This window comes from Streptomyces sp. NPDC040610, from assembly GCF_055594065.1.
Map to the genome: position 1 here is coordinate 1 of NZ_JBVIXA010000021.1, position 100655 is coordinate 100655.

Below are 100655 nucleotides of genomic sequence, written 5' to 3' on the forward strand. Positions count from 1 at the left end.
CCCCCCCCCCCCCCCCCCCCCCCCCCCCCCCCCCCCCCCCCCCCCCCCCCCCCCCCCCCCCCCCCCCCCCCCCCCCCCCCCCCCCCCCCCCCCGCCGCCGCGATCAACACCGGCCCGGTGCCCGGCGGTTGCTCGGCGAGGCAGTCCTGGGCCATCGCCGTGAGCGTCCCGGACGGCCCGACCTCCACGAACGTCCGCGCCCCCGCCGCGACGAGCCGACGCACCCCGTCGTGGAAGCGCACGGTCGCCCGGGCGTGCCGCACCCAGTACTCCGGCGAGCACAGCTCGGCCGCGGGGGCGATGTCCCCGGTGACGTCCGAGACGATCGGGACGCGGGGCGGGTGGAAGGTGAGCTTCCCCGCGACCTGGCCGAACTCGTCGAGCATCGCGTCCGTGTGCGGGGAGTGGAAGGCGTGGCTCACGCGCAGTCGGCGCGTCTTGCGGCCCTTGTCCCGCCAGCGCTCGGCGAGTTCGACGACCGCGCTCTCGGTGCCGGACACGACGACCGAGGCGGGTCCGTTGACGGCGGCGATCGCCATCTCGTCGGCGCGCGCCGTCACGTCCGGCAGGATCTCCGCCTCGGTCGCCCGCACCGCGACCATCGCGCCGCCGCCGGGCAGGTCCTGCATGAGGCGGCCCCGCGCGGCGACGAGCGCGCACGCGTCGGCGAGGGACAGGACGCCCGCGACGTGCGCGGCCGTCAGCTCGCCGACGGAGTGCCCGAGCAGCAGGCCGGGGGTGAGTCCCCAGTGCGTGAGCAGCCGGTACAGCGCCACTTCGTACGCGAAGAGGCCCGGCTGGGTGTACGCGGTCTGCTCAAGGAGCGCCGCCGTCGGCGTCCCCTCGGCGGCGAACAGGACGTCCCGCAGGGGCTGGTCGAGGTGCGGGTCCAGGTGGTCCGCGACGGAATCGAGCGCGTCGGCGAACACCGGGAACACGGCGGCCAGTTCGCGTCCCATGCCCGGGCGCTGGCTGCCCTGCCCGGCGAAGAGGAACGCCTGTCCGCCGTCCGCGGCCGCGCCCCGCACGAGGCCGGGCGCGGAGCGGTCCTCGGCGAGCGCCGTGAGACCGGCCAGCATCGCGTCCCGGTCGGCGGCCCACACCACGGCCCGCCGGTCGAGGGCGGCCCGGGAGGTGGCGAGGGCCCGGCCGACGTCCGCCGGGCGGGCGTCGGGCCGGGAGCGGACGTGGGCGGCGAGGCGCTCGGCCTGCTCGTGCAGGGCCCGCTCTCCGCGCGCCGAGACCACGAGGGGCACGGGGGTCCCCGGGGGGCCGGTCCGGGCCGGGTCGGCGCCGTCCCTCCGGGAGGCCTGTTCCAGGATGTCGGCGCCGTCCCTCCGGGGGGCCTGTTCCAGGATCACGTGGGCGTTGGTGCCGCTGATGCCGAAGGAGGACACGCCCGCGCGGCGCGGGCGCCCTGTCTCCGGCCAGTCCCGGCCCTCGGTGAGCAGCCGCACCGCTCCGGACGACCAGTCGACGTGCGGCGTGGGCTCGTCGACGTGCAGCGTCCTCGGGAGTACGCCGTGCCGCATCGACATGACCATCTTGATCAGCCCGGCGACGCCCGCCGCGCCCTGGGTGTGCCCGATGTTCGACTTGATGGAGCCGAGCCACAACGGCCGGTCGGCGGCGCGCTCCTGACCGTACGTGGCCAGCAACGCCTGTGCCTCGATGGGGTCACCGAGCGAGGTGCCCGTGCCGTGCGCCTCCACCGCGTCGACCAGGTCCGCCGAGAGCCGTGCGGACGCCAACGCCTGCCGGATGACGCGCTGTTGCGACGGTCCGTTGGGTGCTGTCAGACCGTTGGACGCGCCGTCCTGGTTCACTGCGGAACCCCGTACGACGGCGAGCACCGGATGACCGTTGCGCCGCGCGTCCGACAACCGCTCCAACAGGACGAGACCCACGCCCTCGCCCCACCCCGTGCCGTCCGCCGACGCAGCGAACGCCTTGCACCGGCCGTCGGCCGCCAGCCCCCGCTGACGGCTGAACTCCACGAAGATCCCGGGCGTCGACATCACGGCGGCGCCGCCGGCCAGGGCCAGGGTGCACTCGCCCTGCCGCAGCGCCTGCACGGCGAGGTGCACCGCCGCGAGGGACGCCGAGCACGCGGTGTCGACGGTGATCGCCGGGCCCTCCAGGCCGAAGGTGTAGGCGAGACGGCCCGACAGGACACTGGCGGCGCCGCCGGTGAGCTGGTGCCCCTCGGTTCCGTCGCCGGTTCCGGTGCCGCCGCCGCTGGTCATGAGGACCGAGCCGACGAAGGCGCCGACGGGCTCGCCCTTCAGGGCGCCGGGGTCGACTCCGGCGCGTTCGAACGTCTCCCACGCGGTCTCCAGGAGCAGCCGCTGCTGGGGGTCCATCGCGGCCGCCTCGCGCGGGCTGATGCCGAACAGGTCCGCGTCGAACTCCGCCGCGTCGTCGAGGAAGGCCCCTTCGACCGCGTACGTCCGGCCCGGCCGGTCGGGGTCCGGGTCGAAGAGCGCCTCGGTGTCCCAGCCGCGGTCGGCGGGGAAGGCCCCGATCGCGTCGGTGCCGGAGGCCACCAGGTCCCACAGGTCCTCGGCGGAGCGGACGCCTCCGGGGAAGCGGCAGCCCATCGCCACGATCGCCACCGGCTCGTGGGCGGCAGCCGTCAGCTCGCGAGTGCGGGCCCGCAGCGACTCGACCTCCTTCAGGGAGGCCCGCAGCGCCTCGACGAGCCTCTCGTCACCTACCGGCATCGTGGTCCTCCGTCTTGGCGTGCGCGACGTGGTCCCGGCCGGGGCCGTGGCCGTTGCCGCCGTCGCTCTCGTCGTGGCCGTCGTACGCGCTGGTGCTGAGCGCCAGGGCCAGCAGCCCCTCGGCGTCCATCCGGTCGATCGAGCCGGCCACCGGTCCGGCTCCGTCGCCCTCGCCGTCGCCGCCCGGTGGCGGCGTGGCGCCCGTGGGGCGGCCCGCCAGTTCCAGGAGGGTGTCGAGGAGGCCCGCGTCGCGCAGCCGGGGCAGCGGGATGACGGCGAGGGCCTCGCGTACCTGCCGCTCGGTGTCGCGCCGGGTGTCGGACTCCGCGTCCGCGGGGGCGAGTTCCGCGGCGAGGTGCCCGGCGAGGGCCGTGGGCGTGGGGTGGTCGAAGACCAGCGTCGGCGGCAGCCGCAGGCCGGTCGCGGCGGTGAGCCGGTTGCGCAGTTCGACGGCGGTCAGCGAGTCGAAACCGAGGTCCTTGAAGGCCCGGTCCCGCCCCACCGCCGACGCGCTCGGGTAGCCGAGGACGGTGGCGGTCTCGGAGTGGACCACGTCGAGCAGTTGCCGGTTCCGCTCGGCCGGGGGCAGGGCGGCCAGGCGCCGCCGCAGCGCGGCCGCGCCCGTACTCCCCGAGCCGCCGCGCCGCGCCGGGGCGCGCACCAGGCCGCGCAGCATCGGCGGCAGTGCGTCGCCGCGCGCGCGGAGCGCGGCCAGGTCGAGCCGCATGGGCAGCAGCAGGGGTTCGTCCAGGTCACGGGCGGCGTCGAAGAGGGCGAGGCCGTCCGCGGTCGTCAGGCCCTGGACGCCGGAGCGGGCGAGGCGGGCCTCGTCGGCCCGGTCGAGCCCCGCCGTCAGGTCGCTGCTCTCGGCCCACAGCCCCCAGCCGAGCGACAGAGCGGGCAGCCCCGCGCGGCGCCGACGGCGTACCAGCGCGTCCACGCAGGCGTTGGCGGCGGCGTAGTTGCCCTGGCCCGCGCTGCCCAGGGTGGCCGCGGCCGAGGAGAACACCACGAACGCGGCCAGGGGCGCCGTCCGGGTCAGCTCGTCCAGGTGCCACGCTCCGTCCGCCTTGGGCCGGAACACCCGGTCGACCCGTTCCGGGGTCAGCGCCGGGAGCACGCCGTCGTCGAGGGCACCGGCCGCGTGCACGACGGCCGTGAGGGGGTGCGCGGCGGGCACCGACTCCAGGAGCGCGGCCACCGCGTCGCGGTCGCCGACGTCGCAGGCGGCCCAGGTCACCTCCGCGCCGTGCGCGGCCAGTTCGGCGGTCAGCCGCGGGCCCTCGGCGGTGTCGCCGCCGCGTCGGCCCACCAGGAGCAGACGGCGGGCGCCGTGCGTGACGACCAGGTGCCGAGCGAGAGCACGCCCGAGGGTTCCGGCGGCTCCGGTGAGGAGGACGGTGCCGTCGGGGTCCCATGGGGTGGGGGTGTCCGGGGCCGTGCCGTTGGCCGGGGCCGCGGTGGTGCCCTGCGCCGCGGTGGTGCCCTGCGCTGTGGTCGTGTCTCGTGCGGCGGTCGTGTCCTGCCTCGCGGTCGCGCCGTGCGCCGGGGTCATGTCCCTGGCCAGTGGCGCGCGTTCCAGTCGGGGCAGGAGGATCCGGCCCGCGCGGACCGCGAGTTGAGGCTCGTCCAGGGCCGAGGCCGCGGCGAGGGCCGTGCCGAGCGCGGCCGTGGACTCCGGGCGCGGGTCGAGGTCGGCCAGGACGAACCGTCCCGGGTGCTCCGCCTGGGCCGAGCGCACCAGGCCCCACACCGCCGCGGCGGCCGGGTCCCCGTCGGTCACGTCGTCGGGCGTGGCGACGGCGCCGCGCGTGACCAGGACGAGCCGCGCCGCGCTCCCGGCATCCTCGGCGAGCCAGGCCCGCAGCAGGTCGAGGGCGCGGCAGGTCGACTCCCGTGCGCGCACCGGCTCGTACGGGCCGTGGTCCGGCCCGTACGAGGCAGCTCCTGGACCGTGCGAGCCGTGCGCGGTGTCTCCCGGACCGTACGAGCCGTCCTCCACGCCCGTGCCGAGCCGGACGAGTACGACATCGGGCACTGCCGCGCCGGACCCGATCGCCGCGCGGTACGCGGGCAGGTCCACGAAGCGTCCGACGTCCGGGGGCAGCCCCAGGTCGTCGCCCCCGAGCACGGCCCAGGTGCTCGTGCTCGGCGCGGGTGCGGCGGGCGCCGCCGTCCAGGTGAGCCGGAACAGCGAGTCGTGGCGGCCGCCGGAACCGCGCAGTTGCTCGGGCGGGACCGGGCGGGCCGCCAGCGAGCGCACGGTCACCGCGGGCGTGCCGTCGGCGTCCGCCACGACCACCGACACGTCCTGGGCCGCGCCCGGGGACACCCGGACGCGCACTTCCGGGCCGCACGGGGCGTGCAGGGCGACGTCGTTCCAGGCGAACGGCATGGCCGCGCCGCCGGTGCCGTCGGAGCCGTCGTCCCGGGTGCGGAGCAGGCAGGAGTGCAGCGCCGCGTCGAGGAGCGCGGGGTGGGCGTGGTACCGGGCCGCTTCGGCGTGGTGGTCGTCCGGCAGCGCGGCCTCGGCGAGGATCTCGTCGCCGAGGCGCCACGCGGTGTGCAGGCCGTGGAAGGCGGGGCCGTAGGAGAGGCCGATCTCCTCCAGGCGCGCGTAGAAGTCGGACAGGTCGACGGGGACGGCTCCCGGGGGCGGCCAGGCGCCGTCGAGGGCGGCCGGGGCCGCGGTGTCCGCCGCGGTGAGCACGCCGCGGGCGTGGCACGACCAGGGGTCCTGCGGGGCTGCGCCGTCAGGGCCGTCGGGGCGCGCGTACACGCCGAGCGTCCGCGTGCCCTCCTCGTCGGGCGGCCCCACCCGCACCTGGATCCGCGTCGCGCCCCCTTCGGTGAGGACCAGGGGCTGTTCCTGGATCAGCTCGCGGATGTGCGGGCAGCCGGTCTCGGCGCCCGCGAGGGCGGCCAGTTCCAGGAAGGCGGTGCCGGGTACGACGACGGTGTCCCCGACGGCGTGGTCGGCGAGCCATGGGTGGGCGTCCAGGGACCAGCGCGCGGTGAGCACGGCCTCCGTGGAGTCGGCGAGGTCGACGCGGGCGCCGAGGAGCGGGTGGTCGGGGCGGCCGAGGCCCGCGGCGGTCACGTCACCGGCCCCGGCGGGGGCGTCGAGCCAGAACCTGCGCCGCTGGAAGGGGTACGTCGGCAGGTCCACGACGCGGGGCGTGCGGCCCGTCCAGGCCGCGGACCAGTCGACGGCGACCCCGTGGGCGTACGCCTCGGCGACGGAGGTCACGAAGCGCTCCGGGCCGCCCTGGTCGCGCCGCAGCGACGCCACGGCCACGCCGGGGCCGCCGGGTCGCTCCGCCAGGACCTCCCGCAGGCCCATCGTGAGCATCGGGTGGGGGCTGGACTCGACGAAGGCGCCGAAGCCCTGGGCGAGCAGTTCCCGTACGGCGGGCTCGAACCGTACGGACTCGCGCAGATTGCGGTACCAGTAGTCGGCGTCGAGGCCGCCGGTGTCCAGGAAGGCGCCCGTCAGCGTCGACATGAAGGCGACGCGGCCCGTGCGAGGGCGGATGCCCGCGAGGTCCTGGGCGATCCGTTCGCGGACCGCTTCGACGTGCGGCGAGTGGGAGGCGTAGTCCACGGGGATGCGGCGCGCCCAGAGTCCGGTGCGCTCGCAGTGGGCCAGGAGGTCGGCCAGCGCGGCCGAGCCGCCCGACACCACCACCGACGCGGGCCCGTTGACCGCCGCGAGGGAGATCCGCCCGTCCCGGGCGGCCACCAGGTTCTCGGCCTCGGCGGCGCCCAGCGCCAGCGAGACCATGCCGCCGTGTCCCGCGATCGCCGTCAGGGCCCGGCTGCGCAGCGCGACCACGCGCGCGCCGTCGTCGAGGGACAGCGCACCCGCCACGCACGCCGCCGCGATCTCGCCCTGCGAGTGCCCCACCACGGCGGCGGGCTCCACCCCGTACGACCGCCACAGCTCCGCCAGCGACACCATCACCGCCCACAGCGCGGGCTGCACCACGTCCACCCGCTCCGGGTCCACCCCGGCGTCCCGGCCCCGGACGACGTCCACCACGGACCAGTCGGTGTACGCGGCCAGCGCGTCGGCACACTCGGTCAGCCGGGCCCGGAAGACGGGCACGGCGTCCCACAACTCGGCTGCCATGCCCGCCCATTGGGCACCCTGCCCGGGGAACACGAACACCGTCCTGCCGGGCTCCCCGGCCATCGCCTCGACGGCGGCGGGCGTCTCGCGCCCTTCCGCGACGGCGGCGAGAGCGGCCAGCAGCGCGTCCCGGTCACCGCCGAGGACCACGGCCCGGTGCTCCAGCGCGGCGCGGGTCGTCCGCAGCGAGTGCGCCACGTCGACGGGGTCGAGCGCCGCGTCACCGAGGAACCGCTCGCGAAGGGCGGCCGCCTGGGCCCGCAGGGCGGAGTCGCTTCTCGCGGAAAGCGTCAACGGCACGGGAGTGGTGACTGGTTGGGATGGGAGGTCGTCAAGGGCTGCCTGTACGCGTGGTGTTGAGCTGCCGGGCTCGGTCGCAGCGGATGGCTGCGCCGGAGCGGGGGCGGGTTGCTCGGGCACGCGGGGGTGCTCGGGGTCGGACGGCTCGGGCATCCCGGACGGCGTGGCGCCGGAGGGTTCGGGTGCCCTGGAGCGGTCGGCGTCGGACGACTCGGGCACCCCGGAGCACCCGGCGTCGGACGACTCGGGCGCCTCGGAACGCTCGGCGTCGGACGCGGTGGCCGCGTCGGAGCGCACGGCATCCGGCCCTCCGGACACCCCGAACCGCCCGGCACTCGCCACCACAGCGGCCTCCGAGGCATCGGCGTCCGGCGCCGGAGCCGCCGCCGAACCGGCCGCGCCCGGCACCACGTGCGCCTTCGAATCCCTGGCGCCCGACCCCGTGCCCGCCTTCGCGGCATCGGCGCCCAGCACCGGGGCGGTCGCCTCCGTGCCGCCCCCGCTCACCCCCACGGGCGCCTGCTCCAGCACCACATGCGCATTCGTGCCGCTGATGCCGAACGACGAGACCCCTGCCCTTCGGGGCCGCCCCGCGTCGGGCCACGGGCGGGACTCGGTGAGGAGTTCCACGGCGCCGGACGACCAGTCGACGTGGGGGGAGGGCGCGTCCACGTGGAGTGTGCGGGGGAGGACGGCGTGGCGCAGGGCCATGACCATCTTGATGACGCCTGCGACGCCCGCCGCCGCCTGGGTGTGGCCGAGGTTGGACTTGACGGAGCCGAGCCACAACGGCCGGTCCGCCGGGCGCTGTTGTCCGTAGGTGGCGAGGATCGCCTGGGCCTCGATGGGGTCGCCCAGGGTGGTGCCGGTGCCGTGGGCCTCGACGGCGTCCACGTCGGACGGCGTGAGCCCGGCACCGGCGAGGGCCTGGGTGATGACGCGTTCCTGGGCGGGGCCGTTGGGGGCGGTCAGGCCGTTGCTGGCGCCGTCCTGGTTGACGGCCGAGCCGCGGACGACCGCGAGCACGCGGTGGCCCTTGCGACGGGCGTCGGAGAGGCGCTCGACGAGGAGGACTCCGGCGCCCTCGCCCCACACCGTGCCGTCGGCCGCCGCCGCGAACGGCTTGCAGCGGGCGTCGGCGGCGAGCGCGCCCTGCCTGCTGAACTCGGTGAAGGCGTTCGGCGAGCACATCACGGTGACGCCGCCCGCGAGCGCGAGGTCGCAGTCCCCGCCGCGCAGCGCCTGCGCGGCCAGGTGCAGGGCCACGAGCGACGACGAGCAGGCCGTGTCGACGGTGACGGCGGGGCCCTCGAACCCGAAGGTGTAGGCGATGCGGCCGGTGGCGACGCTGCCGGACCCGCCCGTGCCGAGGTACCCGGCGATGTCGTCCGTGATGGTCCCGAGCCGCGTCGTGTAGTCGTGGTACATCAGCCCCGCGAAGACCCCGGCGCGGCTGCCGCGCAGGGCCGTCGGGTCGAGGCCCGCGCGTTCCAGCGCCTCCCAGGAGACTTCGAGGAGGAGCCGCTGCTGCGGGTCCATCGCCACCGCCTCCCGCGGGCTGATGCCGAAGAACTCGGGGTCGAACTGTGCGGCGTCCCGCAGGAATCCGCCTTCGGTCGCGAAGCCGCCGGGGTCGAGGGACCAGCCCCGGTCGGTGGGGAACGCGGAGATGGCGTCGGCGCCCCGGTCCACCAGCCGCCACAGGTCCTCGGGCGAGCCGACACCACCCGGGAACCGGCAGGCCATGCCGACGACGGCGATCGGCTCGTCGGCCCGGGCCGCACCGCGTACCGTCGGCCGCTCGGGCCGGTCCTGGCCGGTGAGCCGCCCGTGGACGTGCGCGGCGAGTTCCTGCGGCGTTGGGTGGTCGAAGACGAGCGTGGCGGGCAGCCTGAGGCCGGTCGCCCGCGAAAGCCGGTTGCGCAGTTCGACGGCGGTGAGCGAGTCGAAGCCCAACTCCTTGAAGGCGCGCCCGGGTTCGACGGCGGCCGGGCCGGTGTGGCCGAGGACGGCCGCGGCCTGGGCGCGCACCACGTCGAGGACCCGCGGGGCGCGGTCCTGCGGGGCGAGGTCGGCGAGTTCACGCGCGAGGGCGGAGTCCCCGTCGGCGCCCGCCGCGGCACGGCGCGCCGGTGGCCGCACCAGGGCGCGCAGCAGTGCGGGTACGCCCGCGGTGGCGGCCCCGGCCCGTACGGCGGCCAGGTCCAGACGGGCCGGGACGACGACGGGCGGTCCGGCGGTGAGGCCCGCGTCGAGCAGGGCGAGGCCCTCCTCGGCGGACAGACCGCTCACCCCGGCGCGGCGCAGCCGGTCGCGGTCGGTGTCCGACATTCCGCCGGTCATCGCGCTGGCCTCGGCCCACAGCCCCCAGGCCAGGGAGAGCGCGGGCAGCCCGTGCGCGCGCCGGGCCCGGGCGAAGGCGTCGAGGAAGGCGTTGGCCGCCGCGTAGCCGCCCTGGCCCGCGGTGGCGAACGTGCCCGCGGCCGAGGAGAACACGACGAACGCGGAGAGGTCCGCCTCGCGGGTCAGCTCGTGCAGGTTGACCACCGCGTCGACCTTCGGCCGGAACACCGTGTCGATCCGCTCCGCCGACAGCGACGGTACGACGCCGTCGTCCAGCACGCCGCCCGCGTGCACCACCCCGCACAGCGCGTGCTCCGCGGGCACCTCCGCGAGGACCTTCGCCAGGGCCGCGCGGTCCCCCACGTCGCAGGCCGCCCAGCACGCCGACGCCCCCAAGTCCGCGAGGTCCCCGGTGAGTTCGGCGGCTCCGGGCGCGTCCGCGCCACGGCGGCTCACCAGCAGCAGCCGGCGTACGCCGTGCGCCTCGACCAGATGGCGGGCGACGAGGCGGCCGAGGACCCCGGACGCGCCGGTCACGAGGACGGTGCCACCGGGACGGAAGGGGGCGGTGCCGCCGGGGGCGCCGCCGTCGCTGGTGCCGCCGTTGGGCCAGGGGCTGTTGGCGCCGTCGCCGCCGGGCCGGGGGCCGCCGTCGCCGTCGCCCCGGGGCCTGTTGTCGCCTCCGCCGCCGGAAGCCCGCACCCGCTGCAGCCTCGGTACGCACACCTCCCCACCCCGCAGCGCCACCTCCGGCTCGTCGCCGCCCACGACGGTGGGCAGCGCCTCGGCCGAACGTTCCTGGCCGTCCCAGTCGACCAGGACGAACCGGTCGGGGTTCTCCGCCCGTGCCGAGCGCAGCAGGCCCCAGACCGCGGCGAGGGCCGGGTCGGCCGTCTCGTCGTCGCGTACCGCCACGGCGCCGCGGGTCAGCACCACGAGGCGGGCGGACGAGGCGCGGTCGTCGGCGAGCCACCGCTGCGTCAGTGTCAGCGCCCCGACGACGGCGTCCCGGGTGGCCCCTGGCAGGTCGCCCATGTCGTCCCGTGCCGGGGCCGGGAGTGCCACGAGCACCGCGTCCGGTACGTCCTGCGCGGCGGTCACCGAGACGAGTTCGGGCTCCCTGCGCACCTCGGCGCCGGTCGCTTCGAGCGCCGGGGCGATCGCCTCGGCGCCGTCGAGGACCGCCCACGTCCGGGGCGGGCCGGACGCGGCCGCACCGGCCGGGGCGGGCACCCAGTGGACGGCGAAGAGGGAGTCCGTCGGGTCCGGGGCGGCGGACCGCAGCCGGTCGGGCGTCACCGGGCGCAGGGACAGGGACTCCACGGACACGACAGGCGCGCCGGTCGCGTCGGCGGCCTCCAGCGCGACGGCGTCGGGGCCCACCGGCGTGATCCGTACGCGCAGCCGGGTCGCGCCGACCGCGTGGATCCGTACACCGGACCAGGAGAACGGCAGTCGAGGCCCGGAGCCCGCGTCCCCCCGGCCCTCTCCGGCACCGTCGCCCGCCGCCCGCGTCACGCCGTCGAAGGCGGCCGCCGCGTGCATCGCGGCGTCCAGGAGCGCGGGGTGAACGGCGAACCCGTCCGCGTCGCCGTCCCCCGGGAGCACGACCTCGGCGTAGATCTCGTCGTCCTGGCGCCAGGCGGCCCGCAGGCCACGGAAGTCGGGGCCGTACCGCAGGGACAGCTCGGCCAGGTCCTCGTACACGCCCGCCACGGGCAGGGGTTCGGCGTCGGGCGGGGGCCAGGTGGTCAGGGGGACGCCGCCGTGGCGGGAGGCGGTCCGGGTGAGCGAGCCACCGGCCTGCCTGGTCCAGGGCGTGTCCGGGGCGTCCTCGGGGCGGGTGTGGACGGTGAGGGGGCGGTCCCCGGCCGCGTCGGCGGGGCCGACCACGGCCCGCAGTTGGACGCCGCCGCGCGCGGGCAGGACCAGGGGCGCTTCCAGGGTCAGCTCGGCCACGCCGTCGCAGCCCACCCGCTCGGCGGCCTGGACTGCCAGTTCCAGGAAGGCCGTCCCGGGCAGCAGGACCACGTCGTCGACCGCGTGGTCGCCGAGCCAGGGGTGGGTGGTGCGGGACAGCCGCCCGGTGAGGAGGACGCCGCCGGAGTCGGGCAGGTCGGTGGCGGCGCCCCACCACGGGTGGTCGAGCGGGCTCAGGCCGACCGAGCCGACGTCGCCGGTGGGCGGTGCGGGGTCGAGCCAGTAGCGCCGGCGGTCGAAGGCGTACGTGGGCAGCGGCACCCGCCGCACGTCCGCCCCGGCGAAGACCTGCTCCCAGTCCGGGGACCGGCCGCCCGCGTACACCTCGCCGAGGGAGCGCAGGAAGCGGTCGAGGCCGCCGTCGTCGCGGTGCAGCGTGCCCGCCACGAGGGCGTCCCGGCCCAGGTCGCCGAGCGTCGACGTCAGGCCGAGGGCGAGCACCGGGTGCGGGCTGCACTCCACGAACGTGCCGTGTCCGGTGGTGGCGAGCCGCTCCACGGCGTCGGAGAGCCGGACGGTGCGGCGCAGATTGCGGTACCAGTACTCGGCGGTCAGCTCGGTGCCCGCCACGACGGCGCCGGTGACCGTCGAGTACAGGGGCAGCGAGCCCGCGCCCGGGCGGATCGGTGCCAGGGCGTCGAGCAGGTCCGTGCGCAGGAGTTCCACCTGCGGGGAGTGGGAGGCGTAGTCGACGGCGACGCGCCGGACGCGGACGCCGTCCCGCTCGCAGGCGCCCATCAGTTCGTCGAGCGCCGCCGGGTCGCCCGAGAGCACGACGGACGACGGGCCGTTCACGGCGGCGAGCGCGAGCCGGTCGCCGAACTCCGCGAGGCGTGCCCGGACGTCGGCCACCGGGGCCGTCACGGACACCATGCCGCCCGCCCCGGCGAGGCGTTCGGCGACCAGCCGGGACCTCAGGGCGACGACCCGGGCACCGTCGTCGAGGGACAGCGCACCCGCCACGCACGCCGCCGCGATCTCGCCCTGCGAGTGCCCCACCACGGCGGCGGGCTCCACCCCGTACGACCGCCACAGCTCCGCCAGCGACACCATCACCGCCCACAGGACCGGCTGGACGACATCGACGCGGTCCTCGGCGCCGTCGTCGCCATGACCGCGCACCAGATCGGGCAGCGACCAGTCGACGTACGGGTCGAGGGCCGCCGCGCACGCCTCCATCCGCTCACGGAACACCTCGGACGTGTCCCAGAGCTCCGCGGCCATCCCGGCCCACTGGGACCCCTGCCCGGGGAACACGAAGACCGTCCGCCCCGGATCACGCGCCACCCCCTCGACCAGTTCCGCACAGGCCTCCCCACCGGCCAGCGCCGCGACGGCACGCAGCAGTTCACCGCGCTCCCTGCCGACGGCGACAGCCCGGTGCGCGAGCGACGCACGCGTGGTCGCCAGCGAATGGGCGACATCGCCCACACGCAGTCCGGGGCGAGCCTCAAGATGCTCCAGAAGCCGGACAGCCTGTGCGCGCAGCGCCTCGGGGGTCCCTGCGGAGAGCACCCAGGGGACGGGGCAGGGGGGCGTGCTTGCCGGGGTCGCCGGGCCCCCCTCCCCCAACAGCCCCCCATCGCCCCCCAAACCCTCTTCCCCCGCCCCGACACCATCCCCGGCCTCCACGATGACGTGCGCATTCGTGCCGCTGATGCCGAATGACGACACGCCCGCCCGTCGGGGGCGGCCGTCGGTGTCCGGCCAGGGGCGGGGCTCGGTCAGGAGGCGTACGGTGGCGGCGGACCAGTCGACGTGTGGGGTCGGGGTGTCGACGTGCAGGGTCGGTGGCAGCAGGCCCGCGCGGAGTGCGAGGACGGTCTTCATGACGCCCGCGATCCCGGCGGCGGCCTGGGTGTGGCCGATGTTGGACTTCAACGACCCGAGCCACAGGGGGCGTTCGGCGTCATGCCCCTGCCCGTACGTCGCGAGGATCGCCTGGGCCTCGATGGGGTCGCCGAGACGGGTGCCCGTGCCGTGGGCCTCGACCGCATCGACGTCGGCCGCGGTGAGTCCGGCGTTCGCGAGGGCGGCGCGGATGACGCGTTGCTGCGCGGGGCCGTTGGGCGCGGTCATCCCGTTCGAGGCGCCGTCCTGGTTGACGGCGCTGCCGCTGACGACGGCGAGGACGGGGTGGCCGAGCCGCCGTGCGTCCGACAGGCGTTCCAGGAGGACCACGCCCACGCCCTCGGCGAGCCCCGTGCCGTCGGCCTGTCCGGCGAAGGCCTTGCACCGGCCGTCGGGCGAGAGCACGCGCTGCCTGCTGAATTCGAGGAGGGTCGCCGGGCTCGACATCAGCGTGACCCCGCCGGCCAGGGCGAGGTCGCACTCCTGGCCGCGCAGCGCCTGGACGGCGAGGTGCAGGGCCACCAGGGACGAGGAGCAGGCCGTGTCGAGGGTGACCGCGGGGCCTTCGAGCCCGAAGGTGTAGGCCACGCGGCCGGAGGCGACGCTCGCCGCGCGGCCGGTCTCCAACTGACCCTCGTACTCCGTGTGCGTGCCGGGAAGCCGCGCCGTGTAGTCCTGCCCCATCATCCCGGTGAAGACGCCGGTGCGGCTGCCGCGCACCGCGGCGGGGGCGAGGCCGGCCCGCTCGAACGCCTCCCAGGAGACTTCGAGGAGCAGCCGCTGCTGAGGGTCCGTCACCAGGCTCTCGCGCGGGCTGATCTCGAACAGGGCCGCGTCGAACGAGGCGATGTCGGCGAGGAACCCGCCTTCGCGCGTGTAGCAGGTGCCCACCCGGTCGGGGTCCGGGTGGTAGAGCCCCTCGACGTCCCAGCCCCGGTCGGCGGGCAGCGCGCCGACCCCGTCCCGGCCCGCGGCGACGAGCCGCCACAGGTCCTCGGGCGACGTGACGCCGCCCGGGAAGCGGCAGGCCATCGACACCAGCGCGACGGGCTCACGGGCCGCCGCCTCGGCGAGCCGCAGCCGCTCGCGGGTCCTGCCCAGTTCGGCGGAGAGACGCTTGAGATAGTCCAGCGTCCGGTCGTCGCCGTGAGCGGTGCCGCGGGCGGTGCCCGTGCCGGGGGCGGTGCCCGTCCCGGTGCCGGGGCCGGTGTCGGTGCCCTGGGTGGTGCCGGTGCCGTGGGTCATGTCGAACGTGCTGCCCTTCCCGCGAAGAGGGGGGACCTGGCGGGCTCGCCGGGGTCGGCCGATGGCGCCGGGCCGGGTGGGGTCATGCGGTGGCCGCGGCGCCGAAGCGCAGCGGCAGGACGTCCGGCCCGGAGACCCCCGTCGAGGGCCGCCAGGTGATCGGTCCGGCGACCTCGGGCGGGCCGAGGCGGGCCGCGAGCACCTCGAAGGCCTCGGCGAGTTCGACGCGGGCCAGGGCCGCCCCCAGGCAGTAGTGCGCGCCGCCGCCGAAGGCCAGCGGGGACGCCTCCCGCTTCACGGTGATGTCGAAGGCGTCGCCGCCCCGGAACACCAGCGGGTCGCGCTGCGCCGAGTGCGCGCACAGCCAGACGGGGGTGCCCGCCTGGATGCGCAGATCGTTGACGGAGAAGTCCTCGGCCGCCGACTTGGTGGCCACGACCGTCGTGGTGGGGCACCAGCGCAGCACTTCCTCGACGGCCTGGGTGACCAGTTCGGGCCGCTGCCGCAGCAGCGGCCACTGCTCGGGGTGCGCGGCGAACGCCACCATGGCGTGGCCCAGTTGGTGGCTCGTGGTCTGGTACCCGGCGACGAGCAGGGTCGCGATGAGGGTGCGCAGCTCGCTGTCGTCGAGGGCGCCGTCCTCCTGCTGGGCGCGCAGGATGTCGGAGAACAGGTCGTCGCCGAGGTCCGCCTTGCGCTTCTGGATCACGGTCTCGAAGTAGTCGTACATCCCCGCGAGGCCCTCCTCGACCTCGCCGACCCTGCTCTGGTCGGGGCCGAGCGCGAGGACCAGGTTGGTGTTCTTGCACCAGCGGCCGACGACCGCGTGGTCCTCGGCCGGGAAGCCGAGGAGTTCGCAGACGACGGCCGCGGGCAGCGGGTCGGCGAACGCGGCCACGAAGTCGCGCTCTCCCCCGGCGGCGAGTTCGTCGGCGAGGCGCTCCGCGGTGGCCCGGATGAAGGGCCGCAGCGCGGTGATGCGGCGGGCCGTGAACGCGTGCGTGACCAGGCCGCGCAGCCTGCGGTGGTCGGGGCCCTCCAGGCTCTGCATGAAGTCGCGCATGAATGCGCGCACGAGGCCGTCGGAGGGTCCGACGAGGTCCACGACGTCACGGAAGCCCGAGACGAGGCGCGGGTCGCGGGAGAGGCTGTGGGCCTCGGCGTACCGCAGGACGAGCAGTCCCAGCGGGGTGCCCGCGACCCAGGACCGCTCCCTGGCCTCGGCCACCTCGGGCGAGTCCCAGGCGAAATCCGGCACGGTGATGTCCAGGAACGGCAGATCCTGCCACGACGTCCCGGACTCTGCGACGGTCGACATACTCGGTCCTTCCCTCGGCGAAAAGGCGGGTGCGCTGCCGCACCGCATTCTGTTCAGTGACTCTTGGTGCCTTCTTGAAGTCGGCTTGGATCTTGGGCTCGGGTCACAGGGGTTCGGCGGGCACGTCGGCGTACAAGGACCGGAGGGTCCGGGCGAGTTCGGGGTCCACGGGAAGGGCCATGTCGTCGACGGCGGCGACCGGCCGCACGCCGAAGGCCGCGTTGGTGGCGAACACGCCGCGCAGGGCGCCGAGTTCGCGCCGGGTGACGGGTGCGTCGACGGCCGGTACGCCCCCGGCGGCGGCCGCCTCGCGCAGGAGGCGCGCGGTGACGCCGGGCAGGCAGCTCGCCCGGGGCCACAGGAGCCGGGTTCCGTCCCAGCAGCACACGTTGAAGGTGGTGCCTTCCTGGACGCGGTCGTCGTGGTCGAGCAGCAGGGCGTCGTCGAAGCCCCGCCGCCGGGCGTCCCGGCGCAGCCGCAGCGTGCCGAACAGACCGGTGTGCTTCACCCCGGGCAGGTCACGGACGTGGGCGGCGGTGGCAAGGCGCAGCGGATGCGGTACGTCAGGGGGCGCGGGACGCGTACTGATCAGTGCGACCGGGGTCAGGGCGTCGGGGCAGTCCAGGCTCATCTCGGGCGCGCACACGGTCACCCGCACCGTCAAGGGCCCCGCACTCCGGTCGGCGACGCGCCGCAGCGACGCCCGCACCGCGCCCGTGTCCAGCTCCGCGGCGAACAGCGTCCGGCAGTCGTCGGCGAGGCGCCGCAGATGGAGGCCGAGCCCGCGGACGCGCCCGTGCTCGACGCGGAGGGTGGTGAAGTGGCCGTAGTTGTAGAGGGCGAGGGCCGACAGGTCGTCGACGGTGGCGGGACTGCCGTCGAGCCGCGCGACCACCGGGCCGACAGGCCCTGCGGCTTTCCCCGCATCACCTGTCAGGGCATCAGGCACCCGCAATCCACTGTCAGTCGCCGATGCCGGTGCACCCGTCGCCTTCGCCACAGCGTCAGTCACCGTCACGCTCGACGCCGACGCCCTCGCCGCCGCACGTTCACCCGTCACGCGGCTCCCCCTCCCCCTCCGCGGTCCCGGTCAGCAGCGCGTGCGCCCGCACCAACGCCCGCCCCTTGAGGAGTACTTCGTCGAACTCGTCGGCCGGGTCGGAGTCGAGGACGATCGCGCCGCCCGCGCCGATCACCGTGCCGGTGCCGGAGGTCACGGCGGTGCGGATGACGATGTTGAGGTCCGCGCCGCCACAGAGCCCGAAGTAGCCGATGGTGCCCGAGTAGATGCCCCGCGCCTCCTGCTCGAGGCGGTCGATGATGGCCATCGTGCGCAGCTTCGGGGCGCCCGTCATGGAGCCGCCGGGAAAGCACGCGCGAACGCAGGCGACCGGGTCCACGTCGCGCCGCAGCCGGCCGCGGACCGTCGTGACGAGCTGGTGCACGGTCGCGTACGACTCGGTCACCATGTACGCGGGTACGTCGACGGAGCCCACCTCGCACACCCGGCCCAGGTCGTTGCGGAGCAGGTCGACGATCATGAGGTTCTCGGCGCGGGTCTTGGCCGAGGCGGCCAGGGACCGGCGCAGCCGCTCGTCGCTGGCCGGGTCCGCCCCGCGGGGCGCCGTGCCCTTGATCGGCTTGCTCTCCACGGTTCCGTCGCGGTCGACGCGCAGGAACCGCTCCGGGGACGAGCAGACGACGCCGACCGCGCCGAGGCGCAGATAGGCGCTGTAGGGCGCGGGGTTGAGGCGCCGCAGCAGCAGGTGGTAGTCGAGCGGGTCGGGCAGGGCGGGGAGCCGCATCCGGTTGGTCAGGCAGATCTCGTAGCTCTCGCCGCCGCGCAGTTGCCTGAGGCAGTCCTCGATGTCGTCGACGTAGTCGGCCCGGGCGCGGGCGAGGACGGCCCCGCCCTCCGGTGCCGCGGACGCCGGGCCGGGGGCGTTGGCGGGAGCGGCGTCCGGCAGGTCGCGGGCGTGCCGGGCCGTACGGTTCACCCAGGAGCGGGCGGGCGCCGCCTCGTCGGCGTGGGGGCCGCTCAGGGCCAGGACGTAGGTGCGGTCCTCCTGGTGGTCCACCGCGATCAGCCGGTCGGCGAACATCCACACGGCGTCCGGTGTCTCGGCGCGGTGGACGTTGGGGCTGCCGCACTCGGCCTTCAGCTCGTACCCGAAGTAGCCGACGTAGCCGCCGTTGAGGTCGAAGGGGAGGTCCGTCGCGCCGACCGGGCGGGCGCGCAGACGGTCCTGGAGCACGTCGAAGATCGTGCCGTCCTCGGTGTGTTCGCCGGTGGCGTCGCGGACCGTGACCGCGTTCTCGCCGGTCCGGTACGTCAGGGTCTCGGCGAGGGGGCCGGAGTCGTCGCCGAGGAAGGAGAAGCGGGCCCCGCCGACGCCGGGGGCGCTGCTGTCGAGCCAGAAGGCGTGCTCGCTCCCGGAGAACAGCGTGGTGAACAGCGCCGCGGTGTCCACGGCCCGGTCGACGACCTCGACGGTCAGGTCGAGGCGCGCCGCCCTGGCGGTCTCGGGCGGGCGGGCCCAGGGCGCGTACTCCGGTGGCGGGGCGGCGTAGTGGCCGCCTATGAGTTCGGCGAAGTTCCGCAGGAGCTGGGCGCCCCACTCGCTCGCCACGGACTCCGGGTGGAACTGCAGGCCCCAGCGCGGCAGGTCGTCGTGGCGCAGGGCCATGACGGTCCCGTCCTCCGCCCAGGCGGTGGCGCGCAGGGCGGGCGGCAGGGGCTCGGTGACGCGCAGCGAGTGGTAGCGCACCGCCGTGAAGTGCTGCGGCAAGCCGTCGAACAGGTCCTCGCCACCGTGCCTGACCCGGGTCAGATGGCCGTGCCGGGGCACTCCGGGGACCACCCGCCCGCCGTAGTGGTGGGCGATGGCCTGGTGGCCCAGGCACACCCCGAGGACCGGCACGTCCCGCCAGCGGTCCAGGAGGCCCTGGCAGAAGCCGAGGTCGGTGGGGCGCTGGGGGCGGCCGGGGCCGGGCGAGATCACCACGCAGTCGAACGCCGCCGGGTCCTGCCGCGACCAGGACGGGTCGTCGTTGACCAGGACGGTCGGCTCCTTGCCGTACACCCGGGCGAGGAGCTGGAACAGGTTGTAGGTGTAGGAGTCGTAGTTGTCGATCAGCAGCGCACGCATCGAGCGGTTCCTTGTCAGGTTCGAGCGGGACCGGATCGTTCCGGTTCGGCGCGCCGGAGACGGCCTACTCGCCGAGCAGGTTGTCGATGTAGTCGAAGACCTCCTCCCGTGAGGCCGAGCGGAGCCGGTCCGGCACTTCGTCGGGCCGCTGCGGGGCGGGTGCTCCCGCAGGGGCCATGTCCGGGCCGGTCAGTGGCGTTGGCGTTGGCGCGTCCGGAAGGAGCAGGGTGCGCAGGTGCTGGCCGAGGGCGAGCGGCGTCGGGTAGTCGAAGACCAGGGTGGGCGTCAGGCGCAGGGCGGTGGCGCCGCCGAGGCGGTTGCGCAGTTGCAGGGCGCGCAGGGAGTCGAACCCGATGTCGGCGAACGGGCGCCGTTCGCCGACGGTCAGCGGGTCGTCGTAGCCGAGGACGGCCGCGACGTGCGTACGCACCAAGTCCAGGAGGAGGGCGTCCTGTTCCCCCTCGGGGAGCTGCGCGAGGCGGGTGGCCAGGGCGTCGCCGTCGGGCTCGGCCGCGGTGTCGGCGGTGCCGACGGCGGCGCGGCGGACGGGCGCGGGGGCGAGTCCGCGCAGCAGGGTCGGTACGTCGCCGTCGCCGCCCGGGCCGCCGCGCAGGCCCGTCGTGTCCAGGCGCAGGGGGAAGACGACGGGTTCGCCGGTGGCGCGGGCGAGGTCGAGCAGGGCGAGCCCCTGGTCGTCGGCGAGCGGTTTGACGCCCGACCGGGCCATCCGCCGCAGGTCCGCCCCGCCGAGGCCCGCCGTCAGCGCCGACCGGGCTTCCCACAGCCCCCAGCCGAGCGACACGCCCGTGAGCCCCGCGTCCCGGCGCGCCGCCATCAGCGCGTCCACGAACGCGTTGGCCGCCGCGTACCCGGCCTGCCCCGCGGGTCCGAGGACGCTCGACACGGACGAGAACGCGACGAACGCCACGTCCGTGCCCGCCGTCAGCTCGTGCAGATGCCAGGCCGCGTCCGCCTTGGGGCGCAGCACCCGGTCGACGCGCTCGGGCGTCTGGTCCTGGAGGAGACCGTCGTCCAGCACTCCGGCCAGGTGCACCACGGCCGTCAGGGGATGCTCGGCCGGGATCGACTCCAGGGCCCCCGCCAGCACGGTCCGGTCCCCCGCGTCGCCCGGCACCACCCGGAGGTCCACGCCGTCGGCGCGCAGTTCCCGTACGAACTCGGCGGCACCCGCGGCCGATTCGCCCGACCGCGACACCACGACGAGGCGCCGCACCCCGTGCGTCACCACCAGGTGCCGCAGCACGAGGCGGCCCAGCGTGCCGAGGCCGCCGGTCACCAGGACCGTGCCGTCCGTGCGCCAGCCCGCACCGCCGCCGGACGCGGCCGCCGCGAGGCGCGCGAGCCGCGGCACGAGCAACGAACCGTCACGCACGGCGACTTGGGCCGCCTCACCGGACACCGCGTCGACGAGCGCGGACCGGGAGGCGTCGAGGCCGTCGAGGTCGACCAGGCGGACGCGGCCCGGGTGCTCCGACTGCGCCGAGGCGACGAGGCCCCACACCGCCGCGAGGGCGGGGTCGGGCGGCGCGCCGGGGGCCGGGGCGACCGCTCCCCGGGTGAGGACGACGAGGAGGGTGTCCGCCAGGCGTTCGTCGGCGAGCCAGTCCTGGAGGGCGGCGAGGACGCGGTGGACGGCGCGGTGGGCGGCGGTGGGCGGGTCGTCGGGGTCCGGGGCGGGCGGGTGGTGCCGGGTGTCCGTGCGGTCCTGAGCGGCCGTACGATCCCGGGTCGCCGCCGCGCGCTCCCGTGCCGCCGCGAGGCCCCCGGCCGCCGCGCCCTCCGGCAGCTCCGCGAGCACGAGGACTTCGGGGGCGCCGCCGCCGGTGTCCAAGTGGGCGCGCAGCGCCGCCGGGTCGGGGTGGCGGGAGCACTGGACGCCCCGGGCCGCGAGCGCGTCCTGCGCGTCGGCGGCTCCGGCCCCGACCCACGCCCACTGCGCCGGTTCCGGGCCGCGCGGCGCGGGCGGTGCCGCGGGCCGCCACTCCAGGCGAAGCAGCGAGGCGTCTGCGGTGGCCGCGGCCCGGCGCAGCGATTCGGCGGCCACCGGTCGCATGCCGAGACTCTCGACCGTCACGACCGGGTGTCCCGCGGGGTCCGTGGCGGTGACCGACAGGGCGCCGGGTCCGGTGAAGCGGAGGTGGGCGCGCAGCCGGGTGGCACCGGTGGCGTGCACGGTCACGCCGCTCCAGGAGAACGGCAGCCGGGTCACGCTCTCGCCCGGGGCCGAGCCGGGCCGCGCCACGAGGGCCGCGGCGTGCAGGGCGGCGTCGAAGAGGGCGGGGTGCAGCGCGTAGCGGTCGGCGCCGCCCGCGCACGCGGGGAGTTCGACTTCGGCGTACAGCCCGCGGTCCGCACCGGCACCCGCGCCGCTGCCGACACCCGCGCCGTCACCCTCGTCCTCGTCGACGTGCCAGCAGCGCACCAGCCCCTGGAACGCGCCACCGTAGTGCAGCCCAGCCTTGGCCAACTCCCGGTAGCAGTCGTCGAGTTCGATCTCCCGCGCGCCGGTGGGCGGCCACTGTCGCGGCGGCTTCGGCGTGTGCTGGCCGCCGCGTGTCAGGGTGCCCTCGGCGTGCCGGGTCCAGGGCGCGTCGGCAGGGGCGTCGCCCGTACGGGAGTGCAGGGTGAGGCCGCGCCGCCCGGAGTCGTCCGGTCCGCCGACGGCGAGCTGGAGGCGGACCGTGCCCTCCTCCGGGAGGATCAAGGGGGCTTCGAGGACCAGCTCTTCGAGGACGTCGCAGCCCGCCTGCGCCCCCGCTTGCAGCGCCGCCTCCACCAGTGCCGTGCCCGGTACGACGAGGATGTCCGCGACGGCGTGGTCGGCGAGCCAGGGGTGGGTCCGCGCGGACAGCGTCCCGGTGCAGAGCATGCCCCCGGTCCCGTCCGCGAGCGGGACGGCGGCGCCGAGCAGCGGGTGGTCGACGCCGTCCAGTCCGGCCGTCGACACGTCGGCCTCCGGCGCGGCCGCGTCCTCCAGCCAGTAGCGGGACCGCTGGAAGGCGTACGTCGGCACGTCCGTCAGGCGGGGCCCCGCGGGGCCGAACACCTCCTGCCAGTCGACGGCGACACCGTGGACGTGGGCCTCGCCGACCGCGGTGAGCAGCCGCGCCAGGTCGCCCTCGTTGCGCCGCAGCGACTCGACGACTCGGACGTCACCGGCGCGCTCGGGGCCCACCGCGGCCGCGGTCTCCTCGACAGCGACGGTGAGCACGGGGTGCGGGCTCATCTCGATGTACGTGCTGTGGCCGTCGTCGAGAAGCCGCTCCACCGTGCGGTGGAACTGGACGGTCTCGCGGAGATTGCGCACCCAGTACGCGGCGTCCAGGGCCGTCGTGTCGACCGGTTCGCCGGACACCGTCGAGTAGAACGGCACGGTCGCCGGGCCCGGCCGGACGCCGGACAGCGCCGTCAGGAGGGTCGCGCGGATCTCGTCGATCTGCGCCGAGTGCGACGCGTAGTCCACGTCGATCCGCCGGGCGCGCACACCGTTCGCGTCGAACGCGGCCATGGCCGCCTCCAGCGCCGCCGGTTCCCCGGAGATCACCACGGACCGCGGACCGTTGACCGCCGCCACGGACACGGCGCCGCCCCACGGATCGAGGCTCCGGCGCACCTCGTCGACGGGGGCGACGACCGAGACCATGCCGCCCCGCCCCGCCAGGGCCCGCAGGGCCCGGCTGCGGACGGCGACGACGCGCGCCGCGTCGTCCAGGGAGAGCGCGCCCGCGACATGGGCCGCCGCGATCTCGCCCTGCGAGTGCCCGACGACCGCGGCCGGTTCCACGCCGAAGGACCGCCACAGCGCGGCGAGGGAGACCATCACCGCGAACAGCGCGGGCTGCACCACGTCGACGCGGTCCAGCGTCGGCGCGCCGGACTCGCCCCGCAGCACCTTCGTCAGCGACCAGTCGACGTGCGGCGCGAGCCGCTCGGCGCAGGCCTCGATCGACTCCCGGAACACCGGTGACGTACGCATCAGTCCGGCCGCCATGCCCGGCCACTGCGAGCCCTGCCCGGGGAACACGAACGCGACCCGGTCCCGTGCCGTGGCCGTCCCGAGCGCCGTGTGCGGGCCGTGGTCGCCGTCCGCGAGCGCGGCGAGGCCGTCCAGGGCCCCGGCCCGGCCCGCGGCCACGACGACGGCCCGGTCCGCGAGGGCCGCCCGCGAACGCGCCAACGAGTACGCCAGGTCCGCGTCCGGCGCGTCGGGGTCCGCCGCGAGGAACTCCGCCACGCGCCGCGCCTGGGCGCGCAGGCCCGCGGCCCCGGCGCCGGAGACGAGCCAGGGCAGGGGACGGGGCCCGGCGTCGGTGAGGTCTGCCGTGTGCTCCGTCGGGCCTTCGTGACGTGTGTGCGGCACGTGTGGTGTGGGGCTCAAGTGGTCTGCGTGGCCCGGGTGTTCCGCGTGCTCCACGCGCTCCGTGGCACGTGCGCCCTCCGGGTCCACCGCGCCCGCAGCGCCCAGCGCGCCATTGCCCGCCCCCGCCCTCCGGCCCCCCTCGGCCTCCGGCGGCGCCTGCTCCAGGATGATGTGCGCGTTCGTACCGCCCACGCCGAACGAGGAGACCGCCGTGCGGCGCGGCCGGTCGACCTGCGGCCAGGGGGTGGCCTCGGTGAGGAGCCGGACCGCGCCCGACGACCAGTCCACGTGCGGCGTCGGCTCCACGATGTGCAGGCTGCGCGGCAGTTCGGCGTGGCGCATCGCCATCACCATCTTGATGACGCCCGCCACCCCCGCCGCGGCCTGGGTGTGGCCGACGTTGGACTTCAGCGAGCCCAGCCACAGCGGCCGGTCCTCCGGCCGGTCCTGACCGTACGTGGCGAGCAGCGCCTGCGCCTCGATCGGGTCCCCCAGCTGGGTGCCTGCGCCGTGCGCGTCCACGCAGTCCACGTCCGCCGGGCCCAGGCCCGCGTGTGCCAGGGCCTGGCGGATCACCCGCTGCTGGGCGGGGCCGTTGGGCGCCGTCAGGCCGTTCGACGCGCCGTCCTGGTTGACCGCGGAGCCCCGCACCACGGCAAGGACGCGGTGCCCGTTGCGCTCGGCGTCGCTGAGCCGTTCCAGGAGCAGCACGCCGACGCCCTCGGACCAGCTGCTTCCGGCGGCGTCGGCGGAGAACGACCGGCAGCGTCCGTCCGGCGCGAGCCCGCGCTGCCTGCTGAACTCGACATAGCCCCAGGGCGTGGCCATCACGGTGACACCACCGGCCACGGCGAGCGTGCACTCGCCCTCGCGCAGCGACTGGGCGGCCAGGTGCACGGCCACGAGCGAGGAGGAGCAGGCCGTGTCGACGGTGACGGCCGGGCCTTCGAGGCCGAGGGTGTAGGCGAGGCGCCCGGAGGCGACGCTGGGCATGCTGCCCACGACGCGATAGCCCTCGGCGCTCGGCGGCACGTGCCGGATGCGGGCGCCGTACTCGCTGTACATGATGCCGACGAACACGCCGGTCCTGCTGCCGCGCAGCGTGGACGGGTCGATCCGCGCCCGTTCGACGGCCTCCCAGGACGTCTCCAGGAGCAGCCGGTGCTGCGGGTCGATGGTGACGGCCTCGCCCGGACTGATCGCGAAGAACCCGGCGTCGAAGTCGGCCGCGTCGTAGAGGAATCCGGCGTGCCGGGTGCATGTGGTGCCGATGTGGTCGGGGTCCGGGTCGTACGAGACGGTCCAGCCGCGGTCGGTCGGGAACTCGGAGATCGCGTCCGTCTCCGAGCGCACCAGGCGCCACAGGTCGTCCGGCGACGCCACGTCGCCGGGCAGTCGGCAGCCCATGCCGACGATCGCGATCGGCTCGTCCTCACGTCCCCGGCCCTCGCGGCCCTTCCGCGTGGCCCGCGTGCCGGTCCCCGCCCCCGCGCCGGCGGCGGCACCCTCACCGAGCAGCAGGGCGCACAGGTGCTCGGCGAGCGCGCCGGGCGTCGGGTGGTCGAAGAGGGCGGTCGCCGAGAGCGCGCCGCCCGTGGCCTCGCTCAGCCGCTCCCGCAGCCGGGCCGCGGCCCGCCCCCGGACGCCCTGGGCGCCGAAGGCCCGGCCGGGGTCGAGCGGCACCTGATCGGCGCGGTCCAGGGCGGCGGAGGCGTGCGTGCGGATCAGGTCGACGAGGATCCGGCGCCGCTCCGCGTCGCGCGCGGCGGCGAGGCGCTCCCGCAGCGGCCGGTCGCGTCCCTCGGTCCACTCCATCATTGCTTCCTTCCTGGCGGGGTACGGCGGCCGGGAACGGGTGCGACGGCGCGACGGGACGTCCTCTCCCCCGTCGTGCCGGGCGGCGTTGTCGTCTGCGTGGGCGGCGTGGTCAGGGTGGTCGGCACAGTCGGAGTGGTCAGGGTGATCGGCACAGTCGGCGTAGGCGTCATCGGAGACGTGCGCGTCATCGGGGTGCGCGCGCCGTGCGGGGCGCGCGCGGCGGCCCCGACGGCCGCAGGGCTCATCTCCCCGCCAGCGCCCGCGCCGCGTCCGGCTCCGCCGGGGCGAGGCTGTGCAGCATCCGGCCGGTCCGCTCGACGAGCGCCCCGAACGCGTCCGGTGTGATGGCCTGTTCGCCGTCGCACAGCGCGGTGTTCCCCGCCCCGTCGACGTCGACCATGACGCCGTCGGCCCCGGCGGCAGCGGCGGCCGCGGCCAGCGGGGCCACCAGGTCGCTGCGGCCGCACGCGTGGCTGGGGTCGACGATCACCGGGAGGTGGCTGAGCCGCTTCGCCAGCGGCACGGCGCTGATGTCCAGGGTGAACCGGGTCGAGTCGCCGTGGGCGCGGACGCCGCGTTCGCAGAGCAGCACCCTGCCGTTGCCCGCGGCGAGCAGGTACTCGGCACCGTTCAGCCACTCCGGGACCGTGCAGCCGAAGCCGCGCTTGAGCAGCACCGGACGGCCGGTGAGCGCCACTTCGTGGAGCAGCGCGAAGTTCTGCGCGTTGCGGGCGCCGATCTGCAGGACGTGCGCGACTTCGGCGACGGCCTCGACGTGCGCGGCGTCGACGACCTCGGTGACGACGCCGAGCCCGGTCTCCGCGGACGCCTCCCGGAGCAGGTCGAGGCCGTCCTTGCCGATGCCCTGGAACGCGTACGGCGAGGTGCGGGGCTTGAACGCGCCGCCCCGCAGCAGGTGCGCGCCCCGCTCGCGCACCGCCCGCGCCACGCCGAGGAGCTGGGCCTCGCACTCCACCGCGCACGGCCCGGCGATCCAGGTGAAGCGCCCGCCGCCCACGGTGCAGTCGTCCGACACGCGCACGGCGCTCGGCTCGCCCGTGGCGGCGAGGCTGCCGAGCGGCGGCGCGTCGGTGCTGTCGACGACCGACTCGACCGCGCTGGTGGCGCGCAGCAGGTCCACGAACTCCCGGCCCTCCGGCGAGGCCGCGGCGAGGTCGGGGAAGGTGACCAGGGTGTGGCGTCCGGCCCGGCAGTGGAACGACCGGTGGCCGCGGTGGCGCCACGCGGAGGTCAGTCGGCTCCGCTCGTCGAGCAGCACGTCGGGATGGAGGCGGGCAACGATCATCGGGTCACCTTTCTGCGCCGTGGCGGCGGTGCGGGGTGGAGTCCGGGAGCCTCATCGCTGCCGCCCCACGCCGGGCGACCACTCGGGCCGTTCGGGGAAGTCGAAGTCGACCGCGTCGGCGATGCCCAGCTCCTCGGCCATCCGCTGGGCGCCGGAGAAGTCGCGGACGAGCCGCCGCCCGGACGGCGTCGCGCGCAGGTCGGCCACGATCTCGTCGGCGCCCTCGATGCCCGCGGTGACCAGTTCGAGCCGGAGCGTGGAGAGGTCCTGCTCGGCGAACGCCTCCAGGGCGAGCGGCAGACAGCGCGTCAGGGTGGCGCGCTGCCCTGCGTTCATCCGGGCGTACAGCTCCCGGACGACCTCGATGACGACCGATCCGTGCGCCGTCTCGTCCCGCAGGTGCAGCGTGGTGATCAGGGAGTGCATGGGCTGGATCGAGTCGTCCCTGGCGAGCAGCGCGAGCAGGGAGTTGATGCAGGTCTCCGCGACCGCGCCCCACACCAGGACGGCGACGTCCCGCTCCCACTGCTCCGGCATCCGCGCGAGCACCGCGCGCAGCCGCCGGTAGGTGACGAGTTCGGGCTGCTCGGGCCGGCTGCGCACACCGCGCAGCTCCCGGGTGCGGGAGATGGCGAGCATGTGCATGTACGTGTGGAAGCTCTCGTCGACGACGGCCTGCTGCACGCCCTGGCGCATCAACGGGTGGTCGCTGCCGGGGAAGACGCCGCGCATGACGAGGTCGAACGCGGGCTCCGCGATGAGGTGCTCGGTGGCGATGACGCGTTCGTTGTAGCCGATCCACAGGCCCGTCAGGACCCGCTCGCGGCGCTCGGGGGCGGCCGCGAGGAACCGGGGGTGCTCGGCGAACGGCACCATCCGCAGCGGGTAGTCCGGCAGCCCGGCGTCGTACCCGGCCGTCTCGTCGAGGGCGCCGGGGCTGGTCGTGACCGCGGCCCGCCGCGGCCAGGCGGCCACGAGTCGGCGCAGGGTCGCGCTGCCGACGCCGTCCTCCTCGGCCCACCCTCTGGCCGCCCAGGTGGTCACCACGCCCGACTCCTCACGCATCAGCCCTCCCGGCCTCGTGGTCCGTGATGCGGCTGCATCGTCACCGGCCGCACTTGGCGGTTTCTTGAAGGCGACTTGGGGACGGCCCGGACGGACTTCAGGATGCGGACGCGGGATGCCACGATGAGGCGAGCGCCGCGGTGACGCGGGCCCGGACGCCCTGCCCCGTCCCTGCCCCGTCCTTGTCCCGGAGCTCGCTCTCGACCTTCTTCGTCGTCCGTATCCCCAGTCCCCGGCGCCGCGCCGGGCGACGCCACCGTGAGGACGTCCCATGCTCGTTCCGCTCACCATGGCCGACTTCCTGGACCGCGCGGAGTCGGCCGCCGCCGCCCGCGTCGCGCTCGTCGACGAGCCGGACCAGCCGTCCCGCCCGGTGCCGACGACGACGTACGGCGCGTTGCTGCGGCGGGTGCGGGCCTGGCAGGCGGGGCTCGACGCGCTCGGCGTCGGCACGGGCGAGCGCGTCGCCGTCGTCAGCCCCAACTCGGCCCGGCTCCTCGAACTGCTCTACGCGATCCCGGCGAGCGGCCGGATCTGCGTCCCGGTGAACTACCGGCTCACGCCCGAGGAGATCGCGTACATCCTGCGGCAGTGCGACGCCTCCGTCGTGTTCGTCGACCCCGACGTCGAGGCCGCGCTGGGCTCGGTCGAGGGGCCGAAGCGCTTCGTGCTCGGCGAGCAGACCGACACACAGGTCATGCGGTACGACGTGGCGCCGCGCCCGTGGTCGCGGCCCGACGAGAACGCCGTCGCGACCCTCAACTACACGTCGGGGACGTCCGCGCGCCCCAAGGGCGTCGCCCTGACCCACCGCAACATCTGGCTGAACGCGATGACGTTCGGCGTGCACGCCCGGATCTGGGAGCAGGACGTGTATCTGCACACCCTGCCCACGTTCCACTGCAACGGCTGGGGGGTGCCGTTCCTGCTCGCGGGGCTCGGCGCGAAGCAGGTGCTGCAGCGCCGGATCGACGGTGCGCAGATCCTGCGGCGGGTCGAGGAGCACGGGGTGACCCTCGCGTTCGGGGCGCCCGCCGTGTGGGACGCCGTGCTGCGGGCGGCGCGGGACTGGCCGGGCGAGGTGCCCGGCCGGGGCAGCGTGCGCGTGGTGTGCGCGGGCGCGCCCGTCAGCGACCGCCTGGTCCGCCAGGTGGAGCACGAGCTGGGCTGGGAGTTCCACCAGGTGTACGGCCTGACGGAGACGACGATGCTGACCTTCAACCGGCGTCCGCCGGGCGCGCCCGGGAGCGGGGGCCTGACGAGGGCGGGGGCGCCGGCGCTCGGCGTCCGGCTGCGCACCGGGGAGCGGGGTGAGGTCCTCGCCCGCTCGAACATGGTGCTCGACGGCTACTGGCAGGACCCGGAGGCCGACGCGGCGGCGCTGGAGGAGGGGTGGTTCCGCACCGGTGACGTGGGGGAGTTCGACGACGAGGGGCATCTCGTCCTGTTCGACCGGCTCAAGGACGTCATCGTCACCGGGGGCGAGAGCGTGTCGTCGGTGGAGGTCGAGGACTGCCTCCTCGCCCATCCGGCGGTCGCCGAGGCCGCCGTGATCGGGGTGCCGGACGAGCGCTGGGGCGAGACCGTGAAGGCGGTGGTGGTGCCCGCCGAGGGGGCGGCGGCCGCCGAGGACGAGCTGATCGCCCACTGCAAGCGGCACCTGGCCCGCTACAAGGCGCCCACGTCCGTGGACTTCGCGGACGCCCTGCCCCGCACCACCAACGGCAAGGTGCAGAAGGGCAGGCTCAGGGAGCCGTACTGGATCGGTCAGGACCGGCGCATCAACTGACGACGCCCGGCCCTGTCCCGGCGGGCGCCGTCAGTGCTGCAGGCACATCCGTCCGACGGACTCGTCACGGAGGATCCGCGTGAACAGCACCCGCAGCTCCCGTCCCGGGTCCACACCCAGCTCCTGCGCGAGCGCCCGGCGGATGCGGTGGTAGACCCGCACCGCCTCCGCCTGGCGGCCCACCTCGCACAGCGCGACCATCAGGAGCCAGCCGAGCCGTTCCCGGTTGGGGTACCGCGCGCTGAGCGCGGCGAGTTCGGCCACCGCGGTGCCGTTGTCCCGCCCCCAGGCCAGCTCGGCCTCCCACTGCGCCTCCCAGGTCATGAGGCGCAGTTCCTCCAGGCGGGCCGCCTCGCGCACGGCCGGTTCGTAGTCGCCGAGTTCCGCGTGGGGCGCGCCGCGCCACAGTGCCAGGGCCGCGCCGAGGGCACGGCTGGCCTCCGCGTACCTGCCGTCGCGCAGGAGCCCGCGTCCGGTGCGCAGTTGGCTCTCGAAGCGGCAGGCGTCGACGCGGTCCCGTGACACGGCGAGGACGTATCCGTGCGCCTCCCTGCGCAGGATCCGGTTGCGTCCCCGGGGCGGGCAGTCAGGTTCCAGTTGACGGCGCAGATGGGAGACGTAGCTGTGCAGGCTGGCAACCACGTTGCCAGGCGGTCCGGCAGGCCAGATCGCCTCGGTGAGCCGCTCCGCGCCCACCACTTGCCCCGGCGCCAGCAACAGAGTTGACAGCACGGCACGTTGTCGCGCCGGGCCGAGGGGCAAGGGGCCCGTGGGCGACCACACCGCGAGGGGCCCGAGGACGTGGAATGACAACTCACCGGTCAAATGCGTAACAGTTTTCACAGACATCACACTCTCCCCCTGGCAACACTGTTTTCCCATGGCCACCGTTTCCCCCCACTACTGGTCGGAATGACGTCCACACCCCTGGTCCAGGTTGGCCGAGCCGCGCCTGGACTTTTCGTGTGTGCCGCATGAGTAAAGAGAGGGGGACATTCCCCACTATGACCGCGCGTTACTCTTTGCCGCACTCCTTTTGCGCGCTTTTGCCAACGAGCTGTCCTGATGGCGCAAAGACGCGGTTCCACGCCCCCTGGGGCCCGGGATACGGTGGAACGTTACGCAACCTTGTTGCGGATCTTGGGATTACCTCCCATGGATCACCGGCCCGGGCACGGGCGCCGCGCGATTCGATCAGACCCGCACGCATTTACGCGCCGAACAGAAAAGCCGGGGCGCGCAATTCAAGTCAGCAACGCGCTTGAAGAAACAACCTTTTCCCTCACACCGCCGAATAACGATTCTTCAGATCGATCACGGTGATTCGGCCAGGAAGGCGCCGGGGGCCCTCACACCCCGCGCGACCACTGCCCGGACAGCAGATATCGGCGCACCGACGCCGCGGCGCGCCACCCCTCCGCGGCCACCGCCGCGGCGGGCTCGACGGCGTGCGCCACATTTCCGACCGCGAAGACACCGGGGATCCCCGTACGGAAGTCCGCGTCCACCGCCGGTCCCCGCGTGCCGGGGGCGAGCGGCACCCCGCCCCGGCGCGCCAGTTCGTGATCGGGCACGAAGTCACCCGTGAACACGACGGTGTCGCACGGAAGGTGAGCGAGGAGCCCGGTGCGATGCCGCAGCCGCACGGCGGAAATCCGTCCCCCGCCGACGAGTTCGGTGACCTCCGCACCGGTGAGCAGCGGGACGCCGTGGCGCAGCCGGGACTCGGCGGCGCGCCAGGGCGTGGAGCGGTGCCGGGCCTCCGCCGTCACCTGGGCGACCACGGCGACACCCGCGCGCCGCAGTGTGTCCAGCGCCGCGTACGCGACGGGCTCGGCGCCCACGACCACGGCCCGGGTGCCGATGTGCTGGCCGTACAGGTGGACGGCCTGCTGGAGTTCGCCGGTGGTGTAGACGCCAGGGGCGCGGCCGCCGGGCACGAGGCGGGCGGCGCGGGGGCGTTCGCGGGCGCCGGTGGCGAGGACGACGGCCCGCGCGGTGAGGCGTTCCAGGCCGAGGGCCGAGGTCGTGTCGAGGCCGAGGGGGCCCGCCCAGCCGGTGGCGGTGACGCCGGTGCGCACGCGCGCGCCCGCACGACGGGCCTCGTCGACGCGGGCGCGCGCGTACCGCGGCCCGCTCGTGCCGGGGCCGGTCAGCCCGGCGAACGTGCGGGCGCCGAAGCCGCCGTGGTGGCAGTGGCGGGGCACGCCGCCCGCCTGCTCCTCGCGCTCCAGGACCTCGACGCGGCCCACGCCCGCCGCCGCGAGCCCGGCGGCAGCCGCGAGCCCCGCGGGTCCGGCGCCCACGATCAGCACGTCCACGCTGCGCTCGTGCCTCATCGCGATGCCTCCGCCCGGTCGTGTCCTTCGAGCAGGGCTCGGACCGCGGCGCCGCAGTAGAAGCCCTGGCAGCGGCCGCCGCGGGCGCGGGTGCGGCGGCGCAGCCCGTCGACGGAGGCGGGCGGCAGGGTACTGGCGAGCGCGTCGCGGATCTCGCCGCGGGTGACGCGCTCGCAGTGGCAGACGAGGGTGCCGTACGCGGGGTCCGCCGCGATCAGGTCGGCCCGCTGGTAGGGGCGCGGGAAGCGCTCGCCGATGTTGGGCATCGTGACGGGCGCGAGGTCCCCCGGCTCGCCCAGGTCCAGGCCGCAGTCGGCGAGCAGGCCGGTGACATGCGCGGCGATGGCCATGGACGCGGTCAGGCCGGTGGAGCGGATGCCGCCGACGGTGACGTAGCGCTGCTCGGGCCAGGGGCGGATCCGGTAGTCGTCGTCCTCGGTCGCCGCGCGCAGCCCCGCGTAGGCGGCGGTGACGTCCTCGTCCAGGAGGTCCGGCAGGATGCGCGCGCCCCGCTCACGCAGCGAGGCGAGCCCGTCGGCGGTGGTGCCGGTGGCCCGCTTGTCGTCCAGGTCTTCCGCCGTGGGACCGAGAAGCACGTTGCCGTACACCGTCGGGGCGACGAGGACGCCCTTGCCGAGCGCCGTCGGCACCGGCAGCAGGATGTGGTGCACGAGGTCGCGGGCGAGCTTGTCGAAGACGATGAGCTGGCCGCGGCGCGGGGTGACCGTGAACGTGTCGTGGCCGAGCATGCGGTCGACGGTGTCGGCGTGCAGGCCCGCGGCGTTGACGAGGTAGCGGGTGCGCAGCTCGCCGCGGCTCGTGGTGAGCACGCGGGGGCCGTCGCCGGGCGCGTCCGCACCGGCGTCCGTCAGACGGCAGTCGAGGTGCAGGTCCACGCCGGAGCGCACGGCCTGGGTGGCGTACGCCAGGGGGGTCGTCCAGGGGCAGATGATGCTCTCGTCCGGCACTTCGAGGGCCCCGAGGGCGCCGGGGCCGAGCCGCGGCTCACGGGCCCGCAGCTCGGCGGCGTCGAGGAGGACCGTCCGGTCGTAGCCGTTGCGCTCGGCCTTGGCCCGCAGGGCGGGCAGGGCGGCTAGCTGCTCCTCGTCCCAGGCGACCAGGAGCGCGCCGACCCGCTCCACGGGGATGCCGCACTCGGCGGCGTACGCGGCGAGGCGGCGCTGCCCCTCCCGGACCAGGCGGGCCTCCAGGGAGCCCGGCACGGCGTCGAACCCGGTGTGCAGGATGGCGGTGTTGGCCTTGGAGGTGCCCTCGCCCACGTCGTCGGCCGCCTCCACCACGGCGACGCGCAGCGGGTGGCGGGCCAGTTCGCGGGCGATGGCGGTGCCGACGACTCCGGCGCCGATGACGGTGACGTCGTACGGCTCGTACGGCTCATGCGCCGACGCAGACGCCGATCCTGACCCCGGGCCCACCCCCGGACCCGGTGCGGCGGGCCCGGGCGGCAGGGTTCCGACACGGGTGACGCGGCCGGGTCCGCCGCGCCCTGGCGCCCCGGCCCCGCTCACGACGGTGTGCGTTCCGTCAGGACCGCCACCTGCGCGCGGAACGCCGCGCGGCGGGCGGCCGCCTCGTCGGCGCCGACGCGGGGTTCGTAGACGGCGGCCGGGCGCCAGTCCGGCACGACGTCGCGCAGGGTGAGCGCCGGGTCGAGGCCGAGGCGGGCGACCGCGCCCACGCCGAGGGCCGTGACGTCGGGGAGCGCCGAGACCTCCACGGGCAGTTGGAGCAGGTCGGCCTGGGTCTGCATGAGCAGGTCGGAGCGGGTCAGGCCGCCGTCGACGCGCAGGCTCCGCAGCGGCTCGCCGAGGTCGGCTGCCACCGCGTCGGCGAGTTCGGCGACCTGCGCCGCGATGCCCTCGCACAGCGCCCGCACCAGGTGCCCGGCCGTGGTGTCCAGGCCGAGCCCGGTCAGGGAGCCGCGCAGGTCGCCGCGCCACCAGGGCGCCGCGAGCCCGGCGAGTGCGGGCACGAAGGTGACGCCACCGGTGTCGGGGACGGCCGAGCCGATCGGGTCGATGTCCTCGGCGCCGCCGATGACGCCGAGGTCGGTGAGCCAGCGCACGGCGGACGCGGCGGTGTAGACCTGCCCGTCGAGGCAGTAGCTGCTGCGGCCGCCCAGGCGCCAGGCGACGCACGCGACCAGCCCCGAGTCGCCCCGGCGCGGGCGGGCGCCGGTCTGGGCGAGAAGGAACGCCCCGGTGCCGTAGGTGCACTTGGCACTGCCGGGCTCGGTGACGTCCTGGGCGAGGAGCGCCGCCTGCTGGTCGACGAGGAGCCCGGTCAGCGGGATCTCGGCGCCGAACGCCGTGGTGGTGCCGACCGGTTCGGCGGCGTCGACGACGCGCGGCAGCCGTTCGGCGCCGAGTCCGAAGACGTCGAGGGCGCGTTCGGACCAGGTGGCGGAGTCCAGGTCGAGGAGCTGGGTGCGGCCCGCGGTGGCCGCGTCGGTGACGAAGGCGCCGGTGAGGCGGTGCACGAGCCAGGCGTCGCTGGTCGTGACCACGCCGCGCCGGGTGAGGTGGCGGCGTATCCACGCCATCTTGGGGGCGGCGAAGTAGGGGTCGAGCGGCAGGCCGGTGAGCGACTTCAACTCGTCTGCGTGCCCGGCGAGTTCCGTGCACAGCTCGTCGGCGCGCCGGTCCTGCCACACCAGGGCGTCGGTCAGGGGCTCGCCGGAATCCGGGTCCCAGGCGAGCACCGTCTCGCCCTGGTTGGCGAGGCCCACGGCGGCGACCGGCTCGCCCGCCCGCGCGAGCGCCTCGCGGCCGGCGTCGAGCACGGAGGTGAGCAGGTCGGCGGGCGTGACCTCGACGCGGCCGCCGGGCAGATGGCGGGGGCGTACGGGTGCGGTGCCGGAGCCGATCACGCCGCGCTCGGGGCAGACGACGAGCGCCTTGGTGCCGGAGGTGCCCTGGTCGACGGCGAGCACCGGGCCGGTCATCGGCGCGCTCCGCGGCGGCGGGGCGGGCGGGCTGCGGGGCGCGGGCCGCGGTCAGTCGTGATCACCGCGGAAGCCTGCTACAGCGGGCGCGGGGCCGTCAAGGGTCGGCCCCTGCGTCAAATGCCGCAATCCGTGCTGTTGTTGAGCAACAAAGAACCCAACGTTCACACCGGCGCGCCGCGTTGACACAACTTGGTCAAGAAAGATCCGAGGACCGGCCGGTAATCGGAAGACTCCGCTCTACACTGACCGCCGAACAACGTCCGTAACTCGCACACCACTTCACCGACCCGTACACCCCTTCCTCACTCCTCATCACCCGCCCCTCCACCTCCTACGGTGCGTTCACTCCCCGTTCACCCTTTCGTCCGTCGCGGAACACCCCCCACCCGCTCAGCCAGAGCCCAGAGGACCCATGCCGATGCCGTTAGCCCGCCCGGTGTACCACCCGGCCGGCCACGACGCTCCCCTGCGTGCCGTGCTCCAGGACCTCAAGGCAGGCCGCTGGGTGTCGACGAGGAACCTGCTCACCGACACCCCCGACTGGGGGCTGTGGACGCAACGCACGCAGATCCTGGCCGCGGCCGTCGCCGGTTCCGACGTGGTGCGCGCCTGGCTCGCCGAGGAGCCGCGCAGCGTCGCCGCGACGGTGCTGCACACCCGTGTCACGGTGGAGCGCGCCCTGCGCGCGCACCGCGCGGGCCACCGCCACACCAACGAGCTGTGGCGGGAGGCCAACGAGGCCTGCCGCATCGCCTCGCAGACCACGCCGGAGGACCCCGTCCCGTGGATCTGCCTGCTCGCCCTCGCCCAGCTCGACGAGGGCCAGCGGTGGGACGAGCACCGCGTGGCCGCGCCCGAGCCGATGCTCTTCCCCGGCCCCTGGCACATCCTCGCCGAGGCCGACAAGCGCGACCCCGGCAACCGCGAGGCGTACCACCGCATGCTCCAGTTCGCGTACCGCCGCAGGCCCGGAGCGCCGCTGACCGAGGCGGTCAACTTCGTGCACTGGGCGTCCGCGGCGGCCCCCGCGGGCTCGGCGCTGCACGTCCTGCCGCTGTACGCGCGCGTGGAGCGCTACCGCCGCGAGGGCGGCAACGAGCGCGCCCTCGATCTGCACTGGGTCGGGGAGGACGCCACGCGCAGCACGCTCAGGGCGCTCCAGCTGTGGTTCGACCACGCGCGGCCGGAGTCGACGTCGCTGCTCGATCTGAACCATCTGGCGCACGCGCTGTGGGGAGCCCACCAGTTCCACGACGCGGTCCGGGTGTTCGAGGCGCTCGACCCCTTCTACACGACCGTGCCGTGGACGTACCGCACACACGCGCCCGGTGACGCGGACGCGGCCGCGGAGGCCTTCGTCCAGGCCCGCGCGCGCTGCTACCACACGGCGCGCGGCCCGGGCACGGGCCCGCACGGCTGATCACCCTCCCCCCTCCTCCCCCCCCCGCCGTCCCCCCGCGCTCGCAGAGACCCCACACCCCCCGCGCCCCCGCACCCCCCGCTCATCCCCCGGAGGTTCACCAGTGTCCCGCACCACCGTGTCGAGCTCCGTCCCGGCGCCAGCGCTCCCGGACGAGGAACAACGGCTCCGAGAGCTCGGCTACCAGCCCGTCCTGGCCCGCCGCATGGGCGGGTTCGGCAACTTCGCCATCAGCTTCTCCGTCATATCCATCCTGTCCGGCTGCATGACGCTGTACGGGTTCGGTCTCGGCACCGGTGGCCCCGCGGTGATGATGTGGGGCTGGGCGGGCGTCGGCCTGATGGTGCTGTTCGTGGGTCTCGCCCTCGCGGAGGTCACCAGCGCCTACCCGACGTCGGGTGCGCTCTACTACATGGCGGACCGGCTCGGCGGGCGCCGCTGGGGCTGGTACACGGGGTGGCTGAACCTGCTCGGCCTGCTCGGCGCGATCGCGGGCATCGACTACGGCGCCGCGCTGTTCAGCGGCGCCCTGCTGAGCATGCACACGGACTTCACGCCGACGGCCGGGTCCACCTTCGTGATCTTCCTGTGCATCCTGCTCCTGCACGCGCTCCTGAACCTCTTCAACGTGCGTCTGGTCAGCCTCTTCAACTCCATCTCCGTGTGGTGGCACCTGGCCGGCGTCGCGGTGATCGTCGGTGTCCTCGCGATCGTCCCCGACAGCCACCAGTCGCCGTCGTTCGTCTTCGGCGAGTTCGTCAACGACACGGGCTGGTCGAGCCCGCTGTACGTGGCGATGATCGGCCTGCTCCTCGCGCAGTACACGTTCTCCGGGTACGACGCGTCGGCGCACCTCTCGGAGGAGACCTCCAACGCCTCGGTGACGGCGGCCCGGGGCATCGTGCGGGCCATCTGGGTCTCCTGGATCGCCGGTTTCGTGCTGCTCGCCGGTCTCACCTTCGCGATCCAGGACTACGTCGGCACCCAGGAGAGCGCGACCGGCGTGCCCCCGGCGCAGATCTTCATCGACGGGCTCGGCACGTCCGGCGCCACCGCCCTGATGCTCATCGTGATCGTGGCGCAGCTGTTCTGCGGCAACGCCGAGACGGCCGCGGCCAGCCGCATGGTGTTCGCGTTCAGCCGTGACAACGCCCTGCCCGGCTCCAAGCTCTGGCGCAAGGTCAGCCCCAAGACGCAGACGCCGGTGCCCGCGGTGTGGCTCTCGGTGGCCCTCGCCGCCGTCATCGCGCTGCCCTCGCTGTACTCCAAGACGGCGTACGGCGCGGTCACGGCCATCAACGTCATCGGCATCACACCCGCGTACGCGATTCCGGTGCTCCTGCGCCTGCGGGCGGGCGACCGCTTCCAGCCGGGCCCGTGGAACCTCGGCAAGTGGAGCAAGCCCGTCGGCTGGATCGCGGTGTGCTGGGTCGGCTTCGTGACCGTCCTGTTCTGCCTTCCGCAGGCCTCGCCGGTGAACGTCGAGTCGATGAACTACGCGTCGATCGCCCTGGCCGTGGTCCTGGTCCTCGCCACCGTCTGGTGGTTCGTGGCGCGGCGCTCCTACAGCACCCCGTCGGCGTACGGCACGGACAAGGAGCAGGCGGAGATCGCGGAGGACATCGTCTGACCGGGGCGGCCGTACGGCACGGCACCGGATGAAAGGGGCGGTCCACCGGGTGGACCGCCCCTTCACACTGTCAGGACCCCTCGTGACTCAGGACGCTCAGATGGCCTCCCACAGGGCGGGGACGTTCGGGGGCTCCCAGCCCGGGTAGGCCGTGTGCCCCTGGATGCAGCGGTAGCGGACGCCCTCGTACGTCACCACGTCACCGGCCGCGTAGGTCTCCCCCAGCTTCCAGGTGGTCTCGCCACCGCCGTCGCCGGGCACGGTGAGGGTGTAGGTGGTGGCGTGGCTGGTCTTGCCCGCGCCCGTGATGGTGAGGGTGTAGGTGCCCTGGGCCGTGCCCGCGGCGACCTCGACCGAGGCGGTCGCGGACTCGCCGGAGGTCACGGAGTCCGGGCTGACGGACACGCTGACGCCTGCCGGGGCGCCCGAGGCCGAGAGCGCCACCTTCTGCGGCTCACCGGCCGTGGTGGTGGTGTTGACGGTGACCTTGGCGGACGAGCCGGGCTCGATCGTGCCCGAGGCCGGGTTGGCGGAGATCGAGAAGTCGTCCGCCGGGGCGGGCGTGTCGCTCACCGACGTCTTCCAGATCGTGTACGCCACGCCGTCCGCGCTGCGGTCCAGAGCGGTCGCGTTGATGTTGCTGGTGGTGTCGCAGGCGGAGTGGTAGCAGGAGTCGTAGGCGCGGCCCGCGGTGCCGCCCCACTTCGCGGCCTCGGCCGCGGACTTGGTGGCCGACGCGCCGGTGGCATAGCCGGACGTGGGGATGCCGACCTGCTGGAAGGAGTAGTCGTCGGAGCGGCCCCGGCCCTCGACGTTCTCCTGCGGGGCGAGGTTGAGCGACGTCCAGTACTCCCGCATCGGCGCCGAGGCCGCGGAGTTCACGTTGTTGATGAAGTAGCCGGCGTTGGTCGAGCCGACCATGTCGAAGTTGTAGTACGCCTTGATCTTGGCGCGCTCCGTGCCGGAGAGCGAACGGGCGTAGTAGTCGGAGCCGTTCAGGCCCTGCTCCTCGTCGGTCCACCAGGCGAAGCGGACCCGGTTCTTCATGGTCGGGTTGTTCTGCGCCAGGGAGAGGGCCGCCTCCAGGAGGGTGCCCGAGCCGGAGCCGTTGTCGTTGATGCCGGGTCCGGCGGCCACGCCGTCGAGGTGCGCGCCGAACATGTAGACGTTGTCGGCGTCGCCCTGCGGCCACTCGGCGATCAGGTTGTTGCCCGCGCCCGCGGTGCAGCCGGAGGCGCAAGTCTGCTCGGTGACGGTGTAACCGGCGGCCTGGAGCTTGCCCTTGACGTAGGCGAGCGAGGCCCGGTAACCGGCCCCGGTGGCGCGGCGGTTGCCGCCGTTCTGCGAGGCGATGGTGTTGAACTGGGTCAGGTGCTCGCGCACCTTGGCCACGTCGACGTCCGGCGGCTGCGTCGGGTTGCCGCCGCCTCCGACCGTCAGCGTGTACTGGGCGGTGTGGGTCTTGGTTCCCGCGGTGCCCGTGACGGTGAGCGGATAGGTGCCGGCCTTCGCGGACTGCGCGGCGGTGACCTTCATGGTGGCGTCGGTGCCGGAGGTGACGGTCCCGGGGGTGAACGAGACGTCGACGCCGGTCGGGGCGCCGGACGCGGTCAGCGTGATCTGCTGGGCGCTGCCGGTGACGGTCGTCGTGGTGACCGTGGCGTTGACCGTGGCGCCCGGGTCGACCTTCCCCGAGGACGGGTTGAGCCCGAGGGAGAAGTCGTTCTGCTGCCCGGTGCAGGTGGGGTCACCGCTCTGGGTGGGGATGCTGATGGCGTCCCAGGCCGCCTTGGTGGCCTCGAACAGGCCGCAGCTCGCGTCCAGGTTCTTCGCCGAGGTCAGGGTGGCGGTGCGATAGCGCTTGTACGTCATGCCGCTGGTCTTGAGCAGCATGGCCCCGTAGAAGATCTTGCCGGCGTTCTGGATGCCCACGCCGGTCACGGCCTTGCTGTTGCAGGTGGGGCTCGAGGGCTTGCCGCCGCCGGGGTTGGAGCCCTCGGCAAGGAGATAGAACCAGTGGTTCATCGGCCCGGCCGCCTTGTGCTCCTCGGTCCCGGGAATGGACGCGGAGTAGCAGTTGGGGTCGTTGTTGATCCGGCTCGGGTCGTACATGTTGCGGATCGGGCCGCGGCCCTGGAGGTTGACCATTTCACCGACGGTGAAGTCGGGGGTGTCGTACGGGGCGGACTGGGCGGAGTACGCCTCGGTCAGGGCGCCCATGATGTCGCCGGTCGCCTCGCCGAGGCCGCGCTCGTTGTTCGCCCCGCCGGGGGTGTTGGAGTCCAGGCCGTGGCCGAACTCGTGGGCGACGACGTCCATTCCGGCGATCCACTCGTTGGCCGTGTTGCGGCCGATGGTGACCGTGGAGCCGTCCCAGTAGGCGTTGAGCTCGTTGAGGCCCACGCGCACCGGCCAGCTCCGGCCGTTGCCGTCGTGGCCGTTGCGGCCGAACCACTCCTTGAACATGTTCCACTGCTTCTGCGCCGCGAACATGACGTCGACGCAGCCGGTTTCCTTGCTCTTGGGGTCGCCGGTGCCCCAGTCGTCGGTGGCCTTGGTGAACAGGCCGCCGCTGTAGTCCGAGCACTGGAGTCCGGGGCGGGTGGTGTCGCGCAGCACGTAGTTGTTGCCCGACCGGGAGGTGTCGATGGCCAGCGGGCTCGGGCCGTTCCACTTGCTGCGTCCGGTGCCCGCGCGCACGTCGTCGTAGGTGTCGACGACCTTGCCGGTGCGGGCGTTGACGAAGACGTGCAGCTTGCTGGGGTCGCCCGCCTTGGTGCGGCCGGTCAGCACGGTCTCCCAGGCGAGGGTGGGGGCGTCGTCCTTGACCCGGACGACCAGGCGTCTGGAGTCGACCTTCTTGACGGACGCGAGTCTGGCGCGGCTGGCCTTGACGGCTTGCGCGGCCTTCACCTGCGCCTTGGTGGTGACGGAGATCCGGGCGTCGGTGGCGGCGTGGACGGACCGCACCTTGCCCTTGCCGTCGGCGAGGACGACGGCGTCGCCGCCCACCACCGGCAGTCCCCGGTAGGTGCGTTCGTAGGCGACGGAGTACAGGCCCTTGCCGAAGCGGGTGACCTGCTGCCGGTCGTACTGCTCCTCGGGCCCCTTGGCGAGCGCGTCGAGGCCGCTGCGCGCCGCCTGGTCCGCGGCGGCGACGGCCTTCGCGAGGGGGTCCGGCCTGCCTTCGGGAGGCGAGGTGCGCGCCGTGGCCGAGGCGATGGTCGCCGGCGCCACCACCCCTCCTAGTACCAGGGCCAGGGTTATCCCGGCCGCTGTGGTCTTTCTGGGCATCGCGGCTCCTTGTGAGAGGTGTGGAGGCCCCGTCCAGCCGGCGAGATCCGGAGGCGGGGATCCCCCGACGCCCGGTACCGCTCTCACGTTCAACTGACCGTGACATGACACAGATGGGGTTGGCGGAACCCTCACACCGGACCGGGCGGCGGTCAATGAATTCCGACCGCCCCGCACGCGCTGGCAAGATCTGGCAAGTCCGCCCGCGAGGACGGGCCCCGGCTCACTCCGAGGCGTCCCGCAGCCTCTCCCGGTGCTCCCGGACCTCCGGCAGCTCGCTCCAGCGCCCGCCGAGCCTGCTCCGCAGCCCGCGCAGCTCGGCGGTGATCACCAATTCGCGGGAGCGCATGGCCTCGGAGAGGACCGGCTCGGCCAGGGCGACCGCCGCGACCTGGTCACCGGCGCACGCCCAACTGTCCGCGAGCCGCAGGGTGAGCAGCACCCGGGTGGTGCGCATCAGCGGCGGAAGCAGCGCACACGACTGCGCGGTGGCCTCGATCGCACGCCGGGCCACCGCGCGGTCACCGGTCGCCACCGAGAGGTCGCGCAGCGCGCCCCCGATCGCCGACTCGAGGCGCAGCACGCCTTCGGCACCGCCGAGCCAGGGTGCTTCCAGGCGGTCCCGGTCGTCCAGGCGCGCGAACCTGCGCCGGGCCATCGTGATGTGGCGCCGGCACTCGACGGCGTCCTGACCGAGCGCGTACGCACGCGCCTGATAGAGGTCCCCGAGCATCGCCATCCAGCGCCGCTTGGCGTCGACCGCGCCGATCGCCTCCGCGTACACGAGCATCGAGGTGGCATCGCCGTCGAGCCGGACGAGGGTGCACACATCGCTCAGGAGGGTCGCCCGGGCCCCGGCGTCCTGGGCGGCGTCCGCCCACCGCAGGCCCTGCCCGAACCAGGCCATGGCGACACCGCTCTGCCCCCGCTCCATCCGCAGGCGCCCGGCGACCTGGGCGTACTGAGCGGCAAGCCGTAACTGCCCGTACGGAAGCCGGCCCGTGGAGTCGACCGCCTCGGCCCAGCGCACCACACCGCGAAGCAGCCGTTCCACGGTCGCCGCGCAGACGTCGGTCAGGTGGACGAAGGGCTCGCGGACCAGGCAGGCGAGGACGGCGGTGAGGCCGTGCAGCAGGTCCGACTCCGCGCCGGCCGCCTCGCCGACGCCGTCGAAGGGCCCGCTCGCCCCCTTGAGCAGGACCGCCGCCTCGCTCTGGTCGGGCACCGCGCACCCCACCGTGCCGTGCAGCGGGCAGGCGAGTCCCTCGGCCGGAAGGCGTGCGGGCCACGAAGGAAAGACCGGGGGCGCCTCGTCGCCGGGTGAGTCCGCTCCGGGGATCGGGGAGAACAGCGTGGGGGCCGCCGGGCTCCGGCCGGGCGCCCGCGGCACCTGACGCGGCGTCGCGAGGGCCGCGGCGAGCCGGCCGCCGGTCTCCAGGACGGTGTCCAGTCGGCACACCAGGTCGAAGGGCGGCTCCCGCAGCCCCCCTTCGAGTCTGCTGATGAAGGTGTGGTGGTACCCCACCCTCCTGCCGAGCTGCAACTGGGTGAGACCGGCTCGTCGGCGGTGGAAGCGCAGCTGCCGCCCGAACTCGGCCCAACCCGACTCAACCGTCTCCGACATGCCGACGGACATGACCCCTCCCCATCGGGCTTTCACCCTGGGGGCAGTCTGGCACCGGAGGTTGGTACGTACCAATACCCTTAAGGGGTGCGGTCGTTGAGAATCCGTTGGAAGAGCCGGTGGTCGCGCCAGGCGCCATTGATGTGCAGGTACTGACGGGCGACGCCGAACTCCTCGAAGCCGCACTTGGCGAGGACCCGCTGCGACGCCGTGTTGTCCAGGAGCGTCCCGGCCTCCACGCGGTGCAGGCCGAGGCGCTCGTCGGCGGCCCGGCACACGGCGGTCGCGGCGGCGGTGGCGAGGCCGCGCCCGGCATAGGTGACGTCGATCCAGTAGCCCAGGTTGGCGCTGAGGAGCGGGGCCGGGGCGATGTGCGAGAGCGTGACGGCGCCCGCGACCTCTTCCGCGCCCTCGTCCCACAGCAGCCACGCCGCCACCAGGCCCGCCGCGCTCTTCTCCGCCTGGGCGCGCAGCCGCTCCGCCTGGCCCGCGGTGGTGTAGAAGGACTCGGGGCGCTCCGGGTCCCAGGGGCTGAGGTGCTCGCGGCTGCGGCGGACGGCACGGGCCAGCGCATCCGCGTCGTCGAGGGACGCGGGGCGCAGCACGACGGCGTCGGTGAGCTGCTCGGTCTCCGTGATCATGGGATGTGCCGCCTCACATTCCGCCCGCGACGCGCAGGACCGCGCCCGTCGTGTACGACGCGTCGTCCGACAGGAGCCACGCGACGGCGCCGGAGATCTCATCGGGCCGTCCCGAGCGGCCCATGGGGATGGTGGCGGCGAGCTTCGCCGGGCGCTCGGGGTCCTCGTGGAACTCGGTCCAGATGACGCCCGGGGCCACGCAGTTGACGCGGATGCCGAGCGGGGCGACCTCCTTGGCGAGGCCCACGGTCATGGTGTCCGTCGCGGCCTTGGTGGCGGCGTAGTGGACGTACTGGCCGGGGCTGCCGAGGGTGGCCGCGCCGGAGGAGATGTTCACGATCGCGCCGCCGCCGGTGCGGGTCATGTCGCGCACCGCTCGGCGGGCGCAGAGCAGATAGCCGAGGACGTTCACGTCGATGGCGCGGCGCATGCCCTCGGCGTCGGCCTCGGCGAGGGGGCCGTTCGGGCCGCTGACGCCCGCGTTGTTCACCAGGCCCGTGACGGTGCCGAGTTGGGCCGCGGCGGTCTCGAAGAGCCGGTCCACGTCCTTCTCGTCCGTCGTGTCCAGGCGGATGGCGACACAGCGGCGGCCGGTCGCGCGGACGGCCGCCGCCGTGCGCTCGGCGGCCTGCTCGTCCGAGCGGTAGCCGACGGCGACGTCGTGGCCGTCCTGCGCGAGCCGCAGGGCGACGGCGGCGCCGATGCCTCGGGTGCCGCCGGTGACGACGGTGACGTGCTCTTGCATGGGGCCTCCGCCCGGGGTCGTCGGAACGGGGGTCACGCGGGGAGGCTGTCCATGAAGCTGCTCACCGAGAAGACGGCGTTGCCGGGGCCCGCGGGGCCGTATCCGGGCGGCGAGGACAGGCCGAACTCCTCCATCGTCGCGCGGTACTCCTGGAGCAGCCGCACGTGGTACTCCAGGGGCGCGCCCAGGGGGTTGGCCTTGCCGAGCGGCGTCGTCGGCTCCGGGCACCAGGTGGTGAACCGGGGCGTGATGCCGTGCGCCATGAAGTAGCGCAGGCCCTCGACGGTGGAGTCGATGGCCTCGTCGACGGTCTTGAACCCGAAGGGCTCGGCCATCTCGACGCCCGCGACGAAGTTGGGGATGACGTTGCGCGGCCCGAACACCTCGGCGGAGTCCAGGATGCGCCGGTGCCACTCGTCGCGGCCGACGTAGCGCTCCTTGCCGGGGCAGTAGCGCTCGAACAGATACGGGTCCCACACCTCGTAGTTGGGGTGGTAGATCCGCACGCCGTAGTCGTGGAAGCGCTGCACGTCCTCCTTGGGCAGCGCCTGCGCGACGACCTTGCCGATCCAGCGGCCGGGGAAGCGCTCCTCGATGGCCTTCGCGTACTGGCCGTAGAAGTCGGCCTCGTCCTTGCCGCCGATCGTCGAGGTGACCGCGCCGCCGGTGAGGGTGTACGCCGTGGAGGTCTTCGCGGTGTCGTACTTGTCGATGATCTCCAGCGCCTCCAGGACCTCCTCGACGGGCTTGACGCCCGTGTAGGGGCGGCCCGCGGCCTTGTGCTGGCGCCAGTTGTGGTTGATGTCGCAGTACTGGCACTCCTCCTTGGCGCCGAAGTACTGGCAGACGCGGAAGACCGTGAGGTAGACCAGGTAGCCCCACTGGATGGTCGGGGCGACCTCCATGACGGACTTGCCGTTCGCGAGCTTGTGCCGGTAGTAGTCCGGCATCGGCGGCAGGCCCACGTCGGAGATGCGCTGGCCGTCCAGGTAGAGGCCGAGCAGTCCGTCGGCGTCGGCGGCCACGCGGTACGGCGAGGACGGGTTCACCCGCACCGACACCACCGTGCGGCGCAGCTCGTAGGGGCCGCCGGTGAGGACGATCTCCTCCGGCGGGCGGCGCAGCGCGGCCTCGCCCAGCTCGGGCAGGGTGCCGTGGTCGAAGGAGAAGATGAAGTACGACTTCGGCTTGATGTCGCCGGAGGCCTCATTGGCGCTGTCACTGAGCGCCGACTCGTCGAAGGCGATCCCGCCGCGCAGCAGGTCCTCCTTGATCACGGCCTCGCGCGGCACCTGGGAGTGCCGCTGCATGAGTCCTTCGATCAGCTCCGTACGCCTGGGCATGGGGCGGGCACCTCGGATCCTGTAGAGCTTTGACGTTGTTTGTCTATTTACGTCCGGTTTTACGGCCACGCCCGGGATCACCGTGCGCAAGGTCCACGCTAATACCGCCGCTCCCGTCTCCGAATCCGCCTCCGGTCCCGGCCGTCCTCCGCCTCTGGTCCGAGGGGGCGGATCCCGGGAACCCGGCCGCCCGGCCTGCGCGTTCTCCAAGTCACCGCACGTGGTCACGGGGGCCGCGGCGGCCGACCCGCGGGGGGAGCCCATGAACGATCTGGTGGCGGGAGGCAATCTGCCCCTGCCGGACGGCCCCCTCACGCTCCGCGTGCCCGGGCCCTTCGACCTGTCCGTGCTGATCACGGGCGACAGCGGCAAGGTCGCGGGCGACGCCGACTTCGTCTTCTACAACCAGCCCGCCGCGTCCGGCGCCCGCCTCAGCGGCGACACGGTCACGGTCGACGCGCGCCGCCTGCGCCCGGGGGCGAGCCGGGTCACCGTCGTCGTCAGCCCCGCCGAGCCCGGCACCGCGCTCGGACGCCTGCCCGCGATAGCCCTCCAGGTCAGCAGCGTGCGCGGGGAGGCCGTCGCCCGCTTCACGCCCCCGCGCGCGCAGCACGAGACGGTGCTGCTTCTCGCCGAGATCTACCGCCGCGGCACGGGCTGGAAGCTGCGCGCGCTCGGACAGGGGTACGCGGACGGGCTTGCCGGTGTGGCCAGGGACTTCGGCCTGGATGTGGCCGACGACACACCGCCTCCTGCGCCCGCCCCACCACCCCCGACGGCCGACCTCTTCCTCACCCTCGTGAACTCCGCGCGCGCCCGCGCCGGTGTCCCGCCCGTGCGGTCCGACGCCCGCCTCACCGAGGCCGCCCGTGCCCACGCCGCCGCGATGGCGGCGCGCGGCAGGCTCGGCTCCGAGGGCCCGGACGGCGTCTCGCTGCACCAACGCGTCACCGCGGGAGGCTTCGCGTACCTGGCGATCGGCGAGCACCTCGTGTCGGGCCCGCGCACCCCTGCCGACTTCCTCGACTACTGCCTGGGCGACGACCGCTCCCGGCAGACGGTCCTGGAGCGCGCCTACAGCCACGTCGGGATGGCGTCCGTCCCGCACGCACGCTCCGGGGACGTCTTCTGGACGGCGCTGTGGGCCGAGCCGTACTCCCCGCAGGGCCTGGCCAGGACGGCGGCCGACGTCCTGGCCCGCACCAACGCCCACCGGACTGCGGCCGGGCTGCGGCCCCTCGCCCCCGACCCGCGCCTGACCGCCGCCGCCCAGGCCCACAGCGCCGACATGGTCGCCCGCGCCTTCTACTCCCACACCGCCCCGGACGGCAGCGAGCCCTGGCACCGCGCCGCCGCCGGGGGCAGCGCGCACCGCGCGGTCGGCGAGAACATCGCGTGCGGCCAGCGCTCGGCCGCGGAGGTCGTCGAGGGCTGGATGAACAGCCCCGGCCACCGCGCGAACATCCTCAAGCCCGCCTTCACCCACCTCGGCGTGGGCTTCGCGGGCGGGGGTTCGGCGGGGACGTACTGGACGCAGCTCTTCGGGGGCTAGGGCGCGTCTTCGGGGGCTAGGGCGCGGGCCGGGGGCGGGTTTCCGGACAGCGCGGCAGCGCGCAGCCGGGGCCGTCGCCTTTGACGGTTGCCCGGCTGCGCGCCGAGGCCGGTGCTCCGTGCTCAGCGGATCGGCCCCCCGTAGAGCGGATCCCCCGAGCTGTCGGCCTTCGCTTTCCTGATGCTCAGACTGTGCTGGTCCTCAGACTGTGCTGGTCCTCAGACTGTGCTGGTCCTCAGTAGTTCAGGACCGAGCTGACCCGGTCGTTCCAGCCGCTGCGCATGGCCTTCTCGTAGTGGTTGGCGTTGGTGTTCCCCGGATACCAGTAGCCGCGGCCGTTGTTGTGCTCCGCCAGGTGTGCCTTGCAGCTGCCGGTGCGGTACGACGACGTCTTGTCGTTGAAGTTGTAGCGGTCGAGGTTCTGGTAGGCCCCGCCCCTGTCGTAGAACTTCAGGTCGCGGCCGCGGCCGTTGTTGTGCTCGTACACGTGCAGCGGCCTCGCGCAGGACGCCGCCGCGACCGCCGGTGTCTGCCGTGCCGACAGCTTCGCCGCGTGTGCGTCACGCTCGGCCACCGTGCGGAAGCACGAGACCGTGTCCTGGCCCCGCCACACCACACACGCCTTGGCCGCCCCCCAGTCCTGGGACAGATCGATCTTCCTGCCCTCGAATTCGGCGAGGTTGGCGCTCCCTCGGGACGGCGGGTCCGCCTGCGCGGTCGCCTGCAGGCCGCCGACGAGCCCGAGGGTCAGTCCGGTGGCCGCGAGGGCCGTCACGATCTTCCTGTGCTTGAGCATGCTTCTCCCGTTGTGTGGTTCAGTCGATTCCTTTGCGCCGCGTCCGACGGATCGGTCGATTCCGCCGGTCCCGGCGCCTCGTTGCTCCGATGCCTTGGTGCGTGGGTTCGCCGGATGCGTCGAACCCGGGTCAGAGTCCAGCGGCCGCCGGATTGTTCAGCAGCCCCGTTCCGTGCTTCCGAACAAAACCCCGTGCGTCCCCGCAGGTCGGGGAATGGCCGGGGAGCGGCTTTTGGGACGTGGGACGTCGTGGTCGGGTGGGGGCCCGCGAGACAGGACCGATGCGCGAGACAGGGCCGATGGGGGTGGGCGCCGCATGGGGCGTCGGGAGAATCCGCTCGATCCGGCGGCGGGTCCGGTGCAGCGGTTCGCGTGCGCGCTGCGCGAGCTGCGGCGGGACGCGGGGACGCCGACCTACCGGGCGATGGCGCGGCGGACGGAGTTCTCGGTGACCACGCTGGCCGCCGCGGCGTCCGGCGAGCGGCTGCCGTCGCCCGCCGTGCTCGCCGCGTACGTGAAGGCGTGCGGCGGTGACGTGGCCGAGTGGGAGCGGGCCCGGCGGGCGGCCCATCTACAGGAGAGCGCCCGGCCGCCCGAGGAGGGCGAGGACACGGCCGAGCCACCCTACCGGGGCCTCGCGCGCTTCGAAGTCGACGACAGCGAACGGTTCTTCGGCCGCGAGCGGCTCACCGACGAGCTGATCCGCCTCGTCCGGGAGCACCGGCACGTCATCGTCCTCGGCCCCTCGGGCAGCGGCAAGTCGTCGCTGCTGCGGGCCGGACTCATCCCCCGGCTGCGCGGCGCCGAGGAGGAGCCGCCGGCCGCGATCCGGATCCTCACGCCCGGGGCCCGGCCCGTGCACGAGCACGGGAAGCTGTTCGTCCCCGCCCCGGGGCCGGGTGAGACCTGGGTGGTCGTGGACCAGTTCGAGGAGACGTTCACGCTCTGCCGGGACCCGCGGGAGCGGGCCGCGTTCATCGATCTGCTGCTGACCGGAGGCGACGAGCGGCTGCGCGTGGTCCTCGGGGCGCGGGCCGACTTCTACTCCCGCTGTCTGGAGCACCCGGGCCTCGCCGCGGTCGTACGGGAGGCGAGCCTGCCCATCGGCCCGATGACGCGGGCCGAGCTGCGCGCGGCCATCGTCCGGCCCGCGGCCGCGGCGGGCCTCGTCGTCGAGCGGGCCCTCACCGCACGGCTCGTCGAGGAGACCGCCGACGAGCCGGGCGGCCTGCCGCTGCTGTCCCACGTCCTGCTCGAGACCTGGCGGCGGCGCCGCGGCCGCGCCCTGACCCTGGACGCCCACCTCGCCGCGGGCGGGCTGCACGGCGCGATCGCCCAGACCGCCGAACGCGTCCACAGCGGGTTCACACCGGACCGGGCCGAGCTGGCCCGGCGCGTCCTGCTGCGCCTGATCACCCCGGGCGAGGGCGCCCAGGACACCCGCCGCCCCGTGGACCGCGCCGAGTTCGAGCACGGGGACCCCGCCGACACGGACGCGGTGCTCGACCGGCTGGTCCGGGCGCGGCTGATCACGCTGGACGCCGGTTCCGTCGACCTGGCGCACGAGGCCCTGATCACCGCGTGGCCGCGGCTGCGCGCCTGGATCCAGGCCGACCGGGAACGGCTTGTGGCGCACCGGCGCCTGACCGAGGCCGCCGCGCTGTGGGAGGAGCTGGACCGTGACTCCGGCGCGGTGTACCGGGGCACGCGGCTGAGCGCGGCCGAGGAGCGGTTCTGTGTGCCGGGCGGTCAGGACGACTTCACGGCCGCCGAGCGGGAGTTCCTGGCCGCCGGGCTCGCGGCGCGCGACGCCGAGCGCCGTGCGGCCGCCCGCCGCAGCCGGTACGTCCGCTACTCCGCGATGGGCCTCGCCGTGCTGTTGCTCCTGGTCACCGGTGTCAGCGTGCTCGCCGTCGACCAGCGCGAGGACGCCGAGCGCGCCCGGCAGCGGGCCACGTCCCGGCAACTGGCCGCGCAGGCCGTCAGCCTGGCGCCGAGCCGTCCCGCCGTCGCGGGGCTCCTCGCCGTCGAGGCCTACCGCACGGCGCCGACGCCCGAGGCCCGCGGCGCCCTCCTGGCCATGTCCACCTTCCGCTACCACCAGGGGGAGCTGACCGGCCACGACGACGCCGTGTCCGAGGTGGCGTTCGCCCCGGACGGCACCCTCGCCTCCGTCAGCCGCGACCGCCGGATCATCCTGTGGGATCCCAGGCGGCGCACCCGCGAGGCCGCCCTGACGGGACATCACACCTGGCTGCGCACCGTGGCGTTCAGCCCCGACGGCCGCACCCTCGCCACCGGGGGCGACGACGGCCGGGTACTGCTCTGGGACGCCACCTCGCACCGGCGCCTGGCGACCGTCGACGGCCACACCGGACCGGTCAAGTCCCTGGCCTTCAGCCCCGACGGCCACACCTTGGCCACGGCAGGCGTGGACGGCACGGCGGCCCTGTGGGACCTGGGCACCCACCCGCCCCCCAACCGGCCGTCCCCGAACCGACCACCCCGACCCCACACGCCCTACGCCCAGCCACGTCAGGCCCACCCGGACAACACCCGCACCACACACGACCAGCCACGCCAAGACTCCCCGGCCCCCACCCCCACAGCCCGAGCCCGTCCGCCCCAGGGTCACCCCGCCCCAGACCCGCCGATCCGCAAGCGCGGCACCCTCCGTGGCCATGCGGGCAGCGTCAACACCGTCGTGTTCAGTCCCGACGGGCGCACCGTCGCCACGGCCGGGGAGGACCGCGATGCCATGCTCTGGGACGCGGCGAGCGCGAAGCGGCGTGCGGTGCTCTCCGGGCACGAGGACGCGGTCAAGGGCATCGGCTTCAGTCCGGACGGCCGCACCCTCGCCACGGGATCCGGCGATCACACGGTGATCCTGTGGCGCGTCGGACGCGGCACCCGTGCGGCCACGCTCACCGGCCACTCCGGTGCCGTGCGGGCCCTCGCGTTCAGCCCGGACGGCCGTACGCTCGCGACGGCCGGGCTCGACCGCACCGTCGTGCTCTGGGACCCGGTGCGCCGCACCCGTACCGCCACGCTGACCGGGCACGGCACGAACGTCTACAGCCTGGCGTTCGCCCCCGGGCCCCGGCCGCTGCTCGCGTCGAGCGGCGAGAACGGGGCCATCACGCTGTGGGACCCGTCGCGGACCGCCCTGTCCGGGCACCGCGACCGGGTCAACAAGGCCGTGTTCAGCCCGGACGGCCGCACCCTGGCCACGGCGAGCGACGACGGCACCGCCGTGCTCTGGGACCTGCGCCGCGGAACGCGCAGAGCGACGCTCAACGGGCGTACGGGACCGGTCACTTCGGTGGCGTTCAGCCCGGACGGCCGCACCCTCGCCACCGCCACGGGCACCGATGTGCACCCGCCCCGCGCCAAGGACTACACCCTCACCCTCTGGCGCACGGCCGCCCCCGCCAAACCGCTGGCCCGCCTCACCGGGCACAGCGACCGCGTCCTGGATGTCGTCTTCAGCCCCGACGGCCGCACGCTGGCCACGGCGGGCGCCGACGACACCGTGATGCTGTGGGACCTCGCGCGCCGCAAGCGCCTGGCCGTCCTGCCCCAGGGCGCCCGCAAGGGCAGGTCCCCGACGGACGACCCGCTGGGCGCCGAGGCCAAGTGGGGTGTCTACGCGGTCGCGTTCAGCCCGGACGGCAGGACCCTCGCCTCGGCGGGGCACGACGGCAGGGCCCTGCTGTGGGACGTGCCTTCGCGCACCCGCCGCCTCACCCTCGCCCGGCACACCGGTTCGCTGCGGGCACTCGCGTTCAGCCCCGACGGCCGTACCCTCGCCACCGCCGCGCTCGACCACAAGGTCATCCTGTGGGACACCGCGGGCGGCTCCCGGCGCGCCACCTTCACCGGCGACTCCTCGGGCCTCGCCGTGGCGTTCAGCCCCGACGGCCGCACGCTGGCCGCGGCCAACGCCGACACCGCCGTCGTGCTGTGGGACCTGCCCGCGCGCCGCCGGCTCGCCACCCTCACCGGCCACGCGCGGCAGGTGCGCAGCCTCGGCTTCAGCCCCGACGGCACCCGGCTGGCCTCCGCGGCCGTGGACGGCAGGGCGGTGCTGTGGAACACCGACGCCGAGCGGACCGCGGCGCAGCTGTGCGCGACGCGTCCGCGCGAGCTCTCCGAGCCGGAACGGAACAGGTACGCGGCCCAGACCCACGCCCACCGCGCCTGCGGCTGACCCCCGCCCGGGCCTGACGAAAGCCACGCCCGCGGCCAGGCGCTTCGCTGTGGCTTCCGCCAGGTGCCGTCACTCGCCCGCGGGCCCGTCGTGGCTGGTCGCGCGGTTCCCCTCGCCCCCGCGGGACACGGCCACCGGCACCCCGGTCCGCGCCGAGGCGTACCCCGCCGCCACGATCCGCAGCGTCCGCAGCCCGCCCTCGCCGTCGGCGACGTCCATGCCGTCCGGCCCGGGGCCGTACAGGAAGGCGCGCAGCATCGCCGCGTCCAGGTCGACGCCGAAGGGGAGTTCCAGGGCGCGGCCGTGGCGTTCGCTGTGGCCGTGCACCTTCTGGTCGAAGGCGTCCATCTCCAGCGTGGCGTGCTCGCCGACGAGGGTCATCTCCAGGCCGCCCCAGGCGGGGTGGGAGCGCGGATGGGACCAGGAGCAGTCGATGGTGGCGACGGTGCCGTTGTCGTACACCACGGTGACGAGGCCGCTGGTCTCGGCGGTCACCTCGTCCTCGTACAGGAGGTTGTTGGTCTGCGCGTAGACCTCCACCGCGCGGGCCGCGAACAGGTCGTCGAGGAGGTCGGCGATGTGGACGGTGTGGTCCATCAGGGCGCCGCCGCCCGCGAGTTCGGGGTCGGCGAACCAGCGGCGGGCGCGGGTCGGCATATGGCCGTTGTTGGCGCCGGACACCGTCAGGACGCGGCCGGTGTCACCGGCGGCCACGGCGCGTTTGACGGCCGCGTAGGCCGGGCTGAACCGCACCGGGAAGGCGACCGCGAGCCGCACCCCGGCCGCCCGGCACGCGGCGACCATCGCCTCGCCGTCCGCGACGGTGGTCGCCAGCGGCTTCTCGCACAGGACGTCGACGCGGTGCGCGGCGGCCAGCTCGACCAGGGGGCGGTGCCGGGCGTTCTCGGCGCAGACGATCACGGCGTCCGGCCCCCAGGCGAAGGCGTCCTCGTACGTGTCCGCGTACGGGACGCCGTGGCCCTCGGCGAAGGCTCGGCCCCGGGTCTCGCCGGGCGCGGCGAACGCGGTGTCGGGGTCGCTGCCGATGACCTCCACGCCGGGCAGGTCGCGCAGCAGGGTCAGATAGGCCGCCGCGTGGACATGGGCGAAGGAAAGGACGGCGACCTTCATCGGGCGGACTCCTCGTGCTCGGCGCTCGGGGTAGGTGGCGGGCTCGCCACCGGGGCGGCGGACAGTTCGACGGCGCGGCCCGTGCGGCTCGACTCCACGGCCGCGCGCGCGACCCGCACCGCCTCGATGCCGTCGCGGGCGCTGACCCGCGGCCGGATCCCCGCGTCGTCCCAGGACGCGGCGAACTCGCGGAGTTCGGTGAGGTAGGGGCTCTCCGTCATGGGGCTCGACGGGATGCCCTCGTTGGCGGCGCGCTCGCCCTGCGCGGTGATGCGGAAGCCGGGCACGGCGGTGGAGTCGTGGCGCAGCAGCCCGTCGGCGCCCGCGATCCGGAACGTCGTACGGAACTGCTGGTCGGGCAGCCCCCACAGGCCGCTGACGTGGCTGACGGCACCGGAGGCGTGGGTGAGGACGGCCGTGGCGGTGACGACGCCGGCCGGTGCGCCCGTGGCGTGTTCGACGCCGCGCGTCTGGGCGTGCACGCGCACCACGTCGCCCGCGACCCAGCGGGCGATGTCGATGTCGTGCACCATCAGGTCCATGATCACGCCGCCGGACTGGGCGGGGTCGCCGAACCAGGGCGCCCACTGCGGCCGCGCCCCGCCCCGGGTGAGGCGGAGCACGGCGAGCGCGCCGAGTTCACCGCGGACGACGGCGTCCCGCATGGCCGCGTACGCCGGGAAGTAGCGCACCACGTGCGCCGGGTGGAGGCGGACGCCCGCGGTGTCGGCGGCGGCCGCGATGCCCTCGGCGTCGGCGACGGTCAGCGCGAGCGGCTTCTCGCAGACGACGTGCCGACCCGCGGCGATCGCGGCGAGGGCGAGGTCCTTGTGGGTGGGGGTGGGGGTGCAGATGTCGACGGCGCGGCAGTCGGCGAGGAGGTCGTCGAGCGCGGGCACGGCGGTGACGTCGTGGCCGCGCGCCGCGTACTCGGCGGCGAGCTTGTCCGCGGAGCCGTCCTGGGTGTGGACGCTGACCCGCGCGCCCAGTGCCAGCCAGCCGGGCAGATGTGCGCGGGCGATGCCGCCCGCGCCGAGCAGGCCGATGTGAAGCGGTGGCATGGAGGATCTGGCCTTTCTCTGTGCGTCGGTGTGCGGTCAGCCCTTGGAGCCGGAGAAGGCGACGCTCTGTACGAAGTGCCGCTGGAGGAGGACGTAGACGAGCAGCATGGGCAGGCTCGCGATGAGCGAACCGGCCATCATCACCGGGTAGTTGGTCTCGTACTGGCCTTTCAGGGACGTCAGGCCCGCGCTGATCGGCATGGTCTCGGGGTCGGTGTTGACGATGAGGGGCCACAGCAGGTCGTTCCAGGCGGTCATGGCCGTGATGACGGCGAGCGCGGCGAGCGCGGGCCGGATCAGCGGCAGCATGATCGACCAGAAGATGCGGAAGGAGCCCGCGCCGTCGATGCGCGCGGCCTCCTCCAGTTCCTTGGGCAGCGCGAGGAACGCCTGCCGCAGCAGGAAGGTGCCGAAGGCGCTGAACATGCCGGGCAGGAACAGCGCGGGCGTGGAGTTGAGCAGCCCGAACTGCTGGATGATGTCGTACTGGGGCAGCACGAGCAGCGAGCTCGGCACCATCAGGACGGACAGGAAGAGCCCGAACAGCAGGTCGCGGCCGCGGAATCGCATGCGTGCGAAGGCGTAGGCGGCCAGCGAGCAGAACACGAGCTGGCCCGCCGTGCGTCCGGCGGTGGCGAGGGCGCTGTTGGTGAGCATCTCGCGGAACGGCAGCGCGGTGAAGACCTCGTCGAAGCTCGACCAGTTCCACTCGTCGGGCAGGAACGTGGGCGGGACGCGGGAGACCTCGGCGAGCGACTTGAGCGCGGTGAGGGCCTGCCAGAGGAACGGGAAGACCATCACGACGGCACCGAGCGACAGGACCAGGTGGGTCGCCACGGAGCCCATGTCGAGGCGTCGGCGGTCAGCCATAGTGCACCCACTTCCGCTGGAGCCGGAACTGCAGATAGGTGAGGCCCGCGATGAGCAGCATCAGCAGGAAGGCGAGGGCGGCCGCGGCGCCCTGGGCGTTCTCGATGAACGCCCATTTGTAGAAGAGGCCGACGACCGACTGGGTGTCGCCGACCGCGGGGTTCTTCTCGCCCATCATGATGTAGATCAGGTCGAAGGTCTGCAGGGACTGGATCATGCAGATGACGGAGGCGAAGAACAGCGTGGGGCTGAGCAGCGGCAGCGTGATGGTGAAGAAGCGGCGCAGCGGCCCGGCCCCGTCCAGCTCCGCGGCCTCGTAGTAGTCCCGCGGGATCGCCTTGATGCCCGCCATGAAGATGATCAAGTAGTAGCCGGTGGTCGACCAGACCATGACGGCGCCGATGGCGAGCACGGCCGTCGAGGGGTCGGAGACCCAGTAGTGCCGGTCGACGCCGAACCACCCGAGGATCTCGTTCAGGAGCCCGAAGTCGCCGTTGTAGAGCCAGTTCCAGACCAGGCCGACGGCGACGGGCAGGGTCACGAACGGCACGAAGTACAGGGCGCGGTAGACGGCGACGCCGCGCAGCCCGCGCCGGTTGAGGAGCGCGGCCACGACGATGGCGAGGGGCAGCGCGATCAGCCCGATGCCGCAGTAGATGAGGGTGTTGCCGAGTGCCTGCCAGACGGTGACGTCCCGCAGCACGCGCGCGTAGTTGTCGGTGCCGGTCCAGGTGTGGCCGCCGAAGGGGCCGAACTCGGTGAAGCTGAAGTAGAAGGTCTGGATCATCGGCCAGAAGTAGAAGACGGCGAAGCCGATGCCGAGCGGCGCGATGAAGCCGTACGCGGCCCGCTGCCCGCGCGAGGCGGGCCGCGCCTCGGACTTCGGGGCCCGGCGTCCGGCCGACTTCGCGGCCGCCGTGGCGGGAAAGAGACTCATCAGCTCCGCTCCTCCTTCAGGGCCCGGTCCATCTGCTTCCCGAGCGTGCGGGCGGCGTCCTCGATCCCTCCCTTGCCGCTGAACGCGGCGCCGAGGAGGGGGTATTGGAGGTTCTCCCAGACGGCCGTGTTCTTCGAGCTCGGGTACGGGGTGGCGTACTTCTCCATGTCGAGGAAGTGCTGCAGGTCGAACTCCGGCATGGACTTCAGCCAGGCGTCCTGCGTGCCCGCGTAACTGGAGATCGTGACGCCGGACTCCGCCTGGATCCCGGCAGCCCGGCGGCCCGCCATGAAGTGCACGAACTTCCAGGCGGCGGCCTTCTTGTCGCTCTTCGCGGAGATCACGTTGGCGAGGCCGTGGATGACGGTGGCCCGCTCGCGGCCCTTGGGCAGCGCGGTGACCCCGCCGTGGTCCTTCAGGGCGGGCACCGCGTACATCTGCCCGGCCATCGCGGACAGGTCGTACACCATGGCCGCCTTCTCCGACCAGTAGCGCACCCGGGCGGTGCTCTCCACCATGGCGCTCTGCGGCGGCGACCAGCCGCGGTCGATCATGTCGGTCAAGAAGCGCAGCCCCTCGATGGAGCGCTCGTCACCGAAACCGGAGTGGCCGTCGCGCAGCACATGGCCGCCCGCGCCGAAGATGGCGGGATAGAGCACGAACTGACGGTGCATCTCGGAGCAGAAGCCGTGCACCCGCTCATGCGGATCGGTGAGTTCGGCGGCGGCATCCCGCAGGTCGTCCCAGGTCCAGTTGGCGTCGGGGTACTTGATGCCCGCCTTGTCGAAGAGGGCCTTGTTGTACCAGAGGCCGACGGTGTCGAAGTCCTTCGGCAGGCCGTACTGGACGCCGTCGTACGCGTAGAGCCGCACGAGCTGCTCGGGGTGGCGCCCGACCGGGGTGCGGTCCTTGTCGATGTGCTCGGACAGCGGCTCCAGGACGTCGTGGGCCGCGTACAGCTGGAAGTTGACGGCGTTCATCCAGAACACGTCGGGGGCGGTGCCGCCGCGCATCGAGGTCTTGAGGGTGGTCCAGTAGCTCGCCCACGGGGTCAGCTCGATGCGCACCGAGATGTCCGGGTGCTCCTTTTCGAACGCCGCGATGATCTTCTTCATGCCCGGGACCTGGGCGGGGTCCCACATGCCGTACGAGACGGTGGTGCGGCCGCCGCCGTCGGCGCCGCCGCCCTCGTCCGAGCAGGCGGCGAGCACCGGTGCCGACGCCGCGGCCAGGCCTGAGCAGAGGAGGGTCCTCCTGCGCATCACGCGCCTCCGCTTGTGTTGGGGGTGGGTGGGGGTCGCCGGTGCCGGGCCCGGGCGGGGCACGGCGGGGCGGTCAGCCGACCGGGTCGGCGAGCAGCTCCTCCTCGACGCGGTCGAGGGCCTTGCGCACCGCGCCGAGGGCGACGCCGCGCTCGCCCAGAGAGCTGAGCGCGATCCGGGGCACGTGCAGCGTCAGGGGCCGCAGCCGTTCCTCCAGGAGCGGCACGAGGTGGGCGCCGAGGGGGGTGGCGCCGCCGGTGAGGACGACGAGTTCGGGGTCGAGGGCGAGGGCGAGGGCGGCGATGCCGGGGGTGATGCGGTCGGCGAAGTCCGCTATGGCGTCGAGGGCGCGCGGGTCCGCGGCGTCGGCCGCGCGGGCGAGCGCGGCCACCTCGGACTCGCCGTCGCGCTGCCCGTCCTTCCAGGCCAGGGCCTCCTGCGCGCTGTCCATGCCGAGCAGCGGCAGCAGGCCGAGTTCGCCCGCGCCGCCCCGGCCGCCGCGGTGCAGCCGCCCGCCGATGGTGAGGCTGCAGGCGACGCGGTGGCCGGTCAGGACGCAGACCACGTCCCCGGCGAGGGTCGCGGCGCCCTGCCAGCGCTCGGCGAGCACGGCGAGGTTCACGTCGTTCTCGACGAGCGTGTGACCCGTCTCGCCGTCGGCGAGGAGGCGGCCGAGGTCGACCCCGGACCACTCGGGCACCACGACGGAAGTGATGTGGCCGCTCGCGTCCACCACGCCGGGCACGCCGACGCAGCGGGCGAGGACGAGGTCGCGGCGTACGGTGTGGGCGTCGAGGAAGGCGTCGAGGCCGTCCTGGAGGAGGGCGAGGCGGGGGCCGCCGCCCAGTTCCGGGTCGATGTCGGCGCGTTCGGCGGCTAGGACGTTGCCGCCGAGGTCGGCGAGGAGCAGCACCATCTTGTGCAGCCCGATGTCGGCCCCGAGCACGTACCCGGACTCGCCCCGGAACCGGAACCGCCGCGCCGGGCGCCCCCGCACCCGCTCCCCCGCGTCGGCCTCGGTGACCCACCCCTGCGCGGTGAGCTCCTCCAGGGCCGCGTCCACGGTGGGCCGGGACAGGCCGGTGCCCGCGGCGAGTTCGGCGAGGGTCTGGGGGCTGCGGCGGTGCAGGGCACGCAGGACGACGGTGGTGTTGAGTCGGCGCAGGGCGGCCAGGTCGTGGCCGCGCGTCCGTTTTCGCATCAGTTCTGCACCCCGGAAGATGTGGTGAGCCAGCCCAAGTACAGCCCCATTGAGGGGTCGTGGCGAAGCTCCCGTCAAGATTTGGTAGGAGAGTTTCATAAAGATCGGCCGCCGGGAAGGCCTCGCGCGCAGCCGATTCCCGTACGGTCACGGACGCTTGCCCGCTACCGTCTCCTGGCCGGGCCCGCGCGGCCCGAACCACCGTCCCCGACCGAGGAGTTGCCCCATGACCGCAGTCCCGCCCGCCGCCGAAGGACTCGACACGGGCACCCCGCACCCTGCCCGCGTCTACGACTGGTTCCTCGGCGGGACGGACCACTACGCGGCGGACGCGGAGCTGGGGCGGCAACTGGTCGCGCTGGACGCGAGCACCAAGTACTGCGCACAACACAACCGTTGGTTCATGCAGCGCGCCACCCGACACCTCGCGGGCACGGCCGGAATACGCCAGTTCCTCGACCTCGGCAGTGGCATACCGACCGAGCCGAACCTGCACCGCGTCGCGCAGTCCGCCGCGCCCGACGCGCGCGTCGTGTACGTGGACAACGACCCGATCGTCCTCGCGCACGCCGAGCCGCTGATGGCCGGGACCGCGACGGGCGTGAGCACCTTCCTCCAGGCGGACGTCCGCGAGCCCGACCGGATCCTGGAACTCGCCACGTCCGTCCTGGACTTCGACGAGCCGATCGCCCTCTCCCTGATCGCCCTCCTGCACTTCGTCAGCGACGACGACGGGGCATCGGAGATCGTCGCCCGACTCGTCGAGGCCCTCGCGCCGGGCAGCCACCTGGTGCTCTCGCAGATGGCGGGCGACTGGATCCCCGAGCGCACCGACCGCGCCGTGCGGATGTACAAGGCGGGCGGCGTCACGCTGGTCCCGCGCTCCCGGGCCGAGGTCCTGCGCCTCTTCGACGGCTTCGACCTCCTGGAGCCCGGCCTGGTGTGGCCGCCGGACTGGCGCCCGGAGCTGGGCGTTGCGGAGGTGCGGGACGGGACGGAGGTGCCGTTGTACGCGGGGGTGGCGCGGAAGCGGTGAGGCCGAGCGGAACCCCACCCTTTTAGTCGCCTTGACGATAAGCGCGCCGACCCAATATCGTCCAGGTGACGAAAAACGGGAGGGGTTCCACCATGGCCGACATCACCCGGCGCCTGGGCCTGCGCCATCTGCGGTCCGCGCCGACCGCCCACATCCGCCACCACAGGAACGGCAAGCTCGCCCACGACGGGACCGGGCTGAGCTTCTGGTTCCGGCCGCTGAGCGCCGCGCTGTCCGAAGTACCCGTCGACGACCGGGAGTTGGCGGTCGCCTTCCACGCGCGCACCGCCGACTTCCAGGACGTCACGGTCCAGGCCGCGGTGACCTACCGGATCAGCGACCCGGCGGCGGCCGCCGCCCGCCTCGACTTCTCCGTCGACCCCGACACCGGGGTCTGGCGGTCGGCGCCCCTGGAGCAACTGTCCACGCTGCTCACCGAGTCGGCCCAGCAGCACGCCCTGGACGTCCTCGCCCGGATGCCGCTCTCGGCCGCGCTCGCGGAGGGCGTCGCGGCGGTACGGGACCGGGTCCGCTCGGGGCTCGGCTCCGAGCCGCGACTGCCCGCCACCGGCATCGAGGTCGTCGCCGTACGCGTGGTGGCGATCCGGCCCGAGCCGGAGGTGGAACGCGCGCTGCGCACCCCGGCCCGCGAGCGCATCCAGCAGGACGCGGACAGCGCCACGTTCGAGCGCCGGGCCGTGGCGGTGGAGCGTGAGCGCGCCATCGCCGAGAACGAGCTGGCAAGCCGCATCGAACTCGCCCGCCAGGAGGAGGAGTTGGTGGCCCGGCGCGGTACCAACGCGCGGCGCGAGGCCGAGGAGAAGGCCGCCGCGGACGCCGTCCGCACCGAGGCCGAGGCCGCCCGCACGGTGGCGCTCGCCCAGGCCGAGGCCGAGGCGGCCCGGACCGTCGGCGAGGCGCGCGCCGCCGCACAGCGGTCCTGGCTGACGGCCCACGCGAGCGCCGCCCCGGCGACGCTGCACGCCCTGGCGGCGACGCGGCTCGCCGAGAACGTGCCGCGCATCGAGAGCCTGACGCTCACGCCGGACGTGGTGACGGGGCTGCTGGGGAGGCTGGGGCGCGGTGGGGGTGCCGGGGTGGCCGAGGGGGGTGCGGGCGCGTCGGCGGGCACGGGCGCGGGTGCCGAGGCGGGCACGGGTGCGGGTGCCTCGGCCGGGGCCGACGCCGGTACAGGCACCGGTGCGGACGCCGGTAGAGGCACCGGTGCCGGGGGCGATCCGGGCGCGCGGGGCGCGCACGGCGGCGGTGGCCCGGGCGGAGGGCGGCGGTCATGACCCTCGCCCCACGCGCCGTCCTCGTCCACCGCACCACCGAGTACGAGGAGTTGCTCGCCCGGCACGGCACGCACGGGCAGGCCGCGTTCTTCCTGTCCTCGCGCGGCCGGACCATCGACGAGGTGGCCGGGCGGCACCGGCGGGCGCAGCGTGCGCTCGCCGACGTGGCGGCCGCGGTGCCGCTCAGGTGGCGGACCGCGCGGGTGGAGCGGGGCGATCTGGACCGGTTCCTGTTCGGGCCGGAGGACGTGGTGGTCGTGGTGGGGCAGGACGGGCTCGTGGCCAACGCCGCCAAGTATCTGTCGGGCCAGCCCGTCGTGGGCGTCGACACCGAGCCGGGGCGCAACCCCGGGGTGCTGGTGCGGCACCGGGCGGCCGACGCGGCCAAGCTCCTTCCGCACGCGGCGGCGGGGGCGGCCGGGGCCGACGAGCTCACCATGGTCGAGGCGGTGACCGACGACGGCCAGCGGCTGTGCGCGCTGAACGAGATCTACGTCGGCGCCGCCGGGCACCAGACGGCCCGCTACCGCCTCAGCTGCGGCACGGCCCCCGAGGGCGCGGAGGCCCAGGCGTCCTCCGGGGTGGTGGTCGGCACCGGCACGGGCGCCACCGGCTGGCTGGGCTCGCTGCGGCGGCAGGCCGGGGGCGGCCCGCGCCCGCCGGAGCCGCACGAGGCGCGCCTGCTCTGGTTCGTACGGGAGGCCTGGCCGTCCCCCACGACCGGCACCTCCCTCGTCCACGGCGAACTGACCACCGGCCAACGCCTGTGGCTCACCGCCGAGTCGGACCATCTGGTGGCCTTCGGCGACGGCATGGAGTCCGACGCCCTCGGCCTCGGCTGGGGGCAGAGCGTGCGGGTGGGGGTGGCGGAGGGGGCGCTGCGGTTGGTGGGGTGAGGGGGCGGTCACCTCTTCCCGGGCGACAGGCTCGCGGCGCCCCAGCGACAGCGACAGCGACAGCGACAGCGACAGCGACAGCGACAGCGACAGCGACAGCGACAGCGACAGCGACAGCCCCGAACGACCGTCGCACGACCGCCGCGCGTGCCCCTCCCAGGCCGCCTGGCCAGGAAATTGCAGGTTTACCCAAGACGCGCACAGTTCCCTGGCCGCATCGTGGCGCTTCGGGGCATCGCGCGCGGCCCGGCGCCCCGCCTCCTGATCCACCGCGGCGGAAGGCAGGGACAAGTGATCGAGACATTCTTCACGACCGAGGGCCTGCCCCCGGAAGACCGGTTCGCGGGCTGGCACGAAATGGCCAGCCGGGTCGTCGTTCCCGCACACGTGCGCTGTGACGACGAGGCCGGATTCCAGGCGTCGTCCCTGACCCGAGGCTCGCACACCCTCCAGGGGACCACGTCGACGGTGCGGTCGTTCCGCGCGGAGCGCACCCAGAAGCTCGTCCACAGGTCCGATCCGGAGCAGTACGTGCTCGACATCACGCGCACCGGTGTCGCCCGAGTCGACCAAGGGGGCCAGGAAACCCTCCTCAGGGCCGGTGACATGGTCCTCATCGACTCCTCACAACCGTTCCGGGCACGGCACACCACCGGCACGCACGAGGGCCTCGTCCTGCCCAAGGCCCTCCTGCCGTTCCCGGCGGCGGACGTGGCCCCGCTGCTGGCTCAGCGCCTTCCCGGGAACACGGGCATCGGCGCGGTGCTCATTCACTGTGTGCACGAGGCCCTCAGCGCGGGCTCCCGCTACCGGGACATCGACCTCCTGCGTCTCCTCGACACCGCCCTGGAACTCCTGACCACCCTGCTGGCCCATGAGCTCCACACCCTGCACACACTCCCGCCCGAGAGCCATCAACAGGCCCTGCTCGCCCGCGTCCAGTCCTACGTCCACCAGCACCTCGGCGACCCCGACCTCTCCCCACAGGCCGTCGCCGACGCCCATCACATCTCCCTGCGCCGCCTCCAACAGGTCCTGGCCGCAGCGGGCCTGGCCCCCGCGGCCCTGATCCGACGCACACGGCTGGAGCGCTGCCGACGCACCCTCACGGACCCCGCGCAGAGCGCCCGCACCATCCAGACCATCGCCGCCCGCTGGGGCTTCACCAACCACGCCCACTTCTGCCGCCTCTTCCGCACCGCGTACGGGATGTCGCCGAGCGAGTACCGGGCCGCCCACGACGGGGGCGAAGGCCCGATCCGGGTACGAAGATCGCAGGTGGGGCCCGGTGCGAAGGCCTCCGGCGAGTAGGGCAGGATGGGCGGCCGTGTCACCGGGTGCGGCAGTGTGTACGCCCGCTGGACACGAGCCAACCGGCCGACCACGGGAGCCCATTGATGGACCGAGCCCTCACCTTGCACGACTGGACGATCGCCGGGACAGCGGTGCTCTGCGGGCTCGCCGCGGCCCTGCTGTCGCGGACGACGCTGCGCTGGCTCGGGGAGCGGGCCAGCCGCACGCGGTGGGGCGGGGACGACGTCATCGTCGATGCCGCCCGTGCGCTCGTGCCGTGCGCGGCGATCGCGGGCGGGCTCGCCGCGGCGGCGGCCGCGCTGCCGCTGACGCCGCGTACCGGACGGACCGTCACCCTCGTCCTGTCGGCGCTGCTCATTCTCGCGGCCACGGTCACCGCGGCCCGGATCGTCGCGGGGCTCGTCAAGTCGCTCGCCCAGTCGCGCTCCGGCGTGGCCGGCTCGGCGACCATATTCGTCAACATCAGCCGGGTCGTGGTGCTCGCCATCGGCTGCCTGGTGGTGCTGCAGACGCTCGGCGTCTCCATCGCGCCGCTGCTCACCGCCCTCGGCGTGGGCGGTCTCGCGGTCGCGCTCGCCCTCCAGGACACCCTCGCGAACCTGTTCGCGGGCGTGCACATCCTCGCCGCGAAGACCGTGCAGCCGGGCGACTACATCGAGCTGACCAGCGGCGAGGAGGGCTATGTCGTCGACATCAACTGGCGCAACACCTCGGTGCGCAACCTCTCCAACAACCTCGTCATCATCCCGAACGCCAAGCTCGCGGGCACCAACATGACCAACTACAGCCGTCCCGAGCAGGAGCTGTCGATCATGGTGCAGGCGGGCGTCGGCTACGACGCCGACCTCGACCGGGTCGAGCAGGTCACCGTCGAGGTCGTCGACGAGGTGATGAAGGACATCACCGGCGCCGTGCCGGATCACGAGGCGGCCATCCGCTTCCACACGTTCGGGGACTCCCGCATCGGCTTCACGGTGATCCTCGGCGTCGGCGAGTTCAGCGATCAGTACCGGATCAAGCACGAGTTCATCAAGCGGCTCCACCGGCGCTACCGCGCCGAGGGCATCCCCGTCCCCGCCCCGACGCGCACGGTGACCGTGCGCCAGGGCGAGCTTCCCGCGCTCATCCCCCACCAGAGGGAATCGGCACAGCGTGACGCGGCGGCTGTTCCGTCGAAGGCCCGGGACGACGGTCGGATCTGATCTCGGATACGACCTCTCGTACGGGCGCGAAAGCCCTTGCATAAGGGGGCGTTGGGGGGTCACGAACTGCCCGTAGGGGAGCAAAACCAGTCGCATATGACGGGCGGGCAGTCACCTCGATCCGGGGCCGCGGGCCACACCCCCGCCGTACGGCGCCGGAATCCTCGCCCCCGGATCCCTGATCGGTCATTTCCGGCCGATTGCGAAAAGTAGTTGAAAAGATACGCCTTGTGGTCACGGAACCGCACGAAGACGATCGGCCCCTGCCCGTCTTCGAGGAGGCTCCCATGACCGTGAACGATCGCCTTTCGCTCTCTCCGGATTCAGCACGGCAACTCGCGACCGCCACCAAGACCGCGCCGCAGATGCGCGGCACCACACCGCGCTATCTGCTGCGCGCCCTGCCCTGGGTCGACCTCAAGTCCGGTGTGTACCGCGTGAACCGGCGCCGCACCTTCGTGCTCGGCGACGACCGGATCAGCACCCACAACGACGGCGGCTCCGCCCGCGTCATACCCGGCGACCTGCGCGAACTGCCGTATCTGCGGGACGCCGAGGAGTCCTGCCTCAGCGAGCTCGCGGGCGCCTTCAGCGAGGTCAGCTTCGAGGCCGGGCAGGTCCTCGCCCAGGAGGGCGACCCCGCCGAGCGGCTGTGGATCATCGTGCAGGGCCGCGCCGAGAAGCGGGTGACCGGGCGCTACGGCGAGGAACAGCTGATCGAGGTCATCGGTGACGGCCAGTTCTTCGACCTCGGCGCCTGGACCCGCGAGGAGCAGACGCCGTACCGCGTCAAGGCCCTCACCCCCGGCACCGCCCTGTGCGCCGAGCGCAGCGCCCTCGCCGCGCTCGCCGACCGCGACGAGCGGGTCCGCACGTCGATGACCGCGTACGTCTCCGGCAACGGCGTCCGGCCCGGCGCCGAGGTCCCGGTCGAGCTCACCTCCGGCCACGTCGGCGAGCCCGACCTGCCGGCCACCTACGTCGACTACGAGGACGCGCCCCGCGAGTACCACATGACGCTCGCGCAGACGATCCTGCGCGTCCACACCCGCGTCCACGACGTCTACAGCGGCGACGTCGACCAGACCCGCCAGCAGGCGCTGCTCACCATCGAGGCGCTGCGCGAGCGGCAGGAGGCGGCGCTGCTCAACCACCCGGAGTTCGGCCTCTTCCACAGCGTGGCGCCGGGCCAGCGGGTCCAGACGCGCACCGGTTCGCCGACCCCCGACGACCTCGACGAGCTGCTCTCGAAGGTGTGGAAGCAGCCCAGCTTCTTCCTCGCGCACCCCAAGGCCATCGCCGCGTTCGGGCGTGAATGTACGCGGCGGGGTGTGCCCCCGGTGACGGACAGCCGCTTCGGCAGCCCGCTGCTGACCTGGCGCGGGGTGCCGCTGCTTCCGTCGGACAAGGTGCCGTTCAGCAACGGCGTGAGCGGCAACGGTTCGGGCGCGGCCCTCGGCACCACGGAGATCCTGCTCATGCGGATGGGCGAGGCCGACCGGGGCGTGGTCGGGCTGCGGCCCTCCGAGGTCGCCGACGAGGTCGAACCCGGTCTGTCCATGCGGAACATGGGCACCGACCAGAAGGGCATCAGCTCGTACCTGATGACGGCGTACTTCAATACGGCGGTGCTCGTCGAGGACGCCATCGCGGTGCTCCAGAACGTCGAGGTGAACAACTACCATGACTACTCCTGATCTCAGGGCGCTGCTGCGTTCCCCTGAGCAGGTGCCGTCGCCGACGGCCACCTCGGCAGCCGGGATCCCGGCGACTCCGACGGTGCCCGCGATGCCGGGGGTGCCCGCCACGCCCGCGCCCGGGGCGGTGCCCACGACGACGACCCCGGCGGTGCCCACGACCGGCGTGCCCGCGGCGACGGCCCCCGCCCCCGCGGAAGTACCCACGGCGGCCCCAGCGCTCGCGGCCCCCGCCGAGACGCCCACGGGAACCGCGAGTGCGCCCGCCGCACCCCCGGCCGACCTCTCCGGCCTCGCCGCGACACCCCCCGGCACCTTCTCCCCCGAGGCCGCCCGCAAGGACGTGCCGATTCTGCACCGCACCGTCAACGGGCATCCGCTCGTCTGGCTCGACAACGGGGCGACCACGCAGAAGCCCCGGCAGGTGATCGAGGCCGTCAGCGCGTACTACAGCGCGGCCAACTCCAACATCCACCGCGGCGCGCACACCATGGCGCGCGAGGCCACGGAGCTGTACGAGGCGGGGCGCAACGCGGTCGCCCAGTTCCTGGGGGCGCCCTCGCCCGACACGATCATGTTCGTGCGGGGCACCACCGAGGCGATCAACCTGGTGGCGCAGAGCTGGGGCCGGGACCGTCTCGGCCCGGGGGACGACATCCTCGTGCCCGTCCTGGAGCACCACTCGGACATCGTCCCCTGGCAGTTGATCGCCGAGGAGACGCGGGCGCGGGTCGTCCCCGTGCCGCTGACGCCGGACGGGGAGATCGACCAGGCCGCGTACGCCGACCTGCTGTCCGCGCGCACCCAGATGGTCGTGGTCAGCCAGGCCTCGAACGTGCTCGGTACGGTGCCGCCGGTGGCCGAGATGACGGCGCTGGCGCACCGCTACGGCGCGAAGGTCCTGGTGGACGGCGCGCAGGCGGTGGCCCACATGCCGGTGGACGTCACGGAGTTGGGCGCGGACTTCTACGCCTTCTCCGGGCACAAGCTGTTCGCGCCCACGGGCATCGGAGCGCTGTACGCGACGCCGGAGGCCATGGCGGAGATGAAGCCGTGGCAGGGCGGCGGCAACATGATCGAGTCGGTGAGCTTCGAGCGGACGACGTTCGCGGCGATGCCGCACATGATGGAGGCCGGGACCGGTCATATCTCGGGTGTGGTCGGCCTGTTGGCGGCGATCGACTGGCTGCGGGGCTTCGACCAGAGCGCCGTGGCGGCGTACGAGCAGGAACTCATGGCGTACGCGATGCAGGCGATGGCGACCGTGCCGGGCCTGGAGGTGATCGGGTCGGCGGCCGAGCGGATCGCGGTGATGACCTTCACGATGGCGGGCCACGATCCGGGGTCGATCGCGGACTGGCTCGACCGGGACGGGATCGCGGTCCGCGCGGGCCACCACTGCGCGCAGCCCGCGCTCGCGCACTACGGCCTGGAGTCCGCGGCCCGCGCCTCGTTCGCGCTGTACAACACCTCGGACGAAGTGGACCAGTTGGTGGCGTCGCTGCGGCGGCTCGGCCAGTCCGGCCAGGGCGCCCCGGCGCAGTAGCCGCCGTGTCCCGTCCGGGATCCGGGGCCGTCAGCCCGTGGGGCGGCGGCTCCGGGTCCTGAAGTGGAACACGATCAGGCCGATGACGGCGAAGGACGCGGCCCAGATCAGGCCGAGGCCGAGATAGCGCCACAGGACGGTGTCGCCGAGCGAGCCGCCCACGGAGAACTGCATCGGCCCGAAGGAGGGGAAGTACTGCAGGACCGGCTTGTTGGCGGCCGGGTTGCCGAGCGGGTTCTGCAGGAACGTGTCGGTGAGGCCGCCCATGATGATGAGGAAGAAGCCCTCCAGGTCGTTCTTGACCAGGACGCCGAGCAGCAGGCCGAGCGAGCCGTAGGTGAGGGTCATGGTGGCGAACCCGGCGAGGATCGTCGCCCAGCCGGTGAACCCGGGGCGCCAGTAGAGCAGCAGGGCCAGGGCGGTGTAGAGCGCGATGGTGCCCGCGACGATGCCGATGGCGAGCATCTTGGCGCCGATGAGGGTGGACTGGCCGAACCCGGCGAAGGCGAGGCGCTTGTCGAAGGCCAGGGCCTTGCGGACGGCGTCGAAGACGACGAATCCTGAGATCATCGTGAGGGAGTTCATCCCGGCGGTGATCAGCGTGATGTGCTTGCCGCTGACGCCGAGCATCTCGCCCGTCGCGTACAGCTTGAAGTCCAGGCCCTTGTCGCCCGCGATGGACGTCATCAGCAGATACCAGAGCGGCACGAACAGGAGCAGGAGCAGCGCGGCGAGGCGGTTGCGGCTCTGTTCGCGTACGGAGAATCGCAGCGCGGTCGGGAACTGGGCGTGCAGCGGGGTGCCCGTGAGGGTGTCAGGCGCCGGCATGGCTGGGCTCCTTCACGGTCGCGTCGCGCGGCGTGAGGCGGCCGTCGACGAGGTCGGCGAGGACGTCGAAGCGCTCCTGCTCGAAGACGAGGTGGGTGATGACGACGACGGCCTTGTCCCGCTCGTGCAGTTGGTCGACGAGGTCCCAGAAGCGCAGGTACGTCTCCCAGTCGAAGCCCTGGTACGGCTCGTCGAGGAGCAGGACGTCCGGGTCGTGCAGGAGCGCGAGCGTCAGGTTGAGCTTCTGGCGGGTGCCGCCGGACAGGTCGCCCGCCGCGGTGTCGCGGTACTTCTCGTAGCCGAGCAGGCGCACCAGTTCGTCCGCGCGGTCCAGGCTGGTCAGGCGGTGGGCGGCGGCGAAGTAGCGCAGGTGCTGGTCGACGGTGAGGTTGGCGTTGAGGACGGGGTCCTGCGGGCAGTAGCCGAGGGCGCCGCTGAGGGTGACCTCGCCCTTGTCGACGTGCAGCGTGCCCGCGATCGACTTCAGGAGCGTCGACTTGCCGGAGCCGTTCTCGCCGACCACGGCGACCAGTTGCCCGGGCTCGACCGTGAGGTCCACGCCGCGCAGCACCTGATGTCGGCCGTAGGCCTTGTGGATGTCCCGGGCGGTGAGTGCGGGCTCGGGGCGTGCGGTCATGCCTGGCCTCCTTCTGCTTCCGGTGCCTGGGGAGTCGCGTTCAGCCCGCCCGCGTAGATGCTCAGGAGCTCCGGGCCCCAGCGGGCGAGGCCCGCCGCCGACAGCGGGTCGACGCCGAGTACCCCGGTGAGCTGGTCGCGCAGCAGGAACACCGAGAGGTCGTTGACCAGCAGCAGCGCCGCGCGGACCTGCGGGTCGTCGCCCCTGGCGGCGGCGCCCGACTCGGCGAGGTCGTCCAGCGTCTCCCTGCTCATCGCGTACAGCCGCCGGAACAGGCCGCGGCCCGCCTCCGTGTCGGACAACAGGAGCCTGCGCAGATAGCCGGGCAGCGGTGAGCCGACCGGCAGGTGGCGCAGGAAGACCTCGCCGAGGGAACGGGCCGCGGTCGTCGACTCCTCGAGCAGCTCCGTGCCGTTCTCGCCGGTCAGCTCGCTGAGCATGCCCTCGAAGACGGTGATGACGTACTGGTCGACCTCTTGGCGCAGGCCGTCCTTGGAGCGGAAGTGGTGCACCACGAGGCCTGGCGAGACCCCGGCCGCGGTGGCGATCTGGCGGACGGTCACCACGTCGGGGCCGTGCACGGCGAAGAGGCGCAGGGCCTCGTCTCTGATGACCGCCCGTGTGGTGCGATCCTCGGGCATTGAACGCATGTACAGCAGACTAAACGCTCGTTCAGTCGCCTGTCCAGTGCCGCCGTCGGCGGGCGGCCGTCAGTCATCCGTGGAGGGCCGTCGCCATCCGTGGAGGGCCGTGGCACCCGTCTCCACGGATGGTGGAGGCGGATATCCGGAAATTGATCGGGACCCGCGCGACCGAAACCCGTCAGGTGATCGATGACATCCGGACATCACCCCTGCAAAACTCGTTCCGAGTCGAAAGAACAGGGCCAAGAGGGGGCCAAAGGGGGACTTGCACTCTGTTCTCTCCGAGCGGCCAGCGCTGCCCTTTGTCGTCCAGTGATGCCGTTTGCCGCCACCGGGGGGAACATCATGCACATCAATATCCTGGGGCCCCTATCCGTCGTCTCGGACGGGAAACTCCACGGAATCCAGGCCAACAAGGTACGGGCCATGCTGGCCACGCTCGCCCTCGACGCAGGCCGCGCGGTCGCGCACGGGGACCTCGCCGACGAGCTGTGGGCGGGCCAGCCGCTCGGCAACACCCGCAACGCCCTCCAGGCGCACGCCACCCGGCTGCGCAAGGTGCTCGACGGCCGCCATCCGTGCCGCCGCGGCGCGACCGTCCTGCGCGCCGTGCGCGGCGGCTATCTGCTCGACGTGCCGCCCGGCTGCGTCGACGGCGACCGCTTCCTCGACCTGGCCACGCGCGGCGCGGCGGCGCTGCCCCTGGCCCCCGAGCGCGCGATCGAGCTGCTCCAGGCAGCCCTTGAGCTGTGGCGGGGGCCCGCGCTGCTCGACGCGGGCGACGGGCTGCGCTGCCGGGGCGCGGCCGCGCTCTTCGACGAGCGGCGCCTGACGGTCCGGGAGGACCTGATCAGGGCCCGGCTCGCGGTCGGCGACGCCGCCCGCGCGGTGGCCGAGCTGCGCCGCCTGGTCGCCCAGCACCCGTTGCGCGAGCGCTTCTGCGAGCTCCTGATGCTCGGCCTGTACCGCACCGGGCGGCAGGCCGAGGCCCTGGAGCTGTTCCATGTGACGCGGCGGCGCCTCGACGAGGAGCTCGGGGTGCAACCGGGAATCGTGCTCCAGCGGCGCCACACGGAAATCCTGTCGCAGGATCCGGCGCTTTCCCTTTCAACCGCCACAGCGGCCACGTGAATCGCGGCGACTTCCTCGAAGCCGGTTACGCACCAGCCGCCCCACTTATTCGAATGCGGCCTCGAAACGCATTTCCTCGCACGCTCACCAAGAACTCATCGCCGGGTAAGACATCTGGTTCGCCGACCGCAGGAGCAGCCGCGTGACGACCTCCGATCCGCAACCTCCCCGCGCCGCCCCCGCCCGGCCCGCGGAGCCCGTCGCCATCGTGGGCGTCGCGACGCTCGACCCGGGCACCCTCGACGACGTCGTGGTGGACGTCGCCCGGTTCGGCATCCCGCCCCTTCAGGCCAGGTCCATGAACCGGATGCAGTTGCTGATGCTGGAGGCGGCCCGCCGGTGCCTGGCCGACGCGGGCCACCCGGCGCGGCCGCTGCCCGCCGAGCGCACCGACGTCGTCGCCGGCCTGTGCTTCGCCCTCGACCGGCAGCACGCGAACGCCCTGCGGGTCGAACTGCCCCGGTACGCCCGCGAGGTGGAGCGCGCGGCCGTCGCCGCGGGCGCCGACCCGGACAGCGCCGCACGCGCCGGGGACGAGCTGCGCGGGCTGCTCACCCGGCGGCTCGGCGGGTCGCCGCACGACCGGGTCGGCGAGATGGCGAGCACGATCCCGGCGCGGATCGCGGCGGCCTTCAAGCTCCGCGGCCGCACCCTCGCCGTGGAGTCCGCGGAGGCCACGTCGTTCGTGGCCCTCGCCCACGCGCTGGAGCAGTTGCGGGCGGAGGGGTCGGACGCGGTGCTCGTGCTGACGGGGCAGCGGGAGGAGAGTCCGTATGTGGGGTGGGCGTTGGGGGCCAAGGGGCGGGTCGGTGGGGGGCCGGTATTCGGTGGGAGGCAGGGATCCGGTGCGGGGTCGTCTGCCGGTGCGGGAGTGCCGTCTGGGGCGGAGTGGTCGGCCGGGGACGGGGTGCCGTCCGGCGAGGGACTTTCGCCAGGCACCGGAGTTCCGCCCGGCGTAGGACAGCCCTACGGCACCGAAGCCCCACCCCCCGCCGACGCCCCCCACGACGCCGAAGCTCCCCCACCCACCGGCGCCGAACCGCAGAGCGCCTCGCCTCCCCCACTCACCGAAGGCGTCGGCGCCGTCCTCCTCAAGCGGCTCTCGGACGCCGTCCGGGACCAGGACCGCGTCTACGCCACGATCCTCGACTGCACCCTGCACCACGACCCGCGGCCCGGCTGCTTCCGCCCTTCCCGCTCCGCCGAGCTGCGGCAGCGCGCGACCGCCGCGTCGCTGCGGGCGGCCGGGGTCGACCCGGACACGGTGCAGTACGTCGAGTACGTGGACTCCGCTGTCGCCATGGGGCCCGGACCTGAACCCGCAGCCGCCTCCCCCCACCCCACCCCACCCCCCATCACCCTCGGCACCGGCGACGGCCGCGCCTTCGCGCACGCGGGGCTTGCCTCCCTCGTGAAGGTCGCCCTGGCCCTGCATCGGGGGCACTGTCCAGAGCAACCGGCCGCCATGGGAACGGAGTTGGGCGGAGCGGCAACTCACGCGCCGGAGCCGGGCGCGCCCTGGTCCACGGGTGTGCGGGCCGACGTGCCGCGCCGCGCCGTGGTCCAGGGAGCGTCCCTCACCGGCACGTTCAGCCATCTCGTACTGGAGGAGCACCCCGGCCCGGGGGCGGGCGGGCGGCGGGACGGGGACCGCGCGGGCCCCCGGGGGCGTACGCGCCGGGCCTGGGCCGCCGCCACGCGGGCCGTGCCGGTCGCGGTGGTCGGGCTCGGTGGGCGGTTCGCCGGGGCCTCGGACGCGGCCGGGTTCTGGCGTGTCGTGTCCTCGGGGCGGACCCGGATCGGGCCCGTGCCTGAGGCGGTGCTCGACCGGGAGCTGTACCACTCCCCCGGCGCGCTCAGCCTCACCCACTCGTACACCGACCAGGGCGGTCATGTCCCGGTGCCCGACGAGCCACCGGAGGACCTGGCGGTGCTCCCGCCCCGGTACGCGGCGCTCGACGGCGCGCAGCGGCTCGCGCTCGCCGTCGCGGCGGAGCTGTTCGCGCCGCGCCGCGTGCTCGACGGGCGCGGCGTGGTCGCGGTCGGCGGCACGCTGGGGCTCACGCGGGAGCGGCGCGCCCACGCGGGTCTCGTCCTGGACGGCCTCGACGACACGATCGTGGGGCTCCCGGCACTCGCCGGGCTCTCCGCGCTGGGGCGCAAGCGGCTCCTGGAACGGCTGCGGGAGCGCACCGGCAGGGTCGCCGACGGCCTGCCGCCCGCGCTCCTCGACGGCTGCCTGGCCAGCGGGGTCGCCGCGCTGCTCGCGAACGAGTACGGGCTCGACGCGGTGCCGCTCGCGGTGGAGGCGGCCTGCGCGTCGTCGCTCGCCGCACTCGACATCGCCGTCGGCGCGCTGCGCGCGGGCACGGCGGACTACGCGGTCGCGGGCGGCGTCGAACTCGCCTGCAACATACGGGACATGGTGCTGTGCTCGGCGCTCGGCCTGCTGTCGCACAGCAGGAACGCGCCGTTCGACGCGGGCGCCGACGGGTTCACACCGGGCGACGGCTGCGGGCTCTTCCTGCTGAAGCGGTACGACGACGCGCGGCGCGACGGCGACACCGTGCACGGAGTGATCCGTGCCGTCGGCGCGTCCAACGACGCCAAGTCGCTCATCGCGCCGGACGTCGCGGGCCAGGTGCGCGCCATGCAACGGGCCTTCGCCCAGGTCGACTTCGAGCCCTGCACGGTCGACTACCTGGAGGCGCACGGCACCGGCACCAAGGTCGGCGACCGCGTCGAGATCGCCGCGGCGGCGCGCCTGTACGCGGGCGGGCCGCGGGCCGAACCGCTGCGCATCGGCTCGGCGAAGTCGTTCTTCGGGCACACCTTCGCGGCGGCGGGCAGCGCCGGTCTGCTGCGCACGCTACTGGCCCTGCGTGCCGGGACGCTGCCGCCCAACACGCTGCTGCGCACGCTCAATCCGGCCCTCGGGCTCACCGCCATCCCCGCGGAGATCCTGACCGAGGCCCAGCCGTGGACCCGACCGCCGGGCAGGCCGCGGCGTGCGGCCGTCAGCTCCTTCGGCACCGGCGGCATCAACTACCACGTGCTCGTAGAGGAGCACCGCGAGGAAGGGTCCGGACCGCGATGACCTTCGTCTTCGGCGCCGACGCCGACACATCCGCCGCCACCGGCGCCGACATCGACACCTACGCCGAGGCCGACGCCGTGGAGATGTGCCGCATGGTCGAGGCCTTCGCGCGGCGCGAACTCCGCGACGTACCGGACCCGTTCGACCCCGCCGAGTTCCGGCGCCGCTGGCTGCTCGCGGGCGGGCAGGGCCTCGTCGGCAGCGTGGTGCCCGCGGCGTACGGCGGCAGCGGCCTCGACCCGGTGACGGCGGCGGCCGTCCTGGAGGCGCTCGGCTACGGCTCGCCGGACACCGGGTTCGCGTTCTCCGTCGCGGCGCATCTGTTCGCCGCGGTGATGCCGGTCGTGGAGTTCGGCACGGAGCGGCAGAAGCAGCGGTGGCTGCCCGCGCTGTGCTCGGGCGAGCGGATCGCGGCGCACGCCATCACGGAGCCGGAGGCCGGTTCGGACACGCTCGCGCTGCGGACGCGGGCGGTGCGCGAGGGCGACCACTACGTCCTCGACGGCGCCAAGGCGTTCACGACGAACGCGCCCGTCGCGGACGTGTTCGTGGTGCAGGCGGCGACCGCGCCCGGCGGCGGCTTCTTCGGCCTGACGGCGTTCGTCGTCGAGGCGGACACGCCGGGGCTCACGGTCGGGCCCGCGTACGACAAGGTGGGGCTGCGCGGCTCGCCGACGGCCGATGTGCGCCTGGACGGGTGCGTGGTGCCCGCGAGCCATGTCCTCGGCGCCGAGGGGGCGGGGGCCAGCGTGTTCGCGGGCTCCATGAAGTGGGAGCGCACCTGTCTGTTCGCGGCGTATCTCGGCGCGATGCGGCGCGTGCTGGAGTCCACGGTCGCGTACGTCAAGGAGCGCGAGCAGTTCGGTGTGCCCATCGGCGGCTTCCAGGCGGTGAGCCATCGCGTCGTCGACATGACGCTGGCCCTGGAGTCGGCGCGGCTGCTGCTCCACAAGGCGGCCCGGGGCCTCGCGCGGGGCAGCGAGGACGAGGTCGCGCCCGCGCTCGCGAAGCTCGCCGTCAGCGAGGCGGCCGTACGGATCGGCCTCGACGCGGTCCAACTGCGGGGCGCGCTCGGTGTCCTCGCGGGCGGCGACGCCGAGACGCTGCTGCGGGACGCGCTGCCCGCGCGCATCTTCTCCGGGACCAACGAGATCCAGAAGAACAACATCGCCCGCGCCCTGGGCCTCGGCGGCAACCGCCGCGCGGGCGGCAGGCACTGACGTACGAGCACCACCTGAGGCAAGCACTGACCGTGCGGGCACCGCCCTCCGGCCGACCGCACGGGCCACACCCCTCCGACCGACGGGACGTCCTTCACCATGTCGCTCACCACATCCGGCACCGCGCGGGACGGCGGCGCCGACGCGCCCGCCGCCACCACCGTCATCGTGCATCACATCCGGCTGCTCGATGGCGTGGACCCGGAGCGGTTCGAGTCCTGGGTCCGGGACGTCGACTACGCGGCCTGTCCGCGGCTGCCGGGGGTGGTGGCGTTCGCCGTGCAGCGCGTCACGGACGCCGGGGCCGCGGCGCCCGGAGAGTACTTCGAGATCATCGAAGTGACCGACCGAACGGACTTCGAACGCGATATGCGGTCCGACACATTCCGCGAACTGGTCGCCGAATTCGAGAAGATGGCCACGGTGGTGGCCGAGTTGAGCGGCGATCGAGTGGGGTCCGGATACCGGCCCCGATAATTTTGCGATACGGAATCAGGGAGCGTCGGCATTCCCGGTCGGGGCCCGCTCATCCCTCTTGGTCATCCCTCTTGGCCACGGAATTCAGCGGTCCGCCCAATTGCCGCCATCAAACCGGTTTCATAGGCGATGGCGACTGCCTGGGCGCGTGTGCTCACGCCCATCTTCCGGAGCACATGGTGAACATGGGACCGGACGGTCGCGAGGGACACCGAGAGTTTCTCGGCGACTTCCGCGTTGGACTTCCCCTGGGCGAGCAGCACGATCACCTCGGACTCGCGCGGCGTGAGGTCGGCGGCCCTGCGCCCGGTCCCGTGCGCACGCCCCTGCCGGGGCAACCCCTGGAGGCTGCGCCGGGCGGCGGCCGGCATCACCATGGAGGCGCCCGCGCTCACCGTGCGCAGCACATGGATCAGGTCGTCCGCGGAGGAGTCCGGGGCGAGGACCGCTCTGACTCCGACGCACAGGGCCTCGACGGAACGGTGCGCGGACTCGGCCTTGGCGATCAGGACTATCTTCGTCAGGGCGGCGAGCTCCGCCAGCTCACGGCTGTCGTCGAGGCCGAGCGCCGGCGCCACCACGATCATGACGTGGGGCGTCAACTCGGCCACGGCCAGGGCGGATTCACGTCCGGTGGTGAATCCGAGCACCTCGAAGTCGGGCTGCTGATCGAGCAGCGCGCGCATCGCCGCGGACATGATCGACTCGTCGCAGCACACCAGGACGCGGATCTTCATGGATCGCCGCCTCACCGCGTCTCGCCCGGCCGCGGGCCGTGCCCACGCCGGTCGCACCGGACCGTCCCTCCTGTCCTTCTCGTCCCGCCCGTCACGACATCACGCCCGAGCGGGCCGGCTTCCCCGGCCCGCGAGTGACTTCCGGCAGGTGCCCCTTGCAGCAGTTCCCCATCTCGCCGCCCCCCTTTGAATGACACGACCATGTGCCTTCGGGTACCCCTCGTCGCTGCTGCCCGTAAACGCGTCCGGCCACTGTTCGAATATGCGCTTTCTCCGTCCGTACACCCCATCTCGCGGCGTATCCGGGCAGACTCACGGGTGCGGAATATGCCGTCCGCACTGCAACATTATGCGGGCGCAACTGTCCTCTGGTCGAGGATTGTTTAGAGAACCATGAGAATGGCTCGAAACGGCGCGACGGGAAAGTCAGATCCTCCGCAGATGTGCGTCGGCTGGGCGGCGTGGGGAGCACGGGAACTCGGTGACGGGCCAACCGAGGCGGCTCACGAAGAACGCGCGGCCCGGAATCCGGAGGCTCGACTGGAAGGCCGTCCGCAGGTCTTCGTGCTGGAGCACGACGCTCACGGGGTGCAGGGCGAGCCCGGCGGTGGTCGCGCACAGCCAGTAATCGGCCAGCCGTGCTCCGCCCTTGACGGCGTCGGCGAGCGTCGGCTCCGTCCGGTCGAAGCTCATGGCGACCACGACGGGCGTGGGCCGCACCATCCTGGCGAGGCCGTGGGCCAGGCGGCGGCCGACGAAGCGGTCGTAGCCGACGGGGCCGAGCAGCCGCATCGTCGCGGGCGCGAGGGCGGCGCGCAGGGCGTGCCTGCTCGGCCACGACAGCGGCCCGAACAGCTGGTCCAGGGCGAACCCGTCGCCGCGCGCGTCGGCTTCGGCCCGGTCGGCCCGCAGGAACGCATACGTCTCGCGCCAGGCCTCGCGGTGGCTGAAGTCGCGGCCGCCGTGCTCGGCCACGAAGTCGGCGAACGCCGTGCGGTCGGCGCCGGACGTCAGATGCCGCACGGTGACGTCCGCGCCGCGTGCCGCCGCGCACCCCGACGGGGCGAGCAGGCCGTCCAGGAGTGCGGGCCGGACGGGCTGCGGAAGGTAGGGGGCGCGGTTGGTGCGGCGGGCGCGGGCGGCGGCGCGCAGGGTACGCAGCTCCGCGCCGCCGTCCCGGACGCCGGGGCCGACTTCGCCTCCGACCCCGGCGCCGATCGTGGATCCGACACCGGTCGTGGGCCCGGCGTGGACCGTGGGCCCGGCATCGTTCGTGGGACCGGCGTCGGCCCCGACTCCGGCCCCGTCCCGGAGTTCCTTTCCGGCCCCGGCACCACCCCGGGCTTCCGCACCGACCGCGCCCCGCGCTTCGACACCGGCCTCCGCCCCCGCCCCCACCCGCCCACGCAGCCGCGCCACGCACAGCCCCGTCCACGACCGGGGCCACGTGGTCCCGGGCAGTTCGACCCCGCGCGCCACCCCCGGGGCCAACGGGCCGTCCGCGAAGCGCAGGGCGTCCACCGACCAGCCCTGCGCCTCCAGGGCCCGGAGCAGGAGCTGCCAGTACAGGCCGCAGCTGAGCAGCATCTCGACGGCGTGGGCGGGCAGCGACCGCAGCTCCCGGCTCCGGTCGAGCCCGAGGACGAGGTACTGGTACGTCGCGGGCACCCCGGCCTCCCCGTCCAGCACCCGCGCGGCGGCCGCACGGGACCCCTCGCTCCTGGCCCACGCCACCGCCCACGGCTGGCAGTTGTGGGACGAGGGGCTGAGCACGGCGATCCGGGCCGCCTCCCGCAGGGCGTCGGCGAAAGCGGTGGAGTCGGCGGAGTCAGTGGAGGCAGCGGAGGCACTGGTCGTGGGCGCGGCGGGGACGCCGGGGGCCGGGGCCCGGTCTGTGGTCATCGTCGTGTTCTCCTCGGCTCCACACAGGGGCAGGTGAGCGGACGTCGATCGCGCGGGCTCGGCTGTCCGGGCGTCAGCGATCCACGGGCGGCGGCAGCAGGAAGGGGTAGGGCCTGCGCCGGATCTTGCGGTGCCAGAGGCGGTCGGCGGCGCGCAGGCGCTGGATCAGCTCCCACATCCGGGCGTCGTCGCGGTAGTACGCGGCGACCTCGGCGGCCGTGATCGGCTCGGCGAGGCGGGCGTTGGCCTGCTCCAGGAACGCGGGGACGAGCGCGTCGAGGCGTTCCTTGTGGAGGTTGCCGAGGAAGTCCAGGAGCACGCCGCGCGTCGCGTAGAACTTGTCGAAGATCGACTTGGCCACACAGACGCGGACGACGTCGCGCAGGATCCACGGCAGCGAGGTGAAGAAGAGCCGCACGTCGAGGAGTTCACGGCCGCGACCGTCGCGCATCAGCGGTGTGGTGACGTCCAGATACGTCAACTCGCCTTCGAGGTCGACCCAGTTGGAGGCCTGCGCGTCCAGGCCGAGCGTGGGGTGCACGGCGGTGTCGACGCGGTCGAGGAAGCGGGCGAAGAAGTTCTTCGCCCACGCCTCGTCCTCGGTGTGCAGCAGGCGGGAGCAGAGCCGCTCCGGCGGGAGTTCGCGCTGCACGCAGTACGCCGTGATCCGCCCGGAAGGCCCGGTCGTGTGCCAGACCTCGGTGGGCGCGACGGTCAGGCCCCCGTCGGCGAGTCGGCGCAGATACGCGTCGAGCGAGTGCCGGTAGCGCTCGAAGCGGTCCCGGTCGGGGAAGGCGGGCAGCCGTTTGCAGGCGAAGGAGCCCGCGTCGGTGCGGAGCCGGAGCACGAGGGTGATCTCGCCGTAGCCCAGCACGTCGAGTGCGCTGTCGTCGGCTCGGCGCAGCGCGTCCTGGACCTGTTCCTCCAGGTGGGCCAGCGCGGTGTGCGGGACCGTGAGGGTCATGGGTGCCTCACTCTCGGCGGACCGGCGCCGCCGTGGGGCGGGGCTCGGGTCCGGGGTGCCGGGCAGGGGGTGCGGGGGCGGTTGGGGAGATGGGCGGCGGCGGGAGTACGGGGGTGCCCCTGGCGCGGCCGTCGGGTTCGCCGCCGCCCCCGTGCGGGACGGGTGCGCCCCGGCTCATGGCGCGGTCACCACCAGGACGGCGTTCTGGCCGCCGAAGCCGAAGGAGTTGCTGACCGCGACGTCCAGCTTCCGGGTGCGCGCGGCCCCGGAGACGATGTCGAGGTCGATGTCGGGGTCCTGGTCGTGGAGGTTGGCGGTCGGCGGCACCGTGCCGTGCTGGACGGCGAGGACGGTCAGCGCGGCCTCGATCGCCCCTGCCGCGCCCAGGGTGTGGCCGAGCACCCCCTTGGTGGAGGTGACCGCGGCGCCCGCGCCGAGGAACTTGCGCAGCACCGCCGCCTCGGCCGCGTCGTTCAGGGGCGTCGAGGTGCCGTGCGCGTTGACGTGGTCGACCTCGTCCGGCACGACGCCCGCCCGCGCGAGCGCCGTGCGCAGCGCGTGCAGCACGCCGGTGCCGCGCGGGTCGGGCGCGGTCATGTGGTGCGCGTCGGCCGACGCGCCGTACCCGGCGACGCGGGCCCGCACGGTGGCGCCGCGCGCCCGGGCGTCCGCCGCGCGCTCCAGGACGAGCATGCCGCTGCCCTCGCCGATGACGAACCCGTCCCGGTCCCGGTCGAACGGCCGGGAGGCGGCGGCGGGTTCGTCGAGCCGCCGGGACAGCGCGCCCATCTGCGCGAAGCCGGTGACCATCAGGGGCGTCACCCCGGCCTCGCCGCCGCCCGCGACCACCACGTCGCAGCTGCCGTCGCGCAGCAGGTGCAGCGCCGTGCCGATGGCGGTCGCGCCGGACGCGCAGGCCGTCGCGGTCACCAGGTTCGGTCCGGTCGCGCGCAGGTCCATGGCGAGGTGCCCGGCGACCATGTTCGGTACGAGCATGGGGATCAGGAGCGCCGACACCGCCTGCGGTCCTTGGTCGAGCAGGCGGCGGTGCTGGGCCTCCCAGGTCGCCACGCCGCCGAGGCCGCAGCCGACGACGACGCCGACGCGGGCCCCGTCCCACGTGCCCGGGTCGAGCCCGCTGTCCGCGACGGCCTCGCGGGCGGCGGCGACGGACAGCTGACTGAACCGGTCCTGCGTCAACGCGCTGCGTCGGCCGACGTGCCGCCGAGCGCTGAAGCCCGGCACCGTGCAGGAGATGTCCACCGGCAGCCCGGCGAGCCCCGGGTCGGTCGCCGCCTCGGACCGCCCCCGGCACACCCCGGCCCAGGTGTCGGCCACGCCGATGCCCGCGGCGGTGACGAGCCCGAGGCCGGTGACGGCGATGTCGTCAGGGCCGCGCGCGGGTGCGGGGCGCGTCATGAGGCGGGGGTGGACGCGGCGGGCGGGGTGGGGGTCGGGCTGGTGCGGTCGGCCGCCGAGGGCGGGGCGGGCGCCGGTGCCGGTCGTGGGGTCCGCGCCGGTGCGGGTGCCTGTTCCTGCGCCGATACCCGTACAGGGGCCGATGGCTGTGCGGGAGTCGATGGCTGTGCGGGAGCCGGTCGTCGTTCAAAGTCGGGGGGCCGTACAGAGTCCCGGGGTCGTACCGAAACCGCGGCTCGTACCGGGGCCCGTCCTCGTGCCCAAGCCCCTCCCCGTACCGGATCCGCCTTCCGCGTCAGCATCTCCGCCACCGCCCCGATCGTGGCCCTGGGTGTCGCCGCGTGCTCGCCCACGGCCACGCCCAGTTCGGCGTGGACGACGAGGAACAGTTCGAGCAGGTGGAGCGAGTCCATGTCGAGGTCCGCGAACGTGGTGTCGGGAGCGAGCTCCGCGGGGTCCGCGTCGAAACGGTCGACCAGCGGACCGACCAACCTGCCGTACATCGCGCTCATCGAATGCGCCCCACCTCTCCGGTCGCCTGGGGTCGAGTCTGCGGGCCGCGCCTGACCGCCCGCCGCGCCGGACGCTGACCGATGGCTGACCCCGCGGGCCCCGGGGCCGCCCGCCGCCGCGCCTCCGGGGGCGATCAGCGGGCGGTCAGCGAGCCGTCAGCACGCGCGGCCTCTTCCCGTCAGCCCGCCCCGCGAGACTCGGTAGCCGCACCCACGTCCTGCCGTCCGGGAGACCGAGGAGCACGCGTGACCGCACCCCCACCGAGCCGACCGTCGCCGACCCGTGCCGCGGTGCTCACCGGGGTCGGCGGCTGTCTGCCGCCGACCGCCGTCAGCAACGACGAGCTGGCCGCGCGCCTCGACAGCTCCGACGCGTGGATCCGCTCCCGCACCGGGATCCGGCAGCGGTACTTCGCCGCGCCGGGCACCGCCACCTCCGATCTCGCGGTCGGCGCGGGCGCCAAGGCCCTGAAGTCGTCCGGCACGCCCGTCGTCGACGCCGTGCTGCTCGCCACCACCACTCCGGACCGGCCCTGCCCGGCGACCGCGCCCGTCGTCGCGGCCCGCCTCGGCCTGACCGGGACCGCCGCCTTCGACGTCTCGGCGGTGTGCACGGGCTTCGTGTACGCCCTCGCCACGGCGGCCGGGCTCATCGCGACCGGCGCCGCCGACCGGGTCCTGGTGATCGGCGCGGAGACGTTCTCCACGCTGCTCGACCCGGACGACCGCTCCACCTCGGTGATCTTCGGCGACGGCGCGGGCGCGGTGGTGCTGCGCGCGGGCGAACCCGCGGAGCCGGGCGCGCTCGGCCCGTTCGACCTGGGCAGCGACGGCGGCCGCGAGGACCTGATCACGGTGCCCGCGGGCGGCTCGCGCCAGCGTCTGTCGGGCCGCTCCCCGCAGGCCGGCGACCGCTATTTCACGATGGACGGCAAGGAGGTCTTCCGGCACGCCGTGCAGCGCATGTCCGCCTCCGCGCGGGCCGTCCTGGACCGTGCCGGGTGGACACCGGCGGACGTCGACCACCTGGTCGGCCACCAGGCCAACCTGCGCATCACCAACCACGTGGCCGACGAGGTGGGCGTCCCGCGGCCGCGCTGCTTCAGCAATATCGCCGACGTCGGCAACACCGCCGCCGCGTCCATCCCCCTCGCCCTGGACCAGGCCCACGCCGACGGCGTCCTGCGGGCGGGCGACCGGGTGCTGCTCACCGCTTTCGGCGGGGGCCTGACCTGGGGGTCGACGGTGCTGACCTGGCCACGCCTTGACCACATCTGAGGAGAACCGCATGAGCGAGACGTACGACAGGCTGGTCGAGCTGCTGGTCGACCGGTTCGAGGTGGACCGCTCGGAGATCGGCCCCGACACCAAGTTCGAAGAGCTCGACATGGACTCGCTGTTCCTCGTCGAGCTGCTCCTCGTCATCCAGTCCGAGTTCCGGGTCGCCGTCGCCGAGGACGCGGCGACGCCGGGCGACACGGTCGCGGCGGTGGCCGGGCTGATCGAGGACGGGCTGCGCGTGCCGAGCCCGAGCGCCCCCGCTGCGTCGGCCACCGGAGAGCGAGCGTAGGGCGGCCATGACCACCGAGCAGTCGATCATCAACTACATCGCCGACGTCTGGCTCGACGGCGACACCGAAGGCCTCGACGCCCAACTGCCCATAGCCGAACTGAACATCATCGACTCGGCCGGGATCTTCGACCTCGTGCACTACCTGCAGAGCGACTTCCGCATCACCGTGCCGCTGCGGGAGATCTCCCCGGCGAACTTCCGATCCGTCGACACGATCGCCGCACTCGTCGAACGGCTGCGGGCCCAAGGGGAGGGCGTGCGATGACCGATGCCACCACTGCCACCGCGAAGGGCCACGAGGGCGCCGCCGTGCGGCGCGCCATCGTGGACATCGTCGCCTCCCGGACGCTGTACGACGAGTCGTACCTGCTGCCCGAGAGCCACTTCGAGGCCGACCTCGGCATCGACTCCGTCATCCACGCGTCGATCCTCGCCCTGGTCACGGAGCGCTTCGCGCTCGGCTCGCCGCTGCCCGAAGGCCTGCACACGATCCGCGAGCTGACGGCCGCCGTCGAGGAGGCGCTCGCGGCCGCGGGCCGGGCGCCCGGCGCCACTCCCTCCCCCGCCGCCGAGTCCGCACCGGCACCCGCCCCCGAGGACCCCGTCCTCGCGGCCGTCCTCCGCGCCGCCATGCACCACACCCAGTACCGGCGCGAACAACTGCCCCTGGACGCCGACTTCGAGGGCGAGCTGGGCATCGACTCGGTGGTCCTGGTGTCGATCGTCGCCGACTGCGCCCGCGACCTCGGCCTGCCCGACGACCTCGCGGGCACCCTGACCGCGCCGTCCCTGCGCGACCTGATCGCCGAGCTGCGGGCGTACCGCGACACCGGCGGCGACGGAGCGGGCGCAGCCATGGGCACAGCTACCGGCACCGGCGCCCCGGATCGCGCCGCCTCCTGGGACAGCCGCTCCATGAAGGACTTCGTGGAGGGCCGCGACGGCGACCTCTTCGCCAAGACCCGCAGCTTCCGGAGCCATCTGCGCGGCCGCGAGGCCGAGCACCTGTACTGGTACGGGATGCCGCTGCACTCCCGCTGCGGCAGCCGCGCCCTCATTCTCGACGAACTCACCGGCCGCAAGCGCGAGTTCCTGATGTTCGCCTCCAACAACTACCTGGGCGTCGCCAACCACCCGAAGGTCATCGAGGCGGTCTGCGAGGCCACCCGCGCCTTCGGCGCCACGCACACCGGGTCGCGCTTCATCGGCGGCACGAACATGCTGCACAAGGAGCTGGAGCGGCGCCTTGCCGCGTTCAAGGGCCACCCGGCGTGCATCGTCTATCCGGGCGGGTACGCCGCCAACCTCGGCACCATCTCCGCGCTGGTCAAGAGCTACGACACGCTGATCGTCGACAAGCTCAACCATATGAGCATCGTCGACGGCGCCCGGCTCTCCGGCGCGGTCCGCAAGATCTACCAGCACAACGACATGGCAGACCTGGAGCGCATCCTCAAGCGCTGCGACGACCGGACCGCGGGCAAACTCATCGTCGCGGACGGCGTGTTCAGCATGCACGGCGACATCTGCGACCTGCCCGAGATCGTCCGGCTCGGCAAGGAGTACGGCGCCCGCGTCATGATCGACGACGCGCACGCGACGGGGGTGCTCGGCGCGCGCGGGTCGGGCACCGCCGAGCACTTCGGCCTCAAGGGCGAGGTCGATCTGGAGCTCGGCACGATGAGCAAGTCCCTCGCGGGCATGGGCGGTTTCGTCGTCGGCGACGAGGACGTCGTCGAGTACCTGCGCTTCTACGCCCACTCCTACGTCTTCGCCGCCAACATCCCCGCCGGGGTCGCCGCCGGTCTCATCGCCTCCCTCGACCTGATCGAGGCGGAGCCGGAGCGGATCACCCGGCTCTGGGAGAACATCCGCTTCCTGCGCCGTCTGCTCGCCGACGCGGGCTTCGACCTGGAGCACACCGAGAGCGCCATCCTGCCGCTGGTCATCGGCGACGAGCGGCGGGCCCTGGAGATGGGCCGGGCCGTGCGGGCCCGCGGTCTGTTCTGTCAGACGGTGGTGTTCCCCGGCGTGCCGCTCGGCGACGCGCGGCTGCGGGTCAGTGTCACCTGCGAGCACACCCGCGAGGACCTGGAGACCGCCGCGGGCGTCTTCGTCGACGCGGCCCGCGAGACCGGCGTCCTGCCGTCGGCCGGGTGAGCGCGATGACCAAGCCGCCCCAGGAGCCCCGCACGCCCGATCCCTCGGGGCTGTCCGGACCACCTGACCTGTCGGAGCTGTCGGACGTCGCGCTGATCCGCAAGCCGTGGCCGCCGAGCGCCGAACAGTCCGCGCGGCTCGCCTTCGTCGGGCCCGACACCCGCACGTACGGCGAGCTCGCCGGGCAGGTCGCCGCCGTCGCCGCCGGACTGCTCGGCCTGGGCGCCGAGGTCGGCGACCGGGTCGCCATCTGGACGGACAAGCAGCCGCGCTACGCCGAGGCGATCCTCGGCGCCCTGCACGCGGGCTGCGCGTACGTGCCGCTGGACGGCGGGCAGCCGGTGGCCCGCGTGGAGACCATCCTCGGGGACGCGGAGCCGGTCGCGCTGGTCACGGACAGCCGTCGCCTGGACATGCTGATGGAGCGTCAACTACCGGATTCAGTACGGGTGATCGTGCTCGTGGACGAGTACGAGGGTGGGGGCGAGGGTCAGGTCACGCCGGATCAGATCCGCCCGCGCCACCCGGCCCCCGTCCACCACCCGGCCCCCGTCCGACCCGCCGTCTCCTGGTCCGCCTTCACCGCGGGCGCCGCGGGCCACGTCGTCCTCCTTCCGCCCCTGGACCGCGACGACCTCGCCGCGCTCCTGTACACCTCCGGGTCGACCGGCACCCCCAAGGGCGTGCGGATCAGCTACCGGAACCTGGCGTGCTTCATCCGGTGGGCGCGCGAGGAGCTGGACGTCGGGGCCGGTGACGTGTTCGCCAACCACGCCTCGTTCAACTTCGACCTGTCGACGTTCGACCTGTTCACCGCCCTCTCGGCGGGCGCGGGCCTGTGGATCGTGCCGGACGGGCAGGCCCGCGACGTGGCCGCGCTCGCCGCCGGGATCCGGGACCACGGCGTCAGCGTCTGGTACTCGGTGCCGTCCGTGCTGCGGCTGCTCACCGTGTCGGGCGCGCTCACCCCCGACATCGCGCGGGGACTGCGGTACGTCCTGTTCGCGGGCGAGGTGTTCCCGATCCCCCATCTGCGCGCCCTGGCACAGCAGTTGACGCCGGACACCGCGCTCTACAACCTGTACGGGCCGACGGAGACCAACGTCTGCACCTACCACCGGGTGCGCCCCGAGGACCTGGACCGCCACGAACCCGTCCCCATCGGCACCCCCCTGCCCGGCGCCAAGGTGTCCGTCGTCGACGCCGAAGGACGCGCCCTGACCGGCCCGGACGCGTTCGGTGAACTCGTCGTCGAGGGCGACTGCGTCACCCCCGGCTACTGGCGCGGGGAGGCCGAGCCCGCCGCGGCCGGACACCGCGGGGGCCGGCACGCCACCGGCGACCTGGTGAGCCACGACGTGCGCCACGGCGGCCGCGCCCTGGTGTACCGGGGCCGCAAGGACCGCATGGTGAAACTCGCGGGCCACCGCGTGGAACTCGGCGAGATCGAGGCGGCCGTGCTGCGCCACCCCGGCATCGCGCACGCCGCCGTCGTCGCCGACACCGGCGGCCCCGACACCGCCATCGCCCTCTACTTCACCCTCAACGGCGAGACGCCCCGGCCCGGCCTCATCGAGCTGAAGCGGCACTGCGCGCGCTATCTGCCGCGCTACATGCTGCCGCGCACGGCCACCTGCCTGGACGAGCTGCCGCACAACGCCAACGGCAAGACCGACTACCGGCGCCTCGGCGGACCGGCGTCCACCCCTCGCCCGGCGCCCACACCCCGGCCCGCGCCCGGCCCCGCCCCGCGTGCCGTGCCCGGCAAGTGACGGAGACGTACATGACCCAAGGCCCGACCGAGACCCACGGACGCGGCGGCGAGCCGCAGACCCTCGTCGCCCTTCTGCGCCACCACGCGGCACAGCGCCCGGACGCGCTCGCCTACCGCTTCCTCGGCGGCTCCGAGACCCCGGTGCGGGGCGGCACGGCCGACCCGGGGCCCGGCGAACGCTCCTGGACGTACGCCGACCTCGACCTGCGGGCCCGGCACGTCGCCGCCCTGCTCCGGCGCGAGGGCGCGACGGGCGAACCGGTGCTGCTCCTGCACCCGCCCGGCCTCGACTACATCGCCGGTTTCCTCGGCTGCCTGTACGCGGGGGCCATCGCCGTCCCCGCCTATCCCCCGGACACCCGCAGGTTCGGGCAGACCATGCCCCGGCTCGCCGCCATCGCCCGGGACGCGCGGGCCACGCACGCGCTCACCACGGGCGGCCTCTCGCGGTTCGCGGGCGACCGGAAGGACGACCTCGCCGCGCTCGGGCTCGCCGGGCTGCGGTGGCTGGTGACGGGGGGCGGGTCCGGGGCGGCCGACGGCGCGGAGGCGGGCGGCGACGGGGGCGGGGACACCGCGGAGGCGGGCGACTGGCGGGCGCCGGACCTCACCGGCGACTCCCTCGCCTTCCTCCAGTACACCTCCGGCTCGACGTCCGCCCCCAAGGGCGTCATGGTCAGCCACAGCAATCTGCTGCACAACCTCGCCGCCATCCACCGCAGGCTGGCGCACGACGCGGACTCGCAGATGGTGTCGTGGCTGCCGCCGTACCACGACATGGGCCTGATCGGCGGCATCCTGTCGCCGCTGTACGGCGGGTTCCCCGCGCACCTGATGGCGCCGATGTCGTTCGTGCGCCGCCCCCTGCTGTGGCTGCGTGCCCTCTCCGACACGGGCGCGTCGACCAGCGTCGCCCCCAACTTCGGCTTCGAGGCCTGCGTCCGCAGGATCACCGACGAGGAGCGCGACCGGCTCGACCTGCGGCACTGGCGGCTCGCCCTGAACGGCGCGGAGCCGGTGCGCGCCGACACCCTGGACCGGTTCGTCGAGCGGTTCGGCGCCTGCGGGTTCCGGCGGGGCGCGCTGCTGCCCTGCTACGGCCTGGCGGAGGCCACCCTGATGGTGACGGGCGTGCGCGCCCACGAGCCGCCCGCCGTCGGGGAGTTCGACGCGGCGGCGCTCGGCGCGGGCGTCGCCACCGAGGCCACCGACGCCGGGAAGGCCGCCGGGGGCCGGGGCACGCGGGTCGTGGCCTGCGGGCCCGCCGTCGACAGCGTGGACGTGGCGGTCGTGGACGCGGCAGCGCGGCGGCGGGTCCCCGGCGAGGGCACGATCGGCGAGGTATGGCTCACGGGCGCCAGCGTGGCGCGTGGCTACTGGCGCCGCCCCGAGGCCACCGCGGACACCTTCGGCGCCCGTCTGGAGGGCGAGCCCGACACGCCGTATCTGCGCACCGGCGACCTGGGCTTCCTGCGCGACGGCCAGCTGCACGTCGTCGGCCGCACCAAGGACGTCGTCATCGTGCAGGGCCGCAACCACTACCCCCACGACATCGAACTGACCGTGGAGCAGGCCGACCCGGCCGTCCGCGCGGGCTGCGGCGCCGCGTTCGCCGTCGAGGTGGACGGCGTGGAGCAGCTGGTGGTGGCGTACGAGATCGACGGCCGTCGGGCCGCCGACGCGCCGGGCCTGCTCGCCCGGCTGCGCTCGGCGGTGGCCGACGAGCACGAGGTGACGCCGCACGCCGTCGTGCTGCTCAAGCGGTCCACGGTGCACCGGACCACCAGCGGGAAGATCCAACGCCAGGCGTGCCGCGCGGACTTCCTCGGCCTGGGCCTCAAGGTGGTGGCGGCCAGCGTCGCCCGCGACACGCCGGTCCCGGCCGCGCCGCTGGGGCGGGGGCAGTCGGTGGACGCGGCGGTCGAGGAGGTGTTGCGCGCGTACGTCCCCGACGTCTCCGGCGCCGCCACCCGTACGTTCGCCGACCTGGGCCTCGACCATCCCCGGCTGCTGCTCGTCGTACGGGAGTTGGAGCGGCGCCTCGGTGTGCCGGTCCCGGTCGGGGAGCTGCTCGTACGGCCGCGGGTCGACACGCTGACCGGGCTGCTCGCCGAGCGGGTACCCGCCGACGGGACCTGGGACCCGGACTCCGTCGAGGCGTGGCTGACGGCCCGGGTCGCCGAGCGGCTGGGGCTCGCCGCGACGGCCGTCGACCCGTCCCGGCCGCTCGCCTCGCTCGGTCTCGACTCCAGGCAGGCCGTGGCGGTCCTGGCGGAGCTGAGTGCCCGTACCGGCCGTGAGATCCCCGCGTCCGTGGTCTTCGACCATCCGACGATCCGCGCGATCGCCGCCCACCTCGGCGCGGCGGGCACGACGACGGTCGCCACGCCCGCCGCCGTTACGTCCGGTCCCGGCGACGCGCACGAGCCGATCGCCGTCGTCGGGATCGGCTGCCGCTTCCCCGGCGCGCCCGACCCGGACAGCTACTGGCGCCTGCTGCGCGACGGCCGCGACGCGATCACCGAGGTGCCGCGCGGCCGGTGGGACGCCGCGCGGGTGGCGGCCCCGGACTTCGGCGGGTTCGTCGACGGCGTCGAGGAGTTCGACGCCCGCTTCTTCGGGCTCTCGGCGCGGGAAGCGGTCCGCATGGACCCGCAGCAGCGGCTGCTCCTGGAGACGGCCTGGGGAACGCTGGAGGACGCGGGCCACGACCCGACGTCGTACGCGGGCTCCGCCACCGGCGTGTTCGTCGGCATCAGCAGCCACGACTACGCCGAGCTCCAGATGGGCCGCCTCGACACGGTCGACGTGCACGGCGCCACCGGCAACGCGCACTCCGTCGCCGCCAACCGGCTGTCCTACACCCTCGACCTGCGCGGCCCGAGCCTCGCCCTGGACACGGCGTGCTCCTCGTCCCTGACGGCCGTCCATCTGGCGTGCGACAGCCTGCGCCGGGGCGAGTGCGGGGCGGCGCTCGCGGGCGGGGTGAACCTGATGCTGACGCCCGGTCTGTCCGTGGCGTTCGCGGACGGCGGGATGCTGGCGGCGGACGGGCGCTGCCGTACGTTCGACGACGCGGCGGGCGGCTATGTGCGGGGCGAGGGCGCGGGGTTGGTCCTGCTCAAGCCCCTTTCGGCGGCCCTCGCCGACGGCGACCGCGTGCACGCGGTGATCAGGGGCTCGGCCACCGGGCACGGCGGGCGCGCCAACGGCCTGACCGCGCCGAAGGGCTCCGCGCAGCGCGCCGTCGTCGAACAGGCCCTGGCACGGGCCGGGTTGAGCGGCAAGGAGATCGACTACGTCGAGGCGCACGGCACCGGTACGCCGCTCGGCGACCCGGTCGAGTGGGAGGGCCTCGCGGCCGCGTACGGCATGGGCCGTCCGGACGGCGCCCGCTGCCTGGTCGGCTCCGTCAAGACCAACATCGGGCACCTGGAGGCGGCCGCGGGCGTCGCGGGCCTCATCAAGGCGGCGCTCGTCGTCCGCGAGCGCGAGGTGCCGCCGACGCTGCACCTGACCACACCGAACCGCCAACTCGACTGGAACGGAGCGGGGTTGGACGTACCGACCCGCCTGACACGGCTGCCCGGCGCGGGCCCGGCCCGCGCCGCCGTCAGCTCCTTCGGCTTCGGCGGGGCGAACGCCCACGTCGTCCTGGAGTCCCCGCCCGCCCCCGACCCCGCACCCGACCCGCCCGCGCGTCCGGTGCACGCCCTGCGCCTGTCGGGCCACACACCGACCGCCCTGACCACCCTGGCCCGGCGCTGGCGCACCCACCTGGCCGCCCACCCCGACGCGCCCCTCGCCGACCTGTGCCGCGCCGCGCACACCGGCCGGGCCGTGCTCACGCACCGCGCGGTCGTCGTCGGCGGGTCCGCGGCGGCGCTCGACGCCGGGCTCGACGCGCTGTCCCGGGGCGAGGCCTCGACGGCCGTGGTGCGCGCCGCCGCCGGGCACGGGCCCGAGCCGCGCACGGCGTTCCTGTTCAGCGGCCAGGGCACGCAGTACCCGGGCATGGGCAAGGGCCTGTACGACACGCACGAGCCGTTCGCCCGCGCCATCGACCGCGCGGACGGCGTGCTGCGGCCGCACCTCGGCACCCCCCTGACCGAGGTCCTGTTCGCACCGGACGGCACGGACCGGCTGCGCGCCACGCGGTACTGCCAACCCGCCCTCGTCGCCCTGGAGATCGCGCTCGCCGAGCTGTGGCAGTCCCTCGGCGTGCGCCCCTCGGCCGTGCTCGGACACAGCGTGGGCGCGTACGCAGCCGCGTGCGTGTCCGGCGCGCTGACCTTCGAGGACGCCCTCACGCTCGCCGCGATCCGGGGGCGGCTCATGGACGAGCAGCCGGGCGACGGCACGATGATCGCGTGCGTCGGGGACGCGGAGACGGTACGAGAAGTGGCGTCGCGGTACGGGTCGTTGGCCGTGGCCGCCGTCAACGCGCCCACCCACCTGGTGCTCTCCGGGGACCGGGCGGAGGTCGAGCGGGCCCGCGCGGACCTCGCGGAGCGGTCGGTCGTCGTCAAGCCGCTCGCGGTCTCCGGCGCCTTCCACTCGCCACTGATGGCGGGCGCCGCCGAGCCGCTGCGCGCGGCCGCCCGCTCCGTGCGCTTCGCCGAGCCCGTCATCACCTGGGTGTCGGACGCCACCGGGGAGCCGGTCGGCCGGATCGACGCCGACGCCCTGGTGGACCATCTGCTCGGCACCGTGCGCTTCGCCGACGGCCTTGCGACCCTGCGGCGCCTCGGCTGCACCGCGTACGTCGAGATGGGCCCGCACCCGACGCTGCTGGGCCTGGGCCGCGCGACGACTCCGGCCGACGCCGGGCCCGACGCGCGCCCCGCCCTGTGGCTGCCGTCGCTGCGCCGGGGCCGGGGCGGGGCCGTGCCCGGCGCGACGGGCGACTGGGAGACGCTCCTCACGTCCCTCGGGCGGCTGCACTGCGCGGGCGGGGCGGTGGACTGGGCGGCGCTCGACGCGGGGCGGCGGGCGCCTCGGGTGCCGGTGCCGCACGCGGTGTGGGAGCGGGAGCCTTACTGGTTCACGCCGACCGGGACGGCGTCCGGGGCAGAGCCCGCCGCCGCGACGGACGCGTCCACGGAGGAGCACGCGCAGGGCCCCGCCCGCGTACCGCGAGAGCCTGCCCACGCGACGCAGGAGCCCGCCTCCGTACCGCGAGAGCCCATGGACGTACCGCGACCGGCGCCTCCCACCCCTCCGGCGGCCGACCACCCCCGCACCGGACGGCAGGACGTGTTCGCGCAGGTGTCACGCGTCTGCGGGTACGCCGTCGCGCAGATCGCGCGTGACGCCCGGCTCGGCGCGGACCTCGGCTTCGACTCGCTGATGCGCGCCGAGCTGGAACGGGCCCTGACGCGGCGATTCCCCGGGCAGCTGAACGGCAACCGGGAGCGGCTGCCCGAGGACCCCACGGTGGAGCAGCTCGCCGACGTCCTCGCGGGCGCCGTGCCCGTGGCCGACGAGACGACCGCAGTCGCCGAGGTGGGCGTGGCCCCCGGGCCCGGCGTCGAGACCGCACCCGCCGTGCGGCAGGAGCGTGTCTTCGAGGAGTGGCCGGAATACCGCGAACTGCAGGGGCGCCTGCGGCAGGCGACGGCCGACGGCGACAACCCGTACGGGCGCACGCACGAGGGGTTCAACAGCGGCCGGTCCTGCGTGGACGGCCGCCCCGTCCTCAACTTCGCCGCCTTCAACTACCTCGCGCTGTCCCACCATCCACGGGTCCGCGCGGCGGCGCGCGCCGCCGTCGACCGGTACGGCACGTCCTGCTCGGCGACGCCGCTGCTGTTCGGCGAGACGCCGCTGCACCACCGGCTCGACGCCGAGATCGCCGCGTTCCTCGGCACCGAGGCCGCGATCGTGTTCGCGGGCGGGCACGCCACGAACGTCGCGACCATCGGGCACCTCTTCGGCCCCGAGGACCTGATCCTGCACGACGAGTGGATCCACGACAGCGCGGTGCGCGGCAGCGTCCTGTCCGGCGCCCGGCGCAGGCCGTTCCCGCACAACGACTGGCGCGCCCTCGACCGGCTGCTCACCGCGGGCCGGGCGCGGGCACGCCGCGCGCTCGTCCTCGTCGAGGGCGCGTACAGCCAGGACGGGGACCTGCCCGACCTGCCCCGGTTCATCGACGTGAAGCGGCGGCACGGCGCGATGCTGATGGTCGACGAGGCCCACTCGCTCGGGGTGCTCGGCCGCACCGGGCGCGGCATCGGCGAGTACTTCGGCGTCGACCGCGCCGACGTCGACCTGTGGATGGGCACGCTCAGCAAGGCCGTCGGCAGCCTCGGCGGCTATGTGGCGGCGCGCCGCCCCCTCGTCGAGTACCTGAAGTTCACCGCACCGCTGCACATCTTCAGCACCGGCATATCGCCCGCCAACACGGCCGCCGCCCTGGAGGCGCTGCGGGTCGTGCGGGACGAGCCGGAGCGCGTGGCGCGCCTGCGGCACCTCGCCGAGCACTTCCGCGACGAGGCCCGCGCCCGCGGATACGACATCGGCGTGTCGCGGGCGTCCGCGGTGATCCCGGTCGTCATCGGCGGCTGGGAGGAGACCATGGCGCTCTCCAACGCGCTGCTCCGCCTCGGTGTGAACGTGATGCCGATCGGCCACCCCGCCGTCCCGCGCGACGAGTGCCGCCTGCGCTTCTTCATCAACGCCGACCACACCGAGCACGAACTCGACCGCGCACTGGACCTGTTGGGGCGAGCCATGGCGACACGCAAGCAGACGAACGGGACCTCGCGGACGGCGGGGCACAACGGGACGGCGGCGCGCCGCGAGGCGCAGCCCGACCACGAGGCCGAGCCGGACCACGAGGCGGCGCCGCGCGAGTCGACGCCGGTCACCGGGGCCGAGCCGGGCACCGCCCCCTCCCCCGCCCCCGGGCCCGCCTCCTCCGCCCCCGACGTCCTGGTGGCGGGCGCCGGCGGCTTCATCGGCGGCCACCTCACCCGCCGCCTCGCCGAACGCGGCCACCGCGTGCGGGTCCTGGTCCGCGAGGGCAGCGACCGCTCGGCGTTCGCGGGGCTCGACGTCGACGTGGCCGTCGGGGACCTCGGCGATCCGGACAGCCTGCGGCGGGCGGCGGCCGGGGTGCGGCACGTGTACAACTGCGCGGGCCTGTCCGCCGACTGGGGCCCGTGGGCGGACTTCCAGCGGGTCAACGTCGACGGCAGCCGCAACCTCGTCGACGCGGCCCGGCACGCGGGCACCGTCGAGCGTTTCCTGCACGTCAGCACCACCGACGTCTACGGCTACCCGGTGCGCCCCTGCGACGAGGACACCCCGCCGCGCGACATCGGCCTGCCGTACAACCGCAGCAAGCTCCTCGGCGAGCAGGCCGTGCGCGAGACGGCCGCGCGCGCCGGGCTGCCGCTGACCGTGGTGCGGCCGGTCAGCGTGTACGGGCCGCGCAGCAAGGACTTCGTCATCGAGATCGCGACGCTGCTCCTCAGCCGCCAGATGGTGTACATCCGCGGCGGCGACGTACCGGCCGGGCTGCTGTACGTCACCAACGCGGCCGACGCGATGATCGCCGCCTGCGCGTCCGAGGCCGCCGCGGGCCGCACGTACAACCTGCGCGATCCCGACCGCACGACCTGGCGGGCGTACGTCGAGGCGCTGGCCCGCGGCCTCGGTGTGAAGTCGCCCTCGCTGAGCCTGCCCGCGCCCGTGGCACGCGGTGTGGCGACGCTGTCGGAGGGCCTGTACGGGGCGCTGCGGATCAAGGCACGCCCGGTCCTGACCCGGCACGCGGTGCACCTCTTCGACCGCGACCAGTCGTACGCCGTCGACCGGGCCCGCGACGACCTCGGCTTCAAGGGCGAGGTGGGCTTCGAGGAGGGGGTGCGGCTCACGCTCGCCTGGCTGGACTCGCCCGAGGGGCGTGCCCGCGTCCCCCGCTGAGACCCACCCCGCCCCGCCTCGCCCCCCGCCCCGACCGGCCCGAGCCCGAGAGGAACCCGCTGTGCACCTCACCGAACGGCCGCAGGCACCGACCCGAGCCTGGTTCGCGGGCCCCGGCTTCGGGCCCCCGCCAGGAGCCGACGCCGGTCCCGGCGCGCCGCCCACCGCCGGGCCCGCCCCCGCGCCCGCGCCGGACGCCCCCGGCCCCCGGCCCCGCCTGATCTGCTTCAGCTACGCGGGCGGCACCCCGTCCGTGTACCGCGACTGGCCGCACCTGCTCGGCCCCGGCGTGACGGTCGTGCCGGTGCTGCTCCCGGGGCGCGGCCTGCGGCTCGGGGAGGCGCCGTACACCGACATGGCGCCGCTGGCCCGCGATGTGACCGACGCGCTCGTGGCGGCCGGACACGTCGACGACTACGCCCTGTTCGGGCACAGCATGGGCGCGCTCCTGGCGTACGAGGTCGCCTGCGAGCTGCGGGCGCGCGAACGCCCCGGCCCCACGCACCTGTTCGTGTCCGGAAGCAGGTCACCGCACCTGTACGGCGGCCCCGACGACCAGGCGCTGGGCGACGACGACCTGCGCCGCCTCGTGCGGGACCTCGGCGCCCTGGATCCCGACGACCGGGTGGGCGGCTCCTACCTGGAGCGCAGGCTGCCGGTGCTGCGCGCCGACCTGACGCTGTGCGCCCGCTACCGCTGGCGACCGCGGCGACCGCTCGACTGCCCGATGACGGCGTTCTCCGCCGCCCGGGACCCGGTGGCGCCGCCGGACCGCGTCGAGGCGTGGCGGGCGTACACCAGCGCCTCGCTGCTGCACCGCAGGGTGGCGGGCGGCCACTTCTATCTGACCGGACCCGCACGGCTTCCGCTCCTTCGTGAGCTGCGCGCCGAACTCACCCGCACCACCGAGGAGAGGGAACCCGCATGGACCTACTGAGGCTGGCCAGGGCCGTCAAGGCCCGGGCACAGGAGCCGTTCACCGACCTTGCCGCGATGGCGCGGATCGTCGCCGATCCCCGGCTTCCGCTGCTCCTCGTCCTCAACCGGACGCTGTTCACGCCCCTGTATCGGGCGTCGTTCCTCGCCGCGGCGGCGGGCTCCGGCGTCCTCGGCTGCCTGGCGGCTCGCCCGTGCGACCTGGAGAGCCTGGCCGAGCACCTGGAGAGCGGGCCCGAGGACCGGCACCGGCTGCGCGCCTGGCTCGACGTCGGCGTGCGACTCGGCGAGCTCGACCGGAGCGAAGGCTGCTACCGCCTGCGCAGCCGCACGGCCAAGGCGCTCGCGCAGGTCAACAACGACGCCGTCGCGGGAGCACTCGAAGAGCTGCTGCGCTTCCATGTGCCCGCGCTCCGTGACGCCCCGCGCATGCTCAAGGACGGCGGCCGCTTCGAGCTGTCCGACCAGGACGGCCTGGTCATCGCCCGCTCCACGCTGGTGGTGCGCGGCTTCGTGGAGGAGGCCATCAGCCGGACGCTGTCGCGCACCGCGCCGGTGCGGCTCCTGGAGGTCGGCTGCGGCAGCGGCGCGTACGTCCGGTACGCGGCCGGGCTCAACCCGCGCCTGACGGCGCTGGCCGTCGACCTCCAGCCGGAGGTCGCGGGGCAGGCCGCGAAGAACATGGCGCAGTGGGGCCTCGCCGACCGCGTCGAGACCCGCAGCGGCGATCTGCGCACCCTGGACCTGCAACCGCAGTTCGACGTGGTGACACTGCACAACAACATCTACTACTTCCCGCAGGAGGAGCGCGCCGAGGTCCTGGCCCGCGCCCGGTCCTTCCTCGCCCCCGGCGGCACCCTGCTGCTCACCTCCTCGTGCCGGGGCGGCGGCCCGCTGGGCCTCGACGTGCTCAACCTCTGGTTCGAGTACGCCGGTTTCGGCGGCCCGCTGCCGCTGGCCGAGGAACTGCTCGGCCAGTTGCGGGATGCGGGCTTCACCGAGGTGCGGGCCACCCGGCTCCTGCCCGGCCAGGCGTTCCGCTCGTTCGTCGGCATCAACCCCGGGGCCGGGCCCGCCGCACTGCCCCCGGCCCGCTCCGGCTCCCCCACCACCGCCGAGGAGGCCGCGTCATGACGACGAAGGCGACCACCGATTCCGCCCCCGCCCCCGAGGCCGCGGACACCACCGCCACGGACGAGGCAGCCGACGCCGCACCCGCCACCGAGAAGACCACCACCCCGACCCCCGCTCCGCACTCCGGCCTCGTCGCCGTGCTCGGCCGTCCGCACGCCGCCACCCCCGCCGAGCTGGGCGGCAAGGCGGCCCGGCTGGACGAGCTGACGGCCGCGGGGCTTCCGGTGCCGCCCGCGTTCTGCCTCACCACGGCCCTCTTCGACGTCTTCCTGCGCGAGAGCGGCCTCGGCGCCGAGATCCGCGCCGCCGAGGCCCGCGGCGAACCCGCCCTCACCGTCCGCGAGGCGGTCCTGGCCCGCGACATCCCGGAGCCGGTCGCCCGCACGATCCTCGCGGCGTACGAGGACCTGGGCCGCCCCCGGGTCGCGGTGCGCTCCTCCGCGCCGCGCGAGGACTCCGCCGAGCGGTCCTTCGCGGGCCAGCACGACACGGTCCTCGACGTGTCGGGCGACGCGGCGCTGCTCGACGCGGTCCGGGTCTGCTGGGCCTCGCTGTGGTCGGACCGGGCGGCGGCCTACCGTGCGGGCGGCGGCCCGGCGGGCTCCATCGCCGTCGTGGTGCAGGAGATGGTGCCCGCCGACGTCAGCGGGGTGCTGTTCACCGTCGACCCGGTCGGCGGCAGGCCCAACCGGCTTGTGGTGGAGGCCTGTTGCGGGCTCGGCGAGGGCCTGGTGTCGGGCAGGGTCTCCAGCGACTTCTTCGTGGTGGACGACCGTACGCTCGACGTCGTCGAGGAACGCGTGCGGTACAAGGTCACCAAGTGCGCGCCGCTCGCGCCAGGACGCATCGGCATGACGAAGGTCGACGCCGCCGACCGGGACGCGCCCTGCCTGACCCGGGACCAGCTCGCGGCGCTCGCCCGGATCGCCCTGGAGATCCGGGACCGCCACGGCGCGGAGCAGGACATCGAGTGGGCCGTGCGCGACGGCACGCTGCACCTCCTCCAGGCCCGCCCGATCACCACCCGCCCGAGGACCGAGACCTCCGACGGCGCCCGCAGCCCCTATCTGCCGGACCTGTTGGAGCAGCAGCCGGACGCCGTGCGGCACGGCACCCTGTGGTCGCGGATGGACATCGGGGAGATCTTCGTCGGTCTGATGTCCCCGCTCGGCCTGAGCTTCGCCCGGCACTACCAGGACCACGTCCACGGCGACTGCGCGGCGGCGCTCGGCGTGCGCGACACCGGCGACGTCGGCCTGCACATGGGCTTCTTCCAGGGCCATGTCTATCTGAACATCTCCTACACCGCGTACCTCCTCGGCCAGGCCCTGCCCACCCGCGACCAGCGCCACTTCACCCGCCGCTTCGTCAGCGAGGAGGTGGACCTGGCCACGTACAAGAACCCCTTCGGGACGTTCCCCGGCGGCCTGGAGGACCTGCTCTCGACGACGCACTGGCTGCGGGCCACGGCCAACGAGATGCTGGTGATGAAGGACCGCGCCCGGGACATGGCCGAAAGTCGACTGTACGAGTTCGACCGTGCCCGGCGCCTGGACCTCAGCCGCATGGGCCGCCGCGAGCTGCACGCCGAACTCGGCCGCTACCTGGACTACTTCCACGACGCGCACGTCGGCTACATGCCGTACTACATCAACGCGTTCGGGTTCTACGGCGTCCTGACCGAGCTGTGCGCCAAGTGGCTCGGCGCCGCGGGCGACAACCTGCAGAACCGCATCAAGACGGACATGTCCAGCCTGCGCACGGTCGCGTCGGCACAGGAGATCTGGAGCGTCGCGCAGGCCGCGAAGGCCAGGCCCCGGGTCATGGAGATCATCGAGGCGGCACCCCTCGACGAGGTCGCGGACCGGCTGCGCGCGGACCCCGACGGCGAGGCCTTCTGGCAGTCGCAGCTGGAGCCGTTCCTGCGCGCCAACGGCACCCGGGGGCGCCAGGAGATGGAGCTCACCCATCAGCGCTGGATCGACGACCCGTCGTATGTCTTCCAGATGATCCGCCGCTACGCCGCCGACGGCTTCACCGCCGACGACATCATGGGCCGCAGCCGTGCCCGCCAGGAGGGCGACGTCCGGGCGGTCCTGAAGAAGCTGCCGCTGCCGCGGCGCACCACCGTCGAGGGCGTCATCTCGATGTACGCCCTGTGCAGCGAGCTGCGCGAGGCCACGCGCATGTCGATGATCACGTCGATCTGGCTGGTCAGGAACGTCGTGTACGAGGTGGGGCGGCGGCTTGTCGACGAGGGGGTGCTGCACTGCCTGGACGAGGTGGCCTTCCTGGACTTCGCCGACGTACGCGGCTACTTGGCCGGTGAGCTGCCCGCGCGCGAGGCGTTCCCGCGGGCCGCCATCGAGGAGCGGCGGCGCGTGCACGAGTACCACAACCGGCTGCCGGAGCCGCCGCTCACCTTCGTCGGCGAGCACGACGGCACCCGCGCGGTGCGGCCCGTGAAGGACGGGGCGCGCCTGGACGGGCTCGGCTCCAGCCCGGGGCGGATCGTCGGCCGGGCCCGCATCGTCGAGGACCTGGTGTGGCAGGCCGACGAGTTCCAGGCGGGCGAGATCCTCGTGACCCGGCACACCGACGCGTCCTGGACGCCGCTGTTCGCCATCGCCGGCGGCGTCGTCACCGACATCGGGTCGATGCTCTCGCACAGCTCCATCGTGTCGCGGGAGTTCAACGTGCCCTCGGTGGTCAACACCAAGTACGCGACGCAGGTGATCAACACCGGCGACATGGTCATGGTCGACGGCGACACGGGTGTCGTCGAGGTCGTGGAGGGCTGAGCCCGCCGCACCGCCCGAGGAAGGCAGGACTTTCCCGAGGAAGGCAGGAAGTTCCAGATGATCCCGAATCAGTGGTATCCGATTCTCAGGACCGAGGACGTCAAACGTGACGCGCCCACCGGCGTGCGCCGCATGGGCGAGGAGCTGGTGCTCTGGCGCGACCTGCGCGGCAACCTCGTCTGCCAGTCGGCGCGCTGCCCCCACAAGGGCGCGAACCTCTCCGAAGGCCGCCTGGTGGGCAATTCGGTGGCCTGTCCGTACCACGGTTTCCGGTTCGGCACCGACGGGGCGTGCAGGCTGGTGCCCGCGCTCGGCTCGGAGGGCCGCATCCCGGCGTCGCTGCGGGTCGACACCTACGAGGTGCGGGAGAAGTACGACCTGGTGTGGCTGTGGTGGGGCGACAAGCGCACGCAGCTCCCCGACATCGAGCTGCCCCATGAACTCGCCGAGCACCCGCGGGCGTACGAGACCATCACCTTCAGCCGCCCGGTCCACTACACGCGCTACATCGAGAGCCTGCTCGAGTTCTACCACGTGACGTTCGTGCACCGGGACCACTGGGCGAACATCATCGACTACACGTTCATGTACGGCAGTTGGAAGAAGCTGTGGACGGACGGCCGCGAGCGCTACATCGCCGCCAACAAGATCGTCAACCATCGCGTGGACGTCGAGGGCACGATCATCCGCAACACCTTCGACCAGTGCGAGGAGGGCAACCCCTCCAACACCTGGCACTTCGACCTCATCTACCAGGCCCCGTGCATGACGCATGTGCGCCAGGGCCTTCTGGAGGTCACGACCTGGCTCGTGCCCATCGACGAGCACCACACCCAGGCGATCATGCGCCTCTACGAGTACCCGCTGCTCAAGTGGATGGTGCCCATCAAGCCGCTGCGGCCGCTGGTCCTGCGGCTCTCGCTGATGATGGAGCAGTACGTCCAGGACCAGCAGGACAACGACATCATGGCCCGCCAGGAGCCGAAGGTCAGCGAGCGCGGGGTGAACAAGTTCATCGCCGTCGACGAGATGAACGCCAAGTACCTGCAGATGCGGGACCGGTTGAAGGCGGAGGCACGGGCGGAGGCGCAGGCCCGGGAGGTCGAGCCGGTGGCGGGCGCCGACGAACCGGTGGCGGTGCCCGCGGCGGGCGGCACGAACGGGAACGGGCCCGAGAAGGGCAACGGGAACGGCGGCCCCAAGCGGTCCGGGAAGGGGGCCCGCGCGGGCGGGCTCAGCAGGACCTCGACCTGACCCCGGTGGGGGGGTTGGGGGGAGAAGGAGGGAAAGAAAACAAACGAAGGGGGGGGAAAGGGGGGGGGGGGGGGGGGGGGAGAAGGGGGGGGGGGGGGGGGGGGAAGAGGGGA

Annotated in this window: 54 protein-coding genes and 5 pseudogenes; 26 read left to right on the forward strand and 33 right to left on the reverse strand. The window is 74.1% G+C overall.

All coding sequences use genetic code 11. The features are described 5' to 3' along the window. From ACZ6AA_RS38950 to ACZ6AA_RS38990, 9 genes and pseudogenes are all read right to left on the reverse strand, one after another. A pseudogene (locus tag ACZ6AA_RS38950) lies at positions 1–2690 on the reverse strand (type I polyketide synthase); the annotation flags it as partial. Then, a pseudogene (locus tag ACZ6AA_RS38955) lies at positions 2667–2723 on the reverse strand (polyketide synthase docking domain-containing protein); the annotation flags it as partial. The pseudogenes ACZ6AA_RS38955 and ACZ6AA_RS38950, both read right to left, overlap by 24 nt. After that, positions 2710–14574: a type I polyketide synthase gene (locus ACZ6AA_RS38960; RefSeq protein ID WP_471463213.1), complete on the reverse strand. Its 11865-nt coding sequence runs from the start codon at positions 14572–14574 to the stop codon at positions 2710–2712. The pseudogene ACZ6AA_RS38955 and the gene ACZ6AA_RS38960, both read right to left, overlap by 14 nt. Positions 14575–14656: 82 nt before the next feature. After that, positions 14657–15892: a cytochrome P450 gene (locus tag ACZ6AA_RS38965; RefSeq protein WP_468458662.1), complete on the reverse strand. Its 1236-nt coding sequence runs from the start codon at positions 15890–15892 to the stop codon at positions 14657–14659. Positions 15893–15995: 103 nt separating this feature from the next. Then, positions 15996–16841: an aminotransferase class IV gene (locus tag ACZ6AA_RS38970; RefSeq protein ID WP_471463215.1), complete on the reverse strand. Its 846-nt coding sequence runs from the start codon at positions 16839–16841 to the stop codon at positions 15996–15998. 100 nt (positions 16842–16941) lie between these two features. Next, entirely contained in the window at positions 16942–19041 is a 2100-nt protein-coding gene (gene pabB / locus ACZ6AA_RS38975) for an aminodeoxychorismate synthase component I (protein WP_471463217.1), read from the reverse strand. A 64-nt stretch (positions 19042–19105) separates the two neighbouring features. Continuing rightward, positions 19106–25207, reverse strand: a pseudogene (locus tag ACZ6AA_RS38980) (type I polyketide synthase); the annotation flags it as partial. Between the two features lie 274 nt (positions 25208–25481). Continuing rightward, complete coding sequence (gene aroF, locus ACZ6AA_RS38985; protein ID WP_471463219.1) at positions 25482–26546, reverse strand: 3-deoxy-7-phosphoheptulonate synthase; 1065 nt, start codon at positions 26544–26546, stop codon at positions 25482–25484. A gap of 51 nt (positions 26547–26597) precedes the next feature. Beyond that, the gene (locus tag ACZ6AA_RS38990; protein WP_471463220.1) at positions 26598–27611 is read right to left on the reverse strand and encodes a 4-aminobenzoate N-oxygenase; all 1014 of its coding nucleotides are present in this window, start codon (positions 27609–27611) and stop codon (positions 26598–26600) included. A gap of 271 nt (positions 27612–27882) precedes the next feature. Here ACZ6AA_RS38990 and ACZ6AA_RS38995 point away from each other — a divergent pair, with 271 nt between their 5' ends. After that, complete coding sequence (locus ACZ6AA_RS38995) at positions 27883–29400, forward strand: AMP-binding protein (protein ID WP_471463221.1); 1518 nt, start codon at positions 27883–27885, stop codon at positions 29398–29400. 30 nt (positions 29401–29430) lie between these two features. Here ACZ6AA_RS38995 and ACZ6AA_RS39000 read toward each other — a convergent pair whose 3' ends face one another. The 4 genes and pseudogenes from ACZ6AA_RS39000 to ACZ6AA_RS39015 form a co-directional block, all read right to left on the reverse strand. Further along, positions 29431–30282, reverse strand: a complete 852-nt coding sequence (locus ACZ6AA_RS39000; RefSeq protein WP_471463222.1) for an AfsR/SARP family transcriptional regulator — start codon at positions 30280–30282, stop codon at positions 29431–29433. A gap of 482 nt (positions 30283–30764) precedes the next feature. Next, a pseudogene (locus tag ACZ6AA_RS39005) lies at positions 30765–31739 on the reverse strand (NAD(P)/FAD-dependent oxidoreductase); the annotation flags it as partial. After that, positions 31736–33175, reverse strand: a complete 1440-nt coding sequence (locus ACZ6AA_RS39010) for an FAD-dependent oxidoreductase (RefSeq protein ID WP_468458649.1) — start codon at positions 33173–33175, stop codon at positions 31736–31738. The pseudogene ACZ6AA_RS39005 and the gene ACZ6AA_RS39010, both read right to left, overlap by 4 nt. 89 nt (positions 33176–33264) lie before the next feature. After that, positions 33265–34704, reverse strand: a complete 1440-nt coding sequence (locus ACZ6AA_RS39015) for an FGGY family carbohydrate kinase (protein WP_468458647.1) — start codon at positions 34702–34704, stop codon at positions 33265–33267. Positions 34705–35119: 415 nt separating this feature from the next. Between ACZ6AA_RS39015 and ACZ6AA_RS39020 the strand changes: the two genes are divergently transcribed. Both ACZ6AA_RS39020 and ACZ6AA_RS39025 read left to right on the forward strand, forming a co-directional pair. After that, the gene (locus tag ACZ6AA_RS39020; RefSeq protein ID WP_468458645.1) at positions 35120–36127 is read left to right on the forward strand and encodes a hypothetical protein; all 1008 of its coding nucleotides are present in this window, start codon (positions 35120–35122) and stop codon (positions 36125–36127) included. Positions 36128–36230: 103 nt separating this feature from the next. Next, positions 36231–37757, forward strand: coding sequence for an amino acid permease (locus ACZ6AA_RS39025; protein WP_468458643.1), 1527 nt, complete (start codon positions 36231–36233; stop codon positions 37755–37757). Between the two features lie 96 nt (positions 37758–37853). Here the strand turns inward: ACZ6AA_RS39025 and ACZ6AA_RS39030 are convergent, their stop codons facing one another. From ACZ6AA_RS39030 to ACZ6AA_RS39050, 5 genes are all read right to left on the reverse strand, one after another. Beyond that, positions 37854–41051: a M20/M25/M40 family metallo-hydrolase gene (locus ACZ6AA_RS39030; protein WP_471463224.1), complete on the reverse strand. Its 3198-nt coding sequence runs from the start codon at positions 41049–41051 to the stop codon at positions 37854–37856. Positions 41052–41274: 223 nt separating this feature from the next. Continuing rightward, positions 41275–42687 carry a helix-turn-helix domain-containing protein gene (locus ACZ6AA_RS39035; protein WP_471463226.1) on the reverse strand — a complete coding sequence of 471 codons (1413 nt, stop codon included), beginning with the start codon at positions 42685–42687 and terminating at the stop codon, positions 41275–41277. A 68-nt stretch (positions 42688–42755) separates the two neighbouring features. Next, positions 42756–43316 carry a GNAT family N-acetyltransferase gene (locus ACZ6AA_RS39040; RefSeq protein ID WP_468458637.1) on the reverse strand — a complete coding sequence of 187 codons (561 nt, stop codon included), beginning with the start codon at positions 43314–43316 and terminating at the stop codon, positions 42756–42758. Positions 43317–43329: 13 nt separating this feature from the next. Beyond that, positions 43330–44061: an SDR family NAD(P)-dependent oxidoreductase gene (locus ACZ6AA_RS39045; RefSeq protein ID WP_471463228.1), complete on the reverse strand. Its 732-nt coding sequence runs from the start codon at positions 44059–44061 to the stop codon at positions 43330–43332. A gap of 32 nt (positions 44062–44093) precedes the next feature. Then, positions 44094–45404, reverse strand: a complete 1311-nt coding sequence (locus ACZ6AA_RS39050) for a radical SAM protein (RefSeq protein ID WP_385713882.1) — start codon at positions 45402–45404, stop codon at positions 44094–44096. 262 nt (positions 45405–45666) lie between these two features. Here ACZ6AA_RS39050 and ACZ6AA_RS39055 point away from each other — a divergent pair, with 262 nt between their 5' ends. Beyond that, positions 45667–46956: a CAP domain-containing protein gene (locus ACZ6AA_RS39055; protein ID WP_471463230.1), complete on the forward strand. Its 1290-nt coding sequence runs from the start codon at positions 45667–45669 to the stop codon at positions 46954–46956. Between the two features lie 235 nt (positions 46957–47191). Here the strand turns inward: ACZ6AA_RS39055 and ACZ6AA_RS39060 are convergent, their stop codons facing one another. After that, positions 47192–47752, reverse strand: coding sequence for a hypothetical protein (locus tag ACZ6AA_RS39060; protein ID WP_468458631.1), 561 nt, complete (start codon positions 47750–47752; stop codon positions 47192–47194). Positions 47753–48068: 316 nt separating this feature from the next. Between ACZ6AA_RS39060 and ACZ6AA_RS39065 the strand changes: the two genes are divergently transcribed. Continuing rightward, positions 48069–51962 carry an nSTAND1 domain-containing NTPase gene (locus ACZ6AA_RS39065; RefSeq protein ID WP_471463232.1) on the forward strand — a complete coding sequence of 1298 codons (3894 nt, stop codon included), beginning with the start codon at positions 48069–48071 and terminating at the stop codon, positions 51960–51962. A 69-nt stretch (positions 51963–52031) separates the two neighbouring features. Here the strand turns inward: ACZ6AA_RS39065 and ACZ6AA_RS39070 are convergent, their stop codons facing one another. From ACZ6AA_RS39070 to ACZ6AA_RS39095, 6 genes are all read right to left on the reverse strand, one after another. Then, the gene (locus ACZ6AA_RS39070) at positions 52032–53093 is read right to left on the reverse strand and encodes a Gfo/Idh/MocA family protein (protein ID WP_468483739.1); all 1062 of its coding nucleotides are present in this window, start codon (positions 53091–53093) and stop codon (positions 52032–52034) included. Next, on the reverse strand, positions 53090–54154 hold the full coding sequence (locus ACZ6AA_RS39075; protein ID WP_468458625.1) for a Gfo/Idh/MocA family protein: 1065 nt from the start codon (positions 54152–54154) through the stop codon (positions 53090–53092). The genes ACZ6AA_RS39070 and ACZ6AA_RS39075 overlap by 4 nt, the downstream gene beginning before the upstream one ends. 36 nt (positions 54155–54190) lie before the next feature. Continuing rightward, a complete protein-coding gene (locus tag ACZ6AA_RS39080) occupies positions 54191–55024 on the reverse strand; it encodes a carbohydrate ABC transporter permease (protein WP_468458623.1) in 834 nt (277 codons plus the stop codon). Beyond that, positions 55017–55961 (reverse strand): carbohydrate ABC transporter permease, encoded by a 945-nt coding sequence (locus ACZ6AA_RS39085; RefSeq protein ID WP_468483738.1) that lies wholly within the window; start codon positions 55959–55961, stop codon positions 55017–55019. The genes ACZ6AA_RS39080 and ACZ6AA_RS39085 overlap by 8 nt, the downstream gene beginning before the upstream one ends. Next, positions 55961–57223 carry an ABC transporter substrate-binding protein gene (locus ACZ6AA_RS39090; protein ID WP_471463235.1) on the reverse strand — a complete coding sequence of 421 codons (1263 nt, stop codon included), beginning with the start codon at positions 57221–57223 and terminating at the stop codon, positions 55961–55963. Before ACZ6AA_RS39090 ends, ACZ6AA_RS39085 begins: the two co-directional genes overlap by 1 nt. Before the next feature lie 73 nt (positions 57224–57296). Beyond that, positions 57297–58424, reverse strand: coding sequence for an ROK family protein (locus ACZ6AA_RS39095; RefSeq protein WP_468483737.1), 1128 nt, complete (start codon positions 58422–58424; stop codon positions 57297–57299). Positions 58425–58650: 226 nt separating this feature from the next. Between ACZ6AA_RS39095 and ACZ6AA_RS39100 the strand changes: the two genes are divergently transcribed. The 7 genes and pseudogenes from ACZ6AA_RS39100 to ACZ6AA_RS39130 all read left to right on the forward strand — a co-directional run bounded on the left by ACZ6AA_RS39100 (position 58651) and on the right by ACZ6AA_RS39130 (position 67410). Further along, positions 58651–59460: an SAM-dependent methyltransferase gene (locus ACZ6AA_RS39100; protein WP_471463238.1), complete on the forward strand. Its 810-nt coding sequence runs from the start codon at positions 58651–58653 to the stop codon at positions 59458–59460. Positions 59461–59552: 92 nt separating this feature from the next. Then, a pseudogene (locus ACZ6AA_RS39105) lies at positions 59553–60581 on the forward strand (SPFH domain-containing protein); the annotation flags it as partial. A 170-nt stretch (positions 60582–60751) separates the two neighbouring features. Next, positions 60752–61651: a hypothetical protein gene (locus ACZ6AA_RS39110; protein WP_468458614.1), complete on the forward strand. Its 900-nt coding sequence runs from the start codon at positions 60752–60754 to the stop codon at positions 61649–61651. 291 nt (positions 61652–61942) lie between these two features. Further along, on the forward strand, positions 61943–62962 hold the full coding sequence (locus ACZ6AA_RS39115) for a helix-turn-helix domain-containing protein (RefSeq protein ID WP_468458610.1): 1020 nt from the start codon (positions 61943–61945) through the stop codon (positions 62960–62962). Between the two features lie 86 nt (positions 62963–63048). Further along, entirely contained in the window at positions 63049–64167 is a 1119-nt protein-coding gene (locus tag ACZ6AA_RS39120; protein WP_468458608.1) for a mechanosensitive ion channel family protein, read from the forward strand. 287 nt (positions 64168–64454) lie between these two features. Then, on the forward strand, positions 64455–65864 hold the full coding sequence (locus ACZ6AA_RS39125; protein ID WP_468458606.1) for a family 2B encapsulin nanocompartment shell protein: 1410 nt from the start codon (positions 64455–64457) through the stop codon (positions 65862–65864). Continuing rightward, positions 65851–67410 (forward strand): SufS family cysteine desulfurase, encoded by a 1560-nt coding sequence (locus ACZ6AA_RS39130; RefSeq protein ID WP_468458604.1) that lies wholly within the window; start codon positions 65851–65853, stop codon positions 67408–67410. The genes ACZ6AA_RS39125 and ACZ6AA_RS39130 overlap by 14 nt, the downstream gene beginning before the upstream one ends. A gap of 30 nt (positions 67411–67440) precedes the next feature. On the opposite strand, the gene ACZ6AA_RS39135 is transcribed toward ACZ6AA_RS39130, so the two are convergent. From ACZ6AA_RS39135 to ACZ6AA_RS39145, 3 genes are read right to left on the reverse strand one after another with little or no spacing between them, the layout of a single operon-like run. After that, positions 67441–68238 carry a hypothetical protein gene (locus ACZ6AA_RS39135; RefSeq protein ID WP_468458602.1) on the reverse strand — a complete coding sequence of 266 codons (798 nt, stop codon included), beginning with the start codon at positions 68236–68238 and terminating at the stop codon, positions 67441–67443. Next, complete coding sequence (locus ACZ6AA_RS39140) at positions 68225–68875, reverse strand: ABC transporter ATP-binding protein (protein WP_468458600.1); 651 nt, start codon at positions 68873–68875, stop codon at positions 68225–68227. The genes ACZ6AA_RS39135 and ACZ6AA_RS39140 overlap by 14 nt, the downstream gene beginning before the upstream one ends. Then, complete coding sequence (locus ACZ6AA_RS39145) at positions 68872–69525, reverse strand: TetR/AcrR family transcriptional regulator (protein WP_468458598.1); 654 nt, start codon at positions 69523–69525, stop codon at positions 68872–68874. The genes ACZ6AA_RS39140 and ACZ6AA_RS39145 overlap by 4 nt, the downstream gene beginning before the upstream one ends. 339 nt (positions 69526–69864) lie before the next feature. Between ACZ6AA_RS39145 and ACZ6AA_RS39150 the strand changes: the two genes are divergently transcribed. From ACZ6AA_RS39150 to ACZ6AA_RS39165, 4 genes are all read left to right on the forward strand, one after another. Next, on the forward strand, positions 69865–70650 hold the full coding sequence (locus tag ACZ6AA_RS39150) for an AfsR/SARP family transcriptional regulator (RefSeq protein ID WP_468458596.1): 786 nt from the start codon (positions 69865–69867) through the stop codon (positions 70648–70650). 142 nt (positions 70651–70792) lie between these two features. Further along, on the forward strand, positions 70793–73747 hold the full coding sequence (locus ACZ6AA_RS39155; RefSeq protein WP_471463242.1) for a polyketide synthase: 2955 nt from the start codon (positions 70793–70795) through the stop codon (positions 73745–73747). Next, entirely contained in the window at positions 73744–74967 is a 1224-nt protein-coding gene (gene redW, locus ACZ6AA_RS39160; RefSeq protein WP_471463243.1) for an L-prolyl-[peptidyl-carrier protein] dehydrogenase, read from the forward strand. Before ACZ6AA_RS39155 ends, redW begins: the two co-directional genes overlap by 4 nt. A gap of 99 nt (positions 74968–75066) precedes the next feature. Further along, positions 75067–75444 (forward strand): RedY protein, encoded by a 378-nt coding sequence (locus ACZ6AA_RS39165; protein WP_471463245.1) that lies wholly within the window; start codon positions 75067–75069, stop codon positions 75442–75444. Between the two features lie 62 nt (positions 75445–75506). Here the strand turns inward: ACZ6AA_RS39165 and ACZ6AA_RS39170 are convergent, their stop codons facing one another. The 5 genes from ACZ6AA_RS39170 to ACZ6AA_RS39190 form a co-directional block, all read right to left on the reverse strand. Beyond that, positions 75507–76181, reverse strand: coding sequence for a response regulator transcription factor (locus tag ACZ6AA_RS39170; RefSeq protein ID WP_468458588.1), 675 nt, complete (start codon positions 76179–76181; stop codon positions 75507–75509). Positions 76182–76607: 426 nt separating this feature from the next. Then, on the reverse strand, positions 76608–78083 hold the full coding sequence (locus tag ACZ6AA_RS39175; RefSeq protein WP_468458586.1) for a nitroreductase family protein: 1476 nt from the start codon (positions 78081–78083) through the stop codon (positions 76608–76610). 73 nt (positions 78084–78156) lie between these two features. After that, on the reverse strand, positions 78157–79047 hold the full coding sequence (locus ACZ6AA_RS39180) for a DUF6206 family protein (RefSeq protein ID WP_468483728.1): 891 nt from the start codon (positions 79045–79047) through the stop codon (positions 78157–78159). Positions 79048–79221: 174 nt separating this feature from the next. Beyond that, complete coding sequence (locus tag ACZ6AA_RS39185) at positions 79222–80466, reverse strand: beta-ketoacyl-[acyl-carrier-protein] synthase family protein (RefSeq protein ID WP_468483727.1); 1245 nt, start codon at positions 80464–80466, stop codon at positions 79222–79224. After that, positions 80463–80978 carry an acyl carrier protein gene (locus ACZ6AA_RS39190; protein WP_471463248.1) on the reverse strand — a complete coding sequence of 172 codons (516 nt, stop codon included), beginning with the start codon at positions 80976–80978 and terminating at the stop codon, positions 80463–80465. Before ACZ6AA_RS39190 ends, ACZ6AA_RS39185 begins: the two co-directional genes overlap by 4 nt. Before the next feature lie 246 nt (positions 80979–81224). Here ACZ6AA_RS39190 and ACZ6AA_RS39195 point away from each other — a divergent pair, with 246 nt between their 5' ends. From ACZ6AA_RS39195 to ACZ6AA_RS39240, 10 genes are all read left to right on the forward strand, one after another. Next, positions 81225–82256: a beta-ketoacyl-ACP synthase III gene (locus ACZ6AA_RS39195; RefSeq protein ID WP_468483726.1), complete on the forward strand. Its 1032-nt coding sequence runs from the start codon at positions 81225–81227 to the stop codon at positions 82254–82256. A gap of 10 nt (positions 82257–82266) precedes the next feature. Continuing rightward, positions 82267–82548, forward strand: a complete 282-nt coding sequence (locus tag ACZ6AA_RS39200) for an acyl carrier protein (protein ID WP_468458578.1) — start codon at positions 82267–82269, stop codon at positions 82546–82548. A gap of 7 nt (positions 82549–82555) precedes the next feature. Then, on the forward strand, positions 82556–82816 hold the full coding sequence (locus tag ACZ6AA_RS39205) for an acyl carrier protein (protein WP_468458576.1): 261 nt from the start codon (positions 82556–82558) through the stop codon (positions 82814–82816). Further along, positions 82813–84711, forward strand: a complete 1899-nt coding sequence (locus tag ACZ6AA_RS39210) for an aminotransferase class I/II-fold pyridoxal phosphate-dependent enzyme (protein ID WP_471463250.1) — start codon at positions 82813–82815, stop codon at positions 84709–84711. The genes ACZ6AA_RS39205 and ACZ6AA_RS39210 overlap by 4 nt, the downstream gene beginning before the upstream one ends. Before the next feature lie 5 nt (positions 84712–84716). After that, positions 84717–86483, forward strand: coding sequence for an AMP-binding protein (locus tag ACZ6AA_RS39215; RefSeq protein ID WP_471463252.1), 1767 nt, complete (start codon positions 84717–84719; stop codon positions 86481–86483). Between the two features lie 11 nt (positions 86484–86494). Further along, positions 86495–94417: an aminotransferase class I/II-fold pyridoxal phosphate-dependent enzyme gene (locus ACZ6AA_RS39220; RefSeq protein WP_471463254.1), complete on the forward strand. Its 7923-nt coding sequence runs from the start codon at positions 86495–86497 to the stop codon at positions 94415–94417. Between the two features lie 61 nt (positions 94418–94478). Then, positions 94479–95354, forward strand: coding sequence for a thioesterase II family protein (locus ACZ6AA_RS39225; RefSeq protein ID WP_471463256.1), 876 nt, complete (start codon positions 94479–94481; stop codon positions 95352–95354). Continuing rightward, positions 95342–96487: an SAM-dependent methyltransferase gene (locus ACZ6AA_RS39230; protein WP_468483723.1), complete on the forward strand. Its 1146-nt coding sequence runs from the start codon at positions 95342–95344 to the stop codon at positions 96485–96487. The genes ACZ6AA_RS39225 and ACZ6AA_RS39230 overlap by 13 nt, the downstream gene beginning before the upstream one ends. Then, positions 96484–99288, forward strand: coding sequence for an undecylprodigiosin ligase RedH (gene redH / locus ACZ6AA_RS39235; protein WP_471463258.1), 2805 nt, complete (start codon positions 96484–96486; stop codon positions 99286–99288). The genes ACZ6AA_RS39230 and redH overlap by 4 nt, the downstream gene beginning before the upstream one ends. 57 nt (positions 99289–99345) lie before the next feature. Continuing rightward, complete coding sequence (locus ACZ6AA_RS39240) at positions 99346–100542, forward strand: Rieske 2Fe-2S domain-containing protein (RefSeq protein ID WP_468483721.1); 1197 nt, start codon at positions 99346–99348, stop codon at positions 100540–100542. Positions 100543–100655: the final 113 nt, after the last annotated feature.

What these genes read in the sequence shown, in the direction of transcription:
- ACZ6AA_RS38960 (WP_471463213.1), bottom strand. Translation starts at nt 14,574, where the DNA reads ATGACCCACGGCACCGGCACCACCCAGGGCACCGACACCGGCCCCGGC.
- ACZ6AA_RS38965 (WP_468458662.1), bottom strand. Translation starts at nt 15,892, where the DNA reads ATGTCGACCGTCGCAGAGTCCGGGACGTCGTGGCAGGATCTGCCGTTC.
- pabB (WP_471463217.1), bottom strand. Translation starts at nt 19,041, where the DNA reads ATGCGTGCGCTGCTGATCGACAACTACGACTCCTACACCTACAACCTG.
- aroF (WP_471463219.1), bottom strand. Translation starts at nt 26,546, where the DNA reads ATGATCGTTGCCCGCCTCCATCCCGACGTGCTGCTCGACGAGCGGAGC.
- ACZ6AA_RS38990 (WP_471463220.1), bottom strand. Translation starts at nt 27,611, where the DNA reads ATGCGTGAGGAGTCGGGCGTGGTGACCACCTGGGCGGCCAGAGGGTGG.
- ACZ6AA_RS38995 (WP_471463221.1), top strand. Translation starts at nt 27,883, where the DNA reads ATGCTCGTTCCGCTCACCATGGCCGACTTCCTGGACCGCGCGGAGTCG.
- ACZ6AA_RS39000 (WP_471463222.1), bottom strand. Translation starts at nt 30,282, where the DNA reads ATGGGAAAACAGTGTTGCCAGGGGGAGAGTGTGATGTCTGTGAAAACT.
- ACZ6AA_RS39015 (WP_468458647.1), bottom strand. Translation starts at nt 34,704, where the DNA reads ATGACCGGCCCGGTGCTCGCCGTCGACCAGGGCACCTCCGGCACCAAG.
- ACZ6AA_RS39020 (WP_468458645.1), top strand. Translation starts at nt 35,120, where the DNA reads ATGCCGATGCCGTTAGCCCGCCCGGTGTACCACCCGGCCGGCCACGAC.
- ACZ6AA_RS39030 (WP_471463224.1), bottom strand. Translation starts at nt 41,051, where the DNA reads ATGCCCAGAAAGACCACAGCGGCCGGGATAACCCTGGCCCTGGTACTA.
- ACZ6AA_RS39035 (WP_471463226.1), bottom strand. Translation starts at nt 42,687, where the DNA reads ATGTCCGTCGGCATGTCGGAGACGGTTGAGTCGGGTTGGGCCGAGTTC.
- ACZ6AA_RS39040 (WP_468458637.1), bottom strand. Translation starts at nt 43,316, where the DNA reads ATGATCACGGAGACCGAGCAGCTCACCGACGCCGTCGTGCTGCGCCCC.
- ACZ6AA_RS39045 (WP_471463228.1), bottom strand. Translation starts at nt 44,061, where the DNA reads ATGCAAGAGCACGTCACCGTCGTCACCGGCGGCACCCGAGGCATCGGC.
- ACZ6AA_RS39050 (WP_385713882.1), bottom strand. Translation starts at nt 45,404, where the DNA reads ATGCCCAGGCGTACGGAGCTGATCGAAGGACTCATGCAGCGGCACTCC.
- ACZ6AA_RS39055 (WP_471463230.1), top strand. Translation starts at nt 45,667, where the DNA reads ATGAACGATCTGGTGGCGGGAGGCAATCTGCCCCTGCCGGACGGCCCC.
- ACZ6AA_RS39060 (WP_468458631.1), bottom strand. Translation starts at nt 47,752, where the DNA reads ATGCTCAAGCACAGGAAGATCGTGACGGCCCTCGCGGCCACCGGACTG.
- ACZ6AA_RS39065 (WP_471463232.1), top strand. Translation starts at nt 48,069, where the DNA reads ATGGGGCGTCGGGAGAATCCGCTCGATCCGGCGGCGGGTCCGGTGCAG.
- ACZ6AA_RS39070 (WP_468483739.1), bottom strand. Translation starts at nt 53,093, where the DNA reads ATGAAGGTCGCCGTCCTTTCCTTCGCCCATGTCCACGCGGCGGCCTAT.
- ACZ6AA_RS39075 (WP_468458625.1), bottom strand. Translation starts at nt 54,154, where the DNA reads ATGCCACCGCTTCACATCGGCCTGCTCGGCGCGGGCGGCATCGCCCGC.
- ACZ6AA_RS39080 (WP_468458623.1), bottom strand. Translation starts at nt 55,024, where the DNA reads ATGGCTGACCGCCGACGCCTCGACATGGGCTCCGTGGCGACCCACCTG.
- ACZ6AA_RS39085 (WP_468483738.1), bottom strand. Translation starts at nt 55,961, where the DNA reads ATGAGTCTCTTTCCCGCCACGGCGGCCGCGAAGTCGGCCGGACGCCGG.
- ACZ6AA_RS39090 (WP_471463235.1), bottom strand. Translation starts at nt 57,223, where the DNA reads ATGCGCAGGAGGACCCTCCTCTGCTCAGGCCTGGCCGCGGCGTCGGCA.
- ACZ6AA_RS39095 (WP_468483737.1), bottom strand. Translation starts at nt 58,424, where the DNA reads ATGCGAAAACGGACGCGCGGCCACGACCTGGCCGCCCTGCGCCGACTC.
- ACZ6AA_RS39100 (WP_471463238.1), top strand. Translation starts at nt 58,651, where the DNA reads ATGACCGCAGTCCCGCCCGCCGCCGAAGGACTCGACACGGGCACCCCG.
- ACZ6AA_RS39110 (WP_468458614.1), top strand. Translation starts at nt 60,752, where the DNA reads ATGACCCTCGCCCCACGCGCCGTCCTCGTCCACCGCACCACCGAGTAC.
- ACZ6AA_RS39120 (WP_468458608.1), top strand. Translation starts at nt 63,049, where the DNA reads ATGGACCGAGCCCTCACCTTGCACGACTGGACGATCGCCGGGACAGCG.
- ACZ6AA_RS39125 (WP_468458606.1), top strand. Translation starts at nt 64,455, where the DNA reads ATGACCGTGAACGATCGCCTTTCGCTCTCTCCGGATTCAGCACGGCAA.
- ACZ6AA_RS39130 (WP_468458604.1), top strand. Translation starts at nt 65,851, where the DNA reads ATGACTACTCCTGATCTCAGGGCGCTGCTGCGTTCCCCTGAGCAGGTG.
- ACZ6AA_RS39135 (WP_468458602.1), bottom strand. Translation starts at nt 68,238, where the DNA reads ATGCCGGCGCCTGACACCCTCACGGGCACCCCGCTGCACGCCCAGTTC.
- ACZ6AA_RS39140 (WP_468458600.1), bottom strand. Translation starts at nt 68,875, where the DNA reads ATGACCGCACGCCCCGAGCCCGCACTCACCGCCCGGGACATCCACAAG.
- ACZ6AA_RS39145 (WP_468458598.1), bottom strand. Translation starts at nt 69,525, where the DNA reads ATGCGTTCAATGCCCGAGGATCGCACCACACGGGCGGTCATCAGAGAC.
- ACZ6AA_RS39150 (WP_468458596.1), top strand. Translation starts at nt 69,865, where the DNA reads ATGCACATCAATATCCTGGGGCCCCTATCCGTCGTCTCGGACGGGAAA.
- redW (WP_471463243.1), top strand. Translation starts at nt 73,744, where the DNA reads ATGACCTTCGTCTTCGGCGCCGACGCCGACACATCCGCCGCCACCGGC.
- ACZ6AA_RS39165 (WP_471463245.1), top strand. Translation starts at nt 75,067, where the DNA reads ATGTCGCTCACCACATCCGGCACCGCGCGGGACGGCGGCGCCGACGCG.
- ACZ6AA_RS39170 (WP_468458588.1), bottom strand. Translation starts at nt 76,181, where the DNA reads ATGAAGATCCGCGTCCTGGTGTGCTGCGACGAGTCGATCATGTCCGCG.
- ACZ6AA_RS39175 (WP_468458586.1), bottom strand. Translation starts at nt 78,083, where the DNA reads ATGACCACAGACCGGGCCCCGGCCCCCGGCGTCCCCGCCGCGCCCACG.
- ACZ6AA_RS39180 (WP_468483728.1), bottom strand. Translation starts at nt 79,047, where the DNA reads ATGACCCTCACGGTCCCGCACACCGCGCTGGCCCACCTGGAGGAACAG.
- ACZ6AA_RS39185 (WP_468483727.1), bottom strand. Translation starts at nt 80,466, where the DNA reads ATGACGCGCCCCGCACCCGCGCGCGGCCCTGACGACATCGCCGTCACC.
- ACZ6AA_RS39190 (WP_471463248.1), bottom strand. Translation starts at nt 80,978, where the DNA reads ATGAGCGCGATGTACGGCAGGTTGGTCGGTCCGCTGGTCGACCGTTTC.
- ACZ6AA_RS39200 (WP_468458578.1), top strand. Translation starts at nt 82,267, where the DNA reads ATGAGCGAGACGTACGACAGGCTGGTCGAGCTGCTGGTCGACCGGTTC.
- ACZ6AA_RS39205 (WP_468458576.1), top strand. Translation starts at nt 82,556, where the DNA reads ATGACCACCGAGCAGTCGATCATCAACTACATCGCCGACGTCTGGCTC.
- ACZ6AA_RS39210 (WP_471463250.1), top strand. Translation starts at nt 82,813, where the DNA reads ATGACCGATGCCACCACTGCCACCGCGAAGGGCCACGAGGGCGCCGCC.
- ACZ6AA_RS39215 (WP_471463252.1), top strand. Translation starts at nt 84,717, where the DNA reads ATGACCAAGCCGCCCCAGGAGCCCCGCACGCCCGATCCCTCGGGGCTG.
- ACZ6AA_RS39220 (WP_471463254.1), top strand. Translation starts at nt 86,495, where the DNA reads ATGACCCAAGGCCCGACCGAGACCCACGGACGCGGCGGCGAGCCGCAG.
- ACZ6AA_RS39230 (WP_468483723.1), top strand. Translation starts at nt 95,342, where the DNA reads ATGGACCTACTGAGGCTGGCCAGGGCCGTCAAGGCCCGGGCACAGGAG.
- redH (WP_471463258.1), top strand. Translation starts at nt 96,484, where the DNA reads ATGACGACGAAGGCGACCACCGATTCCGCCCCCGCCCCCGAGGCCGCG.
- ACZ6AA_RS39240 (WP_468483721.1), top strand. Translation starts at nt 99,346, where the DNA reads ATGATCCCGAATCAGTGGTATCCGATTCTCAGGACCGAGGACGTCAAA.